We start from the raw sequence: 111,559 nt of genomic DNA, 5'->3' as shown, positions 1-111,559 counted from the left end.
GCTGGTCGGCGTCGACGCCCGGGACGGCGAGCGCCAGGCACGGGACCTGCTGGCCGAGGTCGGCGGGGACCCGGCGTCGTCGGTGGTGGACCCCGACGGACGGCTCACCGCGGCCTGGGGCGTCCCCGGGTTGCCGGCGACCGTGGTCGTGGACGCCGACGGCCGGGTCGCGGCCCGGCACCTCGGCGTGGTCAGCGAGGACTGGCTCCGCGCACACGTCGAGCCGCTGCTGGAGGCCGGGTGACCGCGCGGGCCGATCGCCGGGCGCCCTCCCGGCGGGCGCTCCGGCCGACCTACGCTGTCGCCATGCCGGGGCCCCGCGCCATCCCGCTCCGCCCGCCGTCCCCGGGGCCCGCGGTCCCCGGCGGCGCGGCGGCCCTGCGCCTGTCCGGGGTCACCCGGGTGCACGGCGGCCGGCCCGTCTGGGCGCCGGTCGACCTCCTGCTCACCCCCGGCACGCTGACCGTCGTGACCGGGCCGAACGGCTCGGGCAAGTCGACCCTGCTGCGCCTGGCCGCCGGCCTGCTCCGGCCGGCCGCCGGCACCCGCGCCTGCGCGGGGACGGCGCTCTACCTGCGAGGCGGCGCGGGGCTGCGGACGGCACAGACGGTGCGCGCCGCCGTCACCGGGACGGCCGCGCTGGCGGGGCGCGCCCAGGCGGCCGCTGCGGCGATGGCCGCGCTGGGCCTGCACCCGCTCGCCGACCGGACCGTGGGCACGTTGTCGGCCGGGGAGCGCGTGCGGGCCGCCCTGGCCGCGGCCGTCGCCTGCCGGCCCGCCGTCCTGTGCCTGGACGAGCCGACCGCCGCCCTCGACGAGCGGGCGCTGGACGACCTCGCCGCGGTGCTCGACGCCGTGCGCGCCGACGGCGTGGCCCTGCTGGTGGCCACCCACCAGCCGGGGGTGCTGCTCCCGCTGGCGGATGCGCACCTGTCGATCGCCGACGGGCGGGTGGTCCGGCGGTGACGGCACCGGTCCCGCGCACGGCCCAGGTGGCGGCGGTCCTGCGCCGCGAGGCCGCCGTCGAGCGCGCCGGCCGGGAGGCGCTGGTGACGACCGCACCGTTCGTCGCGGCGTTCGTCGTCCTGGCCGGGCTGGCGTTCGGGCCGGCGCCGGAGGACCTCGCTGCGGCGGCCGGGGGCACCGTCTGGCTGGCCCTGCTCGTCGCCACCGTCCCGCTGGCGCGCACCGTGGCCGGCACCGAGATCGCCGAGGACAGCTGGGACCTGCTGCGCGGACTCGTCGCGCCGGGGGCGCTGTTCGCCGGCAAGCTGCTGGCGGCGTGGGCGGCGCTGCTGGTCACCGGGCTGCTCGCGGGCGGCCTCGTGGCGGTGCTGTTCCAGGTACCGGTCCCGCCGCAGGCCCTCTACGGTGGGCTCCTGGGCACCCTGGCGCTGGCGGCGCTGACCACCGGTTTCGGCGTGCTCGTGGCCTCCGGCAGCCGCCGGCGCGGACTGCTCGCCGCACTCCTCCTCCCTGCGGGGCTGCCGGCGCTGCTGGCGGGCACGCAGCTGTCGACGCCGGGCGTGCCCGTGCTGCCCTGGGCGGTGCTCGTGACCGTGTACGCCGCGGCCGTGGTCGTCGCGGCGTGGGCGGTCTTCCCCGTTCTGCTGGAGGAGTGAGGACATGACGACGCGATCGCCCCGGTCGGCCGACCGGTTCCTCGCCGTGGCGGCCGCGCTCGCCGCGCTCGCCGCGGGCGTGCTGGCCGTCGCCGTCGCGCCGACCGATGCCGTCCAGGGCCAGCCGCAGCGCCTGATGTACGTGCACGTGCCGGCCGCGTGGCTGGCCTACCTGTGCTTCGCCGGCGTCCTCGTCACCAGCATCGCCTTCCTCGTCCGCCGGGATCTGCGGTGGGACCGCGTCGCCCAGGCGGCGGCGGAGCTCGGCGTCGGCATGACCGCGCTCGCGATCGCCCTCGGCAGCGTGTGGGGGCGGCCGGTCTGGGGCGTGTGGTGGGTCTGGGACCCGCGCCTGGTCACCACGGCCGTCCTGCTGCTGGTCTACCTCGGCTACCTGAGCGTCCGCGGTCTGGGGGACGACCGCGCCGCGGGTGCCCGCCGTGCGGCGGCGGTGGGGATCATCGGCTTCGCGAACGTGCCCGTCGTGCACTTCTCCGTGGTGTGGTGGCGGACGCTGCACCAGCCGGCCAGCGTGCTGTCGCCGGACCCTGCGCCCATGGACCCGCGGATGGCGGCGGCCCTCGGCGTCGCCGTCCTGGCCTTCACGCTGGCGGGGGCGCTGGTGGTGCGGCGCCGGCTCCGCGTGCTCGCCGTGGCCGACACCGCTGCCGCGCCGCCCGCCGAGGGGGACGCTCCGACTGGGGTCGCCGCGGAGCCGCTGGTCGTCGTCCCGCGGAGCCGGTCGTGAACGGGTGGGGGTGGGTCCTCGCGGGCTACCTGCTGACCGGTGGCACGTGGGCCGGGTACTGGGCCTGGACCCGGCCGGGCCGGGGGCGGCGGTGACGTCGACGCCGGGGCCGGAGCTGGAGGAGCGCCCGCGCGGACGCCGTCGGCTGCCGCTGCGGCTGCTGGCCGTCGCGGGCGTCGTGCTGGTCGGGGTCGGCATCCTCGCCGCCGCCGGTCTGCAGGGCAGCCTCGTCTACTACCGGACGCCCACCGAGCTGCTCGCCGACGCCTCGCTGCAGGGCGACCGCGTCCGGCTGGGCGGCCTGGTGGTGCAGGGCTCGGTCGAGCGGACCGGTGAGGGGGTCCGGTTCGAGCTCACCGACGGGGTCACCGACGTCGCGGTCGTCAACTCCGGCCAGCCGCGCGGCGTCTTCCAGGAGGGGCAGGGCGCGGTGGTCGAGGGCCGCCTCGGGGAGGACGGCGTGTTCCGGTCCGACGTCCTGCTGGTCAAGCACGACAACGAGTACCGGGCCCCCGTCGACGGCACCGGCCGGCCGGCGGAGGACAGCGGATGAGGTACCTGCTCGGGCCGGGCGGGCTGGCCCTCACCCTGGTGTGCTCGTCGGCCGCCACCGTCGCGTGGGCGGTCGCCGGGCGCGGCGGCGACCGCGCAGCGCGGTTCGCCCGGCTCGCGACGCAGGCGGCGCTGCTCGGCGCCGCGCTGGCCGTGGCCGCCATGGTGACGGCGCTGGTGCAGCACGACTTCTCGATCCGGTACGTCGCCGAGAACGGCGGCCGGGCGGTGCCGACCTACTACACGGTCATCAGCCTCTGGGCCGCGCTCGAGGGCTCGCTCCTGCTGTGGTTGCTGGTGCTCACCGGGTTCACCGTCCTGGCCGTGGTGCGGGTCCACCCGCGCGCCGGGGCGCTGCACCCGTGGGCCATGGCGGTGCTCTCCTCGCTGAGCGCGTTCTTCGCCGCGTTGGCGCTCTTCGCCGGCAACGCGTTCGACCGCGTGAGCCCGGTCCCGGCGGACGGGCCGGGGCCCAACCCGCTGCTGCAGGACCACCCGCTCATGGGCATCCACCCGCCGCTGCTCTACCTCGGCTTCGTGGGCATGGCGGTCCCGTTCGCCTACGCGGTGGCGGCGCTGGTCACCGGCCGCACCGGCCCCGCGTGGGTCGCCGTGGTCCGCGGGTGGACGCTCGTGGCCTGGACGTTCCTGACCGTCGGCGTCGTCATGGGCGGCTGGTGGGCCTACGAGGTCCTCGGCTGGGGCGGCTACTGGGGCTGGGACCCGGTGGAGAACGTCTCGGTGCTGCCGTGGTTCACCGCCACCGCGCTGCTCCACTCGATCATGGTGCAGCGGCGCCGGCCCACCCTGCGCCTGTGGAACCTCACGCTGGCGATCGCCACCTTCGTGCTCGTGGTGTTCGGGACGTTCCTCACCCGCAGCGGGGTCGTCGAGAGCGTGCACGCCTTCACCCGGTCGGCGATCGGGCCGGTGCTGCTGGCCTTCCTGCTGGTCCTCGTCCTGGGCGCCGGCCTGCTCCTCGTGTGGCGCTCCGACCGGCTGCGCGACGAGGATCCGCTGCTGGCCACCGTGTCCCGGGAGACGTCGTTCCTGGCCAACAACCTGCTGCTGGCGGGGCTGGCCTTCACCATCCTGCTCGGCACCACCTTCCCGATCCTGCTCGAGGCGGTGACCGGCGACCGCACGAGCGTCGGGCCGCCCTACTTCAACCGGATGACCGTGCCCCTGGCCCTGCTCGTCGTCCTGCTCATGGGCGTCGGGCCGCTGCTGCCGTGGGGGCGGGCCCACGTCGGGCGGCTCGGCCGGGTGCTGCTGCCCGCGACGCTGGCGGGTGCGGCCACCGTGGGAGTGCTCGGGCTCGCCGGTCTGACGGGGGTCTCCGCGCTGCTCACCTTCGGGCTCGCGGTCTTCGTGACCGTCGCGACGGGCACCCGGGTCGCCCTCGACGTCGCGCGCGCCCGGGCGGTGCGTCCCGGGCCGTGGGCGCCGGCGCTGGGGCGCACGCTGGTCGCGCACCGGCGGGGGTACGGCGGGCTGCTGGTGCACCTGGGCTTCGTGCTGGCCGCCGTCGCGGTGGCGGCGTCCTCCACCTACGGGACGTCGGCGACGCAGCAGCTGACCGTCGGGGAGACGGTCCGCGTGGGCGGCTGGACGGCCACGCTCGAGGACCTGCGCATGGTGCCCGACGCGCGGCGCATCTCCGCGGTCGCCGACCTGCGGCTGCGCGAGGACGGCGCGGACGCCGGGGTCTACTCGCCGATGCTGAGCAGCTACCCCACCCTGACCCAGGCCGTCGGGACGCCGTCGGTGCGGACCACCCTCACCGAGGACGCCTACCTGGTGCTCACCGAGATCGACGCCGACGCCGGGACGGCCACCGTGCGGCTGGCCGTGAACCCCCTGGTGCTGTGGCTGTGGGTGTCGGTCGGCGTCATGGCGGCCGGCGCGCTCGTGGCCGGGTGGCCGCGACGCCGGCGGGAGGAGCAGCCCCCGCCGGAGCGGCCGGGACGCCGGTCGCCGGCCGTGGAGGTGGCCGCATGAGCGCCCCGGAGGCTGCGGCCGGCGGGCCTGCCGTCGAGGAGGTCCCGGGCCGCCGCCCGCGGCGCCGGCTGGCGGCCGTCGTGCTCGTCGTCCTGGTGGCCCTCGCCGGTGTGGTCCTCGGCGGCCGGCTGGGCGGCGCCGGGCAGCAGGAGTCCGCGCTGCTGGGCGGCCCGGCCCCGGGGCTGGCGGGACCGACGCTGGAGGGCGGGAGCTTCGACCTGGCCGACTGGGACGGCGAGGTCGTGCTGGTCAACGTGTGGGCCTCGTGGTGCGCCCCGTGCCGCCGGGAGCAGCCGCTGCTGGTCGCGGCGGACCAGGCGCTGGGCCCGCGGGGGCTGCGGATCGTCGGCATCGACGTCCGCGACCGGGCCGACGACGCCCGCACCTTCCTGGCCGAGCACGGCGGGGCGCCGTGGCCGAACGTGGTCGACCCCGACGGCGAACGAGCGGTGGAGTGGGGCACGTTCGCCCTGCCGGAGACCTACCTCGTCGGCCGGGACGGGACGGTGGTGGCCAAGGCGAGCGGCGAGCTGGAGGCGGCGTGGATCGACGAGCACGTGGTCCCGCTCCTGACCGCGGACGGCGCGCCGTGACCACCCCGCGCCGGGCCGCCGGCGTGCTGCTGGTCCTGGGGGTCGTGGCGCTCGCCGTCGTCGGCCTGGTGCAGGCCGCGGGTGGCGGCCGCCCGTCCCTGGAGGAGCGCGTCGCTGCGGTCGCCGGCACGATCCGCTGCCCGACCTGCCAGGGGCTGTCGGTGGAGGACAGCTCCTCGGTGCTCGCCGGGGGCGCCCGCGAGGTCATCGAGCAGCAGCTCGCCGACGGGCGCACCCCGGACCAGGTGCGCCAGTACTTCGTGGACCGGTACGGGGAGCAGGTGCTGCTCAGCCCCGACCCCGCCGGTCCGGGCCTGCTCGTGTGGCTGGTGCCCGCGCTGGCCGTCCCGGTGGTGGGTGCACTCCTCTGGGCCCGGCTGCGCCGGGCCCGCGGGGTGGGTGACCCGACGCCGCATCCGGTCGGGGACCCGGGGGCCGTGCTCGCCGCCTACCGCGACGGCACCCTGGTGCCCGACGACAGCCCGGCAGGGGACGCGCTGCACGGCGCGCTGGTGGCCCGGCTGCTCGCCGAGGCCGACGACGAGGGCGACGAGGACGCGGTGCGCCGGGCGGACCTGCGCCTCGCCGCGGCGCACCGCCGGTACACGGCCCGGACCGTGGGCCCGGCCGCGCCCGCCCGCGAGGGAACCCCGCCCCGGGCGTCGACGCTGCCGCGCCGGCTGGTCACCGTCGGCTCCCTCGTGCTGGTCGTCGGTGCCGCGGCGGTCGCCGTGGCGCTGGATGCCGGCGAGGGTGCACCGGCCGGCGCCAGGTCTCAGGCTGAGGTGGAGCTCGAGGCTTCGGGGGACGGGACCGCGGAGCTGCTCGCGGCCGCGCAGGCGCGCCCCGAGGACCCGGCCGCCTGGGTCGCCCTCGGCCGGGCCCACGACCACGCCGGCGAGTACGCCGAGGCCCTCGCCGCCTACGACCGGGCGCTGTCCCTGCAGCCGGCCGACGACGTGGTGCTGCTGCGCGCCGGGCTGCTGGTCCGCGCGGGCAGCCCGTCGGAGGCGCTCCCGGTGCTCGCGGAGCTGGGCGAGCGGTACCCGGACAACCCCGACGTCCTCCTCCTGCTGGGGTTGGCGCAGGACCGCACCGGCGACCCGCAGGGCGGAACGACGCTGCGCAGGTTCCTCGAGCTGGACCCGGGCTCGCCGGCGGCCCCGGGCGTCCGGCGCCTGCTGGAGAACCGGTGAGGCGCACCGCGGCGGCCGTGCTGCCGCTGCTGACGGCCCCCGCGCTGCTCACCGGCTGCGGGGCGGGCGGTGCAGCGCCTGTACCGGACGGTCCACCGGTGGACGAGCTGCGCATCGGCATGCAGGAGTACCGCTACCAGCTCTCGGCCGGCACGCTGCTGCCCGGCGCCGTGGACGTCGTCGTCACCAACGCCGGCAGCAGCACCCACGACGTCGTGCTGGTGCAGGGCGGGACCACCCTCTGGGCCAGCGACCTGCTGGGGCCGGGGGAGCGGCAGACCATCGAGGTCGAGGTCGCGCCCGGGGAACCGGTGCTGCTGGAGTGCACGGTCGGCGGGCACAGCGCCGCCGGTATGCACACCACCCTGGACGTCGCTGACGGGTGAGCGGGGCGGCCGGCGTCACGCGGGGATCGAGAGGGACACCCCGAAGTCGCCGTCGGGGTCGGTCCACCAGTGGGTCAGCCGCAGCCCGGCCGCGGCCAGCTCGGCCTCGATCCCGGCGCGCCGGAACTTCGCCGAGACCTCGGTGCGCATCTCCTCCCCGGCGGCGAACGGCACGTCGAGATCGAGCCTGGCCACCCGCACCCGCTGGTCGACCCGCGACCGGAGCCGCATCTCGATCCACTCCTCGTCGGCGTCCCACCGGGCCACGTGGTCGAACAGGTCCGGGTCGAACGCGGCGCCCAGCTCCCGGTTCAGCACGGCGAGGACGTTCCGGTTGAACGCGGCGGTGACCCCGGCGGCGTCGTCGTAGGCCCGCACGAGCCGGCCGGGGTCCTTCACCAGGTCGGTGCCGAGCAGGAAGGAGTCCCCGGGGTGCAGGGTGGCGGCGAGGTCGCGCAGGAAGGCGGCCCGCGGTTCGGGCTCCAGGTTCCCGATGGTCGAGCCCAGGAAGGCCACCATCCGGCGGCCGTCGCGGGGTAGCTCGGCGAGGTGGCGGGTGAAGTCGCCGACCACCGCCACCACCTCGATCCCCGGGTACTCGGCGGTGACGGCCCCGCCCGCGGCGCGCAGCACGGTGGGATCGACGTCGAAGGGCACGAACCGGCGCAGCGAACCGGCATCGTGCAGGGCGGTGAGCAGCAGACGGGTCTTCTCCGACGTCCCGCTCCCGAGCTCCACCAGCACCTGCGCGCCCGACGCCGCGGCGAGCTCGCCGGCCCGCGCCGCGAGCACCGCGCGCTCGGCCCGCGTCGGGTAGTACTCGGGCAGCCGGGTGATCTCGTCGAACAGCATGCTGCCGCGCTCGTCGTAGAACCAGCGCGGGGGCAGGGACTTCGGCTGCGCGGTCAGCCCGGCGAGCGCATCCGCACGCAGCGCGGCAGCCGCGTCGGTCAGGCCCAGGTGGTCGGTCAGGATCAGTGTCACGTCGGCTCCGGTGGGTCGAGGGGGACGAGCGCGACGCCGTCCGGCGTCACCTCCACGAGATGGCGGTCGGGGACGTCGGACCACGACGGGTCGTCGTCCCACGGCTCGCTGGCCAGTGCCGTGCCGGCCGGCGTGACGAGGACCGACAGCGTGTCGCCCCAGGTGGTGGCCAGCAACCGTGCGCCGTCCGCGGCCAGCAGGTTCAGCCGGGCGGCCGGATCGCGTCCGGCCACCTCCCGGACGACGTCGCCCAGGGCGTCGAGCCCCCGGTCGAACACCAGGGCGGCGAGCAGGGCGCTGTCGACGGTGGACTCCGCGTCCCGCACCGCGGGCAGCGCAGCCCGGTCCACCCGGCCGTTGTGCGACACCAGTGCGCGCCCGTCGGTGAACGGCGCCACGGCGCTCTCCTCCAGCGGCATGCCGACGGTGGCCGAGCGCACCGCGGCCACGACGCAGCCGGAGCGCAGCACCGGGGCCACCGACGCGAAGGACGGGTCGGCCCACATCGGCCGGGGGGACCGCCACCGGACCGGGCCGTCGTGCCCCGCCGCCCAGAAGCCCACGCCCCACCCGTCGGCGTTGATCGTGCCGTGGCGCTGCCGCCGCGGCGCCCACGACTGCACCAGCAACGAGGACGGCGGCTCGAGGACCAGCTCGGCCAGGGACCGCGGCTGTCCCAGCCAGGCGAGGTGGCGGCACACGGTCAGGCGTCCCAGGCCAGCCGGAAGCCGCTGAAGACCTGCCGGCGGACCGGGTGGTCCCAGTTGCGGAAGCTCGGCCGGATGATGGAGGGGGCCACCGACCAGGCGCCCCCGCGCAGCACTCGGTAGTCGCCGCCGAAGAACGGGGCCGAGTAGTCGGCGTAGAGCATCGGCCGGAAGCCGGGCCACGGGAGGAACGGCGAGGAGGTCCACTCCCAGACGTCCCCGATCAGCTGCTCGACGCCGTACGCGGAGGCGCCGGCCGGGTACGCGCCGACCGGGGCTGGGCGCAGCGCCGCCCCGCCCAGGTTGGCCAGGGCCCCGGCCGGCTCGGCCGCCCCCCACGGGAACCGTCGCCGCCGGCCGGCCGCCGGGTCCCAGACCGCGGCCTTCTCCCACTCCACCTCGGTGGGCAGCCGGGCACCGGCCCAGGCGGCGTAGGCCTCGGCCTCGAAGAAGGTGACGTGCTGCACCGGCTCGTCGGGCGGCAGCTCCTCGACCACCCCGAACCGGGTCCGGGTGCCGTCCGGCCCCCAGAACTGCGGCCGCTCCAGGCCGGCCTCGGTGCGGTGCCGCCAGCCGCGCTCCGACCACCACCGGGGCTGGGCGTACCCGCCGTCGGCGACGAATCCGGCGTACTCGGCGTTGGTCACCGGCACCCGCCCGATGCGGAAGGCCGGGACGTCGACCCGGTGCGCCGGCCGCTCGTTGTCCAGCGAGAACGGCTCCTCGGCGGGGTCCACGCCCAGCACGAAGGGCCCGCCGGGGACCAGCACCGACGTGCCGGCCACCCCGGGACGGCCGGGCGGCAGCGATGAGCCGGCGCCGAGCAGCGGCGGACCCGTCCGCAGGTTCAGCGCCTGCAGCATCGTCTCGTCGTGCTGCTGCTCGTGGCTGACCACCATCGCGAAGTCGAACGGGTCGTCCCCGTCGTCCAGGCGGTCGAGCCGGTCCAGCACCCGGCCGCGCACCTCGGAGCAGAAGCCGCGGGCCTCCACGGGCGGCAGCAGCGGCAGCTTCGCGCGGCCGGCCCGCGGATGGGTGAAGGCGTCGTAGAGCGCCTCCACGTCGGGGGGCAGCAGACCGGTCCGGCGGGCATCCCCGGCGCGCAGCAGCCACAGGTCCTCCTGCTGGCCGATGTGCGCGAGGTCCCACACGAGCGGGCTGAGCAGGGGGCTGTGCTGGCGCAGCAGCTCGGGCTCGTCGTGGTCGGTGAGCAGCAGGGTGCGGGCGCGGGCGGCGGCCAGGTCGCCGGCCAGGCGCTCGCGCAGGGACGACGGGGGCGAGGGGTGGGTCATCGGGATGCCTCGGGGAGATCGGTGGCGGCACGGAGGAGAGCGATCGGATCGGCCGAGCCGGCGGCGGCGAGCACGGCGTCCCCGGGGCTGCGTCCCCGCTCGACCAGGGCGAGCAGGGCGGCGACGTCGTCGCGGAGCGCCTGGGGCACGGCGTCGAGCGCGGCGGACAGGCAGCCGACCGCGGCGGTGCGCAGCGCGGCGTCGGCCAGGCCCAGGCAGGCGGCGTCGCTCCACCGTCCGGCGACCGGGGCGCTGGCCACGGCCGCCCGGCCGGCGGCGACCGGGTCGTCCAGGAGCGTCGCGGTCACCGCGGCGAGGGCCGGCCACCACGGCTCCGGGGCGGCGTCCAGGTAGCGGATCTCGAGGTAGCCGCGCGGGCGGACGGGCGGGAAGAGGGTGGTGAGGTGGTAGTCGACGTCGTCCCAGGTCGGCCTGCGCCCGCCCAGCGGGACGGTGCCCGCCACCCAGTCGCCCAGGGACGTCCGCGTGCGCACCGGCTCGGCGCGTCCCGTGGTCGGATCGCGCACGAGCATCACCGGGGCGGCCAGCGCGTAGGCGGCCCACTCGCGGGCCGGGTCCTCGCCGGTGAGCACCGGCCCGCAGCGGGCTTGGTCCAGGTCGCCCCAGATCCGCTGGCGGCAGGACCGCCAGCCGCCCGGGCGACCGGCGGCCACGGGTGAGCAGGCCGAGACCGCGACCAGCACCGGGCCCAGCTGGTGGGCCAGGGCGACCCGGGCCGCCCAGCCGTCGGCCGGCCCGGCGTCCAGGTTGACCTGCAGCGACGCGGTGCCGGTCATCATGCTCAGCCCGGCGCCCGCGCAGCCGGCGGCGGCGAAGTGCTCCTGCATCGCCGCGTAGCGGTGCGCTGGGCTCAGCCGGTGCGGAAGGCGCAGCGGATCGCTGCCGAGGACCGCCAGCTCCAGGCCGTCCGCCGCCAGGGCGCCGGCGAGGACCGCGCGGTCGGCGCGCAGCGCCGTCACCGCCGCGGTCACGTCCCCGGCCGGCGGACCGGAGAGCTCGATCTGGCCACCCGGTTCCAGCGTGATGCGGCTGCCGCCGGGCAGCGGCCCCGCCCCGGCCAGGACGTCGGTGACGCGGTCCCAGGGGACGCGCCTGCCGGGGTCGGTCCGCTCGACGAGCAGCGCCTCGAGCTCCAGGCCGACCCGGCCGGTCGGGCCGGGGCTGAGCGCCGTCCGGGTGATCCGCTCGGTCACCTGGCCGACGTCGAGGACGACGTCCGGTGCGGCGGGTACGGCGGTCAGGCGGGTCACCCCCTCCAGGTCCGGACCGGTCGACGTCGACCGCGGGTCGGTGCGGGGGCGACTCGGCGGTCGCCGTCCACGTGCGTCGTCCATCCTGCCGACCGGCGGGCGTTCAGCAACTCGAATCGCGCGCCGCCCCGGCGCGGCGCGCACTCATCGTGCGAGCGGGCCGTCCAGCAGCGGCAGGACGGCACCGGCGGCCAGGCCCAGCCCGAGGATGCAGGCGGCGGCCAGCACCGCGGCCACCGCGGCGAAGGGCCTGGTGCCGCCGTCCCCGGCATCCTCCTCCGGACGGCGGAACACCGGCGCGAGCCAGCGGAGGTAGTAGAAGAGGCTGGCGACCGTGTTCGCGGCGGCCACCACGACCAGCCAGGCCAGCCCGCCGTCCCAGGCGGCGGTGAAGACCGTCAGCTTGCCGACGAACACCGCCGTCGGCGGGGTGCCGACCAGGCCCAGCAGCGCGACCACCAGCGCGCCGGCCAGCCACGGGGAGGCCGTGGCGAGACCGCGGGACTCCTCGAGGCCCCGGCGGTCGGGGACGGCGGCGACGACGGCGAACGCGGCGAGGTTGGTGACCGCGTAGGCGCCCAGGTAGAACAGCAGCGCGGGCAGCGCCTCGCCGGTGCGGCCGGCGACGGCCACGGGCAGCAGCAGGTAGCCGACCTGGCTGACGGTGGACCAGCCGAGCAGCCGCCGGACGTCGGACTGCGCGAACGCCGCCAGGTTGCCCAGCGTCATGGTGACCGCGGCGAGCACGGCGACCAGCAGCGGCCAGTCCGCGGACCCGGGCAGCACGTCGACCAGCCGGAAGACCGCCACCAGCGCGCCGACCTTGGGCACGGTGGTGAGGAAGGCGGCCGCCGGCGTCCCCGCCGCCTGCGCGGCGTCGGGCACCCAGAAGTGCCCCGGTACGCCCCCGGCCTTGAACACCAGACCGGCCAGCACCCCCAGCAGGCCGACGGCGAGCGCAGCCACCGGGGCGCCCTCCAGCCCGGTCGCGAGCCCCGCGTACGCGGTGGCCCCGCCCAGCCCGTAGAGCACGGTCGTGCCCAGCAGCAGCAGGATGCCGAACAGGGCGCCCAGCAGGTAGGTCTTGAGCGCGGCCTCGGCGGCGCCGGGCGAGCGCAGCATCCCGACCAGCCCGTACAGCGGGATGCTGCCGAGCAGGAAGGCGACGGCCAGCACCAGCAGGTCGGTGGTGCTGCCCATCACGGTGGCGCCGAGCGCGCCGAGCAGCAGCAGCGCGTAGGTCTCGCTCTCGCGGCGGGTGCCGGCCAGTTCGTCGACGCCGAGGCCGATGACCAGCAGCGTGGCGGCGGCGACCACCAGCCGGACGGCGCCGGTGGCGGTGTCGACGGCGAAGGTCCCCCCGTAGACGGTCCGCGCGGGGTCGGCGAGGGCGACGGCGGCCGTGATCCCGGCCGCGACCAGGGCCGCCGTGGCGACGAGGCGCGCACCCCACTGCCGCTCGCGCGGGAGGAAGGATCCGGCGAGCAGGGTGGTGACGGCGCCGACCAGCAGGCAGATCTCGGGGAGCAGCGCCAGCGGTTCCTTGTGCACGGGCGGCTACCGGGAGACCAGGCCGACGACGGTCTCCGCCGCCGGTGCGATGAGGTCCAGCAGCGGCCAGGGCACCACGCCGATCAGCAGCGACAGCAGCAGCAGCCCGCCGACGGGCAGCAGTTCGTGGGTGCGCAGGTCGGGAAAGCCCTCCGCCCGGCCGGCGGTCGGCCCCGTGAACAACCGCTGGTAGGCGCGCAGGAACAGCGCCGCGGTGAGCAGGATGCCGGGGACGGCGAGCACCGCGAACCAGGTGGCGCCGATGCTGCCGGCGAAGATCTGGAACTCGGCGACGAAACCGCTGAACGCCGGCAGCCCCAGCGACGCGAAGGCGCCGACCGCGAAGAGGCCCGCGTACCGGGGGGCCGGCGCGGCGAGGCCACCGAAGTCGGCCATCGCGTAGCTGCCGACGCGGTCGTGGAGCACCCCGGCCAGGAGGAACAACGCGCTGGTGATCAGCCCGTGGCTCACCATCTGGGTGACCGCGCCGGTCACCGCCAGCTCGCGGGCCTCCTGGGCCCCGTCGGCCACCACACCCGCGGCGCCGACGGCCACGAGCACGTAGCCCATGTGGTTGACCGAGGTGTAGGCGATCATCCGCTTCACGTCGGTCTGGGCCAGCGCCACGAGGGCGCCGTAGAGGACGGAGACGACGCCGACGGTGAGCACCACCCATGCCCAGGCCTGCCACGCGTCGGGCAGGGCGGGCATGGCGATGCGGACGAACCCGTAGGTCCCCATCTTCAGGAGGATCCCGGCCAGCACCGCCGAGCCGATCGCCGGCGCGTCGGTGTGCGCGGGCGGGAGCCAGGTGTGGAAGGGCACGGTCGGCGTCTTGACGGCGAGGCCGAGCAGGATCGCCCCGAGCACCCAGGCCCCGGCCACGGCGTCGTCGGCCAGCGGCGCCGCGGCGACGAGCTCGGGGATGTCGAAGGTGTGCGGGTCCGCGGCGAGGTAGAGGCCGATGAAGCCGACCAGCAGCGCCAGGCTGCCGAGGAACGTGTAGAGGAAGAACTTCAGGGCCGACCGTGCGGCGCCGCCGTGGCCCCAGCCGGCGATGACGAAGTACATGCCGACGATCGACAGGTCGAAGAAGACGAAGAACAGGATCAGGTCCTGGGCGACGAACAGCCCCAGGCAGGTCGACTGCAGGAAGAGGAAGAGCGCGGCCTGGGCGCGGGGGCGGCGCGCATCCTTCAGCGCGTGGACCGCGCAGGCGCAGAAGACGACGGCGGTCAGGGCGACCAGCGGCAGCGAGAGCCCGTCGACCCCGACGTGGTAGCTGCTGCCCACCGACGGGATCCAGCGCAGGCGCTCCTCCCAGGCCAGCCCGCCGTCGGGAGGGGTGTCGTAGCCGGCGACCAGCACGGCGACCAGCGCCAGTTCGGCGACGGTCACCCCGAGCCACGTCCACCGCGACACCGCGTCGGGCAGGGCCCGCGCGGCCCCGAGCACGACCGCGGCGGCCAGCGGGAGGAAGACGATCAGGCTGAGCACGGTCACCTCGTCAGGAGGAGGAGCGCCAGCGCGGCGGCGAGCACCACGGCGGCCTGGACGTAGTACTGGTGGAGCTGACCGGTCTGCGTCCGCCGGAGCAGGTCGCCGAGCCGGCGCAGCGCCGCGGCCACGCCCTCGGCGGCCCCGTCGAAGCCGGTGGTGTCGGCGACCGCGGCCCCCCGGGCGGCCCGGACGCCGCCGGTCCCGGTCGCCTCGACGGCGCGGTCGAGCACCCGGTCGTCGAACCGGGCGAAGCCGCCTGCCGCGCCCCGCACGGCGACGGCCGCCGCCGTGACCGACCGGTCGAGCACCCGGTCGTCGAACCGGGCGAGGGCCTCGGCCAGCCGCAGCACCGGGCGCACCGCCACGACCTGCGTCGCCGTCCCCAGGCCGAGCCAGCCCGCCGCCCAGCGGGGCTCGGGCAGGGGCAGGCGGCCCACGGCCAGCACCACCCCGACCGCCAGGACGGCGGAGAGGACCATCTCGAGCACGGACGGGCGGGGCAGGCCGGTCTCGCCCAGGGCCGTGCGGATCGCCGTGCCCACCGGCGGCCAGACGAGCAGGCCCAGCACGGCGGCGCCGGCGGCGAGGACGCCCAGCGGCGCCTGCTGCAGCCCGCCGACCTGCCGGGTGCCCGGGCGCTCGGTGTCGTACCCGCTCTCGGCGGCGGCAGGAGGCCGGCGCCAGAGGATCCACAGCACCTTGCCCGCGTAGGCGGCCGAGAGCGCGGCGCCGGCGAGGCCCACCACGTACAGCGGCAGCGAGTGCTCCCGCGCGACGGCGAGGACCTCGTCCTTGCTGGCCCACAGCGACAGCGGTACGACCCCGGCCAGGGAGAGCGCGCCGACCGCGGCCGGAACGCCGACGACCGGCCAGCGGCGGGCGGCCCCGCGAAGCGCGGGCAGCTGCTTGGTGCCCAGCGCCGACAGCCACGCGCCGGCGGCGAGGAACAGCAGCGCCTTGGTGGACGCGTGGGCCACCAGGTGGGCGGCGCCCCCGGAGACGGCGGCGACACCGGCGGCCAGGACCACGTAGCCGAGCTGCGCCGCGGTGGAGGCGGCGAGCAGCTGCTTGAGGTCCCGCTGGGCCACCGCCACGGCGCCCAGGGCGACCGCCGTGAGAGCGCCCACCCAGGCGGCGGCGTCGTCGGCCCAGCCGCTGGCCGCGAGCAGGGGCGCGGTGCGCAGCAGGAGGTAGCCGCCCATCGCCACCATCGCCGCGGAGTGCAGCAGGGCGCTGACCGGGCTGGGCCCCTCCATCGCCCGCGACAGCCAGAACGAGAAGGGCAGCTGCGCCGCCTTCCCCAGGGCGGCGACGAGCACGCCCGCGGCGACGACGTCCAGCCACGGCCCCCCGGCGTCCGCCAGCCGGTCGAGCCCCAGCCCGGCGCCACCGGCCAGGGCCGCGCCGGCCGCGACGTACAGGCCGAGGTCGGCCGCCCGGGTGGTGAGGAACGCGGTGGTCCCCGCGCCGACCCGGTCGGGATCGCGCCAGGAGAAGGCGATGAGCGCGTAGGAGGTGGCGCCCATGACCTCCCAGGCGAACAGCAGCGCGGGCAGCGTGGTGGCGACGGTCGTGAGCGCGACGGCCGCCTCGAACAGCAGCATGAGGCCGAAGAACCGGCCCCGGGCGCCGGTGATCTCGCCGGCCGAGAAGACGAGCACCAGCAGGGTGACCGCGGCGACGGCGGGCAGCACCACGGCGGTGAGCGCGTCCACCGCGAGGCCCAGGTCCGCGCCCGGCAGGAACGGCACGGAGACCGCCGGCCGCGACACGGCGACCGCGATCGCCGCGGCCAGCACCAGGCCGGCGGTGCCGACGGCGACGGCCGGCGCCACCCGGTCCGCCCGGCGACCGGCTCCGCACAGCAGCGCACCGACGACCGCGGGCAGCACGACGAGCGCCCAGAGCAGCGCGGTCACCGGGACAGGTCCGTGGCCATGTCGGTCATGTCCGACCCGCGGGAGCGGTGCAGCAGGGTGGCGACGGCGAAACCCATGGCCATCTCCACGGTCATCGCCGTGATGACGACCAGCAGCAGGACCTGCCCGTCGGGCGCAGGGGAGAGGAACCACCAGAAGGCGCCGGCGGCGAGGATGACGCCGTTGAGCATCAGCTCCAGGCCCATCATCACCATGACGACGACCTGCTGGGAGATGGCGCCGTAGAGCCCCACGCAGAACAGCGCGGCGGCCACCAGGAGAACGGTCTGCAGGGTCACGACGCCGCCTCGTCCGCGGGGTCGTCGTCGTAGCGGCCGCGGGGGAGGGCCAGGACCAGGGCGGAGACGATCGTGGCGAAGAGGACCGCGCTCACGGTCATCATCACCAGCATCTTGCCGCCCATGACCGCCCGGCCGACGGCGAGCGTGAGGTCGGCGGCGGGCGCACCGCGGCGCTCCGGCCAGTCGACCAGCAGGATGCCGGCGGCCAGCACGGCGAAGGTCAGCCCCGCGACGGCGAGCGACGTCCGCTTCCCGTGCACCATGCTCATCGGCATGAGCGCGGGGTTCATCCCCATGAACATGATCATGTAGATGGCCATGATCGCCATCTCCATCACCATCATCAGGACGACGACGACGCCCAGGTAGTCCAGGCCGAACAGCAGCAGCGCCAGCCCGACGGCGACGAAGGAGACGGCGAGCGCGTAGGTCGCCCGCGCCATCGAGTCCACGCGGAAGACGGCGATCCCCGAGGCGACGGCGACGACCGCCAGCCCCCAGAACACGATGTCGTCGACCACCTCAGCCCCTCCCCACCACGACCACGGCGACCACCAGCAGTTGCAGCAGCACCAGCGGGAGCACGACCACCCACCCGAACGGCAGCAGCCGGTCGGGCCGGACGGTCGGCAGCCGCCGCCGCACCCACACCAGCGCGGCCAGCAGCGCGGCGGTCTTGACCAGCGACCAGAGCCACGCCGGCAGCAGCGGCCCGTGGCCGCCGCCGAGGAAGACGGCCACGGCGAAGGCCGAGCCCGCGGCCATCAGCGCCCAGCGGCCGGCGAGCAGCAGCCAGCGGTCGATCCCGGAGGAGTCGGCGAGCACGCCCCCGGCGAGATCGGTGCCGGCGGGTGCGGAGAACGGGGCGCGCACGGAGAAGGCGAGCACCGCGCCGCAGAAGACCAGGAAGGCGACCGGCATCCAGACGGCGAACCACAGCCCCTCCTGCGCGGCGACGACGTCGCCCACGGCCAGGCTGCCCGCGGCCACGGCCGGCGCGGTGATCGCGAACATCAGCGGCAGCTCGTAGGCCAGGGCCTGGGCGAGGAAGCGGTAGCCGCCCACCAGGGCGTGCGCGCTGTTGGGCCCCCACCCGGCGAGCCACACGAGCGCCCACACCACGACGTCCATGGCGTTGAACCAGACGATGCCCACGGGCAGGTCTCCCAGCGTCCAGCGGCCGAGCGGCACCACGACGACCATGAGCAACGCGACGACGACGAGGCCGCCGGTGCCGACCAGCTCCAGCGGCCGGTCGGCGGCGACCGTCCGCCGCCGCCGTTGCCGCAGCAGCCGGGCCGTCTCCGCCACCGGCACCCCCGCGCCGTGCTGCCAGGGCCGGCCCTCGGCGCGGGCGGCGACCGCCCCGTCGAACGCCGCGCCGGCGGCCGCGACGGCGAGGAGGAGGACGGCGGCCAGCGGCACCCACGCCGCCGACACCTGGGTCAGGGAGGAGCCCGTCACGACAGCCCCGCCCCGCTGCGCACGAGCGTCCCCGGTGCCAGTTCGGCGGCGGCCACCCGCAGCCGCACCGCGCCCAGCTCCTGCCCGGTGACCAGCGGGGCGAGGTCGTCGAGGGGGAGGAGGGCGATCGGGGTGGGGGTGCCGGTCAGCGCAGCCGCCGCCTCGTCGAGGAGGGCGAGGAGGCGGCCGTGCAGCTGGCCCGGCAGCGTCCAGCGCAGGGTGCGGGACCGCCGGACGCGCCGGGTCAGCCGCTCCAGCGCGGAGCGGCAGGCCCCGGGGTTCCCCGGGCTCAGCAGGTCGTCGCGCAGCCGGGCGGCGGCCGCGGCGGCGTCCGCCCACCCGGCGAGCGCGAGGATGCCCGCGGCCCGGTCGCAGCGGTCGGCCGGCGATCCGGGGACGAGGTCCCCGTCGGGCTCCGCCGCCGGATCGGGGGGCAGCACCTCCGCGCGGGTCTCCTGGACGACGTCGCCCTGCACGGTGCAGTGCAGCACCAGGCCGGCCGGCCACGCGGGCAGGACGGGGCCGAGCGGCACGTGCAGCACGTCCATCTCCAGCCCGTCCCGCGCGTCGCCCCCGCCGGCCAGCGGGATGCCCGCCGGCATCGGCATGTCCATGTCCATGTCGCCGTCGTCCATGTCCTCGGAGTCGTCCTCGGGGTCGTCGTCCCCGTGATCCATGTCCTCGGCGTCGTCCTGCGCGGGGTCCGCGCCGGCCTCGATCCCCATGGCCGGCTCTCCCGGCCGGGACGCGGCGTCCGCCCGCTGCGCGGCGTCGTCGGAGAGCTCGGCCACGACCCGGTCCAGCGCCGCGGCGGTCCCGGCCGGGTCGAGCACCTCCGCCCGGGCCCGGGGGCCGGGCAGCTGGTCCCAGACGAGGTCGACGGCGGCCGCCAGCCGGGCGCCGGGCACGCCGCAGACCAGCAGGGCGTCGGCGTCCGCGGGCGTGAGGGCCGGCCGCCAGCCGCGCCGGCGGAGCTGCTCCTCGGCGGCGCACCGGGTCCGTCCCCAGCCGGGCACCTCCACGACCAGGACCGCGACCCGCCGGACGGCCGCCGTCGTCAGCCGTTCCCTCAGACCCATCGCAGCGCACCTTCGCGCCAGGCCCAGAGCACGCCCACCATGAGGACGCCGAGGAAGACGAACATCTCCACCACCGCGGAGACGCCGACCTCGGCCACGACGGTGACCCACGGGTACATGTAGAGCATCTCCACGTCGAAGGCCAGGAACAGCAGCGTGACGGGGTAGTAGCGGGCGTGGAACCGCGACAGGGCGTGCTCCCGGGGCCGCCACCCGGAGAGGAACGGCAGCGTCGCCAGCGGAGCGGGGTCCACGGCGGTGACCCGGTGGAGGCGCCACGCGCCCACCGCGACCGCCGCGCCGAGCAGCAGCATCACGGCCGCGGCCAGGTACATGCGCCCTCCTCCCGGTCGGTGATCACCGCGAGCGCGCTACCCGGTGCCGACCGGTGCACGCATGACGATGCGGTGACGTCGGGAGGCGGCCCGGGGGCCCCGCAGGGCGCCGCTACCCCCGCTGGCCGGCGGCGCGGCGGACCAGGTCGTCGTAGACCGACGGGTCGTCGGAGTCGACGACGGGGTAGCCGCCGGCCTCGTCCGGGTGCATCGCCACCCCGGGGTTGTGGACGTCCGAGCCGTCGGCGAGGAAGAAGTGCGGGCTGCCCTGCACGTCGTCCCGGTGCGCCCGGTAGCCGGCCATCATCGCGCCGCGGGCCCGCCCGTCGTCCAGCGCGGCGGCGACCGCGTCGGCGTCCACGAGGTCGCAGCCGCGGGCGACGTCGACGACCTCGTGCACCATGCTGATGCACCGGCTGTCGCGGAAGAACGCCAGCCGCAGCGCCATGTCCAGCTGCTCGGCCGCGTCCGCGGACTGCTCCTTGGCCGCGTGCACCGCCTCGTCGGCCGGCAGGCCGGTCACCGGCCACGCCGACGGCTCGCCCTGCCAGGGGGAGAGCCCCAGCGAGGGCTCCAGCTGCCCGACCACCGGGATCTCGGCGTCGACCATGCCCCGCGGGATCGCGAAGCGGTTGACGTCCTCCAGCAGGAAGAGCCGGTGGTCCACCCGCACCGCGTCGTCGAGCCCGAGGCGTGCCCGGGCCGTGTAGAAGCGGTGCAGGGCCACGGTGGACCAGGCGCAGACGACGTCGGTGAAGACGACGACGGTGCCCGGTGCGACGTCGATCGGCATGGCAGCGGCCCTACCCACCGCGCCGCCGGCACACCCGTACCGGCAGCGCAGCGAGCCGGTCAGGGCGCGACGACCGCCTTCGTCCAGCCGCTCTCGCGCCGGTCGAACGTCTCGTAGGCGTCGAGCACCGACGGCATGTCCTCGACCTGGGTGAGCACCGTCGAGGGGTCGATGGCACCGGTGCGCACCAGGTCGAGCAGCTGCGGGATGTACCGGCGGTGGTTGCAGTTGCCCATCTTCACCGTCAGGTTCTTGTTCATCGCCGCACCGATCGGATAGCTGGTCATCTCGGGCGGGTAGACGCCGATGATCCCGATCGTCCCGGCCTTGGCCACGGCCTGCACCGCCCACTGCGCCGCCTGGCCGGGTGCGTCGCCGGCCACCCACGTGTCGCCCTGCGGGTTCTGCTCGGGTGCGACCTGCGACCGCTCCTGGTCGAACGTCCCCGCCTGCTGCTCCGCCGTCTCCGCCGCCGGGCCGGACTTCGGCCGCTGGGCGTCGACGCCGACGGCGTCGATGACGCGGTCCACGCCGATCCCGCCGGTGAGCTCCTGGACGACGGAGACCGGGTCCTCGGCGTTGAAGTCGATCGCCTCCGCGCCGCGCCCGCGCGCCTGGTCCAGCCGGCTGGCGACGCCGTCGACGACGAGCACGCGCCCGGCGCCCTGCTGGAAGGCACTGGTGATCGCGAACTGGCCGACCGGGCCGGCGCCCAGGACCAGCACCGTGTCACCCGGTTCCACCTCGGCCAGCCGCGCGCCGAACCAGGCCGTCGGGTAGATGTCCGACAGCAGGATGGCCTGGTCGTCGGTCACCTCCGGCGGCAGCCAGACGGGGCCGACGTGGGCGAACGGGATGCGCGCGTACTGCGCCTGCAGGCCGTCGACGGGGCCGGTGGTCTGCGGCCCGCCGAAGAAGCAGGTGCCGGCCGACGGCCCGTTCGGGTTCGCGTTGTCGCACTGCGCGTAGTAGCCGGCGCGGCAGTACGAGCAGACCCCGCAGCCGACCGTGGACGGGATGACGACCCGGTCCCCGGCGCGCAGGTTGCGCACGCCCGGCCCGGTCTCGCGCACCACGCCCACGGCCTCGTGGCCGAGGATCGTGCCCTCGACCATGCCCGACATCGTGCCCCGCACGAAGTGCAGGTCGGTGCCGCAGATGCCGCTCGCGGTGATCTCGACGATGGCGTCGGTCGGGTCCTGGATGGTCGGGTCGGGGACGTCGTCCAACCGGATGTCCCCGACGCCGTGCCACACGACTGCCTTCATGGTGTTCCTCCTGGGATGGTGGTCTTCGGCGCGGCCCGGAGGCTCACCCCGGGCGCACGAGGGTGTGGGGAGGGCGGGGCCTTCCCTCAGGCCTGGCCGGGGCGGAGCAGCACCTTGGTCCAGCCGTCGTCCCGCTGGTCGAAGCGCTGGTACCCCTCTGCCGCCTGGTCCAGGCCGAGCTCGTGGGAGGTGATCAGGCCGGGCGTGGCCCGGCCGGCGACGATCAGGTCGCGCAACCGGCGGTTGTACCGCTTCACCGGTGCCTGCCCGGTGCCCATCGACTGACCCTTGGTGAAGAAGGTCCCGAACTGCCACGGGATCCGGCCCTGCTGGGCCAGCTCGCCGTTCGCCCCGGGGTCCTGCGGCATGTAGACGCCGACCACGCCGATGCCGCCGGTCGAGCGCACCACCTGCGCCAGGTTGTCCAGCACCAGCTCGGGGTGCTCCTCGCCGGAGGGGTCGTGCGCCTGGTAGCCGACGGCCTCGACGCCGCGGTCGACGCCGCGCCCGCCGGTGGCGTCCAGCAACTGCTCGACCGGGTCGTGCGCGCTGAAGTCGACCGGCGTGGCCCCGAACTTCTCGGCCAGCGCGAGCCGGTCGTTCTCCTTGTCGACGACGAAGACCTGCGAGGCGCCGCGGATCATCGCGCTGTGCGCGGCCATGAGCCCGACGGGACCGCCGCCGAACACCGCGACGCGGTCACCGACCTGGAAGCCGGAGAGCTCCACCCCGTGCCACCCGGTCGGGAAGATGTCCGACAGCATCGTGAAGTCGTTCTCGTGCTCCTCGCCGGCGGGCAGGTGCAGCAGGTTGAAGTCCGCCCACGGCACCCGCAGGTACTCCGCCTGGCCGCCGTCGTAGGGCCCCATGCTGGCGTAGCCGTACGCGGCGCCGTCCACGCCCTCGGTCGGGTTGGCGCGCAGGCAGAACGACGTCCACCCCTGGGTGCAGTTGCGGCAGGTGCCGCAGGCGATGTTGAAGGGCACCGACACCCGGTCGCCGACCTGGATCCGGTCGACGCCCTCGCCGACGGCCTCGACGACGCCCATGTTCTCGTGGCCGAGGACCTTGCCCTCCTCGACGGGGGTGCGGCCCTCGTACATGTGCAGGTCGGACCCGCAGATGTTCGTGGTGGTGATGCGGATGATGGCGTCGGTGGGGGACTGGATCGTCGGGTCGGGGACCTCTTCGACGGCGACCTTCTTCGGGCCCCGGTAGACGACGGCCTTCATGGACTGGTCCTTCCGCTGGAGGGGGGCGGCGCAGCGACGCCGCCCGGGACGGGGCGCCGGCTCCGGCCGGTGCCTGCGCACCGGGGGTCCTCGCGCCGCTCCGGCACTACCCGGTCCGCCGGCGGGTACTCGGCCGCCCGCGATCCGATCGAGGTCGGCCGGTCGGGGCTGCCGGCTCGGCTTGCCGCGGCCGCGACCGGGCGGGACCCTGCCGGGAGGGTGGTCCACCGACCGGAGGGGCGACGATGGCGGCGCGGCAACCGAAGGAGATGGCGCAGGCGGCCACCGCGATGGGCGCCAAGAAGGTCGATCGCGGCTGGGACCGGGTGCTGGTCAGCGCCTTCCTGGCCGGGGCCTACATCGCCTTCGGCGGCCTGGTCGCGATCACCGTCTCCTCGGGGCTGGACCCGGAGACGTGGGGAACGCTGCCGACCCTGTTCACCGGGGCGACGTTCACCCTCGGCCTCGTGCTGGTGCTGATCGCCGGCTCCGACCTCGCGACCGGCAACATGCTGCTGGTCCCGATGGGTGCCATGCACGGCAAGCTCGGCATGGGCGACGTCGCCCGCAACCTCACCCTGGTCCTGCTGGGCAACGTGGTCGGCGCGTTGTTCGTGGCCTACTTCCTCGCCGTCCAGACCGGTGTGATCGGGGACGCCGACGCGGCGGGCAGCGCGGCGCTCACCTACGAGCGGCTGGCCTCCATCGCCGAGGGCAAGGCCCTGGGGGAGTCGCCGTGGCAGACCTTCCTGCGGGCGGTGGGCTGCAACTGGCTGGTCTGCCTCGCGGTCTGGATGTCGCTGGCGGCCACGTCGGTGTCGGGGAAGATCCTGGCGCTCTTCTTCCCGATCATGGCCTTCGTGGCGATGGGCTTCGACCACGTCGTCGCGAACATGTTCTTCCTGCCGGCCGCGATCTTCGCCGGGGTCCCCGACATCGGCTGGGACGACACCCTGCTGAACTGGCTGCTGGCCGGGGCGGGGAACCTCGTGGGCGCGGTCGTCTTCGTGGCGACGTCCTACTGGTACCTGTTCCTCCGGGACGAGCCGGAGCCCTCCCCGGAGGAGGCGGCCGCCGAGCCGGCCGAGCGGGGCTGACCAGGCCCGCGCCGGAGCACGCCCGTCACGGGATCGTCATGCGCCGGGCGGCGTTCGGCAGCCGACGACAGGGGTAGGGCGAGTCCGGCGAGAGCCCCCGGCCGCGGTCGCGACCGGGCCGACCAGCGAAGGAGACCGACGTGACCGTCGCCGCCCGGATGCTCGACACCTACCCGAAGGACCTCGGCGGGGTGGACCGGCAGAAGCTCCTGGAGTGCATCGAGGCGTGCGTCGAGTGCGCCCAGGCGTGCACCGCCTGCGCCGACGCCTGCCTCAGCGAGGACACGGTCGCGGAGCTCACGACGTGCATCCGCACCAACACCGACTGCGCCGACATCTGCGACACCACCGGACGGGTCCTCTCCCGCCACACCGGCTACGACGCCAACCTGACCCGTGCGGTCCTCGAGGCCTGCGCCGCCGCGTGCAAGGCCTGCGGGGACGAGTGCTCGGGCCACGCCGGGATGCACGAGCACTGCCGCGTCTGCGCCGAGGCCTGCCGCCGCTGCGAGGCCGCCTGCCGGGACCTCATCAGCACGCTGGGCTGACCGCCGTGCCGTCGAGTGGCGGAACGACCGGCGGCACGCGGTGACCGTCGACGTGCTCCTGGTGGCGGCGGGTGCCCTCGCGCTCGTCGCCGCCGCGTGGTCGGAGCGGATCCGTCGCCTCCCGGTCAGCGAGCCGCTCATCGCGCTGGCCATCGGGGTCCTCCTCGGCCCGGCGGTGCTCGGCATCCTGCCCGTGCCCGATCTGCTGGAGGACCACGCGTGGCTGCACACCGCGGCCCGCCTCCTGCTCGCCGTCTCGGTCATGTCCGTCGCGCTGCGCTACCCGTTCCGCACCGCACGCGCCCGCTGGCGGCCGGTGCTGCTCCTGCTGGCCGTGGTCATGCCGGCCATGGCGGTCGTCACCGCCGGGCTCGCCGCGCTGACCCTCGGCGTCGGGCTCGGGGTGGCCGCGCTGATCGGCGCCGCGCTGACCCCGACCGACCCGGTGCTCGCCTCGACCGTGACCACCGGCAAGCCCGCCGAGGAGGACCTGCCCGGCCGCGACCGGCAGGTCCTCTCCCTGGAGTCCGGCGCCAACGACGGGCTGGCGCTCGCGCTGGTGCTGGTCGCGCTGGCGCTGGCCGGCCCGCTGTCCATGGGTGGTGCGCTGCTCGAGACGCTCTGGGACGTGGGCGGTGCGCTGCTGCTGGGGGCGTTCCTGGGCTGGCTCGGTGGTCAGGCCCTCAAGGCCGGTGCCGACCACGGGGCCACCGACCCGGGGCCCGAACTGGTGTTCACGATCGTGCTGGCCTTCGCCACCCTGGGGGTGGGCGGGCTGATCCACGTCGACGGGATCTTCGCCGTCTTCGTCTGCGGGCTCGCCTTCAACGCGGTGAGCACCGGGCGGGAGCGCGAGGCCGACGTCCGGATCGACGAGGCGGTCAACCGGTTCGTCGTCCTCCCGCTGTTCCTGGCGTTCGGTGCCATCCTGCCGTGGGCGGAGTGGCGCACCCTGGGCTGGAGCGGGCTGCTGTTCGCCGTCCTGGTGCTGCTGCTGCGCCGCCCGCCGGTCGTCTACCTGCTCCGCCGCCCGCTGCACCTGGCCCGGCCGGATGCCGCCTACCTCGGCTGGTTCGGGCCGATCGGGGTGTCCGCGCTGTTCTACCTGACGCTGGAGTCCGAACGGCTGGCGATCGACCCGGTGGTGCTCGTCGCCGGCACGCTGGTCGTCGCGGTCAGCACCGTGGTGCACGGCCTGACGGCGACGCCGGGGCGTGTCGTCTACCGCACGCTGACCGGCCCCGAGGGCAGAGATGCGGGCGCGGAGGAGGGCCGGGACCAGGATCACAACCGGTCCGCGTCGTCGCCGGGGCCGGACGGGTAGGGGCGCCCCATGTGGTTCGACAACTGGTCCGACGTCATCCGGGTGCTGCTGGTGGGGGCGGCGGCCTACGCCACCGTGGTGGTCGCCCTGCGGCTCTCCGGCAAACGGACGCTCACCAAGCTCAACGCCTTCGACCTGGTGGTCACCGTGGCGCTGGGGTCCACCCTGGCCACCATCCTGCTCAGCAGCGACGTCGCCTGGGTCGAGGGCGCCGTCGCGCTCGGACTGCTCGCGCTGCTGCAGGCGGTGGTCGCGTGGTTGACCGTCCGCTGGCCGGGGCTGCGGACCGTCGTCACGTCCCGTCCGACGCTGGTGCTCAGCGACGGCGAGCCGCTGCCCGACCGGATGCGTGAGGTGCGGATCGGCATCGACGAGATCCGCCAGGCGGTCCGCTCCTCGGGATCCGGGGACCTGGCCGACGTCGCCGCGGTGGTGCTGGAGAGCGACGGCTCGCTGAGCGTGATCCCGGCGGAGAAGTACGGCACCGGCGCCGCGCTCGAGGGGGTGGCGGGGGCCGACGCCCGCCGCCACGGTGCGCAGGCCTGACCGCGCCCGCAGTTCTTCCCCATCTGGCTGCGGGCGGCTGCGGCAGAGGTGACGAAGCGGTGTCAGCTCGCCGGGGCGGACGTTCGGGTCGGGGGCCCGTGGGGCACAGGCGGGTCTGGAACCCCCCGTCGAACTCGTGGAGGACGCACGTGCAGCGCATCGATCGGATCGCGGAGCCCTGGGGCACCCGGACCCCGTACGGACCGGGCGAGAGCTGGCCCACGAGGGTGGACACCCACCTCGCCGACGGCCTGACCGAGGAGGACGTCGACCGCTGGGTCCAGTCGGCGTCGATCCTGCACTCCAACGGTGACGCGCTGGACATCGCCGTCAAGGACGAGCGGATCGTCGGTGTCCGCGGCCGCGGGGTCGACCGGGTCAACCACGGGCGGCTCGGCCCGAAGGACCTCTTCGGCTGGCAGGCGAACAACTCGCCCGAACGGCTGACCAAGCCCTTGATCCGCAGGAAGGGCAAGCTCGTCGAGACCGACTGGGAGACCGCGATGAGCGCGGTGGCCGGCCGGTGCACGGAGCTGCTGGAGGAGCAGGGCCCGAGCGCCATCAGCTTCTACACGACCGGCCAGCTGTTCCTGGAGGAGTACTACACCCTCGGCCTGATCGCCCACGGCGGGATCGGCACCAACCACGTCGACGGCAACACCCGGCTCTGCACCGCCACCGCCGCCGCAGCGCTCAAGGAGACCTTCGCCTGCGACGGCCAGCCGGGTTCCTACACCGACATCGACCACGCCGACGTCATCGCGCTCTACGGCCACAACATGGCCGAGACCCAGACCGTGCTCTGGACCCGCATCCTCGACCGGCTGGCCGGTCCGAACCCGCCGGAGGTCATCTGCGTCGACCCGCGCATGACGCCGGTCGCGCGGGCGGCCACCGTGCACCTGGCGCCGCGGCCGGGCACCAACGTGATGCTGATGAACGCGCTGATCCACGAGATCATCGCCAACGGCTGGATCGACCGGGAGTACATCCAGGCGCACACCGTCGGCTTCGACGAGCTCGAGAAGATGACGGAGGAGTACACCCCCGAGGTGGCCGCCGAGGTGTGCGACGTCCCGGCGGAGCAGATCCGGGAGGCCGCCCGCATCCTCGGGCAGGCCGAGCGGCTGCTGTCCACGGTGCTCCAGGGCTTCTACCAGTCCCACCAGGCCTCGGCCGCCGCCGTCTCGGTGAACAACATCAACGTCATCCGCGGCATGCTCGGCAAGCCGGGCTGCGGGATCCTGCAGATGAACGGCCAGCCGACCGCGCAGAACACGCGCGAGGCCGGGGCCGACGGCGACCTGCCGGCGTTCCGCAACTGGTCCAACGACAGCCACATCCAGGACCTCGCGCGGATCTGGAACGTCGACCCGATGGAGATCCCGCACTACGCACCACCGACCCACGTGATGCAGATGATGCGGTACATCGAAGAGGGCACGATCCGCTTCATGTACGTGACCGCCACGAACCCGGCGGTGTCGCTGCCCGAGCTGGCGCGGATCCGGGAGGTCCTCGCGCGGGACCGGCTGTTCCTGGTGGTGCAGGACATCTTCCTGACCGAGACCGCTCAGCTGGCCGACGTCGTCCTGCCGGCCGCGACGTGGGGGGAGAAGACCGGCACCTTCACCAACGTCGACCGCACCGTGCACCTGTCGGAGAAGGCGGTGGAGCCGCCGGGCGAGGCCAGGCCGGACCTGGACATCCTTCTCGACTTCGCGCACCGACTGGGCCTGGAGGACAAGGACGGCGCGCCGCTGGTGAAGTGGTCGGACCCCGAGGGCGCCTTCGAGGGCTGGAAGGAGTGCAGCCGGGGCCGGCCGTGCGACTACAGCGGCATGAGCTACGACAAGCTGCGCGGCGGCAGCGGCATCCAGTGGCCGTGCAACGACGAGCACCCCGACGGCACCGAGCGCATCTACGTCGACGGCCAGTTCTGGGCGCAGCCCGACTACTGCGAGAGCTACGGCAAGGACATGATCACCGGCGCCCCGGTCGAGGAGACCGAGTACAAGGCGCTGAACCCGACCGGCAGGGCGGTGCTCAAGGCGGCCGAGTACATCCGGCCGCACGACATGCCGAGCCAGGAGTTCCCGTTCCAGCTGATCACCGGCCGCACGCTGTACCACTTCCACACCCGCACCAAGACGGCGCGGGCCCCGCAGCTGGACGCCGCCGCACCCGAGGTCTGGGTCGAGATGTCGGCGAGCGATGCCACCGACCGCGGTCTCACGGAGGGCGACGTCCTGGAGGTCACCACCCCCCGCGGCCGGGTGCGGGCCCGGCTGCGGATCAGCGGTGTCCGGCCAGGCGTGCTCTTCCTCCCCTTCCACTACGGCTACTGGGACACGGAGAAGGGCTCCCAGCCGAAGAAGAAGGAGGCCGGCCGGGCGGCCAACGAGCTCACCTCCACCGACTGGGACCCGGTGTCCAAGCAACCGATCTTCAAGACAGCGGCAGCGCAGGTCGAGCGCGTGGCCTCGGGGAAGGGGAAGCCCGCCCCTGCACCGACGACCACGGGGTCGGCACCGGTGACCGGCGCCGTGCCCCCGACGGTCGGCGGGGACAGCGCCCGCGCGCAGGAGCTGGTGGGAGGACAGGCATGAAGCTCGACCTGGCGATCGAGACGCTGCACGCGTCGGAGAACCACCTGGTCACCGTGCTGACGTCCATGTCGGACAAGCACAAGGCCGACCACGACGTCTTCTACATCACCCGTGACATGGCCGCGTGGTCCCGGGAGCACGTCGCCGGGTTGGCGCGCGTCGGCCGCGACTTCGGTCTCGACCTGGACCCGGAGGCGTCCGAGGACCCCGGCCTGCTGGCCACGATGAAGCAGCGGACGTCCGACCTCATCGGACGACGGCCGGAACCGGGCCTGCTGCTGCTCGCCGACCTCCGCCACCTCTACCGCGAGGCGGCGGGTGTCTCCCTGGACTGGGAGGTCCTGGCGCAGGGGGCCCAGTCGAACAAGAAGCAGGAGCTGCTGGAGCTCAGCCAGCGCTACCACCCCGAGGCGCTGCGCCAGGCGCGGTGGGCCAACGCGCACCTCAAGGTGGCCTCCCCCCAGGTCATGGCGAGTTGACGACGGACGGCGCCCCGGCCGCCGCCGGGACGCGCGTCGTCCTCCGGCCGCTGGCCACCCCGCTCCCGCTCGGCTTCCTGGCGCTGGCACTCGCCACGACGATGTTCAGCGCCGTCCAGCTGGGCTGGATCGATGCCGACCAGGGACGGGTGGCCGGCTTCACCGCGCTGTTCCTGACCGTGCCGCTGCAGCTGCTGGCCTCGGTGTTCGGCTTCCTCGGCCGTGACCCCGTGGCGGCCACCGGGATGGGGGTCCTCAGCGGGACCTGGGCGGTCGCCGGGATCACCACGCTGACCAACCCGCCCGGCGCGGCCAGCCAGGGGCTCGGCGTGGTCCTGCTGCTGGCCGGGATGGCCATGCTCGTGCCGGCGGCAGCCGCCCTCGGCAGCAAGGTCGTCCCGGCTGCGGTCATGGCCCTGGCCGCTACCCGGTTCGCCGTCACCGGGGTCTACGAGCTGACCGGCTCCGCGGGCTGGGAGGCGGCGGCCGGCTGGGTCGGGGTGGCGCTCGCGCTGCTCGCGCTCTACGCAGCCTTCGCCCTGGAGCTGGAGGCGACGCGGCTGCGCACCGTGCTGCCGCTCGGGCGGCGCGGCGCCGGCCGCTCCGCCATGGTGGGTGAGGGCCCGCTGCACTCCGACGACCTGGTCCGGGAGGTCGGGGTGCGCCCGCAGCTGTGAGGCGCACCCCGGCGGTCGGCGATCCGGCGATCAGCCGGCCGGCGCATCCGACGGCTGCGCTCCGGAGCTGAGCTGCCGGGCGGACGACCAGCGGCCGGCCAGGGCGGCCTCGAACGCCGACCGCCAGGCGTTCGTCTCGCGGTTGTCGATCGCGGTGCTCTCCAGCGCCTGCTCGACGGTGCGGTCGAGCAGTGCCCGCAGGGCGTGGTCGAGGTCCGCACCGCGCACCCGCCACGCCAGCTCCTGCAGCAGCCCGGCGATCCGGCGCAGGACCGCGGGCTGCCCCGAGGCGTACTGCAGCGGCTCCTCCAGGCCCACGGTGAGCAGCTCGTCGGCGGTCCACCGCGGCACGAGCAGCCGCACGGTGCCGTCGTCGTCCCGCCAGGCCCGCACGGTGCTGCGGCGGGGGAGGAGGTCGCCGAGCAGGGCGGAGACGTGCGAGAGGGCGTGCACGGCGGTCGTCGGGTCGTTGATCCCCGGGGAGAGCGCCCGGCCGGCGATGTCGACGATCTTGCGCAAGCTGTAGGCCGCGTCCTGCTCGGGGCTGCGCTCGTAGGACAGCCTCACGCCGTCGTTCACCGCGTCGCGCAGCGACCCGGGATCGCCGTCGGCCCCGCCGTCGCGCCGCCAGACCTCGGCCAGCGGCGTGCCGGCGACCACGGCGTCGCCCATGCGGGGGGAGAGGGCGAGGACCACCCCGGCGTCGCGGGCCGTCCGCACCAGGTGCTCGACGTCGATGTGCACGACGAAGCCGCTGCGGGTGGCCTCGACCGGGGTGCCCTGGCCCGGGGGCAGCGCCCCCGCGTGCCCGGGGTCCTCCTCGTCCGTCACCGCCCGCGTCGCCTCGGCGTGGACGTCGCGCAGCATCGTCTCCACCCGCAGCGAGCGGGCCAGGTGGCCGAGGAACACCACCAGCGCCGTCACGCTGCCCAGCGCGAAGACGAACGCCAGGGTGATCGACAGCCGGGGCACGTACGAGTCGTCACCCGCCGCGGCCTCCGCCGTGCGCACCGTCCGGAGCACGGTGAGGGCGTAGACGAAGGTGCCGGTCAGCTGGGCCAGGCTGAGCTGGACCACGCGGTCGGTGGCGAAGGTCTGCAGCAGGCGGGGGGAGTACTGGCTGCTGCCCAGCTGCAGCGCCACGACGGTGAGCGAGAAGACCACACCGGTCACCGAGATCAGCGAGCCCGCGATCGCCGCCAGCAGGTCGCGCGCCGCGGCGGGGCCGCCACCGAACACGAAGTTCAGCGGCGACGCCGGCCCACTGGTGCCGAGATACCCGTCCACGACGGGCATGCCGATGCCCAGCGCGACGGCGAGCGTGAGCGTCAGCAGCGGGATCGGCCACAGCGCGCTGCGCATCAGCCGCCACAGCCGGCGGACCGGGTTGATCTCGTTCACGGGCTCAGTCCTCGCTCGTCGGGCCGGAGCCCGGGGTCCGGGGGGCGCCGGGCGGGGCCACCGACAGGAACTCGTCACGGCCCACCGGCTCGTCGGAGAGCCCGTCGTCGGTGGGCACCTCGAGCGGCGCACCTTCGATGAGGAAGCGCACCCGGGCGGTGCCGGGCAGCTCGGTCAGCGTCCAGACCACCTGCGCGACGGCGAGCAGCTGGTTGCCGCCGGTGATCCCGGCGAACTCCCGGGTGACGCTCACCGCCGTGATACCGCCGGGCAGGCCCTCGTCCGCGACGATGGACTGCGGCGCCACGGCGGTGCGCAGGCCGCCGATGACCTCGTCGCGCGTGGGCCCCGCCGCCAGCAGGGCGACGGCGCTCTCCGGGGTGGCGGCCGACGTCGCCCGGGAGGCCGGTGCCAGCTCGGCCCCGCGGACGAAGAAGACGACGACCTCCGGCCCGGCGTCGTCGGACCGCGGCGTCGAGGTGCCGGGGGGTGCGGTGGGAACGGCGATGCGCTCGGGCTGCGGCTGCGGCTCGACGCCGCACCCGGTGAGCACCGCGAGCACGCACAGCACGACGGCGAGCGCCCTCACGGCCCGGCCTCCACGGGCAGGGCCACGACGAACCGGGCGCCGCCGTCGGGACCGTCCTCGACGTGCACCGCGCCTCCCATCATGCGGACGTGGCGGCTGACGAGGGCGAGCCCGAGCCCGGCTCCCTCGGTGCGGGTGCGGACGCTGCCCGTCCCCCGCGCGAACCGCTCGAAGATCCGGTCACGGTCGGCCTCGGCCACGCCCGGGCCGCCGTCGTCCACGGTCACCAGCGCGAGGTCGCCGGCGCGCCTGACCGCGATCCCGGTGACCCCGCCGCCGTGCTTGTCGGCGTTGTCCATCAGGTTGCCGAGCACCCGCTCCAGGCGGCGCTTGTCCGCGCAGACCAGCACCTCTGCGGCGTCGGGGTGCACGGTGAGCAGGGACGCGGTCGCGCGGTCCAGCCGGTGCCGCCCCACCACCTCGCGGGTGAGCGCGGACAGCTGCACGGGCTCCAGGGCGATGTCGGTGCTCCCGGCGTCGGCCCGGGAGATCTCCAGCAGGTCGGCGACCAGGCGTTCGAACCGCTCCACCTCGGAGCGGAGGAGCGCCAGCGCCTCGGCCTGCTCCGCGTCGCCCGGGTCGGCGGTGGCCTCGACCAGGTCCAGCGCCCCCAGCATCGTCGTCAGCGGGCTGCGCAGCTCGTGGCTGACGTCGGCGGCGAACCGGGCGTCGCTGCGCACCCGCTGCTCGAGCGCCTCGGCGGTGTGGTTGAACGACGCGGCGATGGGAGCCAGCGACGGGTCGCCGCGCGGATCGATGCGGGTGTCGAGCGCGCCGGCGGCGACGGCCGCCGCCGCCGCCGAGATCCGGTCGAGCGGACGCAGCGCGGGGCCGGTGATCCACCACCCGGCGACGAGGGCCAGCGGTACGGAGCCGAGGACCGAGACCGCGAGCACCGTGGCCAGCACCCGGTAGGTCCGGTCCAGCTCGCCCAGCGGGAAGACCTCGATGTAGGCAGAGCCCAGCTCGGCCAGCGGCACCGCGACGGCCATCACCGTCTCGCCGTCGAGCTCGATGCGCTGCCGGACCGGCGTGCCCGCGACGGCGAGCTCGCGCAGCTCCTCGGGCAGGTCGTCGCGGCCGACCAGCAGCGACGTGGTGGTCCAGGCGCCGCCGTCCACGAGCAGCGAGGTGGAGCCCGTCTCTCGCGGGAGCTGCGCGAGCACCTGCGCGACGTCCAGCCCCTCGGTGACCAGCGAGCGCTGCACCTGGGCGGCGTTGTCGGAGGTCTGCACCAGGGTGACCCGCTCGCGCTGGAGGAGGAGGAACTGCGAGACCGCCACCCACACCGCCACCGCCACCACCGAGGAGACGACGAGCGTGACCGCGGTGAAGGCGGCGGTCGCCCGTGCGCGCAGGGTGGCGAGCCGGAAGGGAGCGCGGCGCACCGGTGCGGCACCCGAGCCGGGGGATGCGGCACCCGCGCCGGGGGACGCGGCCCCGTCGACCGGCGCCGTCACCCAGGAACCCGGTAGCCCATGCCCCGGACGGTCATCACCAGCGCCGGGTTCGACGGGTCGGGCTCGATCTTCTTCCGCAGCCGGCGGATGTGGACGTCGACGAGCCGGGAGTCGCCGAAGTAGTCGTAGCCCCAGACGCGCTCGAGCAGCTCCTCCCGGCTGAGCACCCGGCCGGGGTCGACCGCGAGCTCGCACAGCAGCCGGAACTCCGTGCGGGTCAGGTTCAGCATCGCGCCGTCGCGCGTGATGGTGCCCTCGGTCGGGGAGATCTCCAGGTCGCCGACGGTGAGGTGCACGCGTGGCTCGGGCGCGCGGCTGCGGCGGGCCAGCGCCCGGATCCGGGCGGAGAGCTCCTTGACGACGAACGGCTTGGACACGTAGTCGTCGGCCCCGGCCTCGAGGCCGGCCACCACGTCGTGGCTGTCCGACCGGGCCGTGAGCATGATGACGGGGACGTTCGAGGCGCGGCGGATCTCCCGGCACACCTCGAAGCCGTCCTTCCCGGGCAGCATCAGGTCCAGCAGGATGACGTCGAAGGACGTCTCGCCGAGCCGCGCCAGGCCGTCCTCGCCGGTGGCCGCCTCGGTGACCTCCAGGCCCTCCCGCTGCAACGTCAGCTGCAGCATGCGCCGGATCCGCGGGTCGTCCTCGATGATCAGCACAGACCGGGACATGCCGGTCAGTCTGCCCAGCGCGGGCGGAACTAGTCACCTGCCCCCCGTCGGGGTGGCCGCCGCCCGGGACGTGACGGGCGCGGGACGCCGCCGGGGTCATCCGTCGGCGCGCAGTTCGAACAGGACGAGCTGCGGGACGGCGTTGATCCGCACCGGCACCGTGCTGAAGCCCAGCCCGCAGGAGACGAACATGCGGTTCCCGTCGGCGCCGTACTCCTCGGGCGCCCACCCGTCGGCGACGACCTCCTCCTCGTCGGTGAGGCCCAGGTAGGACCACCGCGGGGTCCCCGGCAGCGCCACCTGACCGCAGTGGGTGTGCCCGGCGAGGGCGAGCGGTGCCGTGCCGGCGGGGAGCTCGGGGAAGACCGTGGGGTTGTGCATCAGCACGACGCGCGGGGCGCCGTCGGGCACCTCGGCGAGGGCGGCGTCCACGTCCACCTCACCGGGCCACGCCGCCCCGAGGCCCACGACGTGCAGCGCCTCGGCGCCCTCGCCGGTGCCGGGGACGGCGGCCGCCTCGTTGCGGAGCACGGTGATGCCGGCCTCCTCGAAGGCGGCGACCAGTTCCTCCACCGCTCCCACTGCGTAATCGTGGTTGCCGAGCACGGCGTAGGTCGGGATGCCGGAGTCGACCAGCGGCTGCAGCAGCTCCATGACGGTCTCCACCTGCTCGGGGATGCCCGGGGCCTCGCTGTACACGTAGTCACCGCCGAGGAGGGCGAGGTCCGGCTCGGCCTCGACCAGCTCCTCCACGGCCCGCGCCACCATGCCCTCGTTGGCCCACCACATGCCGATCTGCGGGTCGGAGATCATCCCGACCAGCGTGCCGTCGGCGTCCTCGGTCAGCTGGGGGAGTGACACCTGCGCCCGCTCCTCGTCGAGCAGCAGCCGCGGCTCGACGAGGACCCCGTAGAGGAGCAGGAGCACGAGCAGCACGCCCAGGGCGGCGGCGGTGCGCAAGAGCCAGGTCATGACGGGAGCGTCCTCCGGACGGCGGGCGTGGGGCCGGGCGGGCGGGAGGCTGCGCAGCCACCTGCCCGCCGCGACTGTGGCACCCGGCTTTACCCGCGGTTCCGCTGGCATGCGGCCCGACCGCATTTCGCCACGGCCTCGTCACACCGGCGGCGGAACGGGGCGGCGCCGGTCGCACCGGCCGACGGCGCGCGGGAGGTGGGCACCGCGCGCCGCCGGGATCGGGTCGGGGCCAGCGCTCGGGCCGCCCCGCGCGGCCGGCGGGCGCGCCGGCTACCGCCGGTCGCGTGCCGGCTGCCGCCGGCCACGGTCAGGTGCTGCCCGCCGGGTGCGGCGTGATGCGCGGTCGTCCGGGCTTCGACATCGATCCGCAAGACCCCGGCAACACGTCACGGCCGGGCAGCACGTCCGCGGCACGCCCGCCCGTGCCGCGGTGGCGGTCCTGTGACGGGGGAGCGGGTCCGGGCGACGTCGTCATTGCGATGCGGTGACGAACGCGCCGGCGTGGAGATGTGCGGGGCGCCGCTGGGCAGCACCCACCCGATCGGCCGACCACCCCCGCGCAGCGCCGAGCAACCGAGAGGACACCGACATGACGACCACCCGGCCCCGCCCCGTGGCGCCCGCTCCCGCTCCGCGGGAGGGGTGAGCCCGGTGACGCGATCTGGACGGGCCCTCCGCGACCGGATGCCCGCCGTCCTGCTGACCGCCCTGCTCTCCGGTGCGGTCCTCGGCGGTTGCGGGGAGGACGACGTGGACGACACCACCGCGACCGACGTCGACGTCCGGCCCTCCGACGACCTGGAGGACCCGTACGACGGGGAGTACACGGCGGCCTTCCGCGAGGACCTCGACGGGTACACCGGGCTGGAGGTCACCCTGGTCGGGGAGGTGGGCTCGATCATCTCGCCGATCGCCTTCACGCTCACCGGCGACGACGTCGAGCCGATCCTCGTCATCACCGACGAGGAGATGCCCGATCTCCAGCCCGGTCAGGTCGTCGCCCTCGGCGCGGAGCCCACCGAGGAGTTCGAGCTGACCGCGCTGGAGCAGGAGCTCGGCACGGACCTGCCGGACGAGGCGTACGAGGAGTGGGAGGGCGACCACTTCCTCGCCGCGACGACCGTGGAGCCGCGCGCCTGACCAGGTGGCCGGACGCGGTCGGCCGGCGCCCCGCCGGGGCGGGACGCCGGCGCGGCGGTCAGCGGCGGGCGCCCAGCGCGGCGATCTCGTGCGCGGACTCGAGCGTCGGCGCGGTGGCCAGCGCCCGGGCGAACGCGCGCTCCTCGCGCAGGTGCGTGCGGACGGCGTGCCGGCGGGCGAGGACGGTGCGGAGGCGGGTCATGGCGTGTCCTTCCGGAGCAGCGGTGGTGGTGCGAGCGCTGCAGGGGGCCGGGCGGGCCGGCCGGAGACCGTCCGCCTCCTGGGTTCGCACCACGAACTCTGCTCCTCCGCGCGCGGTTCGGCAAGCGAACCCAGCATGGTTATCCTCACACCCGTGAGCGACGCCACGTTCGACCGGTCCCGCTGCTCCGTCGCCGGCACGCTCGCCGTGGTGGGGGAGAAGTGGAGCCTGCTCGTCCTGCGGGAGGCCTTCCTGGGCGTCCGGCGGTTCGCCGACCTCCAGCAGGCGCTCGGCGCACCGAAGGCGGTGCTCACCGACCGGCTGGCCACGCTGGTCCGCGAGGGGGTGCTCAGCCGGGAGCCCTACCGCGCCGAGGGCGAGCGGCAGCGCCACGAGTACCGGCTCACCGACAAGGGGCGCGACCTCTACCCGACGCTCGTCGCCCTCATGGCGTGGGGGGACCGCTACCTGACCGACGGTCCGCCGCCGCTCGCGCTCGAGCACCGTGACTGCGGGGCCGCGGTGCGGGTCGCGCTGGTGTGCGACGACGGCCACGAGATCGGCGGGCCGCGCGAGGTCCGCGCCCGGGCCGCGGGAGCGGGAGCGGCCCCGGCCTGACCCCCGGTTCCCGTGCCGCGCCCGGGCGGGTACGGCTCCCGGTGCCGCGGCAGGTGGGCAGGGACGCCGGGCCGAGCCAGACGGTGGGAGCGCACGCTGGCCGGCGCGTCAGAGCCTCGACTCCGATGGTGATGTCCCGCAGGACCGCCCACGCGTTGCCGCACCGGGGTGCCGCGCACCGATGAGTTCCCGCCGGTCCCGTCGTCCTACCCGCGAGCCCGGCGGACGGCGCCGGGACACCACGAACCGAGGAGCTCCCCGTGCGCATGATCTTCGTGAACCTGCCGGTGGCCGACCGCGACCGCGCCGACGCCTTCTACGGAGCGCTGGGCTTCCGGCGCAACGACCAGTTCTCCGACGACCGGACCGTCTCGTACCAGATCGAGGAGAACATCGCGGTCATGCTGCTGATCCGCGACCGGTTCGCCGACTTCGTCGCGGGCGAGGTGGGCGACCCCGCGCAGGCCACCTCGGTGCTCACCTGCCTGTCGGCGGACAGCCGCGAGGAGGTCGACCGGCTCGTGTCCACCGCGATCGCGGCCGGCGGCAAGCCCTGGCTCCCCGCCCAGGACCACGGCGCCATGTACGGGGCGAGCTTCGCCGACCCGGACGGCAACGTCTGGGAGGTCATGTGGATGGACCCGGCGGTGATCGCCGGCTGAGCCCCGGCCAGGCCCGCCCGACGGCCGTGTGTGCGCCCGTGCCGAGTTCTGCGCGCTCAGAACCCCGCGGCACCGCACACGCCTCCGACCCCGGACGGCGGGACCGGCGCACCCCGCTGTCGAGGTCGCCGGAGGCCTACCGGTCGCCCGAGGCCCATCGGTAGGTGGCGGTCGTCGGCTGGCGGCGGCGCCCACTCTCCGGAACCCTGTCGTCACCGGCCGCTCGCGGCGGTCGGGCGGTGGAGGCGCCGCCGCGGCGCGTAGGGGGAGCAGTGATCGATCCGCAGGTACCGGAGGAGCCGGGGAGCGTGCGGCACGGGGCGGTCGGCCCGCTGACCCGCACCACCGGCCGGCAGGTGCTCGTCCTCGCCGACGGCGACGGTCCGGTGGACTGGGGACGGGCCGGCGTGCGCGACGTGGCGGACTCGCGCGACTTCGCCGACGGGGTCGTCCCCCCGGAGGTCCTCCGGGAGTCCCCCGCGGTCGTGTTCGCCGCGCTCGGGATCGCCGTCGTGGCGGCGGACCCGGCCCAGGTGGGCGTGCTGGCGGCGGGGGCCACCGGGCGGCCGGTCCTCTCGGTCTCGCCAGAACTGGTGCACCACGTGCTCGAGCAGGGCACGGCGAGCTACGCCCGCGGCTACCGCGACGGCGTCGCCGACCTCACCGGCCGCCTCCTGGCCGCCCCGGCTGAGGAGCCCGCCGGACCGGCGGCGCGGTTCGAGGACACGCGCCAGGCGACCTGGGGTGTGCAGGCCGTCGGCGCCGACGGCTCCGCGCTGTCCGGCCGCGGGATCCGCGTGGCCGTGCTCGACACCGGGTTCGACCTCGACCACCCCGACTTCGCCGGGCGCGCGGTGACGGCGCGGTCGTTCGTGGCCGGCGAGGGACCGCAGGACGGGCACGGCCACGGCACGCACTGCATCGGCACCGCCTGCGGACCGCGGACCCCACCGGCGGGGCCGCGGTACGGCGTCGCCCACGAGGCGGAGATCTTCGCCGGGAAGGTGCTCGGCGACGACGGCAGCGGCACCGACGCGGGCATCCTCGCCGGGATGAACTGGGCGGTGACGAACCGGTGCCCGGTGATCTCCATGTCGCTGGGCGCCGACGTCGCCCAGGCCCACCCGCCGTACTCGGCGGCCGGCCGGCGGGCGCTCGCGCAGGGATCGCTCGTCGTGGCCGCGGCCGGCAACAACGCCGATCGCCGGGCGGGCTCGTGGGGGTTCGTCGGTGCCCCGGCCAACAGCCCGGAGATCCTGGCGGTCGGGGCGCTCGACCAGGCCCTGGTGCCCGCCTGGTTCTCCGCCCGCAGCCTCCCCGGCCGCGGCGGGCAGGTCGACGTCGCCGCCCCCGGCTCCGAGGTGTGCTCGGCGTGGCCGATGCCCGCCCGCTACAACACCATCAGCGGCACCAGCATGGCGACCCCGCACGTCGCCGGGGTCGCCGCCCTCTGGGCGGAGGCGACGGGCCGGCGGGGGCTGGAGCTGTGGGCCACGCTGGTCCAGGAGGGCGAACGGCTCCCGCAGCCCTCGGTCGATTCCGGCAGCGGCCTGGTGCTCGCGCCGCGGTGAGCGTTCCCGGCCCCGCGGGTTCCTTGTAGCGTCGGGGCATGACCCAGGTCAGCGTGACCGTGGACGAGCGGCATCTGAGCGCCCTCGACGGCGTCGTGCAGGGCCTGCGGGCGCGAGGGATGCAGGTCGACCAGGTCCTCGACGGGCTCGGGATCATCACCGGCTCGGTGCCGCCGGGCACGCTCGGCACGCTGAGCGCCGTGGCCGGCGTGGCGTCGGTCGACGAGCAGCGGGTGCACCGCCTGCCCCCGCCGGGAGCGCCCGTCCAGTAGCGGCCGTCCCGTGTCACACGTCCGTCGGGACGGCACGGACGGGGTGCCCCACCCGGAGCGGACCGCTGTGGGGGAGCGGGCGGCGTCCGTCGGCCGCCGGGTTCGGCGCGGGCCCCGCCGGACGGACGTCCAGCATCTGCTGCAGCCCCACCAGCAGGATCAACCGGTGCAGGCAGGGGCTCGGCCGCTCCAGCACCAGCGCGCTCCCGTGCCTGCGCGCGAGGTGGTGCGCGGTGACCAGGACGCGCAGCCCCGCCGCGTCGCAGAAGACGACCTCGGCGGCGTCGACGGACCAGCGGCGGTGCGCGCCGGCGACCAGCGCCGCGAGCCCGTCGAGCAGCAGGTGGGCGTGCTCGCGGTCCAGCTCCCCGGCGACGGCCACCGTCGCGTCCACGAGGTCGACGTCCATGCGGAAGGGGACCGGCGGGACCTCGAGCGGGACGCCGGGCCGGTCCGGGTGCGGTGACATGGCAGGCCCCCTCTGGCAGGTGCCCCGGAGACGGCTCCGGGTGCACGGCACGCGTCGCCGCGTGCGTCGGGCCGGAGCTTCGACCCCGCCGCGAGGTTAGCCGGGGGAGCCGGGCGGTGGGACCCAGCGACGCGCGACGCCGACCCACCGTGACGGGGCGTAGGGAGGTGCGCACGTGTTCCACCCCGTCGGTCCCGGCCTGCGGGCCCGGCGGCCGCCCGCGACGCGGCCCACCGGTTCCGCACGTCGTCGCGGCGGCTCGTGGTGGGATGGGTGCGATGAGCGAGAACGCCAGCCGGCTCCGTGAGGTCCGCCCCGAGGACGCCTTCGACGTCGAGGCCGTGCACGCGTGGCTGGTGCCGCGCGTCCCTGCGCTGGAGGGACGGCCCGTGCCTGCGGTGCGGCAGTTCTCCGGCGGGGCCAGCAACCTCACCTACCTGCTGGACTACGGCGACCCGCAGCTGGTGCTCCGCCGGCCACCGCACGGGCACAAGGCGGCCTCGGCGCACGACATGGGCCGGGAGGTGCGGGTGCAGCAGCGGCTGCGGCCGCACCTGGACGTCGTCGCGGAGATCCACGGTTTCTGCGAGGACCACTCGGTCATCGGCAGTGACTTCTACGTCATGGAGCAGCTGGTCGGCACCGTGCTCGGCCGGACGCTGCCCGAGGGCGTCCAGCTGTCCCCGGAGCAGGCACGGGTGCTCGGCGAGACGGCGTACGACACCCTCGCCGACCTGCACTCCATCGACGTCGACGCCGCCGGGCTGGCCGACCTCGGGAAGGGACCCGGGTACGTCCGCCGGCAGGTGGAGGGCTGGTCCCGCCGCTTCCGCGACACGCTCACCGACGACATCCCGCCCGCCGAGGAGCTGATGGCGTGGCTGGCCGCACACCAGCCCCGGGACGTGCGCGCGAGCCTGCTGCACGGCGACTGGAAGCTCGACAACCTCGTCCTCGACCTGTCCGGCACGCCGCGCATCACCGGTGTCCTGGACTGGGAGATGGCCACGGTCGGCGACCCGCTCATGGACCTCGGCGCGTCGCTGGCCTACTGGGTCACCGCCGACGACGACGACGAGGAGTTCGGGCTGGTCTCCACCCAGCCGAGCACGCTGGCCGGGATGCCCACCCGCGAGGAGATCGTGGCGCGCTACCTCGAGCGCACCGGGCTGCGCAGGGAGAACTGGACCTTCTACGAGGTCTTCGGGCTGTTCCGGCTCGCGGTGATCATCCAGCAGATCTGGGCGCGCTACCGCTCCGGGCACACCACCAATCCGCGGTTCGCGCACTTCGGCATCGCCGCCGCGGTCCTGCTCCAGCGCGCAGAGCGGCTGGCCGGATGCCGCTGATCTGCCTCGTCCGGCACGGGCAGGCCTCCTTCGGTGCCGACGACTACGACGTCCTGAGCGAGCTCGGCCGCGAGCAGTCGCGCTGCGTCGGGGAGGAGCTGCGACGCCGGGAGCTGAGGGACCCGCTGGTGGTCTCGGGCACCCTGCGCCGGCAGCGCGACACCGCGGCGCTGCTCGTGGAGGCGGCCGGCTTCGGTCCCGTCGGGGCCGCCGATCCCCGGCTGGACGAGTACGACCACCTCGACCTGCTGAAGCGCTACCCCGCCGACGACGGGGAGCCGGTCGGGGACTCCGGGTCCCGCCAGGTGCAGCGGCTGCTCGACGGCGCGCTCCGCTCCTGGATCGCGGCCGGCGACGCGGACGGCTGGCCGGCCTTCTCGTCGGGGGCGGCCGCGGCCGTCGCGGACCTGGCCGCCGGCCTCCCGCGGGGGCGCGACGCCGTCGTCGTCAGCTCCGGCGGGGTGATCGCCGCGCTGATGGCCGGGCTGCTCGGCGCCCCGGCCGACGGCGTGGTGGCGCTGAACCGGGCCGCGGTGAACGTCGGGGTCACCTCGGTGCTGGCGGGCGCATCGGGGCTGTCCCTGCTGGCCTTCAACGACCACGCGCACGTCACGGGCGACCGGCGGCACCTGCTCACCTACCGCTGACCCCCCTTACTGCGCCGGCTGCTGTGCCGCGGACACGCGACGCTGCAGCACCTCACCGTCACCCGGCACTCTGACGGGCACTGGTACGCGACTGTGAACTTCACCCGCGAGGCGCGGATCCCCGGTGAGCGGCACGTGGCACCGGCCGGGCCGGTGGCCGGCGTGGACCGCGGGGTGACGACCGCCGCCGTGGTCGCCACGGCCGACGGTGCACTGGTCGCTGAGTTGCCCGCGTCCCGGGCGCTGCGCGACCGGCTGCGACATGTGAAGCACCTGCAGCGGGCGGTGTCGCGGACGGCGAAGGGATCGGCGAACCGGCGCAAGGCCGTCGAGCGGCTTGGCCGCGCGCATGCGCGTGCCGTCGCTGTCCGCGCCGACGCCCTGCACGGCTTCACCGCCCGACTCGCCCACGCGCACGGGGTCGTGGTCATCGAGGCCTCGCCACGGCAAACATGCTGCGCAACCGGCACCTGGCCGCCGCGATCGGCGACCAGGGCTGGGCCGAACTAGCCCGGCAACTGACCTACAAGACGATCCGCCACGGTGGGCAGCTGATCGTTGCGGACCGCTGGTTCGCGTCCTCCAAGACATGCTCCGCGTGCGGTGCGGTGAGACCCAAGCTCACCCTCGCTGAGCGCACCTACCGCTGCGGCAACGACTCGTGCGGCCATGTGGCCGACCGGGACGTGAACGCCGCCGCCAACCTCGCCGCCTGGGGCGAGCACACGCTCGGGCTCTGCCCGTGTGTGATCCGGGCCGGGGACCGCCACCCGGGCGGCCCGACAGCCGAGAGCACTCGGCATGCCTGTGGAGGGTGGGTGTCAGGACCAGCCGCTCCGGCTGGTCCGGTGCTGCCCGGTGAAACAGGAACCAGCCGGCCACGCGTCAGCGTGGCGTAAGCACTGGACGCCCCGGATAGGGGCGCTTGCGGTCGATGCGATGGCTGGTCATCTCACCCTCACCGTAAGGGGGGCCTACCGCTGACCGCACCGGGACGGGTACCCCGTCGTCCCGGGTGACGTGGTGGGGCCGGAGGCGACGCCTCGTCCACTACGGTCGGGGGGTGGGGGACCACCAGAGCACCGGTGCCGTGCCGCACCTCGGCGAGACGATGAGCCGGGTCGCGCGGCGGCTCCAGGAGGAGCACGGCGATGTCGAGGCGACCCTCGCGGCCATCACCACCGCTGCGGTCGCGGCGGTCCCCGGTGCGGACGAGTGCGGCATCAGCTACGTCATCGGGCGCAGGCGGGTGGAGGCACGTGCGGCGACCAGCGACCTGCCGCGCGAGGTCGACCGGCTGCAGAGCCGGGTCCAGCAGGGGCCGTGCCTGGACGCGGTCTTCGAGGAGGAGACGGTCCGGGTCGACGACGTGGCCGGTGAGCGGCGGTGGCCCGAGTTCGCCCAGGAGGCCGCTGCGCTGGGCGCGGGCAGCATGATGTGCTTCCGGCTCTTCGTCGAGGGCGACCGGCTCGGAGCGCTGAACGTCTACGCGCGTGCCGCCGGCGCCTTCGGCGAGGAGGCCCAGGAGATCGGGCAGATGTTCGCCAGCCACGCGGCCGTGGCCCTGGCCGGCGCCGAGCACGAATCGAACCTGCGCGTCGGCATGGGCACCCGGGACCTCATCGGGCAGGCCAAGGGCATCCTGATGGAACGGCACAAGCTCACCGCGGAGCAGGCGTTCGACGTGCTCGCCAAGGTGTCGCAGGAACTGAACCGGAAGCTGCTCGACGTTGCCCGCGAGCTCGCCGACACCGGCGCGGTGCCGGCGGGGAACCGTCGCCGCGACTGACCTCCCGTCGGTGCCGCCGCCCGGCCGGCGTCGCAGTCCCCGGTCGACCGGCGGCCGGTCTCCCTCCGCGGGCGTCGACGGTCCCCGAGCGGCGGACCTGCCCTGCGCCCCAGGATGGGGCGGTGCCCGCCGAGTCCGTCCCCGACGAGCCGCTGCCCGAGGTGCCCGCGCCCGGCAAGCCGCTGCCCGACATCGTGGCGCCCGGGCTCGACGTGCTGTTCTGCGGCATCAACCCGTCGCTGCTGTCGGCCCAGGTCGGGCACCACTTCGCCCGGCCGGGCAACCGGTTCTGGCCGGCGATCCACCTCGCAGGGTTCACCCCGCGGCTGCTGCGCCCGGAGGAGGGCCTCGAGCTGCTGCGGTACGGGCTCGGGATCACCAACGTCGTGGACCGGCCGACGCGCACGGCGGCGGAGCTGTCCCTCGAGGAGATGCAGACCGGCGCGGAGGCGCTGGAGCGGCTCGTGGCCCGCGTGCAGCCGCGGGTGCTGGCGGTCCTCGGCATCACCGCCTGGCGGCAGGGGTTCGCGCGGCCGAAGGCGGTCGCCGGGCGCCAGCCCGAACGGGTGGGCGGCGCGGTCACCTGGGTGGTGCCGAACCCGAGCGGGCTCAACGCGCACGTGCAACTGCCCGACCTGGCCCGCATCTACCGGCAGCTGCGCCCGGGAGGGGACGGCGTGCGGAGCTGACCGGCCGGGTCAGCGCCAGGTGGTCGGCCCGCAGGGCGGTGCCACGGTCCAGGTGGTCGTCGGCCTGCACGTACTCGAGGACCAGGTGCACGCACCCGCTCCCACACCTCCGGCCGCTGGTGGCACCCGGGTGCGGGCGGGGGAGAGAATGCCGGGATGCCCCGTCTGCTCGTGGTCCACCACACCCCTTCGCCGGCCTTGCAGGCCGTGCTCGAGGCGGTGCGCGAGGGCGTCGCCCTCGTCGACGACGTGGAGCCGGTGCTGCGCCCGGCGCTGTCGGCCGGGGCCGCGGATCTGCTCGCCGCTGATGGGGTCCTCCTGGGCACCCCGGCCAACATCGGCTACATGTCGGGGGCGCTCAAGCACTTCTTCGACACCGTCTACTACCCGTGCCTCGAGGCGACCGCCGGCCTGCCGTTCGGGGTGTACGTGCACGGCAACGACGACACGGCCGGCGCGCTGCGCAGCATCGAGCGGATCACCGGCGCCCTGCGCTGGAAGCAGGTGGCGGCGCCGCTGAGCCTGACCGGCGCACCCGGTCCCGCGGACCTGGAGGCCTGCCGGGAGCTCGCGGCGACCGTCGCGGTCAGTCTCTGACGATCCGCGCCCCGCGCCGCCCGGTCACCAGCGCAGCGGGTGGGTGGACCGGGAGTGGGCGGTGCGGCAGGCCCGGCAGTTCCCCCAGGAGACGATCGCCAGCGGGGTCGTCGGACCGCCGCACTCGGGGCACTCGACGGCCTCCCCGGAGCCGGCGCGCGCCTCGGCGAGGGCGCGGGCCCGCTCCTCGTGGATCCTCTCGTCGCCCCGGCAGGGGCAACCGAGAGGGGCTTCCTCGCAGCGTCCGGCGTGCGTGGCGATGGCGTCCTCCTCGGTGTGCGGGGCCGGTGCGGCGGGTGTGCCGGGACCGGGACGCGAAAGGGCCACGGCGCAGTGCGCCGTGGCCCTCCCTCATGCGTCGATCAGAGGGCGCGGACGTTCTCCGCCTGCGGGCCCTTCTGGCCCTGCGTGACGTCGAACTCGACCTGCTGGCCCTCGTCGAGGGACTTGTAGCCGTCGCCGCTGATGGCGGAGTAGTGGCAGAAGACGTCGGCGCCGCCGCCGTCCTGGGCGATGAACCCGAAGCCCTTCTCCGCGTTGAACCACTTCACAGTGCCCTGAGCCATGTCGTTCTTCTTCCGTGCTGGGAGGTGACCGCACAGGTACGTACCGGGTGCGGGGCCGCCGCACCGACCGGCAGGACCGAGAGGAACGTCAGGCAGAGACGACTGCGGACGTCCAAGAACGAAAGCAGAGGCGCAACAGCGACCAACGATCACTGTACAACCTGTGCACCCCTTGCGGGGAAGGTTCGTGCGGTGACTTCCCCCCGCGGGGTGGGATCCGGCCGGTGGTCGCCGGCTCAGCGGCTGGTCGCGAGGTCCTTCACCGCCTTCGTCACGTACATGACCGACAGGGCGAGGAAGAGCGCCCCGATCGCGGCCCGCACCTGGTCGTCGCTGACCGGGGTGCGCTGGGCCACCGGCCCGGCCACGGCGTCGGCCACGCGTGCGCGCCAGCCCTTGAGGCCGGCCTTCCCGAAAGTCACGGCATCCATGGTCGGCCTCCCTACCCCGCCCGCGGCGGGATAGGCGGGCGGGCGTGCCCGGTCGGGCAGGCCCGCCCGAGGTGTTTCCGCCGGGGCGCGCGGGTAGCGGGCGGGGATGACATCACCGCTGGTCAGACCACGTGGACGCAAGATGATCGCCGGCGTGTGCGCCGGCCTCGCGCAGCGCTTCGGCATCTCGACGGGCCTGGTGCGGATCGGATTCGTGCTCTTCGGGCTCTTCGGCGTCGGCGAGATCGCCTACATCGTGCTGTGGATCATGATCCCCAAGGAGCGCTGAGCGCCGTCGCCCGTGGGCCTGTGATTGGCTGTCGGCCCGTCCGCCGGTCCACGAAGGAAGTGCGATGTCGATCCTCTCCAGCCTCGCCGAGGCGCTGGTCAGCGCGCGGATCGAGGTCGTCGACCTCACCGCGCCCCTGTCGGCGGAGACGCCGGTCATCCAGCTCCCCGAGCAGTTCGCCCAGACGGCGCGCTTCGAGCTGGAGGAGTTGAGCCGGTACGACGACCGCGGCCCGGCCTGGTACTGGAACAACTTCCGCACCGGCGAGCACACCGGCACGCACTTCGATGCGCCCAACCACTGGGTCACCGGCCGCGACGGCGACGACGTGGCCTCCGTGCCGGCGGGGCGGCTGATCGCCCCCGCCGTCGTCCTCGACTTCTCGGAGCAGGCGGCGGCCGACCCCGACTTCCTGCTCGAGGTCGAGCACGTGCGCGCGTGGGAGGCCGAGCACGGGCCGCTGCCCGAGGGCGGGTGGCTGCTCTTCCGCACCGGCTGGGACGCCCGCTCGGCCTCCCAGCAGGAGTTCCTCAACGCCGACGACACCGGACCGCACACCCCTGGCCTGTCGGTGGAGTGCGCGCGCTGGCTGGCCGAGGAGTCGCCGGTGCTGGGGCTGGGCGTGGAGACGGTGGGCACCGACGCCGGCGCGGCGCACTCCTTCGACCCGCCCTTCCCCTGCCACGCGTCGCTGATGGGCAGCGGCAAGTACGGCCTCACCCAGCTGCAGAACCTCGCGCTGCTGCCGCCCACCGGCGCCCTCCTGGTCGCCGCCCCGCTGCCGATCGTCTCCGGCTCGGGCTCGCCGTCGCGCGTGCTGGCGCTGGTCGAGCGGGGATGAGCGGCGCGACCGGGCGCACCGTCGCGCAGGCGGTCGGGGAGACCCTCGTCGCACGGGGGGTCGAGGCGGTGTTCGGCGTCGTCGGCTCGGGCAACTTCGTGGCGACCAACGCGATGGTCGCCGCCGGCGCCCGGTACGTCGCCGCCCGCCACGAGGGCGGGGCGGCCACGATGGCCGACGCCCACGCGCGGATGACCGGCCGCCCGGCGGTGCTCAGCCTGCACCAGGGCTGCGGGCTGACCAACGCGCTCACCGGCATCACCGAGGCGGCCAAGAGCCGCACCCCGCTGGTGGTGCTGACCGCCGAGGCCACCTCCCCGCGGTCGAACTTCTTCGTCGACCAGCCCGCCCTGGCCGCGGCGGTCGGTGCGGTGTCCCTGCGGGTGACCTCCGCGGACGACGCGGTGGCGGTGGCCGCTGCCGCCGTCGACACCGCGCGGCTGGAGCGGCGCACCGTCGTGCTCAACCTGCCGCTGGACGTCCAGGGCCTCCCGGCCGGGGGCGCCGCACCCCCGGCGGTGCCCGCGCCGTCCCCGGTCCGCCCCGACGAGGCGGCGGTGGCGCGGCTGGCCGAGGCGCTGCGCGCCGCCCGGCGGCCGGTGTTCGTGGCCGGTCGCGGCGCACGGGGCGCCCGCACCGCGCTGGGGTCCCTCGCCGAGCGGTGCGGCGCCCTGCTCGCCACCTCGGCGGTGGCCAAGGGGCTGTTCCGCGGCAGCGACTGGGACCTCGACGTCTCCGGGGGCTTCGCGACCCCGCTGGCCGCCGAGCTGATCTCGGAGGCGGACCTGATCGTGGGCTGGGGCTGCCAGCTCAACATGTGGACGATGCGCCACGGCCGGCTGATCGCCGAGGACGCCGTCGTGGTCCAGGTCGACGACGACGCGACGGCCATCGGGGCGCAGCGCGCGGTGGCGTTCGGCGTCGTCGGCGATGTGCACGCCACGGCCGAGGCGGTCACCGCGCTGCTGGGGGGCCCGGCCGCGGGCGGGTACCGCACCGCGGAGGTGCGGGACGCGATCGCCGCCCGCGGGCGCTGGCGCGACGAGCCGCGCACCGACGGGGAGGGCGGCCGGATCGACCCGCGCGCCCTCACCGCCGCGCTGGACGACCTGCTGCCCGCCGAGCGGGTCGTGGCCGTCGACTCCGGCAACTTCATGGGCTACCCGAGCATGTTCCTCGACGTGCCCGACGAGCAGGGCTTCTGCTTCACCCAGGCGTTCCAGTCGGTCGGGCTGGGGCTGGCGACGGCGATCGGCGCGGCGCTCGCCCGCCCCGACCGGCTCCCGGTGGCCGCGCTCGGCGACGGCGGGGCGCTCATGGGGGCCGCCGAGCTGGAGACGGTGGTCCGGCTCGGCCTGCCGATGGTCGTGGTGGTCTACGACGACGCCGGCTACGGGGCCGAGGTGCACCACTTCGGCCCCGACGGCCACCCGCTGGACATCGTCCGGTTCCCCGAGACCGACTTCGCCGCCATCGCCCGCGGGCACGGGTACGACGCGGTCACCGTCCGGTCGTCCGCCGACCTCGAGGGCGTCGCGGCCTGGCTGGCCGGCCCCCGGTCGGCGCCGCTGCTGGTCGACGCCAAGGTGACCCGCGAGGAGCCCTCCTGGTGGCTCGAGGAGGCGTTCCGCGGTCATTGACCGCGACACCGGCGAGGTGCCGGGCCGCTTCAGCCGAGCTCGTCGAGCAGGGCCTCGACGGCGTCGACGACCGCCTCCGGCTCCTCCGACGGGATCTGGTGCCCGGCGTCGACGACCACCGACCGCGACCGCGGCGAGAGGGCGGCCAGTGCCTCTTGGCCGGCGGACCAGGCGGGCGAGGCGCCCCGCCCGCGGCTGAGCACGACCACCGGCGGGTCGCCGGGCAGGATCTCGACCGCCGCCGCGGCGCGCTCCACGTCGCGGAGGTCGAGGCGCTCGCCGGCCATGGGCACGTCCTCGAAGGAGCCGGCCCCTGTGCCGCGGACCACGCCGACCGAGGGGTCCAGCGCGTCGACGAGGACCAGGCCCGCCACCCGCTCGGGGTGCCGGTCGGCGTAGACCCGGGCCGGGTAGCCGCCGAAGGAGTGCGCGACCAGGACGACGTCGCCCTCGACGGCGGCGTGCCGCACCACCGCGTCCAGCTCGGCGTCGAGTGCGTCCGCCCCGCGCCCCGCCGTCGAGGGCACCGGGCTGTCGCCGGTCCCCGGCCGGTCGTAGCGGCAGACCCGCGCCCGGTCGGCCAGCGCGCGGTGCACGTCCACCCACTGCGCCGAGGACGCGTCGTCGCCGAGGCCGTGCACCAGCACGACCGCCGGTCCGGTGCCTGCACAGCTCACCCGCTGGGCACCGGGCGAGACCGTGCCCGACATCTCGCCGGGCACCGGGTCGGGTGCTCCGCCGCAGCCGGTGAGGACGGTTGCGGCCAGCAGCGCGGCCGCCGGGCCGCGCCACCGCCGCCGTGGCCCCACGGGGCTACCAGGCCGTGGTCGCCTGGAGGACCGCCTCGGTCAGCGCTCGCGTGCGCAGGCCCGTCACCTGCTGGTACTCGGGGTCGGCGACCATGTGGCTGAACGCCTCGCGGGAGGGGTAGCGGACCAGCAGCACCGCGTCCCAGTCCTGCCCGGACTCGGCCACCAGCGGGGTGGAGCCGCTCCCGGCGTAGAGCACCTCGCCGCCGTACCGGGGGAGGAACGTCGTGGACAGGGCGTCGGCGTACTGCGCGTAGAGCTCCCGCCCGCCCTCGGCGAACCGCAGCAGGTTGAGCATCACGACGGGGCCGCCGGGGTCCTCCTGGAGATAGCGCTTCAGGTCCGCACCGCGTGGATCGATCGCCATGCCGGCAAGCTAGCAAGCCCGTCGACACGCCGGGCCGGGCGACGTGCCGGCAGGTCGGCGTACCGGTCCTGCCGCGCTCAGGGCCAGCCCTGCTCGTGCAACGGGGTGACGGTCACCTCGTTGAGCACCAGCTCACCCGGTGCCTGCACGAGCCACGCCACCAGGTCGGCGACCCGCTCGGGCGGCAGCGCGTCCCGCGGGTCGGGCGCGTCCCCGGTGGCGGCTGCCCGGCGCGCGCCCGGCCCCCAGACGCCCCAGGACGTCGCCATGGCTCCCGGGTAGAGGACGCAGGCGCGGATCCCGTGCGCGCGGCCCTCGGCCGCGAGCGCCTGGGTGAAGCCGGTGAGGCCGAACTTCGACGCGCAGTACGCCGCCGCCGACCCCCAGCCGCGCAGCCCGGCGACCGAGGAGACGTTGACGATCGTGCCGCCGCCGGCGCTCCGCATGTGGGGGAACACCGCCCGGCTGAGCACGAAGGGGGCACGCAGGTTCACCGCGAGGACGCGGTCCCAGTCCTCGACCGTCGTCTGCTCGACGGTGCCGGGGACGTCGGTGCCCGCCGCGTTGACCAGCACGTCCACCCGTCCCCAGGCTCCGACCACCTGGTCGATGGCGGCCTCCGACGATCCGGCATCGGCGAGGTCGACGGTGCGCGCCAGCGCCGTCCCGCCGGACCGCTCGACCTCCGCGGCCACGGCCGCGAGGTCGTCGGCCCCCCGGGCGAGAAGGGCGACGCGGTGGCCGTCGGTGGCCAGCCGGAGCGCCACCGCGCGCCCCAGCCCGCTGCTGGCACCGGTGACGACCGCCACCGGGTGGCGGTCCACATCGCTGTCCGCCACGGGATCAGCCGGTCGTCCGTCCGCGGAACGGGCGGTCAGCGCTGCCTCGCCGGGTCGAGCACCCGGTCGAAGACCAGTCCGGTGCCCTGCGCCTGGACGTACTTGTCGGCGACGTCGACCGCCCAGTCGCGTGCCGACCACCGGGTGGGGTGGTAGAGCCCGAGTGCGGTGTTGAGCAGCACGTCGCCGGTGTACACGGTGGCGAAGACCGTGTTCACCGCCCGCTGACCCCGGAGGCCCTTCCAGGCGGCGATGCCGTACGCGGTGCCCCACATCATGCCCAGCGAGAAGTGCGTCGCGTAGTTCAGCCGGCGACGACCCTGCGGTGTCCTCGGATCGGCGGGGGTGACCTTCTGGGCGAAGTCGGCGGGGGCGTAGCTCTCGCTCCGCTGGGTGAGCGGCATCTCGACGAGCTTCTGGAAGGCGGTCATCACGACGGTCCCCCCGAGGCCGGCGAGGACGCCGCGCCCGATCGCCCCGGCGGCCGGTGTACGTCTGGCGGTGTGCATGCGGTCGCCCTACCCGCGGACGGTGGCGCCGAACACGGCTTCTCGGGCGCGGCGACCGGTGACTGCCGGGTGAGGACGGACGCCTCGGGTAGGGGTGCGGCATGCAGAACGGACCGCAACTGCGTGAGGGCAGCCTCCAGCTCGCCGACGGCCGCACGCTGGCGTACGCCGAGCACGGCGACCCCGACGGGTGGCCGGTGCTGGGTTGCCACGGTTCGCCGAGCTCGCGGCTGGAGCGGCACGTCGAGGACCCGGCGGACTACCGGCGGTGGGGCGTGCGGTTCGTCGTCCCCGACCGCCCCGGCTTCGGGCGCTCGGACCCGCACCCCGGCCGCCGGGTCGCGGACTGGCCCGACGACGTCGCCCAGCTGCTGGACCACCTCGGCATCGACCGGTGCGCGGCGCTCAGCCTCTCCGGCGGGGCCGCCTACGCGCTGGTCTGCGCGCACGCCCTCGGCGACCGGGTGACGACCGTGGGGATCCTCGGCGGTGCACCGCCGCCGGACGTCCCGTGGCCGTGGCCGCGCTGGATCCCCGGGCAGCTGCGGGCCGCCCTGCACCGCCCGGCCCGGCTGGCGGCGGTGCTGCGGCCGGTGCTCGCGCCGATCGGTCTGCGGCCGGCGATGATCCCGCGCTACCTGCGGCTGCGGCTCAACGCGGCCGACCGGCGGGTGATCGGGCGCCCGGCCGTCCGGCGGGTCCTGGCCGACACCTTCACCGAGGGGTTGCGCAACGGCAGCGCGGTGCTCGCCGAGGACCGCGCCCTGCTGTTCCGGCCATGGGGCTTCCCGCTGTCCGAAATCCGACAGCAGGTGCACATCTGGCACGGCACGCAGGACTGGCAGGTGCCCGTCGTGCTCGGCCAGGTGCTGAGCGCGATGCTGCCCCGCTGCTCGGCGCACTGGCTGCCCGGGGAGGGGCACTTCCTCGTCTTCGACCACGCGGAGGAGATCTACGCGGCCCTCCGGCCGTGATGCGGGTCAGGCCAGCTGGGCGGCGACCAGCGGTTCGAGCGTCGCGCGCGGGTGGCGCTGCTGCAGGATCCGCAGCGCCCACTTGTCGGGGAACAGGGCCAGCAGCTCGCCGCTGGGCCGGCGCACCACCTCGACGCCGCCGGAGGAGGCGATCATCGGCAGCGACTCCTCGTCGGTGCGCATCGCCAGGTTGTAGGGCAGCCGGTCCAGCGCCACGGGGGCGTGGAACTCGTGCTCCATGCGGTGGGTGGCGACCTCGAACTGCATCGGCCCGACGACGGCGAGCACGGGAGAGCCGTCGCCGCGCCGGTCGGAGCGGAGCACCTGCACCACGCCCTCGGAGTCGAGCTGCTCGATGCCCTTGCGGAACTGCTTGTGCTTGGCGGTGTCCCGGCTGCGAACGACGGCGAAGTGCTCGGGCGCGAAGGTGGTCAGCGGCGGGAACGCGACCGGCCGCTCGGTGAAGAGGGTGTCGCCGACGCCGAGGGCCGAGGCGTTGACCAGGCCGACGACGTCGCCGGGGTAGGCGACGTCCACGCTCTCCCGCTCGCGGCCGAACACCTGCTGGGCGTACTTGGTGGCGAAGGGCCGCCCGGTACGGCCGTGGGTGACGACCATGCCGCGATCGAAGACGCCCGAGCAGATGCGGATGTAGGCCAGCCGGTCGCGGTGCGCGGCGTCCATGCCCGACTGCACCTTGAACACGAAGGCGCTGAACGGCTCCGCCAGGTCGCGCACCGCGCCCTCGGCGTCGGGGCGCCCGGTCGGGGCGGGCGCGAGGTCGACCAGCGTGTCCAGCAGCGCACCCACCCCGAAGTTCGAGACGGCGGAGGCGAACAGCACCGGCGTGGTGACCCCGCCGAGGAAGGACTCCTGGTCGTGCTCGGCGCCGGTGGCCTCGAGCAGCTCTGCCTCCTCGACGGCCTGCGTCCACACCTCGCCCTCCCGCGCGGTGGCCTCCGCCGCGGTCAGCTGCTCCTCGGGGGCGATGGTCGCGCCACCGGCGGTGCGGGTGAAGCGGCGGAAGGTGCCGTCGCGGCGGTCCAGCACCCCGCGGAAGTCACCGGCGATCCCCACCGGCCAGGTCAGCGGGGTGGGGGTGAGCCCGGTGCGCTCGGCGATCTCGTCCATCAGCTCCAGGGCGTCCTTGCCCGGGCGGTCCCACTTGTTGACCACGGTGACGATCGGGATGCCCCGGTGCTTGCAGACGGCGAACAGCTTCATCGTCTGGGTCTCCAGGCCCTTCGCGGCGTCGACGAGCATCACGGCGGCGTCGACGGCGGTGAGCACCCGGTAGGTGTCCTCGGAGAAGTCCGCGTGCCCGGGGGTGTCGAGCAGGTTGATCACCGCGTCGCGGTACTCGAACTGCAGCGCCGCGGAGGTGATGGAGATCCCGCGCGCCTTCTCCATGTCCATCCAGTCGGACACGGTGCCCCGCCGGCCGGCCTTGCCGTGCACCGCGCCGGCCTGCCCGATCACCCGCGCGTGCAGGGCGAGCGCCTCGGTGAGCGTGGACTTGCCGGCGTCCGGGTGGCTGATCACGGCGAACGTGCGCCGCCGGGCGGCCTCGGCGACCGCTGCCCGGCCGGTGCGGTCGACGTCGCCGGCGGGTGGGGCGGCACTCACGGTGGTTCTCCTCGGGGTCCGTGGGCGCGCGGGTGCGGAGGCGGCGGCCCGGGGTGCTCCGGGACGCCGGGCGGGGGGAGGGACCAGCGGTCAGCGGGCCGGCCGGCGGCGTCCGAGCACCCTGAACGCTACAGGCGTCAGCCGACGACCTCACCGGTCGGCCGGTCCCGCTCCGCTGCTCGCCCACATCCTCACTGTCAGCCGACGGCATCACGGGTCGGCTTCCGGCCCCGCTCCGCTCCTCGCTCGTTCCTCGCTGCGATGCTCACGGCGCCGTCAGCCGACGTAGCCGCTGCGCATGTCCTCGACGACCAGCGGCCGGTCCAGGGTGGAGGGCTCCAGCCGCTGCCGCGGGCGGTCGGCCGGGAAGACCCCGGCCGCCGACAGGACCGCCGCGTCCAGGAAGCGGGTGGGCGGTGCATCGGGGGAGAGGGCCAGGTCCGGCGGCTGCTGCGCCTGCTGGGCCAGTGCGAAGCCCCAGTCGCCGAAGCTCGGCACGTGCACGTGGTACGGCGTCGCCGCCAGCCCGGCCGCCTCCAGCGTGGAGACGGTCCGCCAGTAGGCGTCCGGCGTCGAGTACGGGCTGCCGGCCTGCACCGTGACCAGCCCGCCCGGTGCGAGCGCGGCGGAGACCAGGCCGTAGAACTCGGCGGAGTACAGCCGTCCGAGCACGGGGGTGTCGGGATCGGGCATGTCCACCACCACCGCGTCGAAGCCGGTCGCGGCCGGCGAGCGCAGCCAGCGGAACGCGTCGTCCACGACCACCCGCACGCGGGGGTCGTCGAACGCGCCGGCGTTGAGCTCGGCCAGCCGGGTGCGGGCGAGCCGGACGACCTCGGGGTCGAGCTCGACCTGGACCACCTCGCGCACGGACGGGTGGCGCAGCACCTCCCGCGCGGCCAGCCCGTCACCGCCGCCGAGGACGAGCACCCGGGCGGGATCGCGCGCGAGCACCGGGTGCACCAGCGACTCGGTGTACCGGTGCTCGTCGCGGCTGGAGAACTGCAGATCGCCGTCGAGGTAGAGCCGGAGGTCCCCGGAGCGCGCGGTCAGCACGATCTCCTGGTAGGTGGAGCGCTCCGCGACCATCACCGGGTCCGCGTAGAGCCGCTGCCGCGCGGTCGTCTCGATGTCCCGCGCCTGCACCAGCAGCGTGCCGAGCAGCAGGGCCGCCGCCAGCAGCGCGCCGGTGGCCGTGCGCCGCGCCCGCGGCGTCATCTGCCGCCGCAGCAGCAGGCCGCACACCACCGCGGCGGCGAGCAGGTTGACCAGCCCGGTGATCGCCGCGCCCCGCACCTGACCGGCCAGCGGCAGCAGCACGAACGGCCACGCCAGCCCGCCGAGCAGCGCACCGGCGTAGTCGGCGGCGTTGAGGTCGGCGAGCACCGTGCCGCTGCCCTCGGCGTCGATGTCGTCGCGGCCGGTCTGCAGCAGGGTCATCAGCAGCGGCACCTCGGCGCCGACCAGGACGCCCAGGACGGCGGTCGCGGCGAGCAGCACGGCGGTGCTGGTGCCGTAGAAGGAGAACGACACGTACAGGGTGACGGCGCTGAGGCCCCCGGCGACGCCGAGCAGGATCTCGACCGCGACGAAGGTGGTCGCGGCGTGCGGCAGGAAGGGCTTGACCAGCAGCGCGCCGGCGCCCAGCGCGGCCACGAACCCGGCGACGATGAGCGAGGTCTGGGTGATCCCGCCGCCGACGAGGCTGGCCGACAGGGTCAGCAGCACCAGCTCGTAGACCAGCCCGCAGGCGGCGCAGACGGCGACGGCGGCCAGCAGCAGCGGGCGCGAGCGCACGGCACCGCCGTCCCCGGTACGGGCCGGTGCCGGGACGGCGACCCCCTCCACCGACGACGTCACGACGTCACGGCGTCACGACAGCGCGGCGGCGTTCACCGCGCCGATCGCGACCAGGCTGACGCCCACGGCCCAGGCCGAGCCGCGCAACCGCGGCTCGTTGACCAGGGCGCGCAGGTCGGCGGGGATGGCCGCGTCCAGCAGACGGAGAGCCACGGCCTGCAGCACGACCCCGATGGTGCCGTAGACGGCCGTGTCGACCAGCCCCTGGCCGAGGTCGTCGCCGCTGGTCATGATCGCCGTCACCACGATGATCGCCAGCGCGAGGTGGTTGGCGCCCAGCAGGATCGCCGCGTTCGGGTTGTGGTCGAGGTAGACCTGGGTGCGCAGGTTGCCCGGGGTGATGAGGTCCAGCGCCAGGAACCCCAGGGCCAGCACGCCCACCCCGATGACGAAGAACAGCAGCGTCCCCACGACACCCTGGACCAGCAGGTCGCCGTCGACGGTGCCGAACTCGAGGGCCTGCCAGGTCGTGGTCACGTCGGGAACTCTCCTGAGGTCGGTGAGGGGCTGGGGGAGCGGCGGGTCACTTGCCGTCGCCGGGACCGCCGCCGCCACCGGTGCCGGCGGGGGAGCCCGGGCGGAAGCCAGGCCCGAGGAAGGCGAAGAAGCCGCTGCGGTAGCGGCCGTCGAGGTCCTCGACGCGCACCGTGCTGCCGCCGGTGGCCGCGCTCACGATGACGATGTCGTCGTCGTAGCGCAGGTACTCGTTGCCGCCGTCGGCCTGCCGCTCGGCGGGCGGCACGGCGTCGGCGATCGCCGCGGTGGTGGTGCCCACCGGGTCCGGCGAGCTGTAGACCGAGGTGTCGTCGATGATCTCGGTCCGCTCGTAGGTGTCGTCGAGGAAGTCGCGGACCCGCGTCCCGCTGCCGCACCCGGCGAGCAGGGCGACGATCAGCAGCAGCGCCGCCAGTCGGCGGGCCGGGCTCACGGCGTCCACCTCGTCCGCGTCGTGACCACCTCGCCGGAGCCGCCGGCGGGGTAGAGGTGCCAGGTCTGCCAGGCCCAGCCGCCGGGGGCGAGGGGCTGCGCCGTCATGGCGGTCAGCGCGCCGGCGGCCCCGGGGAAGGCGCCGCACAGCCAGGCCGGATCGCCGGTGGCCAGCTCCCGCAGGCGCCGTGCGGTCGCGTCGAGCTCGTCCGCGGACGTGGTGGTGGTCGCCGAGGTGAACGCGTAGCCGCCCGCGCGCAGCCCGGCCGGGAGCGGGCGGCCCCCGGCGCCGACGGCGTCGCAGGAGACCTCCTCGGTCAGTCGGTGGCCGCCGGCCTCGGCGGAGACCACGTGGGAGGCGCCGAGCACGCCGAGGGTGAGCGTCGCACCCGCGACGCCGGCGATCCGGAGCTGCGCCAGCGGGACGGGCGCCGGCCCGTCGATCAGCAGCCCCAGCGCTCCGGCGGAGACGTCGCGGGGGGTCACGTCGAGCTGGTGCAGGCTCATGTGCCCGGCGTCCGGTGGTAGACGGTCAGCTCGCCGCGGCTGACGGCCCGTCCCGTGGAGACCTCCCAGGACTGGGTGGGCGCCCAGCGCTCGAAGGCGAGCAGGCCGGTCTCGTCCGCCGTCGCGTAGTCGGCGTAGTCCACCGTGCCGCTGGGCGGGGTGCCGGTGGTGCCCTCGGCGGTGTAGTCGGCCCGGCCGCGCTCGATCTGGCGGTGCACGCGGTCGTCGAGGACCACGTCGCCGTCGGGGGTCAGGTTCGTGCCCTCGCGACGCATCCACAGCGCCATCTCGAGGTCGCCCTCGTCGTCCTCCACGGTGAGCCAGCGCCGGCCGGTCGACCCGTCGAGCAGGTGCTCGCGCCAGGTCGTCCCGCCCTCCTCCAGCACGATGGTGCCGCGGACGACGTGGTCGATCCCGGCGTAGGTGATCACGTCACCCACGCCGATGGCGTGCGGGTCGTAGACGTCCGGCTCGTCGGCCAGCGGGTCCACCCGCGGCCGCGGGCCCGCCGCCCGTGCCAGGTTGCGCCGGCGGAGCACGAGCACGACGACGGCGAGCACCGCGAGGGCCGCGAGGACCACGACGAGGAGGACGAGCAGCACATCGGGCATCGCGGGGGCCTCTCGGCGGGGTGCGGTTCGGGGGAAACCTATCGCGCCGGAGGATCGACGCGTGACCGAGCGCCCCGCCGCCGGGGGCGGTGGGTCAGGAGCCGGGGCGGTGGGTCAGGAGCCGGTGGCGCGCGCCCCCGCGGGCGCGACCCGGTCCGCATCCTCCGCGGCGTCCTCCGCCGGACCGGCGGCGCTGTTGCCGTGGAACGCCGTCTGCGGGACGACGGTGCCCCCGGGGCGCCGTCCGGTCTGGGCGGCGGCGAGCGCCTCGGGTGCCAGCGCCGGGTCGACCCGCCCCCACTCGGTCTCGACGTCGGTGAGCAGGGCCTCGAGGTAGGCGCGCAGCTGCGCCCGGCAGGCCTGGGCGAACGCCTTGAGGAACGCCACCTGCTCCTCCAGCTCGGCGGTGGTGCGCTCACCTGCGGCGTCGCCGTCCCCGCCGGTGGGCACGGTGAGCCGGGCGGCCGCCTCCTGCGCCGCCTGCATGATCGCCCCGGCGTTCTCGCGGGCGCGCCGCAGCTGCTCCTCGTACTGGTCGCGGGCCTCGGCGGTCATCTGCCGGCTGAAGTCCTCGGCCTCGGCGACGTACTCGTCGGCCGTCTGCTGAGCGCTGGCCAGGATCTTCACCGCCTGCTCACTCGGCGGCGCGGGCACCACGACGCCCGAGAGGCGCTCCTGCAGCGCGGCGACCTGGCGGCGCAGGTCGTCGCGCTCGTCCGCGAGGCTGCCCACCTCCGCGGCCACCAGCTCCCGGAAGCGGTCGACCTCGCCCTGGTCGTAGCCGGGGTGCAGCATCGTGCCGCCCGTGAACCGGGCACCACGGATCTGCTCCGGCGTCAGCCGCCGTGCGTTCCCTCCGGCCCCGGACGTCTCGGTGGTGGTCATTCGGTCACCTTCCCCTCGGCACTGGGCCCCGGTCGGCTAGGGGCGAACACCTCGCTGCGCACCCGCTCCCGTGGCACGCCGTGCCGCAGGAGGCCCTCGACGGTCGCGTCCACCATGGGCGCCGGACCGGCCACGTACACCTCCCGGCTGAGCCACGGCCCGTGCCGGAGGACGACGTCCCCCACGTCGCCGTGCTCCAGCCCGGACAGGTCGTCGTCGGAGACCGCGCAGGTCACGCCCAGCCACGGGTGGGCGGCCTGCAGCTCAGCGATCGCCGCGCGGTCGTGGAGCTGGTCCTCGGTGCGGGCGCCGACGTAGAGGTCGACCCGGCGGGCCGGGCCCTGCCGGGCCACCTGGTCGACCAGCGCCTTGAGCGGCGCGAGGCCCATGCCGCCGGCGACGAGCAGCAGGTCGCGGTCGGAGCTGTCGGACAGCGTGAGCTCGCCCAGCGGGGGGCCCAGGCGCAGCAGGTCGCCCACCTCGGTGCTGCGCACCAGCGCGGTGCTGACCGGGCCGCCGGGGCGCGCCTTCACGTGCAGCTCCAGCGTGCCGTCCTCGCGCGGTGCGTTGGCGGGGGAGTAGTAGCGCCACAGCCGGGGGCGGCGGTCCATCTCCAGCGACATCGACTGCCCGGCGAGGTAGTTGACCGGCACCTCGGGCCGCACCTGCAGCACCGCCACGTCGATCGCGCGGCGCTCGTGCGCCACCACCTCGGCCCGCCACGTGGCCGGCTGGTCCGCGGACTCCTCGGCGCCCTGGACCATCACCGACGCGACGAGCTCGTAGGCCTCCGTCCAGGTGCGCGCACGGTGCTCGTCCCACTCGTCGTCGAAGTGCTCCAGCGTCGCGAGCAAGCTGGGCATCACCGCGGGGTAGTGCGCCGGCAGCGTGCCGAACTTGCGGTGGTCGTGGCCCAGCTGCTTGAGGATCGGCACCAGCCCATCGAGGTCGTCGACGTGCGACACCACCTCGCCCAGCGCGTGGAAGAACCGGTCGCGCTGGTGGGCCATGGAGACCGGGAACATCGCACGGGTCTCGGGGTGGCTGAGGAACAGGTGCGAGTAGAAGTACAGCGGCGCCTCGTCGCCGGTGGCGGCCGCCTTGGCGAAGCTGGCCCGCATCGCGGCGATGTCCATCGGTGCGTGCCTCCTCGCGGCGGGTTCCGTCCGTCCGGCCGAGCGCGCACCGGCTCCGGTGCGCGACGACGCCTGCGCGCTGCGCTTGGCCGTTCCCCGGTGCACTCGGAGTCACACGGGTTGGACCGAGGTTTCTGAACCTCCCTCGCGGCCCGGGGAAGAAAACTCGCTCGCCGCCGATGAGCCGGGCGGGGAGAGTCGGTCTGACACCACGAGGCAACCGCACGACGCGAACCCGGGTGAGGTACCCATGGCGCTGCACGCACCACTGGCCGTCGAGGCGACGGCGCTGACCAAGTCCTACGGGACGACGACCGCGGTGAGCGGGCTCGACCTCGCCGTCCCGGCCGGGACGGTGTACGGCGTGCTCGGCCCCAACGGGGCGGGCAAGACCACGACCATCCGGATGCTGGCCACGCTCATCCGGCCCGACTCCGGCAGCGCCCGGGTGCTCGGGCACGACGTGGTCACCGAGGCCGACGCCGTGCGCGCGCAGGTGAGCCTGACCGGCCAGCTGGCGTCGGTCGACGAGGAGCTGACCGGGCGGGAGAACCTCGTGCTGCTCGGCCGGCTCCTGGGGCTGTCGCGCGCCGGGGCACGGGCCCGCGCCGACGAGCTGCTGGAGGCCTTCGGCATCGCGGCGGCCGCCGGCAAGCTGGTCAAGCACTACTCCGGGGGCATGCGCCGCCGGCTGGACATCGCGGCGAGCATCGTGGTCACCCCGCGGCTGATGTTCCTCGACGAGCCGACCACCGGGCTGGACCCGCGGTCGCGCAACCAGGTGTGGGAGATCGCCCGCGCACTGGTGGCCGGGGGCACCACGATCCTGCTCTGCACGCAGTACCTCGAGGAGGCCGACCAGCTCGCCGACGGGATCGCGGTGATCGACCGCGGCCGGGTGATCGCCGAGGGCACACCGGCCCAGCTGAAGGCCTCGGTGGGCACCGGGGCGCTGCACGTGCGGCTGCTCGACCCGGACCGCCGCCCCGACGCGGCCGACGTCCTGGATCGCGCGCTGGGCCCGGTCTCCCTGGAGCCGGACCCGGCGGTCCTGTCGGCCACCTGCCCCGACCCCGCCCGGGCCGCGACCGCGGTGGCCGAGCTGGCCCGGACGGGCATCGGCCTCGCGCACTTCTCGCTCGACCAGCCCAGCCTGGACGAGGTCTTCCTCGCGCTCACCGGCCGCGGCGCGGAGGAGCCGCCCGGACCCGCACCGACCCTGGAGGAGCAGACGTCATGACCACCGCGACCACGGACGCCGACGCCGCGGCGGTGCGCCGGGCGATCGCCGGCACCGAGCGGCCGCCACGGCCCGGCCCGCTGCAGACGGCGCTCACGTTCGGCTGGCGGGGCATGCTGAAGGTCAAGCACGTCCCCGAGCAGCTGCTCGACGTCACCGTCACGCCGGTGATGTTCCTGCTGATGTTCACGTACCTGTTCGGCGGCGCGATCGCGGGCTCCACCAGCGCCTACCTGGACTACACGCTGCCCGGCCTGCTGGTCATGTCGGTGCTGTTCACCACCGTCTACTCCGGTGTCGCGCTCAACACCGACCTGACCAAGGGCGTCGTCGACCGGTTCCGCTCGCTGCCCATCTGGCGCCCGGCCCCGCTGCTCGGCTCCCTGCTCGGGGACAGCGTCCGGTACGTCATCGCCGGCACGGTGCTCATCACCGTCGGCGTCCTGCTCGGCTACCGCCCCGACGCCGGGGTCACCGGCGCCGTCGCGGCCCTGGCGCTGGTGGTGGTCTTCTCGTTCGGGCTGTCCTGGGTGTTCTCGGTGCTCGGCCTGCTGCTGCGCAGCCCGAACGCCGTCATGAACGCCGGCTTCATGGCCATCTTCCCGCTGACGTTCCTGTCCAACGTCTTCGTCGACCCGGCCACCCTGCCCGGGCCGCTGCAGGCGTTCGTCGACGTCAACCCCATCTCGATCCTGGCGACGGCGTCGCGGTCGCTCATGGCCGGGGAGCCCGACGTGCCGGCGATCCTGGTCTCGCTCGCGGTGGCCGCGGCGCTGGCCCTGGTGTTCCTGCCGATCACCACGCGGCTGTACCGGAGCCGCTGAGCGCCGGGCCGGGTCAGGCCGCGCGCGCCGCGGCCGGTGCCGGGGCGGGCGCCGCCCGGGGGATCGCCAGCCCGCCGACGAGGCCGGCGGCGAGCACCGCGGTGCTCACGCCGAACGCGACCTGGAAGCCGGCCACGTCGGTGAGCCAGCCGGCGACCAGGGGGCCGGCGATGGCGCCGAGGTCCGCCGACATCTGGAACACGGCCACCACCCGGCCGCCCCGCCCGCCGCTGAGATCGCCGACCAGCGCCGCCGGTGCGCTGGCCAGCAGGGAGGCGCCGAGCCCGAAGACGGCCATGGAGAGGAGGAAGGCCCAGATCGCCGACGGCAGGACCAGCACCGCCATGGCCGCGGTCGCCAGGGCCGCCCCGAGGACGAGCGAGGGCCGCCGTCCCCAGGCGTCGACCAGCCGGCCCGAGCGGAGCAGCCCCAGCGCCTGGGCGAGCGAGCCGGCCAGCAGGCCGGCCCCGGCCCAGGCCACCGTGCGCCCGAGCTCCTCGGTGACGTAGAGCGGCACCAGGGAGTTGCGGACGCCGAACAGCACCCAGCCGACGCCGAAGTTGGCCACCAGCGCGGCCAGGTAGACCCGGGAGCGCAGCGCGCTGCCCAGCCGGACCGGGCCGGCATCCAGGTCGGGGCCGGCGACGTCGGCCGCCTCGGGCGCGGCCGGGTCGGGCTCGGCGGTGCGCAGCAGCGCCATGCCGACCGCGCCGGCGACCAGCAGGAAGCCGGCGTAGAGGAAGAACGGCAGCCGCGGTGAGAGCTCCGCCAGCAGCCCGCCGGCCGCGGGACCGGCGATGCCGCCGAGGATGAAGCCGCCCTGCCAGGTGGCGGCGGCCCGGCCGCGGTGCGACGGCGGAGCGACCCGCAGCAGCAGCGACAGCGCCGCGACGGTGAACATCGCGCTGCCGATGCCACCGGCGGCGCGCAACCCGAGGAAGAGCGGGAAGGACCCGGCGAGCCCCGCGAGCCCGGTGGTGACGGCGACGATCACCAGCCCGGCGGCGAGCACCAGCCGTTCGCCGAACCGCTCGACCAGGGTGCCGCCGCTGAAGGCCGAGACGAAGCGGAAGAAGGCGAAGGCGCTGACCGCGAGGCCGACGGCGGTGGTCCCGACGCCGAAGGAGCGGGCGAACAGCGGGATGGCCGGGGCGACGATGCCGAAGCCCAGGGCCACGACGAAGGCGATGACCGCCAGGACCCTGACCTCGCGGGGCAGCCCGCCCCCCGTCCCGACCCGCACGAGAGGCGATCGTCCCACGCGCAGCCCTGGCGGCCGCCGCCGAGGTCCCGGTGCGCGGGCGGCCGGGCCGCCCGCGCACCGGAGGAGCTACCCGGCGGTGATGCCGGCCGGCTTCCGCGCCCCGGTCCGCTCCTCGCTCGTTCCTCGCTGCGATGCTCCCGCGGCTGTCAGCCGGCGATGATGCCGGCCGGCTCCCCCCTGCAGGGGCCCGCCGCGAGCTTGCGAGCGGTGGGGGGCAGGGGGTGTTTTTCAGCCGGCGATGCGCCGGGCGCTGTTGTAGCCGCCCATCGAGTCCACGGAGGCGACCTTCACCGGCACCCCGGACGTGGCGGCGTGCACCATCTGGCCGTTGCCGATGTAGATGCCGACGTGGCTGACCGGGCTGTAGAAGAACACCAGGTCGCCGGGCTGCAGGGCCGACCGGGAGACCGGCGTGCCCATGGTGGACTGCATCCGGCTGGAGTGCGGCAGGCTGATGCCGGCGGCCGCGTAGGCGTACTGCACCAGGCCCGAGCAGTCGAAGGCGTTCGGCCCGGCGGCCGCCCACACGTAGGGGTCGCCGATCTGTGCCATGGCCGTGCTCACCGCGGTCTGCGCCGCCGCGCTGCCCCCGGACGGGGCGGGCGGCGCCGGCGGTGCCGGCGGCGGGGGAGCGGCGGGAGCCGGTGCGGGCGCCGCGGCGGCGGGCGCCGGTGCGGGCGCCGCGGCGGCGGGCGCCGGAGCGGGGGCCGCTGCCCGCGGGGCCGGTGCCGCTCCAGGAGCCTCCGCCGCCTCCGCCGCCTCGGCCGCGGTCTCGGCCGCCTGCGCGGCCGCGGCCTCCTCGGCGGCGTGCCGCTCGGCGGCGGCCCGGGAGGCCCGCTGCTCCTCGGCGCTCAGCCGCTCGTACTGCGCCTGGTAGGAGGCGATCTGCTCGTCGAGCCGGGCCCGCTGGGCGTCCACGCGCTCGACCTGCGTCTGGGCGTCGGCCGCGGCCTCCTCGGCGGCCGCCCGGGCGCGCTCGGCGTCCTCCCCGGCGCTCTGGGCCTCACCCAGCACGCCGTTGTTGTGCGCGGCGATGGTGTCGAGCATGCCCATCCGGTCCACCAGCTCGGTGGGCGACCCGCTGGTCAGCATCGCCTCCACGGTGCCCAGCCGGTCGCTGGTCCAGGCGCTGCGCGCCACCGTGCGGACGCGGTCCTGCGCCTCGGTCAGCGCCGCCTGCGCGGCGGTGAGCTCCTCGGCGGCCGCGTCGGCGGCCGCCTGCGTGGCCTTGAGCTGCTCACGGGTCTCGTTGAACCGCTCGGTGAGGACCTCCAGGTCGTGCGCGCGGGCGGCGATGAGCTCCGCGGCTTCCTGGGAGGTGGCCGGCCGGTGCGGCTCGGCAGAGGCGGGGAGCGGCGTCAGGGCGACGCCGCCGGCGGCCACGAGGGCCAGCAGGGCCCGCCGACCGGTGATCCGGCGGTGGGCAGGGCTGAGCGAACTCGCCATGTTCGGCGGGTCTTCCTTTCTTCCACGGCCGCCTACCGGGTGAGCTGACGGGTTCGGGCGGGAAGGCGCCCGGCGTCCGGCGGCCCGTGCAGGCCGGTCGGCCGCTTCACCCCGGTGGTGCGTGTGGGTCCCCGGTCCGGTGCCGGACGGATCCGGCGGGTGGTTCGGCGGCGTCCGGGCGGCTGTCACCGGTTTCAGCGACGGACGGGTCCGTCCGGACGGGCCCACGCTAGGGGGCGATCCGCGGCACCACCATGCCTGCGGCCGACTTCGTCCGGAGCCGTCGCGCTGCGCCGCGAACCCGGGCACGCAGCGTCACCGGCACGCCGCGACACGCCCTCGACCGGCTGACGTGAGGTGGGCCACCTCGCCGACGACCCAGACCGCCGGGGGGCGGACTCCGTGCTGGGTGAGGGTGGCGGGGAGGTCGGCCAGGGTGGTGCGCAGGGCGCGCTGGGTGGGGGTGGAGCCGTCGGTGACGACGGCGACGGGGGTGTCCGGCGCGCGGCCGTGCCCGATCAGCGCGGTGGCGATGGCGGGGGCGGTGTCGACGCCCATGAGGACGACCAGGGTGCCGCGGAGCCGGCCCAGGGCGGCCCAGTCGACCAGCGACTGGGGGTGGCCCGGGGGCAGGTGGCCGGAGACGACGACGAACTCGTGGGTGAGGCCGCGGTGGGTGACGGGGATGCCGGCGAGGGCGGGGACGGCGACGGCGCTGGTGATGCCCGGCACGACCTCGACGGGGATGCCGGCGGCGGTGCAGGCCTGGAGTTCTTCGTAGCCGCGGCCGAAGACGAAGGGGTCCCCGCCCTTGAGGCGGACGACGCGGCGCCCGGCCCGGGCGTGGTTGACGAGGAGGTCGTTGATGGTCTCCTGGGCCATGGAGCGGCCGCGGGGCAGTTTCGAGGCGTCGATGATCTGGACCTCGGGGGGCAGGGAGGCCAGCAGCGGCTGGGGGCCGAGGTGGTCGGCGACGACGACGTCGGCGGTGGCCAGGGCCTGGCGGCCGCGGACGGTGATCAGGCCGGGGTCACCGGGGCCCCCGCCGACCAGCACCACGCTGCCGCGCCCGTGCTCCCGCCGGCGCACCGCCAGGGTCCCGTCCGCCAGACCGGCGAGGACGCCGTCGCGGAGCCCGGCCGCCGCCCGCTGGTCGTCTGCGCCGTGGACCGCCACGACGAGGTCCCCGGCGCGCCCGGTGACCGGCAGCTCGGCGCTGGCCGCCGGCGAGCCGTCGGTGCGGGCGCAGAACACCCGCTCCCGGTCGGCGTCGGCGAGCACCGCGGCGTCGACGTCCGGGTCGCCGGTCGCGGCGAGGGCGAACCAGGCGCCGGTGAGGTCGCCGGCGGCGTAGGGGCGGGCGCACCAGGTGAGCCGCCCGGCCGCGGCCGCCGATTCCAGGGCCGGGGTGACGTCGGGGCTGACCACCGCCACCTGCGCGCCCGCGGCCAGCAGGCCCGCCGCGCCGCGGTGCGCTGCCGCCCCACCGCCGACGACGACCACGCGCCGCCCGGCCAGGCGCAGCCCGACCGGGTGCGGTGCGTCGTGGGGGGTCACGGTTCCTCCTGGTGGCTCGGCAGCGGGGTGGGCGGGGTCCGGCAGCCGGGCGACGGCGACCGTCACCCGGCCGTGCACCGTCTTGCCGACCTCCAGCACGCCACCGGTCAGCAGCGCGGCGGCCTCGGCGACCGACGGGGTGCCGACCCGCCGGGCGACCGCGCCGGACGGTGCCGGTACGCGGACGCCGGCCAGCACCTCGGCCGGGTGCCCGGTGAGCGGCCAGCCACGCCGCCCGGCGGCGTCCACCAGGCCCGGCTCGCGCACCCGGCTGTCCAGCGTGGCCAGCGCGACCGGCCCGGCCGGGTCGGGGAGCACCGCGTCGACGGCGGCCAGCACCTCGGCGGCGCTCACGCCGGAGGCGAGCCCGATGCCGACGGACCTCACGTCGGCACCCCCGGGCGGTCGGGGAGGGCGGCCAGCAGCCCGGTGGCGTCCCGGGGGAGCGGCCCGTCGGGGAGCAGGCCGAGTGCGCGCAGCCGGGCACCGACCGCGAGCGCCCAGGGGCGGGACAGCCGCGCGCGGGCGAGCAGGTCGCCGTCGCCGAGGATCCTGCCGGGCGGGCCCTGCACCACGGTGCGGTCGACGACGACGGCCACCTCGTCGGCCCAGCGCAGCGCCAGGTCGACGTCGTGGGTGCTCATGACCACCGTGGAGTCGTGCTCCTGCAGCCGGGTGAGCGCGGCGAGGGTGTCGGCGACCGCGGTCGGGTCCAACCCGGCGGTCGGCTCGTCGAGCAGCAGCACGCAGGGGCGCATGGCGACCGCGCCGGCGATGGCGACCCGCTTGCGCTCCCCGTAGGAGAGCTGGTGCGTCGGGCGGGCGGCCAGCGGGGCGACGGCGAGCAGCGCGAGCGCCTCGGCGACGCGGGCCCGCACCTCCTCCTCGGCGAGGCCGAGGTTCAGCGGGCCGAACGAGACGTCCTGCCCGACCGAGGCGCTGAACAGCTGGTCGTCGGGGTCCTGGAGCACCAGTTGCACCACCTGCCGGTGCTCGCGCAGCCCGCGGCGGGTGTGCCGGAGCGGCGCGCCGTCGACCGTGATCACGCCCGCGGCCGGGGGCAGCGCCCCGGACAGGCAGCGCAGCAGCGTGGTCTTGCCCGACCCGTTGGCGCCCAGCAGCGCCAGCCGCCGGCCCGGTGGGACGGTGAGCCCCGCCCCGTCGAGGACGGGTGCCGCACCCGGGTACCCCGCGACCAGGCCGGAGGCGGCGAGCGCGCGGTGGCTCACCGCACCACCAGCGTGAGCGCGGTGATGCCCGCCGGCAGGGCCAGGGCGAGCGCGAGGAAGGGCCGGGAGGAGGGCAGCGCATCCGGCAGCACCCGGAGGCCGGTCTCCATGCCGCGGCCGGCCAGGCCGTCCTGCATGCGCCGCGCCCGGTCCCACGACCGGGTCAGCACGGCGGCGGCCAGCATCCCGGCCGAGCGGTAGGAGCGGCGTGGGCCGGCCCACCCCATGCGCGCGGCCTGCGCCTCGCGGATGGTGCCCAGGCTCTCGAGCAGCACGAACACCAGCCGGTAGGTCACGCCGGCCACCTCGACGACCGCCGCCGGCACGCGCAGCCGGCGCAGCTCGGGCAGCAGGTCGGACATGGGGGTGGTGGTGGCCAGGAGCAGCACCGCGGCGCTGCCGGCCACCGCGTGGCCCACGAGGGAGCCCGCCCGCGCCGCGGCGTCCGGTGCCCAGCCGATCCCGCCGTCACCGACCGCGACCACCGCGGTGAGCGCGCCGATCGCGATGAACGCCAGCGGCCAGCGGATGGCCCGGCCGAAGGTGCGGGCGGGCACCCGGGCGGGGCCCAGCGCCAGCGCGACGGCGGCGAGGCCGACGAGCACGCTGCCCGGCCAGGCGGGCAGGAGCAGCGCGCAGCCGACCAGGCCGGCGCAGAGCAGCAGCTTGTCGCCGGGCGAGCGCCCGCGCCAGGCGCTGCCCCACGCAGCCTCGTCGACCGCCAGGCCCGTCACCGCCGGTCGGCCTCCGCCGCGGTGCCCCCGGACGTCGTCGTCGTCGCCGTCGCCGCCGCTATCGCCGTCGCCGTCGCCGTCGCCGCCGTCCGCCGGCCGCGGAGCCGGCCCAGCACGTAGCCGAGCACGCCGCCGCCCAGCGCGGCTTGCAGCGCGAACAGCCCGGACTCGACCTCGCCGGCCGGGCTGAAGAACGACTCGAACCACGGGGTGTAGCCGTCGGCCTCGAGCTCCTCGGTGACGGCGGCGTCGGTGCCGCCGTACCCGGAGGTGCCGCCGTCGACGAGCAGCGGGACGGCGAACAGCGCGACCACCGCGACGACGAGCAGGGCGTTGACGAGCGCGCGGCGCGTCACGCGGCACCTCCGGTGGGCACCGGCGCGGGCTTCAGGATGCCGAGCCGCTCGAGCTCGGGGCGGGCGTTGACGGTGAGGACGCGGAACAGCAGGACGCCCAGCAGGCCCTCGCCGATCGCCAGCGGGATCTGGGTGACGGCGAAGACGCCGAGGAACTTGGCCAGCGTGCCGGCGAGCCCGGTGCTCGCGTCGGGGAAGGCCAGCGCCAGCTGCAGCGAGGTGGTGACGTAGGTGGCGAGGTCCGCCAGGGCGACGCCGACGAAGACCGCCGGCAGCAGCCCGGCACCGGCCGCGCGGGTCAGCCGGTAGGCGGCGTACCCGGCCCACGGCCCGACGACGGCGAAGGCGAAAGCGTTGGCCCCGAGCGTGGTCAGCCCGCCGTGCGCGAGCAGCAGCGCCTGGAAGAGCAGTACCACCGTGCCGAGCAGGGCCATCACCGGTGGCCGGAACAGGATGGCGCCCGGGCCGGTGCCGGTCGGGTGGCTGGAGCTCCCGGTGATGCTCGGCAGCTTGATCGCGCTCAGCACGAAGGTGAACGCGCCGGCCGCGCCGAGCAGCAGGGTGGACTCCGGGTTCTCCCGCACCTCCTTGACCACGGCCCGGGCGCCGTGCGCGACGAACGGCGCCGCGGCGAGCGTCCAGCCCAGGGCGTGCCCGGCGGGCAGGAATCCTTCAGCGATGTGCACGGGCGTGCTCCGTTCGGACGGCGGGGGCGCAGGCGGTGACGAAGCGCTGGGCCAGCTCGGGGGCGCCGGCCCAGTTGAGGTGCAGGTAGGAGGCGTGGACGCCGCCCGAGACGAACCCCTCGGCGCCGGTCCTCGACCACTGCCAGGCGGGGGCCGGGCCGGCCGGGGGATCGGCGTGCGTGCGGTGGAACTCGTGCCCGCGCACCCGGGTGCCGGCCGGCGCGAGCACCGAGCCGGTCACCGCGACCGCGGCGCGGTAGCCCAGGGTCAGCCGGGGCGCCATCGCCGTCGCCACGTCCAGGACACCGCACATCGGCACGCCGTCGAGCTCGCGGGCCAGGTACAGCAGCCCGGCGCACTCGGCGGCGACGGGTGCCCCGCGGGCGGCGAGCGCCGCGACGTCGGCGCGCAGGGACTCGTTGGCCGACAGCTCGGCGGCGTAGACCTCGGGGAAGCCGCCGCCGACCACCAGCCCCGCCGTGCCCTCGGGCAGCGCCTCGTCGCGCAGCGGGTCGACGGTCACCACCTCCGCGCCGGCCGCGGCGAGCAGTTCGGCGTTCTCGGCGTAGCCGAAGGTGAACGCGGGCCCCCCGGCGACGGCGATGCGCGGGCGGCTCCCGGTCGGCACCACCTCCGCCGCCGGGTCCCAGGGCTGGGCGGTGAGGTCGGGCGCGGTGCGGGCGAGCCGCAGCACGGCATCCAGGTCGACGCCGTCGGCGACCACCTCGCCGAGCCGGCGCACCGTGGCCACCGCCTCGGCCGAGCGCTCGGCGGCCGGCACCAGGCCGAGGTGGCGGGAGGGCGTGTGCAGGGTTTCCAGCCGCCGGAGGGCGCCCAGCACCGGGACGCCGGCGGCACCGAGCGCCTCGCGGAGGATCGCCTCGTGCCGGTCGCTGCCGACCCGGTTGAGGACGACGCCGCCGAGGTGCACCGCAGGGTCGAAGGTGGCGAAGCCGTGCACCAGGGCGGCGACGCTGCGCGCCTGCGACGACGCGTCGACCACGAGCAGCACCGGCGCCTGCAGCAACCCGGCCACGTGCGCCGTCGAGGCGAACCCGGGCTCGACGCTCGGGTGGGTGGCGCCGTCGAACAGCCCCATGACGCCCTCGACCACCGCCAGGTCGGCGCCGCGGGCGCCGTGCAGCAGCAGCGGGGCGATCCGCTCCTCGCCGACCAGCCAGGGGTCGAGGTTCCGGCCGGGGCGGCCGGCGGCGAGCCCGTGGTAGCCCGGGTCGATGTAGTCGGGGCCGACCTTGTGCGGGGAGACGGTCAGCCCGCGGGCGGTGAGCGCGGCGACCAGGCCGGTGGTGACCGACGTCTTGCCCGCGTTCGACGACGGCGCGGCGACGACGATGCGCGGGAGGCGGGTCACCACTCGATCCCCCGCTGGCCCTTCTGACCGGCGTCCATCGGGTGCTTGACCTTGGCCATCTCGACCACCAGGTCGGCGGCCTCGACCAGCGCCGGGGGAGCGTCTCGCCCGGTGATGACGACGTGCTGGTTGCCGGGGCGCGCCGCGAGCGTCGCGACGACGTCGTCGACGTCCACCCAGCCCCACTTCATGGGGTAGGTGAACTCGTCGAGCACGTAGAACCGGTGCGCCTCGGCGGCGAGGTCGCGCTTGATCTGCGCCCAGCCCTCGGCGGCGTCGGCGGCGTGGTCGACCTCGGTGCCCTGGCGGCGCGACCAGCTCCAGCCCGAGCCCATCTTGTGCCAGACCACCGGACCGCCCTGGCCGGTGGTGGCGTGCAGCCCGCCGAGCGCGGTCAGCGCGTTCTCCTCGCCGACCTTCCACTTGGCGCTCTTGACGAACTGGTAGACCGCGATCGACCAGCCCTGGTTCCACGCCCGCATCGCCATGCCGAAGGCGGCGGTGGACTTGCCCTTCATCTCGCCGGTGTGCACCGCCAGCAGCGGGCGGTTGCGGCGCTGCCGCGTGGTCAACCCGTCGGCGGGGACGACGGGGACCTGACCCTGGGGCACCTCAGGCCGCCTTCCGAGCGTCGCGGACGGTGGCGGCCAGCGCCTCGGCGCCCAACTCCTCCAGGCGCATCGTCCGCGCGCCCAGCGCTGCGCCCAGCGACGCGGCCAGGCCCAGCCGCACCGGCCCGGACTCGCAGTCGACGACGACCCCCGCGACGTCGGCGGCGGCGAGCAGACCGGCGGCCCGGCGGGCCTCGCCCAGGTGGTCGTCGCCGCGCGCGCCGGTGGCCCGGCCGTCGGTGACGACGACGAGCAGCGGCCGGCGCCGGGGGTCGCGGACCCGCTCCAGCGCCAGGGTCCGGTGCGCCTCGAGCAGCCCGGCGGCCAGCGGGGTGCGCCCGCCGGTGGGCAGGGTGCGCAGCCGGGCGGCGGCCGCCTCGACCGACCAGGTCGGGGGCAACGCGAGCTCGGCCTCGCCGCCGCGGAAGGTGATCAGCCCGACCTTGTCGCGGCGCTGGTAGGCGTCCAGCAGCAGCGACAGGACGGCGCCCTTGACCGCGGCCATGCGCGAGCGGGCGCCCATCGAGCCGCTGGCGTCGACGACGAACAGCACGAGGTTGCCCTCGCGGCCCTCGAGCACGGCCTGGCGCAGGTCGTCGCGCTCGACCAGCAGGCCCGGTCCGCTGCGACCGCGGGACCGCTGGTGGGGGGCGGCGGCGAGCACGGTGCCGGCCAGGTGCAGCTTCGTGACGCTGCCCTCGGGGCGGGTCGAGCCGACCACGCGGCCGCGCTCGGCCCGGGCTCGCGACCGCCGGCCCGCGGCGCCCGAGCCGATGCCCGGCACCTCCAGCCGCCGGGTGCGGAACGGGTCGGCCGGCGCGACCGCGGCCTTCTCGGGGGCGGGGGTGGCGTCGGTGTGCCCGCCGCCCTCACCGCGCGGGGCGGTCGTCGGCCCGCCCGCCCCCTCGCCGTCGTCAGGCAGAGGATCCTTTACCTGCGTATCGGCGCTCGATCCGCCGGTATTGCTTCCTATGCCTGGGCCCCCGCCGCCGTCAGGCCCCCCGCCGCCGTCAGGCCCGCCGTCGCCGTCCTCGCCGCCGTCCGGGCCGTCGTCGTCCGGGCCGCCGCCCTCGGGGGGCTGGGGGTCCTCGTCGGGACGGGAGTCGGCCAGCGCCTGGTCGAGCGTGTCGTCGTCCAACCCCGGGGCGTCGAACGGGTTGCGCCGGCGCCGGTGCGGGAGCGCCAGCCGGGCGGCGACGCGGACGTCGTCCTCGGTGACCTCCTCCCGGCCGCACCAGGCGGCGTGCGCGATCGCGGCGCGGGCGGTGACGAGGTCGGCGCGCAGCCCGTCGACGTCGAAGGCGGCGCAGACGGCGGTGACCTGGCGCAGCGCGGCGTCGGTGAGGACGACGCGCGGCAGGCGGGCGCGGGCGCCGGCGATGCGGGCGGCCAGCGCGGTCTCCTCGGCGGCCCACTGCGCGGCGAAGCCGGCGGGGTCGGCGTCGGAGGCGAACCGGCGGCGCACGACCTCGGCGCGCACGTCGGGGTCGCGCGGGGCGGCGACCTCCACGGTCAGCCCGAAGCGGTCGAGCAGCTGGGGGCGGAGCTCGCCCTCCTCGGGGTTCATCGTGCCGACCAGCAGGAACCGGGCCGCGTGCCGCACGGAGACGCCCTCCCGCTCGACGTACGCGGTGCCCAGGGCGGCGGCGTCGAGCAGCAGGTCGACCAGGTGGTCGTGCAGCAGGTTGACCTCGTCGACGTAGAGGACGCCGCGGTGCGCGGCGGCGAGCAGCCCCGGCTCGTAGGCCTTGACCCCCTCGGTCAGCGCCCGCTCCAGGTCCAGCGAGCCGACCAGCCGGTCCTCCGAGGCGCCCACCGGCAGCTCGACCAGCCGGGCGGCGCGGGTGCGGGCGGCGGCGCCGGGCTCGTGCGGGCCGTCGGGGCAGTCCGGGTCCGGGGCGGCCGGGTCGCAGCCGAAGCGGCAGCCGGCCACGACGTCGACCGGCGGCAGGACGGCGGCCAGCGCGCGGACGCTGGTCGACTTCGCGGTCCCCTTCTCGCCCCGCACCAGGACGCCGCCCACGGCCGGGGAGACGGCGTTGAGCAGCAGGGCCAGGCGCAGGTCGTCCATGCCGACGACGGCGGTGAAGGGAAAGCTCATGCGGGGTACCCGCGCATGGCACGCGTCCTCTCCCCGGGTGTCCACGCCCGGAGGTGGCAGGGACGACGGCTGGAGTCTCCTGGCTCCCGGATCGACGCCCGTCCCCGACCTTCCCGCTCCTGAGCGGGCTCAGGTGCCGTGGTCGAGCGTGGGAACGGGCTCCCCGGTCACAGTGGCGGGACCGCGCCGGGATCTCACCGGGCTTCCTCCACTGCCGTCGCGTGTGGCGGCGTCATCAGACCACGGGCGGGCTCTCCGGCGACAGACCCCCTCCGGCCGGAGCGCCGACCTAAGACCCTCTTGACGTCCTAACGTCATTAGGAGAACACTCCGCACGTGGCCGGAACCGTGGTACCGGACCGTCGCCGGCGGCGGCGGCAGGAGACGATCGAGCAGGTGCTCGACGTGGCGGTCGAGGTGATGACCGAGCAGGGTGTCGCCGGGTTGACGCTCGGCGAGGTGGCCCGCCGGATGGGCATCCGCCCGCCGTCCCTCTACGGGTACTTCGACGGCAAGCACGCCCTGTACGACGCGCTCTTCGAGCGGGGGTGGCGCGCCCTGCAGAGGGTGCTCGAGCAGGCCGGGGCCACCGGGGACGGCGCCGACCCCCTCACCGCCTGGCGTGAGGGCACCGCCGTCCTGGTCCGCTGGGCGGTCGAGCACCCCGCCCACTCGGCGCTCATGTTCTGGCGCCCGGTGCCCGGCTTCACGCCCTCGGCGCGGGCGTACGAGCCGGCCGTCGAGCTCGACGCCGCGTCCCGCGTGCTGCTCGTCCGGCTGCGGGACGCCGGGCACCTCGCCGCGGGCGTCGACGTCGACCGCGCCTACCGCACCTGGACGGCGCTGGTCGGCGGGATCATCTCCCAGCAGCTGTCCAACGCGCCCGACGAACCGTTCGAGACCGGCGCCTTCACCGCCGTCCTGCCCGACGTCATGGACATGTGGCTCGGCCACCACCGCAGCAACCCGTCCGCCCGCTGATCCCAGGAGGTCCATCGTGACCGCTCCCGCTCCTGCTCCCACCCGTCCCCGCCCGCGGTCCGCCACGCTGGACAGGGCCACCGCCTACCGGCTCGCCGCCACGGAGTACGAGCGCATGCTCGCCCTCCTCCGCGACCTGGACCCGGCCGACTGGAGCCGGCCCACCGACTGCCCGGGCTGGGACGTCCGGGCCATGGCCGCGCACGTCCTCGGGATGGCGGAGATGGCCGCCTCGGTGCGGGAGATGGCCCGGCAGAACCGTCTCGCCGGCAAGGCCGGCGGCGGCATCGACGCGCTGACCGGTGTGCAGGTCCGCGCGCACGCCGACCAGGACGGCCCGGCCATCGTCGCCGCTCTCGAGGCCACCGCGCCTCGGGCCGTGCGGGGTCGACGCCGGCTGTCCCGGGTCGCGGGCCGGGCGACGCTGCCCGAGGAGCAGGTCAACGGCGCCATCCGGGAGTACTGGCGGATCGGCTTCCTGCTCGACGTCGTGCTGACCCGCGACGTCTGGATGCACCGGATCGACGTCTGCCGTGCGTCGGGGCGGGAACCGGAGCTCACGCCCGGGCACGACGGGGTCCTGGTCGCCGACGTCGTGGCGGAGTGGGCGCAGCGGCACGGCCGGCCGTACGGACTCAGCCTCACCGGGCCGGCCGGCGGCCAGTGGTCGTCGGGGACGGGCGGCGAGCGGCTCGAACTCGACGCCGTCGAGTTCTGCCGGGTGCTCTCGGGCAGGGGCAGCGGCTCCGGCCTGCTGGGCCAGCTGGTGCCGTTCTGATCCCGGCGCATCCCTAGGATCGGCGCCCGTGCCCGACGCCGAGGACCCCGCCGACCGCCCGATCGTGGTGGTCGGCGTCGGCGCCGACGGCTGGGACGGGCTCTCCCCGCGCGCCCGCCGCGCGGTCGGGGCCGCCGACGTGCTGCGCGGCAGCGCCCGCCAGCTGGCGCTCGTCCCGCCGGAGGTGACCGCCGAGCGGGTGCCCTGGCCCTCGCCGCTGGGGCCGGCGCTGGCCCGGCTCCCGCGGGAGCACCCCGGGCGGCGGGTGGTCGTGCTGGCCAGCGGCGACCCGATGCTCTCCGGCATCGGCACCTCGCTGGTGCGGGCGCTGGGCCCGCGGGCAGTCGAGGTCGTGCCGCACCCGTCGTCGGTCACGCTGGCCTGCGCGCGGCTGGGCTGGGCCGTGGAGGAGGCGCAGGTGGTCTCCGTGGTCGGCCGCCCCGTCGAGCTGGTCACCCCCCACACCACCCCCGGCCGCCGGCTGCTGGTGCTCGGCTCCGACGGGTCGACGCCGGCCGCGGTCGCGTCGCTGCTGGCGTCGCTCGGGCTGGGCGCCAGCCGGCTCACGGCGCTGGCGCAGCTCGGCGGCCCGGGGGAGCGCGCCGTCACCGGCACCGCGGACGGCTGGCCGCACCCGGAGACCGACCCGCTGGTGCTCACCGCCGTCGAGGTGGTCGCCGATCCCGGTACCGTGCCGCTGCCGGCCCTTCCCGGGCTGCCGGACGACGCCTACGAGCACGACGGCCAGCTGACCAAGCGGGACGTCCGCGCGGTCACCCTCGCCCGGCTGGCCCCGCTGCCCGGGCAGCTGCTCTGGGACGTCGGGGCCGGCGCCGGGTCGATCGGCATCGAGTGGATGCGCACCCACCCCTCCTGCCGGGTGGTGGCCGTGGAGCGCGACCCCGCGCGGGCGGAGCGGATCGGGCGCAACGCCGCGCGGCTCGGTGTCCCCGGGCTGGAGGTCGTGCTCGACGCCGCGCCCGGGGCCCTGGCCGGGCTGGCCGCGCCGGACGCGGTGTTCGTCGGCGGCGGGGCGACCGTGCCCGGCGTGCTCGACGCGTGCTGGGCCGCGCTGCGGCCCGGCGGGCGGCTGGTGGTCAACGCCGTCACGCTGGAGAGCGAGGCGGTGCTGGCCGACCGGTACGCCCGGCACGGCGGCGAGCTGGTGCGGCTCGGCGTCGCCACCGCCGCCCCCGTGGGCGGATTCACCGGCTGGAAGGCGGCCATGCCCGTGACGATCTGGTCGGGGGTCAGGCGATGACGGTGCACTTCATCGGCGCCGGTCCGGGTGCGGCGGACCTGGTCACCGTGCGGGCGGCGCGGATCATCGCGTCGGCGCCGGTGTGCCTCTACGCCGGGGCGCTGGTGCCGCGGGAGCTGCTGGGCACCGCTCCGCCCGGCGCGCGGCTGGTGGACACCGCCGAGCTGGACCTCGACCAGATCACCGCCGAGCTGGTCGCCGCGCACGAGGCCGGGCTCGACGTCGCCCGGCTGCACTCCGGCGACCCGTCGGTGTACAGCGCGATGGCCGAGCAGATGCGCCGGCTGGACGCCGCGGGCGTGCCCTACGACGTCGTCCCCGGTGTGCCGGCCTTCGCCGCCGCGGCCGCCTCCCTCAAGCGGGAGCTGACCGTGCCCGGGGTCGGCCAGACGGTGATCCTGACCCGCACCTCGGCCCGGTCGACGCCGATGCCGCCGGGGGAGGACCTGGCGACCCTCGGCGCCTCCCGGGCCACGCTGGTGCTGCACCTGGCCGTGCAGCGGATCGCCGAGCTGGTGCCCGAGCTGGTGCCCTCCTACGGCGCGGACTGCCCGGTCGCGGTCGTCGCCCGGGCCAGCCGCGACGACGAACTGGTGCTGCGCGGCACGCTGGCCGACATCGCCGGCCAGGTCGAGGCCGCCGGGGTGCGGCGCACCGCGGTGGTGATCGTCGGTTCGGTGCTGACCGCCGGGGAGTTCCCCGACAGCCACCTCTACTCGACCGCCCGATGCCGATGAAGGACCCCGCTGCCCCCCACCGCTCGCGAGCTCGCGGCGGGCCCCTGCAGCGGGGCCGTCCGACCGGACGAGGCTCAGTTCTGCCCGACCACCGTGCCGGCGCGGTCGATCACGAGCACGTCGACCTCGACCGGCGCGCCACGCAGCACGCCGAGCGCCGTCCCCCGCGCGGCGGCGGCCACCAGGTCACCCAGCGGCAGGCCGGCTGCGCGGCACTGCTGCAGCGCGTCCAGCGCCGTGTTGGCGTTCCGCACGCCGTCGACGAGGCCGGGTGCCCCGCCGGCCTCGCGGACGCGGTCGGCCAGCGACGCGAAGGACACCTGCGACCGACCGGAGTGCAGGTCCAGGTGCCCGTCGGCGAGCTTGGCGAGCTTGCCGATGCCGCCGGCGATCGTCAGCCGCGGCACGGGGTGGCGGCCCAGGTACTTCAGGACGGCGCCGGCGAAGTCGCCCATGTCCAGCAGCGCGTCCTCGGGCAGGCCGAACCGCTCGACGACGACGCGCTCGCTGGTGCTGCCGGTGCAGGCGGCGACGTGCGGGTGCCCGGCGGCGCGGGCGACGTCGATGCCGCGGCGGATCGAGTCGATCCACGCCGAGCACGAGTAGGGCACGACGACGCCGGTGGTGCCGAGGATCGACAGCCCGCCGAGGATGCCCAGCCGCGGGTTCCAGGTGCGCCGGGCCAGCTCCGCGCCGTGCTCCACCGACACCTCGACGACGACGTCGCCGGTACCCCCGTGCCGCGCGGCGACCGCGGCCACGTGCTCGCGGATGAACTGCCGGGGCATCGGGTTGATCGCCGGCTCGCCGACGGCCAGCGGCAGCCCGGGCTTGGTCACCGTGCCCACGCCCTCGCCGGCCCGGAAGGTGACCCCGCTGCCCGGCACGCCGTGCGTCACCCGCACGGAGACGAGCGCGCCGTGGGTGACGTCGGGGTCGTCACCGGCGTCCTTGACCACGCCCGCGGTCGCGGCGCCGTCGTCCAGGCGCTCGGTGGCCAGCGCGAACGCCGGGTGCCGGTCCTTCGGCAGGTCGATCGTCACCGGGTCGGGGAACTCGCCGGTGAGCAGCGCGGTGTAGGCGGCGGTGGTGGCGGCGGTCGCGCAGGCGCCGGTGGTCCAGCCCGAGCGCAGGCCGGTGCCGGTCGTCGTCGCCACCCGACCAGCATGCACGGCGGCCTCCGGTGACCGGCCGGGTGCTGGTCCTCGGCGGCACCGGGGAGGCGCGGCGGCTGGCGTCGGCGCTGGTGGCCGACGGGGTCGACGTCGTCAGCTCGCTGGCCGGCCGGGTCGCCGAACCGGCGCTGCCGCCGGGTGCGGTGCGGATCGGCGGGTTCGGCGGCGCAGGAGGTCTGGCGGAGTGGCTGCGGGCGAACCCGGTGGACGCGGTCGTCGATGCGACGCACCCGTTCGCCACCGCGATGACCGCCTCCGCCGCCGCGGCCGCCGGCGCCACCGGGGTGCCCCTGCTGCGCCTGCAGCGGCCGGGGTGGTCCGCGCAGCCGGGCGACGACTGGCGGTGGGTCGACTCGCTGGCCGGGGCGGCGGGGGCGGTGCAGGGGTTCGGCTGCGTATTCCTCACCACGGGCCGGCAGGGGCTGGCCGCCTTCGCCGGGCTGACGGCCCACTGCGTCGTCCGCTCCGTCGACCCGCCGGAGCCGCCGTTGCCGGCGCGCACCACCACCGTCCTCGCGCGCGGCCCGTTCAGCCTCGACGACGAGCTGGCCCTGCTGCGCGAGCACGCCGTCGACGTCGTCGTCACCAAGGACAGCGGCGGCCCGATGACGGCGGCCAAGCTCACCGCGGCCCGGGAGCTCGGGGTGCCGGTGGTGCTGGTGCGCCGGCCACCGCTGCCGGCCGGCGTCCCGGTGGTGGCGACTGTGGACGAGGTGCGGGGCTGGATCCGGTCGCGCGCAATCTGATCGTCATGTGTGTCGACGCAGGTCAGCGGGGCAGTGCACCGGCATGACCGAATCCGCGCCCCTCCGTGCCCTGGCCCTCGTCTGCAGCCTCAAGCCCTCGCCCGCCCCGTCGAGCAGCGACCTGATCGCCCGCCAGATCCTGGGGGAGCTGGAGAAGCACGGCGTCACCGGCGACGTCGTGCGGGTCGTCGACCACGACGTGAAGCCCGGCGTCGAGGTGGACATGGGCGAGGGCGACCAGTGGCCCGCGATCCGCGAGCAGATGATGGCCGCCGACATCCTGATCGTCTCCACGCCGACGTGGGTGGGGCACATGAGCAGCGTCGCCCAGCGGGTGCTGGAGCGCCTCGACGGCGAGCTCTCCGAGACCGACGACTCGGGCCGGCCGAAGGTCACCGGCAAGGTGGCGGTCGTCTCCGTCGTCGGCAACGAGGACGGCGCGCACAAGATCGTCGCCGACCTGTTCCAGGGCCTGGACGACATCGGCTTCACGATCCCCGCGCAGGGGGCGACCTACTGGAACGACCAGGCCATGGGCGGCACCGACTACAAGGACCTCGACGAGACGCCCGAGGCGGTCGCCTCCACGACCGCGACCCTGGCCGAGAACGCCGCGCACCTGGCCAGGGCGCTCACGGTGCAGCCCTACCCCGGCCGCTGATCGTCAGGCCGGGAGCCGTTCCGCTGCCGCGCCGGTCGTCGCCGCGGCGGTCCCGGCGGCCCCGGCGCGGCGGCGGCGCACCCGCACCCCGGCGATCGCGGTCAGCGCGAGGACGACCAGCACGGCCGCGTACACCTCGGTGACCGTCTCCAGGCCGAAGGCCCCCGCGGCCGCCCCGGCGACGACCGCGGGCACGCTGAAGCTGAGGTAGCCGACGACGAACACGCTGGACAGCAGCCCGGCGCGCTCGGCCGGCGCCACCCCGGCGCTCGCCGTGGCGACCGCGCCGAGGAAGGCCAGGCCGAAGCCGAGGCCGGAGACGACCGCCGAGGCGAACAGCACGGCCACCTGCCCGGTCAGCAGCGCCGCGAACGTGCCGGCGACGCCGGAGGCGAAGACGGCGGCGCCCGCGACCATGGCCCGCTCGGGGGCGAGATCCCGGCCGAGCACGGCGGCGAGCGCAGCCGTGCCCTGCATGGCGAGCACCAGCAGGCTGCCGACGAGGTGGTCCTCGATGCCGAAGACCGAGGCGACCAGCGACGGCCCGAGGGACAGGTAGAGCCCGCCGAGCGCCCAGGCGGCGACGATGGCCGGGACCGCGGTCAGGAACGCCGTCCGCTGCGGAGCGGGCACGCGCACGGTGGGCCGCAGGGAGCGCAGTGCTCCGGGTGCGCGCGGGGAGGTCTCGGGCAGCAGAGGGACCGCGGCGGCGCCCAGCAGCAGCACCACCGTCAGGACGGCGAAGACCCAGCGGGTGGGGGACGCGACGTGCTCGACGACCAGAGCGGCGCCGACCGCGCCCAGTGACAGCCCGATCCCGGGACCGGCGCTGTTGACCAGGGGGCCCAGCGGGCGGGCCGGGCGCTGGGTGTCGAGCAGCACGGCGCCGAGGGTGCCGGTCAGCGCGCCCATGGACAGGCCCTGCAGCACCCGGGCGGCCAGCAGCCAGCCGACGCTGTCGGCGCTCAGGAACACCACCATGGAGGCGGCCTGCAGGAGCAGCCCGCCGGCCAGCACCGGCCGCCGGCCGACGTGGTCGGAGAGCCCCCCGACGACCAGCAGTGCGGCGAGCAGCGCCAGCGCGTAGATGCCGAAGACGATCGTCAGCACCCCGGCCCCGAAGCCGAACTGCTCCTGGTACACCCGGTACAGCGGCGTGGGGACCCCCGACGCGGCCAGGACCAGCAGGAGCAGGCCGGCGGCAGTCCAGAACGCGGGGTCCCGGCGGAGGGTCGGAGGAGCCACGATGGTGGCCAAGCGCAACGATCCCGGCGGCATTCCCGCGCCGCGGCGCGTCAGCGCGGGTAGCTGCGGGAGGTGTAGACGGCGCCCGACGGGGTGACGCGGGTCTGCGAGGACCCGACGAGCACCAGGCAGCGCATGTCCACCGACGCGGGGTCCAGGGCGCCGAGGGTGGTGACCCGGACGGTCTCCTGCGGCCCGCCGACGTCCCGGCCGACGACCACCACGGTCTGCGGCGGGCGCGCCTCCAGTAGCACCCGCAGCGCTTCCCCGAGCTGGTGCGGGCGGTGCCTGGAGCGGGGGTTGTAGAGGGCGATGACCAGATCGGCGGCGGCGGCGTGGCGCAGCCGGTCGACGATCACCTCCCACGGCTTGAGGACGTCGGAGAGCGACAGGACGCAGAAGTCGTGGCCCAGCGGGGCGCCCACCCGGGACGCGACCGCCTGCGCGGCGGTGAGACCGGGGACGACCCGCACCGGGACGCCGGTGAACTCGGGGCGCTCGGCGACCTCGAGCACCGCGGCGGCCATGGCGAAGACCCCGGGGTCGCCGCTGGAGACGACCGCGACCCGGCGGCCCTGCTGCGCCAGCGTCAGCGCGTGGGCGGCGCGGTCGGCCTCGACGCGGTTGTCGCTGGCGTGGCGGGTCTGGCGCGGGTTGACCGCGACGCGGTCGAGGTAGGGGCCGTAGCCGACCAGGTCGTCGGCGGCGGCGAGCGCCTCGGCGGCCTCGGGGGTCGTCCAGCTGCGGGCGCCGGGACCGAGGCCGACGACGACCACCTCACCGGCGTCGGCCGGCCGGCCGGCCTCCGGCGCCGGTCCGGTGACCTGCGGGGTGAGCGGGCTGGGCAGCAGGACGAGGGAGAAGTACGGGACGCTCGCCGGGTCGACCTCGGCCAGCGGCAGGCAGCGCTGGCGGTCGGTGGTGGCCCGCTCGACGTAGAGGGCGCGGTCGAGGACGCCGGCGCGCTCGAAGGCCTCGCGCACCTGGGGGAAGGTGCGGCCGAGCTTCATCACCGCCGCCGAGTCGGTGGTGGCGAGGCGGGCGGCGAGCTCGTCGGCGGGCAGCGTGCCGGGGAGGACGGTGAGCACCTCGTCGCGCTCGACCAGCGGGCGCCCGACGGCCGCGGCGGCCGCGGTCACGCTGGTGACGCCGGGGACGACCTCGGTGGGGTAGCGGTGCGCCAGCCGCTTGTGCATGTGCATGTAGGAGCCGTAGAAGAGGGGGTCGCCCTCGGCGAGGACGACGACGTCGCGGCCGGCGTCCAGGTGCGCGGCGAGCCGGGCGGCGGCCGCCTCGTAGAACTCGTCGATGGCGCCCTGGTAGCCCCCGGGGTGGTCGGTGGTCTCGGTGGTGACCGGGTAGACCAGCAGCTCCTCGACCTGGCCGGCGCGCAGGTAGGGCTCGGCGAGGGCCCGGGCCACCGAGCGGCCGTGCCGGGCGGCGTGGAAGGCGACGACGTCGGCGGCGCCGATCAGCCGGGCGGCCTTGACGGTGACGAGTTCGGGGTCGCCGGGCCCGAGCCCGACCCCGTACAGCCGGCCGGTCATCGCACCCGGTTCGCTCCCGCGGGGCGCTCCGCTCTCCGCCGGCTCCTCGCTGCGCGGCTCACGATCCTGCCCGCTCATTCGGCGTCGCTCGCGATCGCGTTGACCGCGGCCGCCGTGATGGCGCTGCCACCCCGGCGGCCCCGCACGACGAGGAACTCGAGGTCGGAGGCGGCGAGGGCCTCCTTGGACTCGGCGGCGCCGATGAAGCCGACGGGGATGCCGAGGACGGCGGCGGGGCGCGGGGCGCCGGCGGCGACCATCTCGAGCAGGTGGAACAGGGCGGTGGGGGCGTTGCCGATGGCGACGACGGCGCCGTCGAGGCGGTCGCGCCACAGCTCCAGTGCGGCGGCGGTGCGGGTGGTGCCGAGCTCGGCGGCGAGCCCCGGCGTGCGTGGGTCGTTGAGGGTGCAGACGACGTCGTTGTCCTTGGGCAGCCGGCGCCGGGTGATACCGCTGGCCACCATCTGGGCGTCGCACAGCACCGGCGCGCCGGCGTCGAGCGCCTCGCGCGCCTGCTGGACGACGGCGGGGGAGCAGGCGATGTCCTCGACCAGGTCGACCTGACCGCAGGCGTGGATCATCCGGACCGCCACGCGCGCGACGTCGTCGGGCAGCCCGCCGAGCTCGGCCTCGGCGCGGATCGTCGCGAACGACTGCCGGTAGATCTCGGCGCCGTCCTTCTCGTACTCGTAGACCACCATCGGGCGGAGAGGCTACGTCGGTGCTCCCAGCCCGCCCGCGCCCGGTCAGCCCGCCCGGGATCGCTCGGGTTCTGCGGTGATGCGGGGGAGGACGAGGATCTCGGTGCCGTCGGGCCGCCAGGTGCGCCATCGGCCGTCGGGTTGGCGTTCGATCCGGAAGCCGTGGTGGATCTTGGTGTGATGCCGTTCGCACAGGAGCGCGCAGTTGCCGAGGTTGGTCTGGCCGCCGTCGATCCAGTGGATGAGATGGTGGACGTCGCACCAGTGGGCGGGGGCGTCGCAGCCGGTGAACACGCAGCCGCGGTCGCGGGCGTCCAGGGCGCGGCGCAGCGGGGGTGGGGAGATCCGTTGGCGGCGGCCGTAGTCCAGGACTTCGCCGTCGGGGCCGATGACGATGCGGCTGATGTTGCCGTCGCAGGCCAGCCAGCGGGCGCGGGCGGCGGAGATGATGGTGCCGAAGCCGGTCTGGGCGGCGCCGGGGCCGGCCGCGGCGGGGTCGATGAGGTCTTCGAGGTCCACCCGGACCACCACGTGTGGTTTGTGGGTGCGCAGGACCGGCAGGGTGCCGGCGGCGAGCTGGTTGTCGCACAGCTGGACGAGGGCGTCTGCCTGCTGCTGGGCGCGGGTGCGCATGTCCCCGGCGGGCCGGGAGGCCTGCACGATCGACTCGACCGCGGTCTGCAGCTTCTCCCCACCCACGGCATCCAGCTCGAACCGGCCGCTCACGCTGCCGTCGGCGTGCTTGACCAGGGTGAGCGACCGGCCCTCGGTGGGGTCGGGCTCAGCACCGTCGGGATCGAGGCGGTCCAGGTAGTGCTTCACGACCTGGCGCAGTTCGGCGTGCGGCCGGGTGACGGCCACCTCGGTCAGGGCGGCGTCCACGCCGGCGAGGTCGACGTCCTGGGCTTCGGCGGCGGCCAGGTTGGCCGGGGTGGTCACCGGGGCGATCACCGCCAGGGCCTCCGGGGGCAGCGCCCCGGTCGCGGCTGCGGCGGCGACCGCCGGGAGGGCCTCGATCGCCCGCCCGGTGGTCACCAGCCGGAACGCGGCGGCCGGGGAGAAGCGGGCGTGCCCGCGCAGCCAGGAGGCCATGGTCTTGTGCCCGTCGTGCTCGGCTGCTCCGGTCAGCTCGCCCTGGCGGACGGTGCGGGCGACCTCGGCGGTCAACCGGTTACCGGCCACGAGCAGCGGGCCCAGTCGTTCGATCAGCTGCGGGCCGAACGCACCCTCGAGCCGTTCGGCGGCCAGGTCGTCCAGCGCGGCGGCCAGCCGGGCCAGCGCATCGGACGAATCTGTCGAACACATGTGCGAATACTACCGCCGAACAGTGACGGGTGCAGCATGAATCTGCAGGTCATCGGCTTGTCCACAGATCGCGAGACAACCTTGACAGCGGCCGCAAGCCGTCAGGCGGTCGGTGCGTCGATCCGGTAACCAGATCCGGTGGCGACCACGTCCACCACCGCACCGCCGGGCCGGCCGCAGCGGCGCTCGCAGCCGGCCCAGTGCTGGCGCGCGCCACCGGCCGGCAGGGAGCCGACCATCACGGCGGCGGTCGCGTCGGCGCGGACGTCGGCGAGCGACTTGGCGCACCCGGGCAACCCGGCGCACGCGGTCACGCGGGTCCACGGGCTGTCCGTATCGAGCACCAAGCCCGCCTCGACCAGGAGGTCAGCCGCCGAGCCGTCGGCCAGATCGGGGACGACGACCCCGCGCCACGGCGTCAGCTGGACCTCCGCCGCGAGGTCGGCCAGCAGCAAGAGGTGGGCGGCGGTGAGCCGGCCCAGGGGCACCACCGCGGCCAGCGCCGTCCGGCCGTCGTCCTGGGGCACCGCGCCGATCGGGCGCACGAGCGGCTCGGCCGGCACTTCGACCCGCGGGTCGGCCGGTGCCTCCACCTGCATACCGGCTACCCGCGCCGTCACCCGTGCGAGTCCCTCCGCCAGCTCGACCAGCCGCCAGGCGGTCCCACCCTGTCCGGCGCGCTCGGCGAGGAAGGCCCGCGTCGCGGCCAGCGCGAGGGCGACGGCGTCCGCGGGGCCGGCCCGGAGCCCGGAATCCGCGCCGGCCAGCGTGAGCGCGACGGTCCCGGGGGAGAGGGCGAACAGGCCGACGTCGCCGCCCAGCGCGGCGACGTCCCCCCGGCCGTCGTCGAACGTGGCCAGGAAGCGCCCCGGCAGCGCCGCGAGGGAGGGGTCCGCGCACAGCCCGGCGTCGAAGCCGCGTATCCAGGGCCGGGCGTCGAGCAGGCCCCCGGCCCGTCCGCTCAGCACGCTGCCGAGCAGGTTGCGCGCCGTCTCGTGGCTGTCGCTCGGCAGCAGCCCCGCCGCCGCCAGCCGGTCGCCCAGCTCACCCGCAGAGCCCGGCCGGAGGCCGCGGAGCTGCACGTTGCCGCGGCTGGTCAGCTCCAGCGCGCCGTCCCCGAGCTCGACGGCGGCCGCGGCGAGGACGCGCACCTGGTCGGCGCGGAGCAGCCCACCGGGAACCCGGACCCGCGCGAGCTCGCCGTCCGCCGCGGAGTGGGTCTGCAGCGCACCGGGGCAGGCGTCGGCCCGGTCGCGCAGGGGTGGGGTGGGCGGCCCGGCTGGTGACATGGCGTCCGCGAGGCTACGTCCCGCGCCGAGCGCGGTCGGCCTCAGCTCCAGTCGATCCGGTCGGCCAGCGCCCGCAGCCGGGCGCCGGACGCCGGGTCGACCGACGCCGCCCACGCCACGCGACCCAGCACGTGGTCCCGGAACGTGGCCGGGTCGCGGCCGCGGAGCTGGGTGGCCCAGCCGTGGGTGGCGCAGTTGTGCAGCAGGGCGCGCAGCGCGTCCCGCTCCCGGCGGGGCAGGGCCGGGTGGTCGTTGACGACGATGCCGAGCACGTCCTGCCGGCGGGCCGAGCTGATCGCCCGGGTCTTGGCGGCGTTCACCCGGAACCCTTCCTCTCGGGCAACCTCGCCGACGAGTGCGGCCAGCCGGCCGCGGCCCACCCGCGGCCCGCCGCTGAAGGTCAGGTCGTCGACGTAGCGGGTGTAGGTCGCGCCGAACGCGTCGGCGAGCGCGGCGAGCCGGCGGTCCAGCCGGAAGCACACCAGGTTGGCCAGCGCGGGCGAGGTGGGCGCGCCCTGCGGCAGGTGCGGCACCGCCAGCCGGGCACCGAGCCGCCGGTGCCGCTCCCGGGCGCCCACGTCGTCCGGGAGCGGAACCCGCCGCCACACGGCGGCGGGGAGCACCGTCGTCACCAGGCCGGTGACCGCGTGCGCGACGGGCTCGGGGAGCCCGGCCTGCCCGAGCAGCAGGCCGTGGACCCGGGGCGCCGGAACGCTGCCGAAGAAGTGCTCCAGGTCCATCCGCAGGACGACGGCGGCGCCGGCGTGCGGCGCGGCCGCCGTCCGCACGGAGCGGTCGGGGACGCAGCCGTGCGCGGCACCGTGCACCGGGACCGCATCGAGGACGTGCCGCAGCAGCCGCCGCTGGATCTCCTTGAGCCGGGGTTTGGGCGCGGCGAGCAGCCGCACACCGGCCGGGCGGTCCACCGCACGCCAGCGGTAGTGGCGCAGCGGCTCCGGCACCGTGCGCTCCAGGTTGCGGGCGTCGGTGAACCACGCCAGCTCGCCCTGGTCCAGGCCCAGCAGCCGGGCCAGGGCACTCAGGTCGGACAGCTCGACCGTGGGCAGCCGGGGCCGGACGACGGCGGTCGGCACCGGCTCCCAGCGCACCACCCGCGGCGGCACGTCGGCGGCCTGGCCGCGCGCCCAGCCCTCCGTCCTCCGGACGAAGAGCGCCAGCTCCCGCGGGCGGTCGGCCGGCGGATGCCAGTAGGCCTCGAGCACCTCACCGACCAGCGTGCCCACCCAGCGGGGCGCGCGGCGGTACCTCAGCGCGACGGCGACCCGGCGCACCATCTGCGGGCGCCGCCAGGTGCCCGCCAGCAGTGCCGTGGCGATGCCGCTCGCGGTGACCTGGGCGCGCCGGCCGGCCGTCACCGGCCGGGCCGCCGGAGAGCACGGCGGGGAGGGCAGCCGCTCCGTGACGGAGGCGCCGGGACGTGCGCGGAGCGCGCCGTCCGGCGGGTGACGCATCGTCCAGCTTCGCTGCGAGACCCCGGGGTAGCCCCGGAGGGACCGGCTCCTCGCCGGTCGTCCTGCCCTCCCCGCCGCACCGGGGCCACGGTAGGGGGCCGATCCGGGCCTGACCAGTCCGTGTGGCGCATCCCCGCTGGTCGGGCGCTACCCGGGATCGCGGTAGACCTCCGGGAGTCGGGGGGACCGCAGGTCGAGCCGCCGGCTCTCGAGCCGGCGGCCGTCGCGCGCCAGCGCCTCTGCGGTGGGCGGCCGGCGCCCGGCCCACACGACCACCAGGTGCCCGTGCCGGGGCACGGCGAGCCGGCGGGCGCCGACGACCAGCCGATCGACCTCCCGGCTCGCCCGCACCCTCGCGTAGGAGACGTACCGGGCACCCCACGGCAGCGACCGGCCGCCGTTGCGCAGCACCGACCCGCTCCCCGTCAGGAGCAGCTGACCGCTCAAGGCTGCCGCGTCGGGGCGGTCGGCCAGGTCGTCGTCCTCGAAGCCGCTCCCGCCACCGCCGAGCAGTACCCACTCCTGCCCACGCCGGACGAGGACCCAGGTCTCCTCGGCGACGTATCCCACGCTGCGGCGGGCGAAGAGCGTGCAGGCGACGTCGCCGTCGACGTCCACGGCCAGGGCGGCGAACCGCCGCCGGCGGCTGAGCCTCGGCGGAGCCTCCGGCACGCCGCGCTCGATGAGCGCGATGCTCTCCGCGAGCGCGTCGTAGGCCACCGACGCAGGCTGGATCAGCTCGTGGGCAGGTCCGGGACGGCGGTCAGGCCGGGCCGTCGAAGGAGAGCCAGACCCGGCGTCGTTCGGCCCGGCTGTGCGCCGACGCCATGGCGGCCACGCGGCGCTGCTGGTCGGGGGTCGCGGTGTGCTGCACGACCGCGACCTCCGCCTCGCGCATGGCCTGCTCGGCGGCGAACTCCTCCGGCGTCGAGGGGTACTCCTCCGGCTCGACGCCGTCGTCGTCGCCGCTTGGCCGGGCGTAGGGGCTGGTGGGCGGCAGGTTCCCGCTCACCCGCCCGTAGGCGCCCAGGACGAGCAGCACCAGCCCGGCGACGACCGAGAACACGACGTTCGGGAAGCGGAACGCCAAGAAGTTCAGGTCGGTGTTCAGCACGGCGAGGTTGGCCAGCGCCGACACCAGGAACAGCACGCCGACGACGATCATCACCGTCGAGGCGATCCGCGGCCCGCGCACGGCGGCGGCGATCAGGACCGCTGCGGTGACGACGGAGATGGCGGACAGCAGGCCGTTGGACGAGAGGCCGAGCACCTGTTCGCCCTCGGTCGAGAAGAAGTCCAGCCCGTCGGCGAAGCCGAGGATGCCGAAGACGGCGATCACCGCTGCGACGACCACCGCGCCGATCCGGTGCACGGCGGGCACGCGGCCGCCGGTCGGGGAGTGCTCCGGCGCGAGCCGCTCGCCGGACACCGGCTGCCCGGCGCGCAGCTGCTGCGCGGGTCGGGCGGGCGGCGGGGCCTGCGGGGCGGCCGGTGGCGCCTCGGGCGTTTCGCGGGTGCGACGGAGGTGCGGACGCAGTGCCATGGCGACTCCCAGCTAGAACCGTTCGGTACCCCTCCTTCCCCTCGGGCACACCGCTCGGATGCGAAGCATGGGTACTGCGCCGCTGAGCGCGCACCCCCCGGTAGCGTCCGGGCCACATCACGGCAGTGCAGCGAGGCCGTCCCTTCGGGCCGCCCATGGTCAGCGGAGCGGCGGCCAGCGGTGCGAATCCGGTGCGGTCCCGCCACTGTGAGGCCTCCCGGCCGAGCCAGACACTCCGGCTGCCGTGCCCAGCGGACCGGGGCGCGGACCCCGAGGGAGGCGGCGCCGCCGTGTTCACCCTGCTCTCCACGAGCGACACCGACCTGCTCTCGGCCCGCGCCAGCGGCGCGGGCTGGCGCCTGGGCAACCCCGCCCGCCTCGACGCCGCCGGGATGGCCGCGGTCACCGAGGGCAGCGAGCTGGTCGTCGTCCGGATCCTCGGCGTCCGCCGGCAGTACGAGGAGGTGCTGGCGCCGCTCCTGGCCGGGCCGGCACCGGTCGTCGTCCTCGGCGGCGAGCAGGTGCCCGACGCCGAGCTCATGGAGCTCTCCACCGTGCCGATGGGCGTGGCCACCGAGGCACACGGCTACCTGGCCCAGGGCGGGCCGGACAACCTCACCCAGCTGCACCGCTTCCTCTCCGACACGGTGCTGCTCACCGGTGAGGGCTTCGAGCCGGCATCGGTCGCGCCCGACTGGGGCCTGCTCGACCGGACCGCGCGGACGGTCACCGGCCCGCGGGTCGCCGTCCTCTACTACCGGGCGCACCACCTCGCCGGTAACACCGCCTTCGTCGAGGCCCTCTGCACCGCCATCGAGGACGCCGGCGGCCGCGCCGTGCCGGTCTTCGTCAGCTCGCTGCGCAGCGTGCCCGACGACCTGCTGGCCGCCCTGCGCACCGCCGATGCGCTGGTGGTCACCGTGCTGGCCGCCGGTGGCTCGCGGCCGGCCACCGCCCAGGCCGGTGGGGACGACGGCGCGTGGGACGTCGGTGCGCTCGCCGAGCTCGACGTGCCGGTGGTCCAGGGCCTGTGCCTGACCCGCTCCCGCGACGAGTGGCTCGCCGACGACGACGGGCTCTCGCCGCTCGACGTCGGCAACCAGGTGGCGATCCCGGAGTTCGACGGCCGGCTGATCAGCGTGCCGTTCTCCTTCAAGGAGACCGACGACGACGGGCTCACCCACTACGTCGCCGACCCCGAGCGCGCCGCCCGGGTGGCCGGCACCGCCGTCGCGCATGCCCGGCTGCGGCACACCCCGCCGGGGGAGCGCCGGATCGTCGTGATGCTGTCGGCCTATCCGACCAAGCACGCCCGCATCGGCAACGCCGTCGGCCTGGACACCCCGGCGTCGGTGGTGCGGCTGCTGGCCGCGATGCACGGCGCCGGCTACGACATCGGCCCGTTCGACGGCCCCGGCGCGCTGCCCGGCGTCGCCGAGCTCGACGGCGACGCGCTCGTGCACGCGCTGATCGCCGCCGGCGGCCAGGACGAGAACTGGCTGACCGAGGAGCAGCTCTCGGGCAACCCGGTGCGCATCCCCGCCGCCGAGTACCGGTGCTTCTTCGACACCCTGCCCGAGGACCTGCGCGCGGCGATGACCGAGCACTGGGGGGAGCCGCCCGGCTCGCTGTTCGTCGACACTTCCGAACCCGCCGCCCCCGCCATCGTCTTCGCGGCGCTGCGCGCGGGCAACGTCGTCGTCATGGTGCAGCCGCCGCGCGGCTTCGGCGAGAACCCGATCGCGATCTACCACGACCCCGACCTGCCGCCCTCGCACCACTACCTCGCGGCGTACTGGTGGCTGCGGTCGGTGTTCGGCGCGCACGCCCTCGTGCACGTCGGCAAGCACGGCAACATGGAGTGGCTACCGGGGAAGACGGTCGGGCTGTCGGCGTCCTGCGGGCCCGACGCCGCGATCGGCGACCTGCCGCTGGTGTACCCGTTCCTGGTCAACGACCCGGGCGAGGGCTCGCAGGCCAAGCGCCGCGCGCACGCGACGCTGGTCGACCACATGGTGCCGCCGATGGCCCGCGCGGAGAGCTACGGCGACATCGCGCGGCTCGAGCAGCTGCTCGACGAGCACGCCAACATCGCCGCGATGGACCCGGCGAAGCTGCCCGCCGTCCGGGCGCAGATCTGGACGCTGCTGCAGGCGGCCAAGCTCGACGCCGACCTGGGCCTGAACGAGCGGCCCGAGGACGACCACTTCGACGAGATGATCCTGCACGTCGACGGGTGGCTCTGCGAGATCAAGGACTCGCAGATCCGCGACGGGCTGCACGTGCTCGGGTCACCGCCGGCCGGCCAGGACCGCGTCGACCTCGTCGTGGCGATGCTGCGCGCCCGGCAGATCTGGGGCGGCTCGGTGGCCCTGCCGGGGCTCCGCGAGGCGCTCGGCCTGGCCGAGGACGGCACCGCCGGCCTGCGCGAGACCGACCGGGTGGAGGAGCTCGCCGCCGCCCTCGTCGGCGGCATGGAGACCCGCGGCTGGACGCCGGCCGCCGTTCCCGAGGTCGTCCGGGAGGTGCTGGACCGCGACGACGAGGCGGTCGAGGCGGTGCTCCGCTTCGCCGTCGACGAGGTCGTGCCCCGGCTGGCGCGCACCACCGACGAGCTCGACGCCACGCTGCACGCCCTCGACGGCGGGTACGTGCCCGCCGGGCCCTCGGGCTCGCCGCTGCGCGGGCTGGTCAACGTGCTGCCGACCGGCCGCAACTTCTACTCGGTGGACCCGCGGGCGGTGCCCTCGCGGCTGGCCTGGGAGACCGGCCAGGCGATGGCCGACTCGCTGCTCGAGCGCTACCGCGCCGACACGGGGGAGTGGCCGCGCTCGGTCGGGCTCTCGGTGTGGGGTACCTCGGCCATGCGCACCTCGGGGGACGACGTCGCCGAGGTGCTGGCGCTGCTCGGCGTCCGGCCGGTGTGGGACGACGCGTCGCGCCGCGTCACCTCGCTGGAGCCGGTGCCGCTCGACGAGCTGGGCCGGCCGCGGGTCGACGTCACGGTGCGGATCTCCGGCTTCTTCCGCGACGCCTTCCCGCACGTGGTCACCATGCTCGACGACGCCGTCACCCTGGTCGCCGGCCTGGACGAGGGGCCGGCGGACAACTTCGTGCGCGCCCACGTCGACGCCGACGTCGCCGGGCACGGCGACCGCCGGCGGGCCACCACCCGGGTGTTCGGCTCGAAGCCCGGCGCCTACGGGGCCGGGCTGCTGCCGCTGATCGACTCGCGCAACTGGCGGGGCGACGCCGACCTCGCCGAGGTGTACGCGGTGTGGGGCGGCTACGCCTACGGCCGCGACCTGGACGGCGTCCAGGCCCGCCCGGACATGGAGGCGGCCTACAAGCGGATCGCCGTCGCCGCCAAGAACGTCGACACCCGCGAGCACGACATCGCCGACTCCGACGACTACTTCCAGTACCACGGCGGGATGGTGGCCACCGTCCGCGCGCTCACCGGCTCCGCACCCAAGGCCTACATCGGTGACTCCACCCGGCCCGAGCAGGTGCGCACCCGCTCGCTGACCGAGGAGACCGCCCGGGTGTTCCGCGCCCGGGTGGTCAACCCGAAGTGGCTGGCGGCGATGCGGCGGCACGGCTACAAGGGCGCCTTCGAGCTCGCCGCGACCGTGGACTACCTGTTCGGCTACGACGCCACGACGGGCGTCGTCGCCGACTGGATGTACGAGAAGCTGGCGCAGACCTACGTGCTCGACCCGGAGAACCGGGAGTTCATGGAGACGTCGAACCCGTGGGCCCTGCACGGCATCGCCGAGCGGCTGCTGGAGGCGGTGGACCGGAGGATGTGGGAGTCACCCGACCCGCAACTGCTCGCCGAGCTCCAGCAGGCCTACCTCGACACCGAGGGCGACCTGGAGGGCGGGGAGACGCCCGCGGCCGCTGACGCGGGCCGCGAGTGACCGCCGCCCCCGGGGGTCGGCCGGGGTCGGCGGATCCCGGCCGCGAACCGGTAGGTCACCGGAGCGACCAGTGCCTCCGGCGGACGGACGTGTCGGCCAGCTCGAACGTCGTCGCGTACGGCGTGAAGTCCACGTGCTCGTTGACCGCGTAGAGCACCTGCGGCGCGACGAGGAACAACGCGAGCGCCTGGTCGGTCACGTACCGGTCGATGCGGTTGGCGGCGAGCACCTGCCGCACCTGCGAGCGCTGCGCGGTCAGGCGCCCGAACAACCGCTCGAACTCCGGGTCGACCGGCCCGGCGCGGAACTCGCCGGACCGGCCGGCGAACGCCCGGTGCAGCTCCAGCGGGGGGACGTCGACGGACTGCGACCCCTGCTCGAGCAGCAGCACGTCCCAGTCGCGGGGCAGCTCGGCCGCCTGCCGGCGCCGGGCTTCGCGCTGCTCCTCGGCACTGCGCAGCACCCGGACCTCGACCGCGAGACCCAGCGCCGTGTGCCACTGGGCGGCGACCGCGTGGGCCACCGCCTCGCAGTCCGCCATGGCGGCCAGCCGCAGGGGGCGCCGTGCACCGCCCGACTCCCGCCACAGCCGGGCCGCCCGGGACGGGTCGTACGGATACGGCCGCAGCCGCCCGGGAGCCCGGTGCAGGGCGGTGAGCGCCGTCGGCGGGGTGAGACCGGCCAGCGGCCGGGCGTGCCCGCCGAACAGGTCGTGCACCAGCGCGGCGCGGTCGACGGCCAGGTTGAGCGCGCGCCGGGCACGGACGTCGGCCAGCGGCAGGCCGTCGGCGCCGCGGTCGATCGCCCCGGCCAGCGCCCGCACGGCGTCGACGGTCATCAGCCGGGCGTGCCGTGACCGGCGGACACGGTCGGCGTCCCGGTGCGGGACCTCGGTGACGATGTCGACCTCGCCGACGGTGTCGCACACGAGGTCCAGCGCCCGGGAGCGGTCGAGGTCGTTGCGGAACTCGACCTCGCGCACCCGCGGCCCGCGGATCCGGTCCCAGTAGTGCGGGTTGGCGCGCAGCCGCACGGTGGGGGAGCGGTCCTCGGTCTGCAGCCAGGTCCGGTCCTCGCCGTCGGTGACGACCGGTTCGGTGTGGATCAGTGATCTGCCCTCGACCAGGGTGAACGGTCCGGAGGCCCACGGCCCCGGTGCGTCGATCACCTACCAGTGGCCCTCACCGGTCTCGTCCCGCGCGTAGCCGAACCCGAGGTCGCGCCAGAACCGCTCGCTCATGACGTGCGTGGCGCGCAGCTTGCCCAGCACCAGCCCGTCGGGCTCGGGCAGGTGCAGCCGCACGGTGCGCTCGTCGACGACCTCCGCACGGGTGCGCGGGTCGATGTTGAAGTGGGTGCCGGGTGGGTGCGGGGAGTGCCACCGTGCCTGCTCGGTGTACGCGCGGTGCACCGAGCGGGCGTCGAGGGCCGTGCCGTCGGCGAACCGCTCGCCGCGGCGCACCCGTATCTCCAGGGTGCGGTTCCCGCGCCACCGGTAGGAGCTCATCGCCGCGGGACGGACCTTGCCGCGCCGGGTGACCCGGACCGGCTCCTCGACGGTGTTGTAGGTGATGTACAGCCAGTTGAGCGGGTTCGGGTCCACCACGCGCAGGGTCCCCCGCGGCTCCGGCCGGGCGCGCCCGGCCAGCCGTTGCAGCAGCGCGTTCACGCCGGCACCCTGACGTCGCGAGCCGTGTCGTGGACCGACGGGTCATCGGAGTCGACGACGGTGTGGCCGACGTCCTCCGGGAGGAACAGGCGGAACCCGGGGGCGACGTCCGGAGGCATGGCCGCGTCCCTACCCGGCACGCCGGCGGTCACGCGCGCCTGAGGAAGCCGATCGGCCCGACCGGGTCGCCGCCGGGGCCGGGCGTCAGACCGTGCGACGGTCCTCGCCCGTGACTCGATCCTCCTGTGGGTCGCGGACGGCCTGGCCGACGCCCTGGGCCGCCTCGGCCCGGGCCTGCGCACCCGGCTCGCGTCCCGGTGACGGGTCCAGCCGCAGCGACCGGATCACCTCGTCGTCGTTGCGGTAGTCGACCGGCGGGATCGCCCGGATCGCCCGCAGCACCTCCTCGGAGGCACCCCGGCTCGACGCGGCCGCCAGGAGCGCATCCTTGTCCGCCGGGTAGTCCACGTCGGTCAGGTGCCCCATGACCTCGTCCGCCGTCACCGCTCCGGCCACGCTGCTGCCCTCCCGGGTCGTCCGGTCGCGCGTGGGCCGCGCGACCGCGGAGGGCTACCCGCTGGGCCGGCGAGGTAACGCGGACGTGCGGACGAGTCGCGCCCAGGTCGTCTCGCCGACCGGGGGCAGGCATCGGGACGGGCCGAGCACGACCTCGGTCAGCCGCACTGGTGCACCGGCGGGCACCACCTGACAGCGCTCCTGGCCCTCCACGTGTCGTCCTCAGAGCGTGCCAGCGGGCGTCAGCTCTTGTTGCCCGGCTCGTTCCGCCGGGTCTCGAACGTCTTGTGGCCGTTCGGGCACGGAGGGATCTCGTCGCCCTGGGTGACGTGGACCTTCTCGCTGCAGGAAGCGCAGTAGAAGTCCCCGGTCTTCTGCGCCTTCTCACCGGCGTGTGCGGCCATGGCCGTTCCTCTCGGGTCGGGGCGGGATCCGGACCGGTGTGCCCAGCCGGGGCCCGGTCACACGTTCCGGCCGGCCCGCTGACCGACCGGTCCCCGGCCGACGACGACCGTCACCGCCGCCAGGCCGGACGGAGCAGGTGCCGGGCGGAGTCGTCGTAGCGCTGTCGCGTCCGGTCCGGTCGCCGCTTCCTGGTCTCCTTCCAGGACCGCGCTCCCAGCCGCAGGCCGTAGGTCACCAGGTGGCGGATCGCGATGACGATCGCGACGGTGGCGACGGTCCGCCAGCCGGGGTCGCCCACCAGCCGGAGCAGGCCGGCGGCCACGAGCAGGTCGAGGAGGATGCCCAGGGCGAGCGCCGGGCGGCGGGTGACGGCCAGGGCGAGGCCGCCCGAGACCAGCGCGATCGCCGCGACGACCTGGGACATCGTGCCGGTGACCGCGGCCAGCGTCGAGCTCACACGGTGCGCCCGGTGCGCCGGTGGTCGGTCGGGTCGCCCGAGGAGTCGTCCCCGTCCTCGCCGATCTGCCGGCGCTCCTCGGCGATCTCCTTGCCCAGGAAGTAGTTCAGCGCCGTCCGGATCGCGGCGATGGCGGCCAGCTGACCGATCTCCTCCCAGCTCGGTGCCACCGCCGTCTTGAGGATGTCTGCCGCCAGCTGGAACTCCAGGCCCAGGGCCAGGAAGCGGCCCAGCGTCAGCCGGACGGGGACGAAGGCCCGCGTGCTCCGGTCTCGGAGGCCGACCCAGAGGAACAGCAGGAACGCCCAGACCGCGCCGACGATGATGACCGCAGCGCCGCAGGCCTCCACGATGACGACCAGGACGTTCACGAGCTCCTGAAGCAGCTCCTCCACGCGGCGCCGCATACCCGGGGTGCGTCGCCGGGCACGCATGACGATTGCGAGACTGCGCCGATGAGCGAACTGCGCCACTCGGCCTCGATCACGGTCGCCGCCTCACCGGAGGCGTTGTACGACCTCGTCTCCGACGTGACGCGGACCGGCGAGTGGAGCCCGATCTGCCAGGAGTGCTGGTGGGACGAGGGCGCATCGGGACGGGTCGGCGACCGGTTCACCGGGCACAACGCCACCCCCGAGCGCACCTGGGAGACCCGCTCGCAGGTGGTCGCCGCCGACCGCGGCCGCGAGTTCGCCTGGGTCGTCGGCGCCGGCTTCGTGCGGTGGGGCTTCCGCATGGCCCCCGTCCCCGGCGGCACGGAGCTCACCGAGTCGTGGGAGTTCCTGCCCGCCGGGCTGGCGATGTTCGCCGAGCGCTACGGGGAGCGGGCGGACGAGCAGATCGCCCTGCGCACCCGGCAGGCGCACGAGGGCATCCCGGTGACCCTCGCGGCGATCCAGCGGATCGCCGAGACGCGCTGACGCGCCGGCGCCCCGAGGTCAGCCGGGCACGCCGGCGCGCCCGACGAGCCCGCCCCGTGGCCGGTCGGCGGTCGCGGCGGCCACCACCAGCCCGGCGACGACGGCGCCGGTGGCGTTCAGGGCGGCGTCCAGCGGCGAGACGACGCGGCCCAGGGGGAGCGCCCACTGGAGCAGCTCGATGGCGACGCCCGCGGACCCGGCCGCCGCCATCAGCCGGGACGGCCGACCCAGCGCCGGCCACCGGAGGACCGCCAGGGCGGCGGGGACCACCAGGAGCCCGAGGTTGCCGAGCAGCTGGCGCACCGTCACGGGCGAGTCCAGGCCGGTGACGTACCAGCGCAGCTCCTCGGCCGGCGAGCCCCACGACGAGCCGGCGCCCTCCGGCGTGAGCGTCAGGGCGCCGACCACGACGAGGGCCGCACCGAGGAGCAGCGGGAGGACGGCGCGGCGGCCGTTCACGCGGCGCTCCTGTGCGCCGTGGCCGCGGTGGAGTCGAGGAGCAGTCCGGTCGCGTCGTCGTCCATGCCGCCACGGTCGGCCGCCGGGCTGTGCACGGGCTGGGTGCCGGCTGCACGTCCTCCGTGGATGCGTCCGGCGACCGCGCGGCCGTAGCCTCCCGGCATGCCGGACCAGACCTCCACGATCCCTTCCGCCCACGACGTCCCCCTGACCGTCTACCGGTGGGACCCCGCCGGGCCGGTGCGCGGCGTCGTGCAGCTCACGCACGGCATGGGGGAGCACCTGCTGCGCTACGAGGCGCTGGCAGCCGCGCTCACCGGGGCCGGCTGGGTGGTCGTCGGGCAGGACCACCGCGGTCACGGCGCGACCGCCCGCGACGGCGCGTGGGGCGACCTGGGCCCCGGCGGCTGGGACGAGCTGGTGCGCGACATGGGCCGGGTGAGCGACTCCGTGCGGGCGGAGCTCCCCGGCGCGCCGCTGGTGCTGCTCGGGCACAGCATGGGCTCCTTCGCCGCGCAGCAGCACGTGCTGGACCACTCCGCGGACCTCGCCGCGCTGGTGCTCTCCGGCACCACGGTGCTGGACCTGCTCGAGCCCGCCGTGGACCTGGACGGGCCGACCGACCTCTCGGCGTTCAACGCGCCGTTCCAGCCGGCCCGCACCGACTACGACTGGCTCTCCCGCGACGAGGCGCAGGTGGACGCCTACGTCGCCGACCCGCGGTGCGGCTTCGGGCTGGCGACCGCGGACAGCCGGCAGATGTTCCTCGCCGGGCGCCAGCTGGCCGACGCCGAGCGGCTGCGCGGTGTGCGCGCCGACCTGCCGGTGTACGTGGTGGTGGGCGACGCGGACCCGCTGAACGGCGAACTGGCGCTGGTCCGGGTCCTCGTCGACCGGCTGCGGGAGGCCGGGCTGCGGGACGTGACGCTGCAGGCGTACCCCGGCGCCCGGCACGAGGTGTTCAACGAGACCAACCGCGACGAGGTCGTGCGGGACCTGCTGGCCTGGCTCGATCGCATCGTCCCCGCGGGCTGACCGCACCGGGAGCCGTCCACAGCCGACGTCCAGGTGGCTCCCCGGGAAGACGCACCCCGCTCGGGAAGACTCGCCTCCCGAGCACCGAGGAGGCGGCGTGGTCAGCAGCACGGTCCCGTCGGCAGCCGGCCGTCGCGGGGCGCCGCCGGAGCGGTCCGGCCGCGCGCTCCTCGTCGTCGGCGGGCTGCCGGGCAGCGGGAAGACCACGCTGCTGCGTCGCCTGCTCGCCCACGACGGCCCGGCCGGGACCGCCCTGGACTCCGAGGACGTCGCGGGCCGGCTGCGCCGCGCCGCTCCCGGTGTCCCGTACCGCCTGCTGCGGCCGTGGGTGCACGCCTGGCACCGGTGGCGCGTCCTGCGGGCCGTGGGCGGGAACGCCCCGCTCGTCGTGCTCACCGATCCCTGGACCAGCCGGAGCTGGCGGGGCCTCGTGGTGCGGGCGGCCCGCCGGTCGGGCCGGTCGCTGCGGCTGGTGCTCCTCGACGTGCCGCCGCAGCTCGCCCGGGAGGGGCAGCGGGCGCGCGGCCGGGCGGTCCCCGAGGGCCGGATGCGCCGCCACGCGACCCGCTGGCGCCGGTACCTCGCGCGGGTGGGGGCCACGCCGTCGGCCGGGGACGCGGTGCTCGTCGTCGACCGGCGGGCGGCCGGCGAGCTGACCTGGGCGGCGGCGCTGGGGGAGGCGTGCCCACCGGCCGGGAGCGGCGCCCCCCCGCGGCGGTGTTGACTGAGCCGCGGGGCCGGCCGGTCCCGTCCCGAACCGAGCTCCCGGAGGACGGCCATGCACGTCGGCGTCGACAGCTTCGTCGCGGCGGTGACCGACCCGCGCACCGAGCGGCTGATCGGCCCGGAGGAGCGCATGGCGCACCTGCTCGAGGAGATCGAGCTCGCCGACCGCGTCGGCCTGCACTCCTTCGGCATCGGTGAGCACCACCGCAGCGAGTACTACGACTCCGCGCCGCCGGTGATCCTCGGCGCCGCGGCGGCGCGCACCTCGCGCATCCGGCTGGGCAGCGCCGTCACCGTGCTCAGCGCCGCCGACCCGGTGCGGGTCTTCCAGCAGTTCGCGACGCTCGACCTGATCTCCCGGGGGCGGATCGACCTCGTCGTGGGGCGCGGCTCGTTCACCGAGGCCTTCCCGCTGTTCGGGCTGAGCCTGGCCGACTACGACGAGCTGTTCGCCGAGAAGCTCGACCTGCTGCTGCGCATCCGGGAGTCCGAGCACGTCACCTGGTCGGGGAAGCACCGCCCGCCGCTGACCGGCCAGGGCGTCCACCCCCGCCCGCTGCAGGACCCGTTGCCCATCTGGGTGGGCGTGGGGGGCACGCCGGAGTCCTTCGCCCGGGCCGGCCTGCTCGGCCTGCCGCTGATGGTCGCGATCATCGGCGGCGAACCCCGCCAGTTCGCCCCGCTGGTCGACCTGTACCGCCGGGCGGGGGCGCACGCCGGTCACCCGCCGGAGGCGCTGAAGGTGGGGCTGCACGTGTTCGGCTTCGTCGCGGGGAGCACGCAGGCCGCCGCGGACACGATCTACCCCGGCTGGCACGAGATGTTCGCGAAGATCTCCCGCGAGCGGGGGTTCGCCACCCCGACCCGGGCGCAGTTCGACGCCACCAGCGGGCCGGACGGCGCCTTCTTCATGGGCGATCCCGGCACCGTGGCCGCCAAGCTGCGGCGGGTCTCCGAGCAGCTGGGGGGCGTGGACCGCGTGGCGCTGCAGATGACCAACCCGCGGCTGGCGCACGAGGACCTGATGCGGGGCATCGAGCTGCTGGGCACCGAGGTGGCCCCGCAGGTGGCCGAAGCCTGACGCCGCCCCCCGAGCGGTGGCCGGGGAGCATCCGTACGAGGATGGGGGCGTGGTGAGACGAACGAAGGTCGGTCCCGAGGACGCGCGCTCCTGGCTGCTGGTGAACGGCGCCCGCACGGAGCTGTTCGACGTAGCGCACCAGTCGCGGGCGGATGCGGTGGTGCTCGACATCGAGGACGCCGTCGACCCGGCGCGGAAGGCGGAGGCCCGCGAGGGCGTCATCCAGTGGCTCTCCCGGGAGGACCGCAGCGCCTGGGTGCGGATCAACGACCACGCGACGCCGTACTGGGCCGACGACATGGCGGGGCTGGCCGGGCTGCCGGGGCTGCTCGGCGTCATGCTCGCCAAGGCCGAGGCTGCCGAGCACGTGACGGAGACGTTCGACCGGCTCGGTGGTGTCACGCCCGTCCTGGCGCTGGTCGAGTCGGCCCTCGGCATCGAGGAGGCGGTGAACATCGCCCGTGCCCGCGGGGCCTTCCGGCTGGCGTTCGGCAGCGGCGACTACCGCCGGGACACCGGCACCAGCGCCGACGAGCTGGCCATGTCCTACCCGCGGACCCGCCTGGTGCTGGCCAGCCGCATCGGGAACCTCCCCGGTCCGATCGACGGGCCCACCGTGAGCAGCAGCCTGCCGGTGCTGCGGGAGCAGAGCGCCGTCACCGTCTCCCTCGGCCTGACCGGGAAGCTCTGCCTGGACATGGACCAGCTGCCGGTCATCAACGAGGTCATCAGCCCCGCGCCCTCCGACGTCGCCTGGGCGCGGGACTTCCTCGCCGACTTCGACGCCCGCGGCCAGGTGATCCGGGACGGCAGCGACCTGCCCCGGCTGGGCCGCGCCCGCAAGATCGAACGGCTGGCCCGCGTCTTCGGCGTCGAGCCCGTCTGACCACCGCGCGGCGGCCGTCGGTCTCAGGCGGCGACCACGACGCGGTCGCGCCCCTGCCGCTTGGCCGCGTACAGGGCGGCATCGGCCCGGCCGAGCGCGTCCGCCGGCGTGGTGCAGCCGTGGGCCGAGCCGATGCTGACGGTCACCGGCAGGCCGGCGGTCAGCTCGTCCCAGGGGTGCGCACCGACCGCGCGGCGGACCGCCTCCAGCTGCCGCACCGCGGTGCCGGGGTCGGCGCCGGTCAGCACGAGCAGGAACTCCTCGCCGCCGAGCCGGGCGACGAACGAACCGCCCGGGTCGGAGTCCCGCCGGCCGTGCTCCTGGAGGAGTTCGGCCACGGTGCGGAGCACCCGGTCGCCCACCTCGTGGGAGCAGGTGTCGTTGATCCGCTTGAAGTGGTCGAGGTCCAGCAGCGCCACGGTCACCTCGCCCGGGTGCGCGGCCAGCAGGCGCGGCAGCTCGTCGTCGACGTAGCGGCGGTTGTAGAGGCCGGTGAGCGGGTCGCGCAGTGACAGCTCGCGGTACCGCCGGCTCTGCCGGCGGGCCTCGGTCGTCTCGTACATGGCCTGCAGCGCCCGGGCCCGGGCATCGCGCTCGGCCGACTGGAGCTCCATGAGCTCGTCGCAGTACAACCGGTGCTCCTCGTACGCCGCCCGGAAGTCCCCGGCGGCGGCGTGCAGCTCGGCCTGCTCCCGGCGGGCGCGCACCCGGATGGACGTCAGCCCGTGCCGCTCGCAGCGGCGCACGCACTCGTCGAGGCTCTCCTGCGCTTGGGCGTGGTGCCCGCGGCGACGGCGGATCTCGGTGAGGGTCAGCAGGAAGTCGGCGCCCGCGTCACCGTCCAGGGAGGCGTCGAGCACCTCGGGGTGCAGACCGGGCAGCATGGCGACCTCGGCGTCCTCGAGCCGGTCCAGCTCCAGCAGCGCCCGGCCGACGGTGTCCAGCCGCCCGACGCGGAGAGGGACGCCGTGCCGCGCCGCCAGGTCCTGCAGCTTCGCGCTCCAGAGCAGCGCTTCCTCGAAGCGGCCGGAGAGGATCTCGCAGTAGCTGCGGTTGTTGAGCACCAGCAGTTGCCGGTCGACGTCGCCGATCTCCTCGGCGAGCTGCAGCACGTGGTCGTAGCGGTCGCGGGCGGCGAGGTCGCCGTGGAGCCCGAGGCAGTCGGCCAGCCGGGCGTGGTGGTCGATCCGCGTCTGCGCCCGGACGTCGTCGTCGAGCAGCTCGACGGCGCGGACGGCGTGCTCCAGCGCCAGGGACAGGTCACCCAGCTCCTGGAACACCGCGGCCAGGACGAAGTGGCTGCGCGCCAGCGGGTAGCGGGCTCCGTGGTCGGCGGCCCAGCGGTGGATCTCCTCGGCCAGCCGGCCGGCCTCGGCGACGTCGCCGCGGCGCCGCACCAGGTCGGCCTGGACCAAGCGGGCGCGCCGTTCCAGTTCGGGCAGCCCGACCTCGCGGGCCTCGGCGAGCGCCAGCTCGGCTCGCTGCTCCAACCCGTCCTCGTCGAACCGGGAGCGGTCCTCCAGCTCGGCGATCTCCGCCCACAGCGCCAGAGCGCCGGCGTCCGCAGGAGCCGGTGCGGGTACGCCGGAGCTGGGTTCCCCGCCGGATCGTTCCGCCACGCTGGTCACCAGACCCCATCGGCCGATCAGCGGGACTACTTCCGCGTCCCGGCACTCGACCTGCCCCGTACGGGGGAGGTCAGCCCTCGGCGAGCCAGATCGCGGTGTGCGGAGGCAGCGCCACGGTGGCCGGAGAGCGGCGCACGTGCGTGTTGGAGGCCAGCAGGACGGTGCCGCGGGTGCGCACCAGCGTCGTCCCGCTGCCCATGTTCACCACGCAGCGGACCACGCTGCCGTCGTCGGCGGTGCACCGCACGGTGAGGACGTCGCCCCGCGTGCTCACCGTCGCCTGACCCGAGCCCAGCGCCGGGTGCGCCTCGCGCAGCGCCAGCGCGCGGCGGTAGAGGGTCAGCATCGAGCCACCGTCGCGGGACTGGCGGGACACCGCGTACCGGTCCCACTCCGCCGGGATGGGCAGCCAGGGCTCGGCGTCGGCGCCGGCGGAGAACCCGACCCCGGGGGAGGGGTTCCACGGCATGGGCACGCGGCAGCCGTCGCGCCCGCTGCGGGTGCCCCCGCTGCGGAAGAAGATCGGGTCGCGCTTGGCCTCGTCCGGGACGTCGGCCTGCGGCAGGCCCAGCTCGTCGCCGGCGTAGACGTAGGCCGATCCCGGCAGGGCCAGCATCAGCAGCGCCGCGGCGCGGGCGCGGGCGGTGCCCACCGCGCCACCGCCGAAGCGGGTGACCTGCCGGTCCTTGTCGTGGTTGCCCAGCACCCAGGAGACGGGAGCGCCCACCTCGCCGAAGGCGTCCAGCGCGCTGCGCACGCCGTCGGCGAACGCCTCGGTCGACCACGCCGACTTCAGCAGCCGGAAGCTGAACGACTGGTGCATCTCGTCGGGGCGGGAGTAGAGGGCCACCTCGCGCGGGTCGGCCAGGCAGACCTCGCCGACGAGCATGGTGTCGGGGTACTCGTCGCAGATCGACCGCCAGCGCCGCCAGACGTCGTGCACCTCGGGCTGGTTCCAGGTCATCGCCTGCTCGGGGCCGTGGCCGAAGAGGGTGGGGGAGTAGGCCCCCGGGTTGTCCCGCAGGCCGGCGTCCTTGTACAGGCCGTAGGCGACGTCGACGCGGAAGCCGCTGACGCCGCGGTCGAGCCAGAAGCGCAGCGTCCGCTCGAAGTCGGCGGCGACGGCGGGGTCGCGCCAGTTGAGGTCGGGCTGCTCGGGGGCGAACAGGTGCAGGTACCAGCGGCCGTCGGGGGTCCGCGACCACGCCGGCCCGCCGAAGAGCGACTGCCAGTTGTTCGGCGGCTCCTCCGACGGGGGCGCGAAGTGGTAGCGCGACGCCTCGGGGCAGTCCGGGTCGGCCAGCGCGGCCTGGAACCAGGGGTGCCGGTCGGAGGTGTGGTTGGGGACGACGTCGAGCACGACCCGCAGGCCCAGCGCGCGGGCCTCGGCGACCAGCGCCTCGAGGTCGGCGACGTCGCCGTACTCGGGGTCGACGGCGCGGTAGTCGACGATGTCGTAGCCGCCGTCGGCTCCCCCGGAGGGGTAGTGCGGGTTGATCCACACCGCGTCGACGCCGAGCCACGACAGGTACGGCAGCCGGGAGCGCAGGCCGGCGAGATCACCGACGCCGTCACCGTTCCCGTCCGCGAACGAGCGCAGGTAGACCTGGTACACCACCGCCGACCGCCACCACGGGGACGTCGACGACCGTTCCGCGACCTGCCGACGGGTCGCGGTCCGCACCGATGCGAGCCGCACTGCCATGCGACCTCCATCGGCACGTCCCCGTACTTCCTCGAGCACGCGAGAGGTCGGAGTGACCCCTGTTCCGGGTCGTGACCTCCCCGAGACGTCCCGGTGCACCCGCCCGCGGGCGGAGGCCCGGGGGACACCGGACCCCGGGCAGGACAGGATGGCGGCATGGCAGAAGACGCACGGACCTACGACCTCGTCGTCTACGGGGCGACCGGCTTCGTCGGCCGGCTGCTCGCGGGCTACCTCGCCGAGCACGCCCCGCCCGCGACCCGGATCGCGCTGGCCGGGCGGTCCCGGGAGCGGCTCGAGGAGGTCCGGCGCGCGCTGCCCTCCGGCGGCCGGGACTGGGCGCTGGCCGAGGCGGACTCGACCGATCCCGCCTCGCTGGACGCCCTCGCCGGCGCCACCCGCGTACTGGTGACCACGGTCGGCCCCTACGCCCGGTACGGCCTGCCGGTGGTGGAGGCGTGCGCCAAGGCCGGCACGCACTACGCCGATCTCACCGGGGAGGTGCTGTTCGTCCGGGACGCGATCGAGCGCTGCGACGCCGTCGCGAAGGAGACCGGCGCGCGCATCGTGCACGCCTGCGGGTACGACTCCATCCCCTCGGACCTGAGCGTCTTTCTGCTCGGCCGGCAGGCCGCTGCCGACGGCGCGGGCGGGCTGCGCGAGGTCCAGCTGGTCGCCACCCTCCGGGGCGGCTTCAGCGGCGGGACCATCGACTCGATGCGCGCGCAGGTGGAGGCGCTGCAGGCCGATCCGGCACGGCGCCGGGTGGTGGGCGACCCCTTCGCGCTGAGCCCCGACCGCGCGGCGGAGCCGGACACCCGCCAGCCGCGGGACGCCGGGATGCCCGCGCAGACGCCGGGCGGGCGGTGGACGGCGCCCTTCGTCATGGCGCCCTTCAACACCCGCATCGTTCGGCGGAGCAACGCCCTCCAGGACTGGGCCTACGGGCGAGGGCTGCGCTACGGCGAGGTCATGGGGACGGGGCGCGGCCCGCTGGGGGCGGTGACCGCCGCGGGGATCAGCGCAGGGCTGCTCGCGACCGTGTCGGCCATGAGCCTCGCGCCGACCCGCGCGCTGCTGGACCGCGTGCTGCCGGCGCCCGGCACCGGCCCGGGCGAGTCCGTCCGGGAGAAGGGCTTCTTCCGCATGGTCGTCGACGCCACCACCGAGGACGGGCGCCGCTACCGGGCGACCGCCGCGGGCAGCGGCGACCCGGGCTACAAGGCCACCGCCGTCATGCTGGGTGAGGCCGCCCTCGCGCTCGCCCTCGACGGGGACCGGCTGCCCGACCGGGCGGGCTCGCTCACGCCGGCGACGGCGATGGGCGAGGTGCTCGTCGAGCGGCTGCGCGCCGCCGGGCACACCTACGAGGTGGTGGCGGTCTGATCCGACCGCCACCGCAGCGGTGGCCGGAGGGCATCGCTAGGGTTGGCCGACATGCCGACCAGCGCACCGGGACAGCCCGCGGGGACGATCCGGGACCTCGGGCTGCCCGCACGGGCGGTCACCGCGCTGACCCGTGCCGGAATCACCGGGGCCGGGGAACTCGCCGCCCTGACCCGCCGGGAGCTCGGCGCCGTCCCCGGGCTGGGCCCCGGGCTCGTCACCGCGATCCGGGCCGTCGTCCCCGAGCCGCCCGCGCGGCTGCCGGGTGCCGGCACGCGGCCGGCCGACGAGGGCGGCGACGCCGACCCCGACGAGGAGGGGCCGGTGGCGCCGGCCATCCCGTCGTTCGACTCGCTGCGGGGTCCGCGGCGCCGGTCGGCGGTCGATCTCCTCGTCCCCGCGGCGCCCGGCCCCGCGGCGCCCGGCCCCGCGGCGCCCGGCCCCGCGGCGCCCGGTCCCGCGGCGCCCGGCCACGTGGCACGCCCGCCCGGCCCGCCGACCCCGCCCGGCCCGCCGACCCCGCTCGGCCCGCCCGCCGCCGCTCGTCGTCCGTCGCCCGGTGCGGGCGGGCCGCCCACCACCGTCCGTCCCCCGGACTACGCCGACCTGCTCCGCCTCGGGGTGCACGTCACCCGGGTGGTCCTCGGCGCTCCGGTGCGCTGCCTGCACCGGCTGCTCGGCCGCGGCGGCCCACCCGCTCCGTAGGCCCGGGACGCAGGTGGAGCGGGTCCTGCTCCGGCGCGGCGCCGGCGCGGTCGAGGCCGTCGAGCTCGGCGCCGACGGGGCAGCCGGCCGCAGCACCCGGCTCGACACCGCGGCGTTCGCCGGGTTCGTGGCGGAGCGCGAGGGCGCGGCGCCGGTCCGCTGGGTGTGGGACGACACGACCCGCTGGTACCCCGCGCTGCTGACGGCCGGGGTGCGCGTCGAGCGCTGCACCGACCTGCGGCTGGGCCACGCGATCCTGCGGCGGTCCCCGTTCGCCGCGCAGGACCTGCTCGCCGGGGAGGACACGCCGGGCTGGGACGCGCTGCAGCCCGGCCCGCCGCCGGACCCGGCCCTGTTCCCGCTCGCCGACCCGGCCGACCTGCTCGACCCGGTGGCCGAGCACCGGCGCCAGCAGGCGGTGCTGGCCGCCTCGCCGCAGTGGGACCGGCTCGCCCTGCTGCTGGCCGCGGAGTCCTCCGGGGCGCTGGTCGCCGCCGAGCTGACCCACACCGGCCTGCCCTGGCGCGCCGACGTGCACGCGCGCCTGCTCACCGGCCTGCTGGGTGCACGCCCGGGGGCGGGGAGGCGCCCGGCGGTGCTCGAGCGGCTGCTGGGGGAGGTCCGCGCGGCGTTCGGCGCGCCGGCGCTCAACCCGGACTCGCCCGGAGAGCTGCTCCGGGTGCTGCAGCACGGCGGGCTGCCGGTCCCCGACACCCGGTCCTGGACGCTGGAGCAGCTCGACCACCCCGGCATCCCGGCGCTGCTGGAGTACCGGAAGCTGTCCCGGCTGCTGGCGGCCAACGGCTGGGCCTGGCTGGACACGTGGGTGCGCGACGGCCGGTTCCGCGCCGTCTTCGTGCCCGGTGGGGTGGTGACCGGTCGGTGGGCCTCCTCCGGGGGTGGGGCGCTCTCGGTGCCCACGGTCGTCCGGCCCGCGGCGGTCGCCGACGAGGGCTGGCAGTTCGTGGTCGCCGACGTCGCCCAGCTCGAGCCGCGGGTGCTGGCCGGGATGAGCGGGGACGACGCCATGGCGCAGGCCGCCCGCGCCGCCGATCTGTATGCGGGGATGGTCGCCGCGGGCACCGTGGCGACGCGGGCCGACGCGAAGCTCGGCATCCTCGGCGCGATGTACGGCGGCACCCGCGGCGAGAGCGGGCGCATGATGCCCCGGCTGGCCCGCCGCTACCCCCGGGCCATCGGCCTGGTGGAGGAGGCCGCCCGCGCCGGCGAGCGCGGCGAGGTGGTGCACACCCTGCTCGGGCGGGGATCGCCGCTCCCCGGGGTGTGGCCGCACGAGGAGGGCGACCGGGCCCGCCGCGCGTGGGGCCGCTTCACCCGCAACTTCGTCGTCCAGGGCACCGGGGCCGAGTGGGCGCTGTGCTGGCTGGCCGACCTCCGCAACCGGCTGTGGCGGCTGGGCGGGGAGGGCGACGTGGGGGCGCGGCCGCACCTGGCCTTCTTCCTCCACGACGAGGTGGTCGTGCACACGCCCGAGCACCTGGCCGACCAGGTCGCCGACGCGGTCCGCGCCGCGGCGTCCACCGCCGGCCGGCTGCTGTTCGGCGCCTTCCCGGTGGACTTCCCGCTCGACGTCGCGGTCGTCCGTTCCTGGGCCGACGCCGGGTGAGCTCCCGCGCGCGGTACACCACCGACCGGGGGTCCGCGCCGTCGCGACACACATCACGTCCTGGAAATCAGCGCCTGCGGATTGTCACGACTGCATAACGGCGGTTACCGTGGCGGGGCCCGGCCGGTCGTTCTCTCCCCACCGGGGAGGTCCACCGGGCGCCGCCGAGCCGTCCTCCGGGGCGGGCCGGGGACCCACCGCAGCACTGGGGTGAATCGCGCGCCGGGCACGTCCCGTCGCGGGTAGGGCCACTTCCCGCCCGAATCCGTCAGCTAACCCGGTAGGCGGCACCACGGAAGAAACGGAGAGCCGCCGCATGGCGCGCCCCTGCACCGCCGCACGCCCCTGCGCCCGCCGGCACCGCCGCCTCCGGGCGCGTCCGCGGATCTGATCGCACGCGCTGCCCGGCGTCGCGCCGGTCGCCCGCCGTCGGCCCGCACCGGCCTCCCCGCCGGTGCCCGACGGCCCCGCGACCCGCGCCCGGGCCCGCTGTCCGCATCCTCCGCGCCCCGCCCCCGGCGACCGGTCGCGCCCCACACCCCGGAGCACCCGAACACCATGGATCCCCGCACCACCACCACCGGCCGACGCGGCCCGCTCGCCCTCCGCCGCCGTCCGCCCGCGGCCGTCCGCCGGCCCGCGCTCTACCTCGGCGTCGCGGTCACGGGCGCCGTGCTGGTGAACAGCCTCGTCGGCGTCGAGCCGACCGCCCAGGCCGAGGCCGGCACCTCCCAGTCGGTCAGCGTCGCCGAGGAACTGGGCCTCTCCGCGCAGTCGGGCCCCATCGACGTGACCGAGGACCTCGCCCCGCTCGAGGACCTCGCGGCCAGCCGGAGCACCCGGGAGGCCGACCAGGCCGCGGCGCAGCAGGCCCAGGCCGCGGCCGACCAGGCCGAGCTGGACCGGCAGACGGCCGAGGCGGAGGCCCTGGCCCGCGCCGAGGCCGAGAAGAAGGCGGCGGAGGAGGCCGCGGCCGCCGCGGCGGCCGCCGAGCAGGAGGCGGCGGCGGCTCCGGCGAGCCCCACGCAGCAGGCCCGGGCGGCGGCGACGGCGGCCGCCTCGGTGGCGGCCACGGCCGTGGCGCGGATCAGCAACACCGCCGGCAGCGTCCGCTCGCAGACCCAGTCCGCGGCCGACGCCGTGGTCAGCAACGTGCCCGGCGCCGCGGGGATCACCCTGGGCGGCACCCGGGCCAGCGCCGCCGACCCGGGCGGGCACCCCTCCGGTCTTGCGCTGGACTACATGGTGATGTCGAACGCCGCCCTCGGGGACGCCATCGTCGAGTACCACCGCGCGCACTGGGCCGAGCTCGGCGTGGACTACCTCATCTGGCAGCAGCGGATGCTGTCCTCGCCCGGGGGGTCCTGGCAGGCCATGGAGAACCGCGGCAGCGCGACGGCCAACCACATGGATCACGTGCACGTCAACTACAACTGAGCACGCCCGCGGCGGCTCCCACGTGAGCCGGCGGACCACGGAGAGCGGCAGTCCCCGCATGGCCGGCCCGATCGGCACCCACGGCCACGCGGGGACGTAGGCCGTGGTCCGCCGGGCCTCGATGGCCGCCACCACGGCCCGGACCCCGGTCGGCGTGACCACCACGGAGCGGGTCCGCTGCTGCGCGTGCTGGTGCATCTCCGAGCGGATGCAGCCGGGTGGACCGGCACGTCGACACCGGGGAGGGGCTGCGCAGGCCCTTGGCGAGCGGGGCGACGCCGGCCTCGGTGGCGGCGAAGACGGCGGGCACCGCATCGGCGTCCGTGACGTCCAGCGCGGCGGTCTCCACGAAGCGGCCGGTGGCCGAGCGCGTCTCCGCGGACAGGGCGTCGAGCCGGACGAGACCCCCGCGGCGCCGCCGCGAGCGGCACCGCTCATCGCAGCCGATCGGGCCCTGCGGGGTTGAATGCCGGCCCGGGCGGGCACCCCCGGAGGGCGCACGGGCACGGGACGACGCGCGGGGAGGCCCTCGCGGGACGCACACGAGGAGATCGGGAGTGACCACGGCCGAGACCAGCCGACGCTGCCTGGACGGCCGCTACCAGCTCCACGAGCTCATCGCGGTCGGTGGCATGGGCGAGGTCTGGCGCGCGCGTGACCTGCAGCTCCACCGCACGGTGGCGGTCAAGGTGCTGCGCAGCGAGTTCGCCGACGACCCGGTCTTCGTCGCCCGCTTCCGCTCCGAGGCCCGGCACGCGGCCGGGCTGAGCCACCCCAACATCGCCGCCGTCCTCGACTACGGGGAGACCACCGCCCCCGACACCGGTGAGAGCCTGGCCTACCTGGTGATGGAGCTCGTGGAGGGCTCGTCGCTCTCGGCGCGGCTGGCCGAGGAGGGTTCGCTGGACACCCGCGCCACCCTCTCGCTGCTGCGGCAGGCGGCCGCCGGCCTGGCCGAGGCACACCGGGCGGGTGTGGTGCACCGCGACGTGAAGCCGGCCAACATCCTGCTCGGCCCGGGCGACACGGTGAAGCTCACGGACTTCGGCATCTCGTGGTCGGCGGGGAGCGCACCGATCACGCGCACCGGGCAGGTCGTCGGCACCGCCCAGTACATGTCGCCCGAGCAGGCCCGGGGCGAGCACGTCAGCCCGGCCAGCGACGTCTACGCGCTCGGCCTCGTCGGCTACGAGTCCCTGGCCGGGCACGCGGCCTTCGACGGTGACAACCCGGTGACCGTCGCGCTCAAGCAGGTGCAGGAGACCCCGGAACCGCTCCCGGCCGAGCTGCCCCCCGACGTCCGCGCCCTCATCGACGCCGCCCTGGTGAAGGACCCCCGGGAACGCCCGCGCGACGGCGACGCCTTCCTCTCCGCGATCGAGGAGACCATCCGGCAGCCGTCCGGGGAACCGCCGACCCGGTCCGTGGTGCGCGCGCCGGTGCGGCGGGAACGCCGGGCGGAGCAGCGTCACCGCGCCGCCGCGAAGCGCCGGGCCGCCCCGGTCACCCGCCCGCAGGCCGCGACGATGGTCCGCCGGCCGGCGCTCGTGGTGCTGCTGCCGCTCGTGGCGTTTCTCCTCGGCGCCGGTGCGCTCACCCTGGGTCCCGGTCCCGGCACGGAGTCCGGGAACGCTGCCGGCGCCGTCTCCGGCCCGTCGGCCGAGGCGGGTGTGGTGCTGGAGCCCGGGGACTACCTCGGCCGACCCGCCGCGGAGGTCGCCGGGGAGCTCGGGGCCCTCGGTCTCACGGTGCGGCAGGTGCAGGACCCGACGTCGGAGCGTCCCCCGGGGACCGTGACCGGCCTCGAGCCGGCGGGCACGCTGCTGCGTCCGGGCGACGTGGTCCGCCTCGCCGTCGCGGTGCGGCCGGGCGCGACGCTCCCGGAACTGGTCCCCGTCACCGGTGGCGGCGCCACCCCGGTGGGGCGCCCCCGGCCCGTGGCGCCCGCGCCCGCGGTCCCGGCCGACGAGCCGGCGCCGGCCGGCACGACGGCCCCCGCGGTCCCGGTTGATGGCGGCGCGGGCCCGGTCACCGACCAGCCCTCGGCGCCCTCGGAGGGCGGCGGCACGACCAGCGAGCCGACCACCCCGCCGGAGGACACCACGGGCACGCCGACCACCCCACCCGGGGACGGCGG

Annotated in this window: 116 protein-coding genes and 4 riboswitches (1 of these 120 cut by a window edge); of the genes, 50 read left to right on the top strand and 66 right to left on the bottom strand. The window is 75.8% G+C overall.

Features of this window, described 5'->3' with window-relative positions:
- From BMW62_RS05220 to BMW62_RS05180, 9 genes are all read left to right on the top strand, one after another.
- Nucleotides 1-244, top strand: the 3' end of a protein-coding gene (locus BMW62_RS05220; protein ID WP_170852218.1) for a TlpA family protein disulfide reductase. It extends 338 nt beyond the left edge of the window; only the last 244 of its 582 coding nucleotides appear in the window; its start codon lies beyond the left edge, outside the window; the stop codon is at nucleotides 242-244.
- A gap of 62 nt (nucleotides 245-306) precedes the next feature.
- Entirely contained in the window at nucleotides 307-966 is a 660-nt protein-coding gene (locus BMW62_RS05215; RefSeq protein WP_139206199.1) for an ABC transporter ATP-binding protein, read from the top strand.
- Complete coding sequence (locus BMW62_RS05210) at nucleotides 963-1,622, top strand: heme exporter protein CcmB (protein WP_170852217.1); 660 nt, start codon at nucleotides 963-965, stop codon at nucleotides 1,620-1,622. Before BMW62_RS05215 ends, BMW62_RS05210 begins: the two co-directional genes overlap by 4 nt.
- Nucleotides 1,623-1,626: 4 nt before the next feature.
- On the top strand, nucleotides 1,627-2,370 hold the full coding sequence (ccsA, locus tag BMW62_RS05205) for a cytochrome c biogenesis protein CcsA (RefSeq protein ID WP_091929785.1): 744 nt from the start codon (nucleotides 1,627-1,629) through the stop codon (nucleotides 2,368-2,370).
- 46 nt (nucleotides 2,371-2,416) lie between these two features.
- Nucleotides 2,417-2,923: a cytochrome c maturation protein CcmE gene (locus BMW62_RS22470; protein ID WP_170852216.1), complete on the top strand. Its 507-nt coding sequence runs from the start codon at nucleotides 2,417-2,419 to the stop codon at nucleotides 2,921-2,923.
- Nucleotides 2,920-4,923 (top strand): heme lyase CcmF/NrfE family subunit, encoded by a 2,004-nt coding sequence (locus tag BMW62_RS05195; RefSeq protein ID WP_091929783.1) that lies wholly within the window; start codon nucleotides 2,920-2,922, stop codon nucleotides 4,921-4,923. The genes BMW62_RS22470 and BMW62_RS05195 overlap by 4 nt, the downstream gene beginning before the upstream one ends.
- On the top strand, nucleotides 4,920-5,516 hold the full coding sequence (locus BMW62_RS05190; protein ID WP_091929782.1) for a TlpA family protein disulfide reductase: 597 nt from the start codon (nucleotides 4,920-4,922) through the stop codon (nucleotides 5,514-5,516). Before BMW62_RS05195 ends, BMW62_RS05190 begins: the two co-directional genes overlap by 4 nt.
- Nucleotides 5,513-6,712, top strand: a complete 1,200-nt coding sequence (locus BMW62_RS05185; RefSeq protein WP_170852215.1) for a cytochrome c-type biogenesis protein CcmH — start codon at nucleotides 5,513-5,515, stop codon at nucleotides 6,710-6,712. Before BMW62_RS05190 ends, BMW62_RS05185 begins: the two co-directional genes overlap by 4 nt.
- Nucleotides 6,709-7,098, top strand: coding sequence for a cupredoxin domain-containing protein (locus tag BMW62_RS05180; protein WP_091929780.1), 390 nt, complete (start codon nucleotides 6,709-6,711; stop codon nucleotides 7,096-7,098). The genes BMW62_RS05185 and BMW62_RS05180 overlap by 4 nt, the downstream gene beginning before the upstream one ends.
- 15 nt (nucleotides 7,099-7,113) lie before the next feature.
- Here BMW62_RS05180 and egtD read toward each other — a convergent pair whose 3' ends face one another.
- The 15 genes from egtD to BMW62_RS05105 all read right to left on the bottom strand — a co-directional run bounded on the left by egtD (nucleotide 7,114) and on the right by BMW62_RS05105 (nucleotide 22,795).
- Nucleotides 7,114-8,082 (bottom strand): L-histidine N(alpha)-methyltransferase, encoded by a 969-nt coding sequence (egtD, locus tag BMW62_RS05175; protein WP_091929779.1) that lies wholly within the window; start codon nucleotides 8,080-8,082, stop codon nucleotides 7,114-7,116.
- Entirely contained in the window at nucleotides 8,079-8,783 is a 705-nt protein-coding gene (gene egtC / locus BMW62_RS05170) for an ergothioneine biosynthesis protein EgtC (protein WP_091929778.1), read from the bottom strand. The genes egtD and egtC overlap by 4 nt, the downstream gene beginning before the upstream one ends.
- A 2-nt stretch (nucleotides 8,784-8,785) precedes the next feature.
- Nucleotides 8,786-10,081: an ergothioneine biosynthesis protein EgtB gene (egtB, locus tag BMW62_RS05165; protein WP_091929777.1), complete on the bottom strand. Its 1,296-nt coding sequence runs from the start codon at nucleotides 10,079-10,081 to the stop codon at nucleotides 8,786-8,788.
- Nucleotides 10,078-11,352, bottom strand: a complete 1,275-nt coding sequence (gene egtA, locus BMW62_RS05160; RefSeq protein WP_244523853.1) for an ergothioneine biosynthesis glutamate--cysteine ligase EgtA — start codon at nucleotides 11,350-11,352, stop codon at nucleotides 10,078-10,080. Before egtA ends, egtB begins: the two co-directional genes overlap by 4 nt.
- A 144-nt stretch (nucleotides 11,353-11,496) precedes the next feature.
- Nucleotides 11,497-12,903 carry an NADH-quinone oxidoreductase subunit N gene (locus tag BMW62_RS05155; RefSeq protein WP_091929775.1) on the bottom strand — a complete coding sequence of 469 codons (1,407 nt, stop codon included), beginning with the start codon at nucleotides 12,901-12,903 and terminating at the stop codon, nucleotides 11,497-11,499.
- Between the two features lie 6 nt (nucleotides 12,904-12,909).
- Nucleotides 12,910-14,406, bottom strand: a complete 1,497-nt coding sequence (locus tag BMW62_RS05150; RefSeq protein WP_244523852.1) for a complex I subunit 4 family protein — start codon at nucleotides 14,404-14,406, stop codon at nucleotides 12,910-12,912.
- On the bottom strand, nucleotides 14,403-16,322 hold the full coding sequence (locus tag BMW62_RS05145) for a proton-conducting transporter transmembrane domain-containing protein (RefSeq protein WP_091929774.1): 1,920 nt from the start codon (nucleotides 16,320-16,322) through the stop codon (nucleotides 14,403-14,405). The genes BMW62_RS05150 and BMW62_RS05145 overlap by 4 nt, the downstream gene beginning before the upstream one ends.
- Nucleotides 16,319-16,621 carry an NADH-quinone oxidoreductase subunit NuoK gene (locus BMW62_RS05140; RefSeq protein ID WP_091929773.1) on the bottom strand — a complete coding sequence of 101 codons (303 nt, stop codon included), beginning with the start codon at nucleotides 16,619-16,621 and terminating at the stop codon, nucleotides 16,319-16,321. Before BMW62_RS05140 ends, BMW62_RS05145 begins: the two co-directional genes overlap by 4 nt.
- Nucleotides 16,618-17,145: an NADH-quinone oxidoreductase subunit J gene (locus BMW62_RS05135; protein WP_091929772.1), complete on the bottom strand. Its 528-nt coding sequence runs from the start codon at nucleotides 17,143-17,145 to the stop codon at nucleotides 16,618-16,620. The genes BMW62_RS05140 and BMW62_RS05135 overlap by 4 nt, the downstream gene beginning before the upstream one ends.
- Nucleotide 17,146: 1 nt before the next feature.
- Nucleotides 17,147-18,088: a complex I subunit 1 family protein gene (locus BMW62_RS05130; RefSeq protein WP_091929894.1), complete on the bottom strand. Its 942-nt coding sequence runs from the start codon at nucleotides 18,086-18,088 to the stop codon at nucleotides 17,147-17,149.
- On the bottom strand, nucleotides 18,085-19,167 hold the full coding sequence (locus BMW62_RS05125) for a hypothetical protein (RefSeq protein WP_091929771.1): 1,083 nt from the start codon (nucleotides 19,165-19,167) through the stop codon (nucleotides 18,085-18,087). Before BMW62_RS05125 ends, BMW62_RS05130 begins: the two co-directional genes overlap by 4 nt.
- A complete protein-coding gene (locus BMW62_RS05120; RefSeq protein ID WP_091929770.1) occupies nucleotides 19,158-19,502 on the bottom strand; it encodes an NADH-quinone oxidoreductase subunit A in 345 nt (114 codons plus the stop codon). Before BMW62_RS05120 ends, BMW62_RS05125 begins: the two co-directional genes overlap by 10 nt.
- A gap of 112 nt (nucleotides 19,503-19,614) precedes the next feature.
- The gene (locus BMW62_RS05115) at nucleotides 19,615-20,295 is read right to left on the bottom strand and encodes a DsbA family oxidoreductase (RefSeq protein WP_091929769.1); all 681 of its coding nucleotides are present in this window, start codon (nucleotides 20,293-20,295) and stop codon (nucleotides 19,615-19,617) included.
- Nucleotides 20,296-20,354: 59 nt separating this feature from the next.
- A complete protein-coding gene (locus BMW62_RS05110) occupies nucleotides 20,355-21,563 on the bottom strand; it encodes a zinc-dependent alcohol dehydrogenase (protein WP_091929768.1) in 1,209 nt (402 codons plus the stop codon).
- Between the two features lie 86 nt (nucleotides 21,564-21,649).
- Entirely contained in the window at nucleotides 21,650-22,795 is a 1,146-nt protein-coding gene (locus BMW62_RS05105; protein WP_091929767.1) for a glutathione-independent formaldehyde dehydrogenase, read from the bottom strand.
- A gap of 245 nt (nucleotides 22,796-23,040) precedes the next feature.
- Here BMW62_RS05105 and BMW62_RS05100 point away from each other — a divergent pair, with 245 nt between their 5' ends.
- The 7 genes from BMW62_RS05100 (at nucleotide 23,041) to BMW62_RS05070 (ending at nucleotide 30,075) form a co-directional block, all read left to right on the top strand.
- Nucleotides 23,041-23,892, top strand: a complete 852-nt coding sequence (locus tag BMW62_RS05100; protein WP_091929766.1) for a formate/nitrite transporter family protein — start codon at nucleotides 23,041-23,043, stop codon at nucleotides 23,890-23,892.
- Between the two features lie 140 nt (nucleotides 23,893-24,032).
- Nucleotides 24,033-24,440 carry a four-helix bundle copper-binding protein gene (locus BMW62_RS05095; protein WP_091929765.1) on the top strand — a complete coding sequence of 136 codons (408 nt, stop codon included), beginning with the start codon at nucleotides 24,033-24,035 and terminating at the stop codon, nucleotides 24,438-24,440.
- Nucleotides 24,441-24,480: 40 nt separating this feature from the next.
- Nucleotides 24,481-25,764: a cation:proton antiporter gene (locus BMW62_RS05090; RefSeq protein ID WP_091929764.1), complete on the top strand. Its 1,284-nt coding sequence runs from the start codon at nucleotides 24,481-24,483 to the stop codon at nucleotides 25,762-25,764.
- Between the two features lie 9 nt (nucleotides 25,765-25,773).
- Nucleotides 25,774-26,310: a DUF421 domain-containing protein gene (locus tag BMW62_RS05085; RefSeq protein ID WP_091929763.1), complete on the top strand. Its 537-nt coding sequence runs from the start codon at nucleotides 25,774-25,776 to the stop codon at nucleotides 26,308-26,310.
- Nucleotides 26,311-26,459: 149 nt separating this feature from the next.
- Nucleotides 26,460-28,919, top strand: coding sequence for a molybdopterin oxidoreductase family protein (locus tag BMW62_RS23115; protein WP_091929762.1), 2,460 nt, complete (start codon nucleotides 26,460-26,462; stop codon nucleotides 28,917-28,919).
- Nucleotides 28,916-29,398 carry a hypothetical protein gene (locus BMW62_RS05075; RefSeq protein WP_091929761.1) on the top strand — a complete coding sequence of 161 codons (483 nt, stop codon included), beginning with the start codon at nucleotides 28,916-28,918 and terminating at the stop codon, nucleotides 29,396-29,398. The genes BMW62_RS23115 and BMW62_RS05075 overlap by 4 nt, the downstream gene beginning before the upstream one ends.
- Entirely contained in the window at nucleotides 29,395-30,075 is a 681-nt protein-coding gene (locus tag BMW62_RS05070; RefSeq protein WP_170852214.1) for a GPR1/FUN34/YaaH family transporter, read from the top strand. The genes BMW62_RS05075 and BMW62_RS05070 overlap by 4 nt, the downstream gene beginning before the upstream one ends.
- Nucleotides 30,076-30,105: 30 nt before the next feature.
- Here the strand turns inward: BMW62_RS05070 and BMW62_RS05065 are convergent, their stop codons facing one another.
- From BMW62_RS05065 to BMW62_RS05045, 5 genes are all read right to left on the bottom strand, one after another.
- Nucleotides 30,106-31,476 carry a DUF2254 domain-containing protein gene (locus BMW62_RS05065; RefSeq protein WP_091929759.1) on the bottom strand — a complete coding sequence of 457 codons (1,371 nt, stop codon included), beginning with the start codon at nucleotides 31,474-31,476 and terminating at the stop codon, nucleotides 30,106-30,108.
- 4 nt (nucleotides 31,477-31,480) lie between these two features.
- Nucleotides 31,481-32,065, bottom strand: coding sequence for a GerMN domain-containing protein (locus BMW62_RS05060; protein WP_091929758.1), 585 nt, complete (start codon nucleotides 32,063-32,065; stop codon nucleotides 31,481-31,483).
- On the bottom strand, nucleotides 32,062-33,453 hold the full coding sequence (locus BMW62_RS05055; protein ID WP_139206197.1) for a HAMP domain-containing sensor histidine kinase: 1,392 nt from the start codon (nucleotides 33,451-33,453) through the stop codon (nucleotides 32,062-32,064). The genes BMW62_RS05060 and BMW62_RS05055 overlap by 4 nt, the downstream gene beginning before the upstream one ends.
- Before the next feature lie 68 nt (nucleotides 33,454-33,521).
- On the bottom strand, nucleotides 33,522-34,199 hold the full coding sequence (locus tag BMW62_RS05050; protein ID WP_091929756.1) for a response regulator transcription factor: 678 nt from the start codon (nucleotides 34,197-34,199) through the stop codon (nucleotides 33,522-33,524).
- Between the two features lie 96 nt (nucleotides 34,200-34,295).
- Complete coding sequence (locus BMW62_RS05045) at nucleotides 34,296-35,171, bottom strand: metallophosphoesterase (RefSeq protein WP_170852213.1); 876 nt, start codon at nucleotides 35,169-35,171, stop codon at nucleotides 34,296-34,298.
- Between the two features lie 654 nt (nucleotides 35,172-35,825).
- Here BMW62_RS05045 and BMW62_RS05040 point away from each other — a divergent pair.
- On the top strand, nucleotides 35,826-36,314 hold the full coding sequence (locus tag BMW62_RS05040) for a hypothetical protein (RefSeq protein ID WP_139206196.1): 489 nt from the start codon (nucleotides 35,826-35,828) through the stop codon (nucleotides 36,312-36,314).
- A gap of 58 nt (nucleotides 36,315-36,372) precedes the next feature.
- Here BMW62_RS05040 and BMW62_RS22465 read toward each other — a convergent pair whose 3' ends face one another.
- Complete coding sequence (locus BMW62_RS22465; protein ID WP_170852212.1) at nucleotides 36,373-36,516, bottom strand: hypothetical protein; 144 nt, start codon at nucleotides 36,514-36,516, stop codon at nucleotides 36,373-36,375.
- A gap of 153 nt (nucleotides 36,517-36,669) precedes the next feature.
- Between BMW62_RS22465 and BMW62_RS05035 the strand changes: the two genes are divergently transcribed.
- From BMW62_RS05035 to BMW62_RS05020, 4 genes are all read left to right on the top strand, one after another.
- Nucleotides 36,670-37,134, top strand: coding sequence for a winged helix-turn-helix transcriptional regulator (locus tag BMW62_RS05035; protein WP_244523851.1), 465 nt, complete (start codon nucleotides 36,670-36,672; stop codon nucleotides 37,132-37,134).
- Nucleotides 37,135-37,400: 266 nt separating this feature from the next.
- A complete protein-coding gene (locus BMW62_RS05030; protein WP_244523860.1) occupies nucleotides 37,401-37,796 on the top strand; it encodes a VOC family protein in 396 nt (131 codons plus the stop codon).
- A gap of 272 nt (nucleotides 37,797-38,068) precedes the next feature.
- The gene (locus BMW62_RS05025; protein ID WP_244523850.1) at nucleotides 38,069-39,367 is read left to right on the top strand and encodes a S8 family serine peptidase; all 1,299 of its coding nucleotides are present in this window, start codon (nucleotides 38,069-38,071) and stop codon (nucleotides 39,365-39,367) included.
- 38 nt (nucleotides 39,368-39,405) lie between these two features.
- On the top strand, nucleotides 39,406-39,639 hold the full coding sequence (locus BMW62_RS05020; protein ID WP_091929751.1) for a hypothetical protein: 234 nt from the start codon (nucleotides 39,406-39,408) through the stop codon (nucleotides 39,637-39,639).
- A 13-nt stretch (nucleotides 39,640-39,652) separates the two neighbouring features.
- Here the strand turns inward: BMW62_RS05020 and BMW62_RS05015 are convergent, their stop codons facing one another.
- Nucleotides 39,653-40,108, bottom strand: a complete 456-nt coding sequence (locus BMW62_RS05015; RefSeq protein WP_091929750.1) for an STAS domain-containing protein — start codon at nucleotides 40,106-40,108, stop codon at nucleotides 39,653-39,655.
- A 278-nt stretch (nucleotides 40,109-40,386) separates the two neighbouring features.
- Between BMW62_RS05015 and BMW62_RS05010 the strand changes: the two genes are divergently transcribed.
- The 6 genes from BMW62_RS05010 to BMW62_RS04980 all read left to right on the top strand — a co-directional run bounded on the left by BMW62_RS05010 (nucleotide 40,387) and on the right by BMW62_RS04980 (nucleotide 45,179).
- Nucleotides 40,387-41,457, top strand: coding sequence for a phosphotransferase family protein (locus tag BMW62_RS05010; protein ID WP_091929892.1), 1,071 nt, complete (start codon nucleotides 40,387-40,389; stop codon nucleotides 41,455-41,457).
- A complete protein-coding gene (locus BMW62_RS05005; RefSeq protein ID WP_091929749.1) occupies nucleotides 41,448-42,104 on the top strand; it encodes a histidine phosphatase family protein in 657 nt (218 codons plus the stop codon). The genes BMW62_RS05010 and BMW62_RS05005 overlap by 10 nt, the downstream gene beginning before the upstream one ends.
- A 93-nt stretch (nucleotides 42,105-42,197) precedes the next feature.
- Complete coding sequence (locus BMW62_RS05000; RefSeq protein ID WP_348271449.1) at nucleotides 42,198-42,614, top strand: transposase; 417 nt, start codon at nucleotides 42,198-42,200, stop codon at nucleotides 42,612-42,614.
- 553 nt (nucleotides 42,615-43,167) lie between these two features.
- A complete protein-coding gene (locus BMW62_RS04990; protein ID WP_244523848.1) occupies nucleotides 43,168-43,893 on the top strand; it encodes a GAF and ANTAR domain-containing protein in 726 nt (241 codons plus the stop codon).
- Between the two features lie 122 nt (nucleotides 43,894-44,015).
- Nucleotides 44,016-44,582, top strand: coding sequence for a G/U mismatch-specific DNA glycosylase (mug, locus tag BMW62_RS04985; RefSeq protein WP_244523847.1), 567 nt, complete (start codon nucleotides 44,016-44,018; stop codon nucleotides 44,580-44,582).
- Between the two features lie 156 nt (nucleotides 44,583-44,738).
- Complete coding sequence (locus BMW62_RS04980) at nucleotides 44,739-45,179, top strand: NAD(P)H-dependent oxidoreductase (protein ID WP_091929746.1); 441 nt, start codon at nucleotides 44,739-44,741, stop codon at nucleotides 45,177-45,179.
- Between the two features lie 24 nt (nucleotides 45,180-45,203).
- Here the strand turns inward: BMW62_RS04980 and BMW62_RS04975 are convergent, their stop codons facing one another.
- The 3 genes from BMW62_RS04975 to BMW62_RS04965 form a co-directional block, all read right to left on the bottom strand.
- Nucleotides 45,204-45,506 carry a hypothetical protein gene (locus BMW62_RS04975; RefSeq protein ID WP_091929745.1) on the bottom strand — a complete coding sequence of 101 codons (303 nt, stop codon included), beginning with the start codon at nucleotides 45,504-45,506 and terminating at the stop codon, nucleotides 45,204-45,206.
- Nucleotides 45,507-45,541: 35 nt separating this feature from the next.
- Nucleotides 45,542-45,745, bottom strand: a complete 204-nt coding sequence (locus BMW62_RS04970) for a cold-shock protein (protein WP_091929744.1) — start codon at nucleotides 45,743-45,745, stop codon at nucleotides 45,542-45,544.
- Nucleotides 45,746-45,981: 236 nt separating this feature from the next.
- Nucleotides 45,982-46,176, bottom strand: a complete 195-nt coding sequence (locus BMW62_RS04965) for a hypothetical protein (RefSeq protein ID WP_091929743.1) — start codon at nucleotides 46,174-46,176, stop codon at nucleotides 45,982-45,984.
- Between the two features lie 106 nt (nucleotides 46,177-46,282).
- Here BMW62_RS04965 and BMW62_RS04960 point away from each other — a divergent pair, with 106 nt between their 5' ends.
- From BMW62_RS04960 to BMW62_RS04950, 3 genes are all read left to right on the top strand, one after another.
- A complete protein-coding gene (locus BMW62_RS04960; protein WP_091929742.1) occupies nucleotides 46,283-46,465 on the top strand; it encodes a PspC domain-containing protein in 183 nt (60 codons plus the stop codon).
- Between the two features lie 64 nt (nucleotides 46,466-46,529).
- On the top strand, nucleotides 46,530-47,306 hold the full coding sequence (locus BMW62_RS04955) for a cyclase family protein (protein WP_091929741.1): 777 nt from the start codon (nucleotides 46,530-46,532) through the stop codon (nucleotides 47,304-47,306).
- Nucleotides 47,303-48,946 (top strand): thiamine pyrophosphate-binding protein, encoded by a 1,644-nt coding sequence (locus BMW62_RS04950; protein ID WP_091929740.1) that lies wholly within the window; start codon nucleotides 47,303-47,305, stop codon nucleotides 48,944-48,946. Before BMW62_RS04955 ends, BMW62_RS04950 begins: the two co-directional genes overlap by 4 nt.
- A gap of 29 nt (nucleotides 48,947-48,975) precedes the next feature.
- On the opposite strand, the gene BMW62_RS04945 is transcribed toward BMW62_RS04950, so the two are convergent.
- The 4 genes from BMW62_RS04945 to BMW62_RS04930 all read right to left on the bottom strand — a co-directional run bounded on the left by BMW62_RS04945 (nucleotide 48,976) and on the right by BMW62_RS04930 (nucleotide 51,470).
- Nucleotides 48,976-49,755, bottom strand: coding sequence for an alpha/beta fold hydrolase (locus BMW62_RS04945; protein ID WP_091929739.1), 780 nt, complete (start codon nucleotides 49,753-49,755; stop codon nucleotides 48,976-48,978).
- A gap of 4 nt (nucleotides 49,756-49,759) precedes the next feature.
- Entirely contained in the window at nucleotides 49,760-50,122 is a 363-nt protein-coding gene (locus BMW62_RS04940; protein ID WP_091929738.1) for a DUF1330 domain-containing protein, read from the bottom strand.
- Between the two features lie 77 nt (nucleotides 50,123-50,199).
- Nucleotides 50,200-50,961, bottom strand: coding sequence for an SDR family oxidoreductase (locus BMW62_RS04935; protein WP_091929737.1), 762 nt, complete (start codon nucleotides 50,959-50,961; stop codon nucleotides 50,200-50,202).
- Between the two features lie 35 nt (nucleotides 50,962-50,996).
- Nucleotides 50,997-51,470, bottom strand: a complete 474-nt coding sequence (locus BMW62_RS04930) for a hypothetical protein (RefSeq protein WP_091929736.1) — start codon at nucleotides 51,468-51,470, stop codon at nucleotides 50,997-50,999.
- Between the two features lie 101 nt (nucleotides 51,471-51,571).
- On the opposite strand from BMW62_RS04930, the gene BMW62_RS04925 reads away from it, so the two are divergent.
- Complete coding sequence (locus tag BMW62_RS04925; RefSeq protein ID WP_091929735.1) at nucleotides 51,572-52,444, top strand: alpha/beta fold hydrolase; 873 nt, start codon at nucleotides 51,572-51,574, stop codon at nucleotides 52,442-52,444.
- A gap of 6 nt (nucleotides 52,445-52,450) precedes the next feature.
- Here BMW62_RS04925 and BMW62_RS04920 read toward each other — a convergent pair whose 3' ends face one another.
- The 8 genes from BMW62_RS04920 to BMW62_RS04885 all read right to left on the bottom strand — a co-directional run bounded on the left by BMW62_RS04920 (nucleotide 52,451) and on the right by BMW62_RS04885 (nucleotide 59,996).
- Nucleotides 52,451-54,070, bottom strand: a complete 1,620-nt coding sequence (locus BMW62_RS04920; RefSeq protein ID WP_091929734.1) for a peptide chain release factor 3 — start codon at nucleotides 54,068-54,070, stop codon at nucleotides 52,451-52,453.
- A gap of 276 nt (nucleotides 54,071-54,346) precedes the next feature.
- Nucleotides 54,347-55,930 carry a polyamine aminopropyltransferase gene (locus tag BMW62_RS04915; RefSeq protein ID WP_244523845.1) on the bottom strand — a complete coding sequence of 528 codons (1,584 nt, stop codon included), beginning with the start codon at nucleotides 55,928-55,930 and terminating at the stop codon, nucleotides 54,347-54,349.
- Between the two features lie 12 nt (nucleotides 55,931-55,942).
- The gene (locus tag BMW62_RS04910) at nucleotides 55,943-56,407 is read right to left on the bottom strand and encodes a DUF350 domain-containing protein (protein WP_091929733.1); all 465 of its coding nucleotides are present in this window, start codon (nucleotides 56,405-56,407) and stop codon (nucleotides 55,943-55,945) included.
- Nucleotides 56,408-56,453: 46 nt separating this feature from the next.
- On the bottom strand, nucleotides 56,454-56,858 hold the full coding sequence (locus tag BMW62_RS04905) for a DUF4247 domain-containing protein (protein ID WP_091929888.1): 405 nt from the start codon (nucleotides 56,856-56,858) through the stop codon (nucleotides 56,454-56,456).
- A complete protein-coding gene (locus BMW62_RS04900; RefSeq protein ID WP_091929732.1) occupies nucleotides 56,855-57,364 on the bottom strand; it encodes a DUF2617 family protein in 510 nt (169 codons plus the stop codon). Before BMW62_RS04900 ends, BMW62_RS04905 begins: the two co-directional genes overlap by 4 nt.
- Nucleotides 57,361-57,975 (bottom strand): DUF4178 domain-containing protein, encoded by a 615-nt coding sequence (locus tag BMW62_RS04895; protein ID WP_091929731.1) that lies wholly within the window; start codon nucleotides 57,973-57,975, stop codon nucleotides 57,361-57,363. The genes BMW62_RS04900 and BMW62_RS04895 overlap by 4 nt, the downstream gene beginning before the upstream one ends.
- A 114-nt stretch (nucleotides 57,976-58,089) precedes the next feature.
- Entirely contained in the window at nucleotides 58,090-58,860 is a 771-nt protein-coding gene (locus tag BMW62_RS04890; RefSeq protein WP_091929730.1) for a DivIVA domain-containing protein, read from the bottom strand.
- Nucleotides 58,857-59,996, bottom strand: coding sequence for a globin domain-containing protein (locus BMW62_RS04885; RefSeq protein WP_091929729.1), 1,140 nt, complete (start codon nucleotides 59,994-59,996; stop codon nucleotides 58,857-58,859). The genes BMW62_RS04890 and BMW62_RS04885 overlap by 4 nt, the downstream gene beginning before the upstream one ends.
- A gap of 250 nt (nucleotides 59,997-60,246) precedes the next feature.
- Here BMW62_RS04885 and BMW62_RS04880 point away from each other — a divergent pair, with 250 nt between their 5' ends.
- A complete protein-coding gene (locus BMW62_RS04880; protein WP_091929728.1) occupies nucleotides 60,247-61,236 on the top strand; it encodes an ATP-binding cassette domain-containing protein in 990 nt (329 codons plus the stop codon).
- Nucleotides 61,233-62,060, top strand: coding sequence for an ABC transporter permease (locus BMW62_RS04875; protein ID WP_091929727.1), 828 nt, complete (start codon nucleotides 61,233-61,235; stop codon nucleotides 62,058-62,060). The genes BMW62_RS04880 and BMW62_RS04875 overlap by 4 nt, the downstream gene beginning before the upstream one ends.
- Before the next feature lie 13 nt (nucleotides 62,061-62,073).
- On the opposite strand, the gene BMW62_RS04870 is transcribed toward BMW62_RS04875, so the two are convergent.
- The 10 genes from BMW62_RS04870 to BMW62_RS04825 form a co-directional block, all read right to left on the bottom strand.
- Nucleotides 62,074-63,303, bottom strand: a complete 1,230-nt coding sequence (locus BMW62_RS04870) for an MFS transporter (RefSeq protein WP_091929726.1) — start codon at nucleotides 63,301-63,303, stop codon at nucleotides 62,074-62,076.
- A gap of 249 nt (nucleotides 63,304-63,552) precedes the next feature.
- Nucleotides 63,553-64,770, bottom strand: a complete 1,218-nt coding sequence (locus BMW62_RS04865) for a C40 family peptidase (protein WP_170852210.1) — start codon at nucleotides 64,768-64,770, stop codon at nucleotides 63,553-63,555.
- A gap of 14 nt (nucleotides 64,771-64,784) precedes the next feature.
- Nucleotides 64,785-64,938, bottom strand: a riboswitch (cyclic di-AMP (ydaO/yuaA leader).
- Between the two features lie 147 nt (nucleotides 64,939-65,085).
- Nucleotides 65,086-66,714: a uroporphyrinogen-III C-methyltransferase gene (gene cobA / locus BMW62_RS04860; RefSeq protein ID WP_091929725.1), complete on the bottom strand. Its 1,629-nt coding sequence runs from the start codon at nucleotides 66,712-66,714 to the stop codon at nucleotides 65,086-65,088.
- A complete protein-coding gene (locus BMW62_RS04855; protein ID WP_091929724.1) occupies nucleotides 66,711-67,556 on the bottom strand; it encodes an energy-coupling factor ABC transporter ATP-binding protein in 846 nt (281 codons plus the stop codon). The genes cobA and BMW62_RS04855 overlap by 4 nt, the downstream gene beginning before the upstream one ends.
- Nucleotides 67,553-68,290 carry a cobalt ECF transporter T component CbiQ gene (cbiQ, locus tag BMW62_RS04850; protein ID WP_091929723.1) on the bottom strand — a complete coding sequence of 246 codons (738 nt, stop codon included), beginning with the start codon at nucleotides 68,288-68,290 and terminating at the stop codon, nucleotides 67,553-67,555. Before cbiQ ends, BMW62_RS04855 begins: the two co-directional genes overlap by 4 nt.
- Nucleotides 68,287-68,646 (bottom strand): energy-coupling factor ABC transporter substrate-binding protein, encoded by a 360-nt coding sequence (locus BMW62_RS04845; RefSeq protein WP_091929722.1) that lies wholly within the window; start codon nucleotides 68,644-68,646, stop codon nucleotides 68,287-68,289. Before BMW62_RS04845 ends, cbiQ begins: the two co-directional genes overlap by 4 nt.
- A complete protein-coding gene (locus tag BMW62_RS04840; protein ID WP_091929721.1) occupies nucleotides 68,643-69,332 on the bottom strand; it encodes an energy-coupling factor ABC transporter permease in 690 nt (229 codons plus the stop codon). The genes BMW62_RS04845 and BMW62_RS04840 overlap by 4 nt, the downstream gene beginning before the upstream one ends.
- On the bottom strand, nucleotides 69,319-70,704 hold the full coding sequence (locus BMW62_RS04835; RefSeq protein ID WP_091929886.1) for a cobyrinate a,c-diamide synthase: 1,386 nt from the start codon (nucleotides 70,702-70,704) through the stop codon (nucleotides 69,319-69,321). Before BMW62_RS04835 ends, BMW62_RS04840 begins: the two co-directional genes overlap by 14 nt.
- Nucleotides 70,701-71,315 (bottom strand): cob(I)yrinic acid a,c-diamide adenosyltransferase, encoded by a 615-nt coding sequence (gene cobO / locus BMW62_RS04830; RefSeq protein ID WP_091929720.1) that lies wholly within the window; start codon nucleotides 71,313-71,315, stop codon nucleotides 70,701-70,703. The genes BMW62_RS04835 and cobO overlap by 4 nt, the downstream gene beginning before the upstream one ends.
- Before the next feature lies 1 nt (nucleotide 71,316).
- Nucleotides 71,317-73,416 carry a putative cobaltochelatase gene (locus BMW62_RS04825; protein ID WP_091929719.1) on the bottom strand — a complete coding sequence of 700 codons (2,100 nt, stop codon included), beginning with the start codon at nucleotides 73,414-73,416 and terminating at the stop codon, nucleotides 71,317-71,319.
- Between the two features lie 72 nt (nucleotides 73,417-73,488).
- Nucleotides 73,489-73,625: riboswitch (cobalamin riboswitch) on the bottom strand.
- A gap of 127 nt (nucleotides 73,626-73,752) precedes the next feature.
- Between BMW62_RS04825 and BMW62_RS04820 the strand changes: the two genes are divergently transcribed.
- Genes BMW62_RS04820 through cobM form a run of 4 tightly spaced genes read left to right on the top strand, consistent with a single transcriptional unit; the run spans nucleotide 73,753 to nucleotide 77,173 of the window.
- Nucleotides 73,753-74,397, top strand: coding sequence for a TetR/AcrR family transcriptional regulator (locus tag BMW62_RS04820; RefSeq protein ID WP_091929718.1), 645 nt, complete (start codon nucleotides 73,753-73,755; stop codon nucleotides 74,395-74,397).
- 16 nt (nucleotides 74,398-74,413) lie between these two features.
- Nucleotides 74,414-75,175, top strand: coding sequence for a maleylpyruvate isomerase family mycothiol-dependent enzyme (locus BMW62_RS04815; RefSeq protein WP_211434985.1), 762 nt, complete (start codon nucleotides 74,414-74,416; stop codon nucleotides 75,173-75,175).
- A 28-nt stretch (nucleotides 75,176-75,203) separates the two neighbouring features.
- On the top strand, nucleotides 75,204-76,436 hold the full coding sequence (gene cbiE, locus BMW62_RS04810; protein WP_091929717.1) for a precorrin-6y C5,15-methyltransferase (decarboxylating) subunit CbiE: 1,233 nt from the start codon (nucleotides 75,204-75,206) through the stop codon (nucleotides 76,434-76,436).
- Nucleotides 76,433-77,173 carry a precorrin-4 C(11)-methyltransferase gene (cobM, locus tag BMW62_RS04805; RefSeq protein WP_091929716.1) on the top strand — a complete coding sequence of 247 codons (741 nt, stop codon included), beginning with the start codon at nucleotides 76,433-76,435 and terminating at the stop codon, nucleotides 77,171-77,173. Before cbiE ends, cobM begins: the two co-directional genes overlap by 4 nt.
- Before the next feature lie 74 nt (nucleotides 77,174-77,247).
- Here the strand turns inward: cobM and BMW62_RS04800 are convergent, their stop codons facing one another.
- The gene (locus tag BMW62_RS04800) at nucleotides 77,248-78,330 is read right to left on the bottom strand and encodes a cobalt-precorrin-5B (C(1))-methyltransferase (RefSeq protein WP_211434984.1); all 1,083 of its coding nucleotides are present in this window, start codon (nucleotides 78,328-78,330) and stop codon (nucleotides 77,248-77,250) included.
- A 26-nt stretch (nucleotides 78,331-78,356) separates the two neighbouring features.
- Here BMW62_RS04800 and BMW62_RS04795 point away from each other — a divergent pair, with 26 nt between their 5' ends.
- Nucleotides 78,357-79,094 carry a cobalt-precorrin-6A reductase gene (locus BMW62_RS04795; protein WP_091929714.1) on the top strand — a complete coding sequence of 246 codons (738 nt, stop codon included), beginning with the start codon at nucleotides 78,357-78,359 and terminating at the stop codon, nucleotides 79,092-79,094.
- A gap of 43 nt (nucleotides 79,095-79,137) precedes the next feature.
- On the top strand, nucleotides 79,138-79,755 hold the full coding sequence (locus BMW62_RS04790) for a flavodoxin family protein (RefSeq protein ID WP_091929713.1): 618 nt from the start codon (nucleotides 79,138-79,140) through the stop codon (nucleotides 79,753-79,755).
- Between the two features lie 3 nt (nucleotides 79,756-79,758).
- Here BMW62_RS04790 and BMW62_RS04785 read toward each other — a convergent pair whose 3' ends face one another.
- The 8 genes from BMW62_RS04785 to BMW62_RS04750 all read right to left on the bottom strand — a co-directional run bounded on the left by BMW62_RS04785 (nucleotide 79,759) and on the right by BMW62_RS04750 (nucleotide 88,857).
- Complete coding sequence (locus BMW62_RS04785; protein ID WP_244523844.1) at nucleotides 79,759-81,012, bottom strand: MFS transporter; 1,254 nt, start codon at nucleotides 81,010-81,012, stop codon at nucleotides 79,759-79,761.
- A gap of 38 nt (nucleotides 81,013-81,050) precedes the next feature.
- Nucleotides 81,051-82,547 (bottom strand): precorrin-2 C(20)-methyltransferase, encoded by a 1,497-nt coding sequence (locus tag BMW62_RS04780; RefSeq protein ID WP_091929711.1) that lies wholly within the window; start codon nucleotides 82,545-82,547, stop codon nucleotides 81,051-81,053.
- A gap of 74 nt (nucleotides 82,548-82,621) precedes the next feature.
- Nucleotides 82,622-83,248 carry a precorrin-8X methylmutase gene (locus BMW62_RS04775; RefSeq protein ID WP_091929710.1) on the bottom strand — a complete coding sequence of 209 codons (627 nt, stop codon included), beginning with the start codon at nucleotides 83,246-83,248 and terminating at the stop codon, nucleotides 82,622-82,624.
- Nucleotides 83,249-83,293: 45 nt separating this feature from the next.
- Nucleotides 83,294-84,553, bottom strand: coding sequence for an HNH endonuclease signature motif containing protein (locus tag BMW62_RS04770; RefSeq protein ID WP_348271448.1), 1,260 nt, complete (start codon nucleotides 84,551-84,553; stop codon nucleotides 83,294-83,296).
- Nucleotides 84,554-84,654: 101 nt separating this feature from the next.
- Nucleotides 84,655-85,842 (bottom strand): precorrin-3B synthase, encoded by a 1,188-nt coding sequence (locus BMW62_RS04765; protein WP_091929709.1) that lies wholly within the window; start codon nucleotides 85,840-85,842, stop codon nucleotides 84,655-84,657.
- A 41-nt stretch (nucleotides 85,843-85,883) separates the two neighbouring features.
- Nucleotides 85,884-87,218, bottom strand: coding sequence for a reverse transcriptase family protein (locus BMW62_RS04760; RefSeq protein WP_091929708.1), 1,335 nt, complete (start codon nucleotides 87,216-87,218; stop codon nucleotides 85,884-85,886).
- A 243-nt stretch (nucleotides 87,219-87,461) separates the two neighbouring features.
- Nucleotides 87,462-88,034, bottom strand: coding sequence for a hypothetical protein (locus tag BMW62_RS04755; protein WP_091929707.1), 573 nt, complete (start codon nucleotides 88,032-88,034; stop codon nucleotides 87,462-87,464).
- 43 nt (nucleotides 88,035-88,077) lie between these two features.
- A complete protein-coding gene (locus tag BMW62_RS04750) occupies nucleotides 88,078-88,857 on the bottom strand; it encodes a DUF4383 domain-containing protein (RefSeq protein WP_091929706.1) in 780 nt (259 codons plus the stop codon).
- A gap of 176 nt (nucleotides 88,858-89,033) precedes the next feature.
- Nucleotides 89,034-89,088: riboswitch (cobalamin riboswitch) on the top strand.
- A 59-nt stretch (nucleotides 89,089-89,147) separates the two neighbouring features.
- Here BMW62_RS04750 and cobN point away from each other — a divergent pair.
- A complete protein-coding gene (gene cobN, locus BMW62_RS04745) occupies nucleotides 89,148-92,780 on the top strand; it encodes a cobaltochelatase subunit CobN (protein WP_091929705.1) in 3,633 nt (1,210 codons plus the stop codon).
- Between the two features lie 55 nt (nucleotides 92,781-92,835).
- Here cobN and BMW62_RS04740 read toward each other — a convergent pair whose 3' ends face one another.
- The 7 genes from BMW62_RS04740 to BMW62_RS04710 form a co-directional block, all read right to left on the bottom strand.
- The gene (locus BMW62_RS04740) at nucleotides 92,836-93,948 is read right to left on the bottom strand and encodes an ABC transporter substrate-binding protein (protein ID WP_091929704.1); all 1,113 of its coding nucleotides are present in this window, start codon (nucleotides 93,946-93,948) and stop codon (nucleotides 92,836-92,838) included.
- A complete protein-coding gene (locus BMW62_RS04735) occupies nucleotides 93,949-94,449 on the bottom strand; it encodes a periplasmic substrate-binding domain-containing protein (RefSeq protein WP_244523843.1) in 501 nt (166 codons plus the stop codon).
- Nucleotides 94,446-94,568 carry a hypothetical protein gene (locus BMW62_RS23410; RefSeq protein WP_280138612.1) on the bottom strand — a complete coding sequence of 41 codons (123 nt, stop codon included), beginning with the start codon at nucleotides 94,566-94,568 and terminating at the stop codon, nucleotides 94,446-94,448. The genes BMW62_RS04735 and BMW62_RS23410 overlap by 4 nt, the downstream gene beginning before the upstream one ends.
- A gap of 85 nt (nucleotides 94,569-94,653) precedes the next feature.
- Nucleotides 94,654-94,965 (bottom strand): DUF2795 domain-containing protein, encoded by a 312-nt coding sequence (locus BMW62_RS04730; protein WP_139206195.1) that lies wholly within the window; start codon nucleotides 94,963-94,965, stop codon nucleotides 94,654-94,656.
- 242 nt (nucleotides 94,966-95,207) lie between these two features.
- Nucleotides 95,208-95,369, bottom strand: a complete 162-nt coding sequence (locus tag BMW62_RS04720) for a zinc ribbon-containing protein (RefSeq protein ID WP_091929701.1) — start codon at nucleotides 95,367-95,369, stop codon at nucleotides 95,208-95,210.
- A 110-nt stretch (nucleotides 95,370-95,479) separates the two neighbouring features.
- Nucleotides 95,480-95,827 carry a DUF1622 domain-containing protein gene (locus BMW62_RS22085; protein ID WP_211434983.1) on the bottom strand — a complete coding sequence of 116 codons (348 nt, stop codon included), beginning with the start codon at nucleotides 95,825-95,827 and terminating at the stop codon, nucleotides 95,480-95,482.
- On the bottom strand, nucleotides 95,824-96,222 hold the full coding sequence (locus BMW62_RS04710; RefSeq protein WP_211434982.1) for a DUF1622 domain-containing protein: 399 nt from the start codon (nucleotides 96,220-96,222) through the stop codon (nucleotides 95,824-95,826). The genes BMW62_RS22085 and BMW62_RS04710 overlap by 4 nt, the downstream gene beginning before the upstream one ends.
- A gap of 60 nt (nucleotides 96,223-96,282) precedes the next feature.
- On the opposite strand from BMW62_RS04710, the gene BMW62_RS04705 reads away from it, so the two are divergent.
- Entirely contained in the window at nucleotides 96,283-96,747 is a 465-nt protein-coding gene (locus BMW62_RS04705; protein ID WP_091929699.1) for an SRPBCC family protein, read from the top strand.
- 18 nt (nucleotides 96,748-96,765) lie between these two features.
- Here BMW62_RS04705 and BMW62_RS04700 read toward each other — a convergent pair whose 3' ends face one another.
- Nucleotides 96,766-97,206: a hypothetical protein gene (locus BMW62_RS04700; RefSeq protein WP_091929698.1), complete on the bottom strand. Its 441-nt coding sequence runs from the start codon at nucleotides 97,204-97,206 to the stop codon at nucleotides 96,766-96,768.
- Between the two features lie 162 nt (nucleotides 97,207-97,368).
- Between BMW62_RS04700 and BMW62_RS04690 the strand changes: the two genes are divergently transcribed.
- From BMW62_RS04690 to BMW62_RS04675, 4 genes are all read left to right on the top strand, one after another.
- Nucleotides 97,369-98,241, top strand: a complete 873-nt coding sequence (locus BMW62_RS04690; RefSeq protein ID WP_091929696.1) for an alpha/beta fold hydrolase — start codon at nucleotides 97,369-97,371, stop codon at nucleotides 98,239-98,241.
- Nucleotides 98,242-98,338: 97 nt separating this feature from the next.
- A complete protein-coding gene (locus BMW62_RS04685; protein WP_170852209.1) occupies nucleotides 98,339-98,965 on the top strand; it encodes a P-loop nucleotide/nucleoside kinase family protein in 627 nt (208 codons plus the stop codon).
- Between the two features lie 54 nt (nucleotides 98,966-99,019).
- Nucleotides 99,020-100,048, top strand: coding sequence for an Atu2307/SP_0267 family LLM class monooxygenase (locus tag BMW62_RS04680; protein WP_091929694.1), 1,029 nt, complete (start codon nucleotides 99,020-99,022; stop codon nucleotides 100,046-100,048).
- A gap of 52 nt (nucleotides 100,049-100,100) precedes the next feature.
- Nucleotides 100,101-100,934: an HpcH/HpaI aldolase/citrate lyase family protein gene (locus tag BMW62_RS04675; protein ID WP_244523842.1), complete on the top strand. Its 834-nt coding sequence runs from the start codon at nucleotides 100,101-100,103 to the stop codon at nucleotides 100,932-100,934.
- Nucleotides 100,935-100,957: 23 nt separating this feature from the next.
- On the opposite strand, the gene BMW62_RS04670 is transcribed toward BMW62_RS04675, so the two are convergent.
- Together BMW62_RS04670 and BMW62_RS04665 are read right to left on the bottom strand one after the other, a co-directional pair.
- On the bottom strand, nucleotides 100,958-102,553 hold the full coding sequence (locus BMW62_RS04670) for a tetratricopeptide repeat-containing diguanylate cyclase (protein ID WP_091929882.1): 1,596 nt from the start codon (nucleotides 102,551-102,553) through the stop codon (nucleotides 100,958-100,960).
- A 79-nt stretch (nucleotides 102,554-102,632) separates the two neighbouring features.
- Nucleotides 102,633-104,267 carry a glycoside hydrolase family 13 protein gene (locus BMW62_RS04665; RefSeq protein WP_091929692.1) on the bottom strand — a complete coding sequence of 545 codons (1,635 nt, stop codon included), beginning with the start codon at nucleotides 104,265-104,267 and terminating at the stop codon, nucleotides 102,633-102,635.
- 156 nt (nucleotides 104,268-104,423) lie between these two features.
- Here BMW62_RS04665 and BMW62_RS04660 point away from each other — a divergent pair, with 156 nt between their 5' ends.
- The 5 genes from BMW62_RS04660 to BMW62_RS04635 all read left to right on the top strand — a co-directional run.
- A complete protein-coding gene (locus tag BMW62_RS04660) occupies nucleotides 104,424-105,653 on the top strand; it encodes a saccharopine dehydrogenase family protein (protein ID WP_091929691.1) in 1,230 nt (409 codons plus the stop codon).
- Nucleotides 105,654-105,704: 51 nt separating this feature from the next.
- The gene (locus tag BMW62_RS04655; RefSeq protein ID WP_091929690.1) at nucleotides 105,705-106,358 is read left to right on the top strand and encodes a DNA-directed RNA polymerase subunit alpha C-terminal domain-containing protein; all 654 of its coding nucleotides are present in this window, start codon (nucleotides 105,705-105,707) and stop codon (nucleotides 106,356-106,358) included.
- Between the two features lie 13 nt (nucleotides 106,359-106,371).
- Entirely contained in the window at nucleotides 106,372-107,985 is a 1,614-nt protein-coding gene (locus BMW62_RS04650; protein WP_091929689.1) for a bifunctional 3'-5' exonuclease/DNA polymerase, read from the top strand.
- Between the two features lie 152 nt (nucleotides 107,986-108,137).
- Nucleotides 108,138-108,288, top strand: a riboswitch (cyclic di-AMP (ydaO/yuaA leader).
- 255 nt (nucleotides 108,289-108,543) lie between these two features.
- The gene (locus BMW62_RS04645; protein ID WP_170852208.1) at nucleotides 108,544-109,422 is read left to right on the top strand and encodes a VldE C-terminal domain-containing protein; all 879 of its coding nucleotides are present in this window, start codon (nucleotides 108,544-108,546) and stop codon (nucleotides 109,420-109,422) included.
- Between the two features lie 557 nt (nucleotides 109,423-109,979).
- Nucleotides 109,980-111,559, top strand: a 1,580-nt coding sequence (locus BMW62_RS04635) for a protein kinase domain-containing protein (protein ID WP_244523841.1), incomplete at its 3' end; no start/stop codon positions are given.

This window comes from Blastococcus sp. DSM 46786, assembly GCF_900109665.1.
Taxonomy (GTDB): Bacteria; Actinomycetota; Actinomycetes; order Mycobacteriales; family Geodermatophilaceae; genus Blastococcus; species Blastococcus carthaginiensis.
Note: the sequence above shows the minus strand (reverse complement) of the source record. Positions and strands in the feature narration are given on the sequence as shown.

Coding starts and splice junctions, on each gene's coding strand:
- BMW62_RS04705 (WP_091929699.1), top strand. CDS start 96,283: ATGAGCGAACTGCGCCACTCGGCCTCGATCACGGTCGCCGCCTCACCG.
- BMW62_RS04865 (WP_170852210.1), bottom strand. CDS start 64,770: ATGGCGAGTTCGCTCAGCCCTGCCCACCGCCGGATCACCGGTCGGCGG.
- BMW62_RS04955 (WP_091929741.1), top strand. CDS start 46,530: ATGTCGATCCTCTCCAGCCTCGCCGAGGCGCTGGTCAGCGCGCGGATC.
- BMW62_RS05030 (WP_244523860.1), top strand. CDS start 37,401: ATGATCTTCGTGAACCTGCCGGTGGCCGACCGCGACCGCGCCGACGCC.
- BMW62_RS22465 (WP_170852212.1), bottom strand. CDS start 36,516: ATGACCCGCCTCCGCACCGTCCTCGCCCGCCGGCACGCCGTCCGCACG.
- BMW62_RS05125 (WP_091929771.1), bottom strand. CDS start 19,167: ATGGGTCTGAGGGAACGGCTGACGACGGCGGCCGTCCGGCGGGTCGCG.
- cobM (WP_091929716.1), top strand. CDS start 76,433: ATGACGGTGCACTTCATCGGCGCCGGTCCGGGTGCGGCGGACCTGGTC.
- BMW62_RS04930 (WP_091929736.1), bottom strand. CDS start 51,470: ATGCACACCGCCAGACGTACACCGGCCGCCGGGGCGATCGGGCGCGGC.
- BMW62_RS04885 (WP_091929729.1), bottom strand. CDS start 59,996: ATGGACATCGCCGCGATGCGGGCCAGCTTCGCCAAGGCGGCCGCCACC.
- BMW62_RS05010 (WP_091929892.1), top strand. CDS start 40,387: ATGAGCGAGAACGCCAGCCGGCTCCGTGAGGTCCGCCCCGAGGACGCC.
- BMW62_RS05050 (WP_091929756.1), bottom strand. CDS start 34,199: ATGTCCCGGTCTGTGCTGATCATCGAGGACGACCCGCGGATCCGGCGC.
- BMW62_RS04965 (WP_091929743.1), bottom strand. CDS start 46,176: ATGGATGCCGTGACTTTCGGGAAGGCCGGCCTCAAGGGCTGGCGCGCA.
- BMW62_RS04665 (WP_091929692.1), bottom strand. CDS start 104,267: ATGGCAGTGCGGCTCGCATCGGTGCGGACCGCGACCCGTCGGCAGGTC.
- BMW62_RS04780 (WP_091929711.1), bottom strand. CDS start 82,547: ATGACCGGCCGGCTGTACGGGGTCGGGCTCGGGCCCGGCGACCCCGAA.
- BMW62_RS05015 (WP_091929750.1), bottom strand. CDS start 40,108: ATGTCACCGCACCCGGACCGGCCCGGCGTCCCGCTCGAGGTCCCGCCG.
- BMW62_RS05100 (WP_091929766.1), top strand. CDS start 23,041: ATGGCGGCGCGGCAACCGAAGGAGATGGCGCAGGCGGCCACCGCGATG.
- BMW62_RS04790 (WP_091929713.1), top strand. CDS start 79,138: ATGACCGAATCCGCGCCCCTCCGTGCCCTGGCCCTCGTCTGCAGCCTC.
- BMW62_RS04925 (WP_091929735.1), top strand. CDS start 51,572: ATGCAGAACGGACCGCAACTGCGTGAGGGCAGCCTCCAGCTCGCCGAC.
- BMW62_RS04680 (WP_091929694.1), top strand. CDS start 99,020: ATGCACGTCGGCGTCGACAGCTTCGTCGCGGCGGTGACCGACCCGCGC.
- BMW62_RS04660 (WP_091929691.1), top strand. CDS start 104,424: ATGGCAGAAGACGCACGGACCTACGACCTCGTCGTCTACGGGGCGACC.
- BMW62_RS05190 (WP_091929782.1), top strand. CDS start 4,920: ATGAGCGCCCCGGAGGCTGCGGCCGGCGGGCCTGCCGTCGAGGAGGTC.
- BMW62_RS05005 (WP_091929749.1), top strand. CDS start 41,448: ATGCCGCTGATCTGCCTCGTCCGGCACGGGCAGGCCTCCTTCGGTGCC.
- BMW62_RS04900 (WP_091929732.1), bottom strand. CDS start 57,364: ATGAGCCTGCACCAGCTCGACGTGACCCCCCGCGACGTCTCCGCCGGA.
- BMW62_RS04690 (WP_091929696.1), top strand. CDS start 97,369: ATGCCGGACCAGACCTCCACGATCCCTTCCGCCCACGACGTCCCCCTG.
- BMW62_RS04980 (WP_091929746.1), top strand. CDS start 44,739: ATGCCCCGTCTGCTCGTGGTCCACCACACCCCTTCGCCGGCCTTGCAG.
- BMW62_RS04970 (WP_091929744.1), bottom strand. CDS start 45,745: ATGGCTCAGGGCACTGTGAAGTGGTTCAACGCGGAGAAGGGCTTCGGG.
- BMW62_RS05105 (WP_091929767.1), bottom strand. CDS start 22,795: ATGAAGGCCGTCGTCTACCGGGGCCCGAAGAAGGTCGCCGTCGAAGAG.
- BMW62_RS04750 (WP_091929706.1), bottom strand. CDS start 88,857: ATGGCACTGCGTCCGCACCTCCGTCGCACCCGCGAAACGCCCGAGGCG.
- BMW62_RS04950 (WP_091929740.1), top strand. CDS start 47,303: ATGAGCGGCGCGACCGGGCGCACCGTCGCGCAGGCGGTCGGGGAGACC.
- BMW62_RS23410 (WP_280138612.1), bottom strand. CDS start 94,568: ATGCCTCCGGACGTCGCCCCCGGGTTCCGCCTGTTCCTCCCGGAGGAC.
- BMW62_RS05085 (WP_091929763.1), top strand. CDS start 25,774: ATGTGGTTCGACAACTGGTCCGACGTCATCCGGGTGCTGCTGGTGGGG.
- BMW62_RS04895 (WP_091929731.1), bottom strand. CDS start 57,975: ATGCCCGATGTGCTGCTCGTCCTCCTCGTCGTGGTCCTCGCGGCCCTC.
- BMW62_RS04770 (WP_348271448.1), bottom strand. CDS start 84,553: ATGTGTTCGACAGATTCGTCCGATGCGCTGGCCCGGCTGGCCGCCGCG.
- BMW62_RS04825 (WP_091929719.1), bottom strand. CDS start 73,416: ATGAGCTTTCCCTTCACCGCCGTCGTCGGCATGGACGACCTGCGCCTG.
- BMW62_RS05020 (WP_091929751.1), top strand. CDS start 39,406: ATGACCCAGGTCAGCGTGACCGTGGACGAGCGGCATCTGAGCGCCCTC.
- BMW62_RS04720 (WP_091929701.1), bottom strand. CDS start 95,369: ATGGCCGCACACGCCGGTGAGAAGGCGCAGAAGACCGGGGACTTCTAC.
- BMW62_RS04775 (WP_091929710.1), bottom strand. CDS start 83,248: ATGGTGGTCTACGAGTACGAGAAGGACGGCGCCGAGATCTACCGGCAG.
- BMW62_RS05045 (WP_170852213.1), bottom strand. CDS start 35,171: ATGACCTGGCTCTTGCGCACCGCCGCCGCCCTGGGCGTGCTGCTCGTG.
- BMW62_RS05110 (WP_091929768.1), bottom strand. CDS start 21,563: ATGAAGGCAGTCGTGTGGCACGGCGTCGGGGACATCCGGTTGGACGAC.
- ccsA (WP_091929785.1), top strand. CDS start 1,627: ATGACGACGCGATCGCCCCGGTCGGCCGACCGGTTCCTCGCCGTGGCG.
- egtB (WP_091929777.1), bottom strand. CDS start 10,081: ATGACCCACCCCTCGCCCCCGTCGTCCCTGCGCGAGCGCCTGGCCGGC.
- BMW62_RS05120 (WP_091929770.1), bottom strand. CDS start 19,502: ATGTACCTGGCCGCGGCCGTGATGCTGCTGCTCGGCGCGGCGGTCGCG.
- BMW62_RS04940 (WP_091929738.1), bottom strand. CDS start 50,122: ATGGCGATCGATCCACGCGGTGCGGACCTGAAGCGCTATCTCCAGGAG.
- BMW62_RS04875 (WP_091929727.1), top strand. CDS start 61,233: ATGACCACCGCGACCACGGACGCCGACGCCGCGGCGGTGCGCCGGGCG.
- BMW62_RS05115 (WP_091929769.1), bottom strand. CDS start 20,295: ATGCCGATCGACGTCGCACCGGGCACCGTCGTCGTCTTCACCGACGTC.
- BMW62_RS05195 (WP_091929783.1), top strand. CDS start 2,920: ATGAGGTACCTGCTCGGGCCGGGCGGGCTGGCCCTCACCCTGGTGTGC.
- BMW62_RS04655 (WP_091929690.1), top strand. CDS start 105,705: ATGCCGACCAGCGCACCGGGACAGCCCGCGGGGACGATCCGGGACCTC.
- BMW62_RS04890 (WP_091929730.1), bottom strand. CDS start 58,860: ATGACCACCACCGAGACGTCCGGGGCCGGAGGGAACGCACGGCGGCTG.
- BMW62_RS04880 (WP_091929728.1), top strand. CDS start 60,247: ATGGCGCTGCACGCACCACTGGCCGTCGAGGCGACGGCGCTGACCAAG.
- BMW62_RS05075 (WP_091929761.1), top strand. CDS start 28,916: ATGAAGCTCGACCTGGCGATCGAGACGCTGCACGCGTCGGAGAACCAC.
- BMW62_RS04645 (WP_170852208.1), top strand. CDS start 108,544: ATGGATCCCCGCACCACCACCACCGGCCGACGCGGCCCGCTCGCCCTC.
- BMW62_RS04765 (WP_091929709.1), bottom strand. CDS start 85,842: ATGTCACCAGCCGGGCCGCCCACCCCACCCCTGCGCGACCGGGCCGAC.
- BMW62_RS04960 (WP_091929742.1), top strand. CDS start 46,283: ATGACATCACCGCTGGTCAGACCACGTGGACGCAAGATGATCGCCGGC.
- BMW62_RS05215 (WP_139206199.1), top strand. CDS start 307: ATGCCGGGGCCCCGCGCCATCCCGCTCCGCCCGCCGTCCCCGGGGCCC.